At 63.5% G+C, this 110,964-nt stretch carries 118 protein-coding genes (2 of these 118 running past the window's edge); 55 read left to right on the forward strand and 63 right to left on the reverse strand.

Annotated elements, in window-relative coordinates:
• A protein-coding gene (gene bla, locus HYH07_RS16040; RefSeq protein WP_220003377.1) for a class A beta-lactamase crosses the window boundary here: on the forward strand, positions 1-33 show its end. It extends 852 nt beyond the left edge of the window; 33 of the gene's 885 nt are visible here — the last part of the coding sequence; its start codon lies beyond the left edge, outside the window; its stop codon occupies positions 31-33.
• 72 nt (positions 34-105) lie between these two features.
• Here the strand turns inward: bla and HYH07_RS16045 are convergent, their stop codons facing one another.
• Positions 106-1,665, reverse strand: coding sequence for a winged helix-turn-helix domain-containing protein (locus tag HYH07_RS16045; RefSeq protein ID WP_220003378.1), 1,560 nt, complete (start codon positions 1,663-1,665; stop codon positions 106-108).
• A 159-nt stretch (positions 1,666-1,824) separates the two neighbouring features.
• Between HYH07_RS16045 and HYH07_RS16050 the strand changes: the two genes are divergently transcribed.
• Positions 1,825-2,079 (forward strand): DUF1127 domain-containing protein, encoded by a 255-nt coding sequence (locus tag HYH07_RS16050; RefSeq protein WP_220003379.1) that lies wholly within the window; start codon positions 1,825-1,827, stop codon positions 2,077-2,079.
• Between the two features lie 25 nt (positions 2,080-2,104).
• On the opposite strand, the gene HYH07_RS16055 is transcribed toward HYH07_RS16050, so the two are convergent.
• Positions 2,105-3,043, reverse strand: coding sequence for a GlxA family transcriptional regulator (locus HYH07_RS16055; protein ID WP_220003380.1), 939 nt, complete (start codon positions 3,041-3,043; stop codon positions 2,105-2,107).
• 91 nt (positions 3,044-3,134) lie between these two features.
• On the opposite strand from HYH07_RS16055, the gene HYH07_RS16060 reads away from it, so the two are divergent.
• Positions 3,135-3,821, forward strand: a complete 687-nt coding sequence (locus HYH07_RS16060) for a DJ-1/PfpI family protein (RefSeq protein WP_220003381.1) — start codon at positions 3,135-3,137, stop codon at positions 3,819-3,821.
• A gap of 505 nt (positions 3,822-4,326) precedes the next feature.
• On the opposite strand, the gene HYH07_RS16065 is transcribed toward HYH07_RS16060, so the two are convergent.
• Entirely contained in the window at positions 4,327-4,734 is a 408-nt protein-coding gene (locus HYH07_RS16065) for an NADH:ubiquinone oxidoreductase subunit NDUFA12 (RefSeq protein ID WP_220003382.1), read from the reverse strand.
• Positions 4,735-4,995: 261 nt separating this feature from the next.
• Here HYH07_RS16065 and HYH07_RS16070 point away from each other — a divergent pair, with 261 nt between their 5' ends.
• The 3 genes from HYH07_RS16070 (at position 4,996) to HYH07_RS16080 (ending at position 8,514) form a co-directional block, all read left to right on the forward strand.
• A complete protein-coding gene (locus tag HYH07_RS16070; RefSeq protein ID WP_220003383.1) occupies positions 4,996-5,595 on the forward strand; it encodes a BA14K family protein in 600 nt (199 codons plus the stop codon).
• Positions 5,596-5,860: 265 nt separating this feature from the next.
• Positions 5,861-6,274 carry a response regulator gene (locus HYH07_RS16075; RefSeq protein ID WP_220003384.1) on the forward strand — a complete coding sequence of 138 codons (414 nt, stop codon included), beginning with the start codon at positions 5,861-5,863 and terminating at the stop codon, positions 6,272-6,274.
• Positions 6,271-8,514 (forward strand): CHASE3 domain-containing protein, encoded by a 2,244-nt coding sequence (locus HYH07_RS16080; protein ID WP_220003385.1) that lies wholly within the window; start codon positions 6,271-6,273, stop codon positions 8,512-8,514. Before HYH07_RS16075 ends, HYH07_RS16080 begins: the two co-directional genes overlap by 4 nt.
• Here the strand turns inward: HYH07_RS16080 and HYH07_RS16085 are convergent.
• Positions 8,511-9,407 carry a DMT family transporter gene (locus tag HYH07_RS16085; protein WP_220003386.1) on the reverse strand — a complete coding sequence of 299 codons (897 nt, stop codon included), beginning with the start codon at positions 9,405-9,407 and terminating at the stop codon, positions 8,511-8,513. The two genes, HYH07_RS16080 and HYH07_RS16085, sit on opposite strands and share 4 nt — an antisense overlap.
• A gap of 801 nt (positions 9,408-10,208) precedes the next feature.
• Between HYH07_RS16085 and HYH07_RS16090 the strand changes: the two genes are divergently transcribed.
• The 3 genes from HYH07_RS16090 to HYH07_RS16100 all read left to right on the forward strand — a co-directional run bounded on the left by HYH07_RS16090 (position 10,209) and on the right by HYH07_RS16100 (position 17,165).
• Entirely contained in the window at positions 10,209-13,973 is a 3,765-nt protein-coding gene (locus tag HYH07_RS16090) for a vitamin B12-dependent ribonucleotide reductase (protein WP_220003387.1), read from the forward strand.
• Between the two features lie 608 nt (positions 13,974-14,581).
• Positions 14,582-15,655 carry a DUF2971 domain-containing protein gene (locus HYH07_RS16095; protein WP_220003388.1) on the forward strand — a complete coding sequence of 358 codons (1,074 nt, stop codon included), beginning with the start codon at positions 14,582-14,584 and terminating at the stop codon, positions 15,653-15,655.
• A gap of 487 nt (positions 15,656-16,142) precedes the next feature.
• The gene (locus tag HYH07_RS16100) at positions 16,143-17,165 is read left to right on the forward strand and encodes a hypothetical protein (protein ID WP_312016675.1); all 1,023 of its coding nucleotides are present in this window, start codon (positions 16,143-16,145) and stop codon (positions 17,163-17,165) included.
• 686 nt (positions 17,166-17,851) lie between these two features.
• On the opposite strand, the gene HYH07_RS16105 is transcribed toward HYH07_RS16100, so the two are convergent.
• A complete protein-coding gene (locus tag HYH07_RS16105; RefSeq protein WP_220003390.1) occupies positions 17,852-18,145 on the reverse strand; it encodes an HdeA/HdeB family chaperone in 294 nt (97 codons plus the stop codon).
• A 374-nt stretch (positions 18,146-18,519) separates the two neighbouring features.
• On the opposite strand from HYH07_RS16105, the gene HYH07_RS16110 reads away from it, so the two are divergent.
• Positions 18,520-19,020, forward strand: coding sequence for a ParB N-terminal domain-containing protein (locus HYH07_RS16110; protein WP_220003391.1), 501 nt, complete (start codon positions 18,520-18,522; stop codon positions 19,018-19,020).
• Positions 19,021-19,199: 179 nt separating this feature from the next.
• Here the strand turns inward: HYH07_RS16110 and HYH07_RS16115 are convergent, their stop codons facing one another.
• Both HYH07_RS16115 and HYH07_RS16120 read right to left on the reverse strand, forming a co-directional pair.
• A complete protein-coding gene (locus HYH07_RS16115) occupies positions 19,200-19,469 on the reverse strand; it encodes a hypothetical protein (protein WP_220003392.1) in 270 nt (89 codons plus the stop codon).
• 220 nt (positions 19,470-19,689) lie between these two features.
• Positions 19,690-20,502: an FkbM family methyltransferase gene (locus tag HYH07_RS16120; protein WP_220003393.1), complete on the reverse strand. Its 813-nt coding sequence runs from the start codon at positions 20,500-20,502 to the stop codon at positions 19,690-19,692.
• 202 nt (positions 20,503-20,704) lie between these two features.
• Here HYH07_RS16120 and HYH07_RS16125 point away from each other — a divergent pair, with 202 nt between their 5' ends.
• Positions 20,705-21,538: a PhzF family phenazine biosynthesis protein gene (locus HYH07_RS16125; RefSeq protein ID WP_220003394.1), complete on the forward strand. Its 834-nt coding sequence runs from the start codon at positions 20,705-20,707 to the stop codon at positions 21,536-21,538.
• Between the two features lie 27 nt (positions 21,539-21,565).
• Here the strand turns inward: HYH07_RS16125 and HYH07_RS16130 are convergent, their stop codons facing one another.
• Positions 21,566-21,925, reverse strand: coding sequence for a cytochrome c (locus HYH07_RS16130; RefSeq protein ID WP_220003395.1), 360 nt, complete (start codon positions 21,923-21,925; stop codon positions 21,566-21,568).
• Between the two features lie 333 nt (positions 21,926-22,258).
• Between HYH07_RS16130 and HYH07_RS16135 the strand changes: the two genes are divergently transcribed.
• Both HYH07_RS16135 and HYH07_RS16140 read left to right on the forward strand, forming a co-directional pair.
• Positions 22,259-22,609, forward strand: coding sequence for a zinc ribbon domain-containing protein YjdM (locus HYH07_RS16135; protein ID WP_220003396.1), 351 nt, complete (start codon positions 22,259-22,261; stop codon positions 22,607-22,609).
• A gap of 82 nt (positions 22,610-22,691) precedes the next feature.
• A complete protein-coding gene (locus tag HYH07_RS16140) occupies positions 22,692-22,961 on the forward strand; it encodes a hypothetical protein (protein WP_220003397.1) in 270 nt (89 codons plus the stop codon).
• A 22-nt stretch (positions 22,962-22,983) separates the two neighbouring features.
• Here HYH07_RS16140 and HYH07_RS16145 read toward each other — a convergent pair whose 3' ends face one another.
• Positions 22,984-23,130 carry a hypothetical protein gene (locus HYH07_RS16145; protein WP_220003398.1) on the reverse strand — a complete coding sequence of 49 codons (147 nt, stop codon included), beginning with the start codon at positions 23,128-23,130 and terminating at the stop codon, positions 22,984-22,986.
• 428 nt (positions 23,131-23,558) lie between these two features.
• On the opposite strand from HYH07_RS16145, the gene HYH07_RS16150 reads away from it, so the two are divergent.
• A complete protein-coding gene (locus HYH07_RS16150; RefSeq protein ID WP_220003399.1) occupies positions 23,559-24,914 on the forward strand; it encodes a hypothetical protein in 1,356 nt (451 codons plus the stop codon).
• A gap of 8 nt (positions 24,915-24,922) precedes the next feature.
• On the opposite strand, the gene pdxY is transcribed toward HYH07_RS16150, so the two are convergent.
• Together pdxY and HYH07_RS16160 are read right to left on the reverse strand one after the other, a co-directional pair.
• Positions 24,923-25,735: a pyridoxal kinase gene (pdxY, locus tag HYH07_RS16155; protein ID WP_220003400.1), complete on the reverse strand. Its 813-nt coding sequence runs from the start codon at positions 25,733-25,735 to the stop codon at positions 24,923-24,925.
• 52 nt (positions 25,736-25,787) lie between these two features.
• Positions 25,788-26,432: a TetR family transcriptional regulator gene (locus tag HYH07_RS16160; protein WP_220003401.1), complete on the reverse strand. Its 645-nt coding sequence runs from the start codon at positions 26,430-26,432 to the stop codon at positions 25,788-25,790.
• A 97-nt stretch (positions 26,433-26,529) separates the two neighbouring features.
• On the opposite strand from HYH07_RS16160, the gene HYH07_RS16165 reads away from it, so the two are divergent.
• Together HYH07_RS16165 and HYH07_RS16170 are read left to right on the forward strand one after the other, a co-directional pair.
• A complete protein-coding gene (locus HYH07_RS16165; protein ID WP_220003402.1) occupies positions 26,530-27,195 on the forward strand; it encodes an O-methyltransferase in 666 nt (221 codons plus the stop codon).
• A 206-nt stretch (positions 27,196-27,401) separates the two neighbouring features.
• Entirely contained in the window at positions 27,402-27,746 is a 345-nt protein-coding gene (locus tag HYH07_RS16170; protein WP_220003403.1) for a multidrug efflux SMR transporter, read from the forward strand.
• 134 nt (positions 27,747-27,880) lie between these two features.
• On the opposite strand, the gene HYH07_RS16175 is transcribed toward HYH07_RS16170, so the two are convergent.
• The 5 genes from HYH07_RS16175 to HYH07_RS16195 form a co-directional block, all read right to left on the reverse strand.
• Positions 27,881-28,216, reverse strand: coding sequence for a hypothetical protein (locus HYH07_RS16175; RefSeq protein WP_220003404.1), 336 nt, complete (start codon positions 28,214-28,216; stop codon positions 27,881-27,883).
• A 69-nt stretch (positions 28,217-28,285) separates the two neighbouring features.
• A complete protein-coding gene (locus HYH07_RS16180) occupies positions 28,286-28,567 on the reverse strand; it encodes a hypothetical protein (RefSeq protein WP_228749583.1) in 282 nt (93 codons plus the stop codon).
• Positions 28,568-28,746: 179 nt separating this feature from the next.
• Positions 28,747-29,025 carry a hypothetical protein gene (locus HYH07_RS16185; RefSeq protein ID WP_220003405.1) on the reverse strand — a complete coding sequence of 93 codons (279 nt, stop codon included), beginning with the start codon at positions 29,023-29,025 and terminating at the stop codon, positions 28,747-28,749.
• A gap of 175 nt (positions 29,026-29,200) precedes the next feature.
• The gene (locus HYH07_RS16190) at positions 29,201-30,211 is read right to left on the reverse strand and encodes an SH3 domain-containing protein (protein WP_220003406.1); all 1,011 of its coding nucleotides are present in this window, start codon (positions 30,209-30,211) and stop codon (positions 29,201-29,203) included.
• 139 nt (positions 30,212-30,350) lie between these two features.
• The gene (locus HYH07_RS16195; RefSeq protein WP_220003407.1) at positions 30,351-32,273 is read right to left on the reverse strand and encodes an FAD-binding monooxygenase; all 1,923 of its coding nucleotides are present in this window, start codon (positions 32,271-32,273) and stop codon (positions 30,351-30,353) included.
• Positions 32,274-32,376: 103 nt separating this feature from the next.
• Between HYH07_RS16195 and HYH07_RS16200 the strand changes: the two genes are divergently transcribed.
• Positions 32,377-32,847: a MarR family winged helix-turn-helix transcriptional regulator gene (locus HYH07_RS16200; RefSeq protein WP_220003408.1), complete on the forward strand. Its 471-nt coding sequence runs from the start codon at positions 32,377-32,379 to the stop codon at positions 32,845-32,847.
• A 120-nt stretch (positions 32,848-32,967) separates the two neighbouring features.
• Positions 32,968-33,402, forward strand: coding sequence for a hypothetical protein (locus HYH07_RS16205; RefSeq protein WP_220003409.1), 435 nt, complete (start codon positions 32,968-32,970; stop codon positions 33,400-33,402).
• On the opposite strand, the gene HYH07_RS16210 is transcribed toward HYH07_RS16205, so the two are convergent.
• Entirely contained in the window at positions 33,399-33,620 is a 222-nt protein-coding gene (locus HYH07_RS16210; RefSeq protein ID WP_220003410.1) for a hypothetical protein, read from the reverse strand. The two genes, HYH07_RS16205 and HYH07_RS16210, sit on opposite strands and share 4 nt — an antisense overlap.
• A gap of 146 nt (positions 33,621-33,766) precedes the next feature.
• Positions 33,767-34,363, reverse strand: a complete 597-nt coding sequence (locus tag HYH07_RS16215; RefSeq protein ID WP_220003544.1) for a L,D-transpeptidase — start codon at positions 34,361-34,363, stop codon at positions 33,767-33,769.
• Between the two features lie 329 nt (positions 34,364-34,692).
• Here HYH07_RS16215 and HYH07_RS16220 point away from each other — a divergent pair, with 329 nt between their 5' ends.
• From HYH07_RS16220 to HYH07_RS16235, 4 genes are all read left to right on the forward strand, one after another.
• Positions 34,693-35,739 carry a hypothetical protein gene (locus tag HYH07_RS16220; RefSeq protein WP_220003412.1) on the forward strand — a complete coding sequence of 349 codons (1,047 nt, stop codon included), beginning with the start codon at positions 34,693-34,695 and terminating at the stop codon, positions 35,737-35,739.
• Positions 35,740-36,258: 519 nt separating this feature from the next.
• On the forward strand, positions 36,259-36,489 hold the full coding sequence (locus HYH07_RS16225; protein ID WP_057757659.1) for a DUF6894 family protein: 231 nt from the start codon (positions 36,259-36,261) through the stop codon (positions 36,487-36,489).
• 99 nt (positions 36,490-36,588) lie between these two features.
• Positions 36,589-36,981: a hypothetical protein gene (locus HYH07_RS16230; protein ID WP_220003413.1), complete on the forward strand. Its 393-nt coding sequence runs from the start codon at positions 36,589-36,591 to the stop codon at positions 36,979-36,981.
• Positions 36,982-37,082: 101 nt separating this feature from the next.
• Positions 37,083-37,328 carry a hypothetical protein gene (locus tag HYH07_RS16235; protein ID WP_220003414.1) on the forward strand — a complete coding sequence of 82 codons (246 nt, stop codon included), beginning with the start codon at positions 37,083-37,085 and terminating at the stop codon, positions 37,326-37,328.
• A 61-nt stretch (positions 37,329-37,389) separates the two neighbouring features.
• Here the strand turns inward: HYH07_RS16235 and HYH07_RS16240 are convergent, their stop codons facing one another.
• The 6 genes from HYH07_RS16240 to HYH07_RS16265 all read right to left on the reverse strand — a co-directional run bounded on the left by HYH07_RS16240 (position 37,390) and on the right by HYH07_RS16265 (position 41,138).
• Positions 37,390-37,575 carry a hypothetical protein gene (locus tag HYH07_RS16240; RefSeq protein WP_057757671.1) on the reverse strand — a complete coding sequence of 62 codons (186 nt, stop codon included), beginning with the start codon at positions 37,573-37,575 and terminating at the stop codon, positions 37,390-37,392.
• Between the two features lie 177 nt (positions 37,576-37,752).
• Positions 37,753-38,034, reverse strand: a complete 282-nt coding sequence (gene minE / locus HYH07_RS16245) for a cell division topological specificity factor MinE (protein ID WP_220003415.1) — start codon at positions 38,032-38,034, stop codon at positions 37,753-37,755.
• Positions 38,031-38,846, reverse strand: coding sequence for a septum site-determining protein MinD (gene minD, locus HYH07_RS16250; RefSeq protein WP_220003416.1), 816 nt, complete (start codon positions 38,844-38,846; stop codon positions 38,031-38,033). The genes minE and minD overlap by 4 nt, the downstream gene beginning before the upstream one ends.
• A gap of 19 nt (positions 38,847-38,865) precedes the next feature.
• A complete protein-coding gene (minC, locus tag HYH07_RS16255; protein ID WP_220003417.1) occupies positions 38,866-39,564 on the reverse strand; it encodes a septum site-determining protein MinC in 699 nt (232 codons plus the stop codon).
• A gap of 278 nt (positions 39,565-39,842) precedes the next feature.
• Complete coding sequence (locus tag HYH07_RS16260; protein ID WP_057757683.1) at positions 39,843-40,100, reverse strand: hypothetical protein; 258 nt, start codon at positions 40,098-40,100, stop codon at positions 39,843-39,845.
• Positions 40,101-40,166: 66 nt separating this feature from the next.
• On the reverse strand, positions 40,167-41,138 hold the full coding sequence (locus HYH07_RS16265; protein ID WP_228749592.1) for a DUF2778 domain-containing protein: 972 nt from the start codon (positions 41,136-41,138) through the stop codon (positions 40,167-40,169).
• A 193-nt stretch (positions 41,139-41,331) separates the two neighbouring features.
• Between HYH07_RS16265 and HYH07_RS16270 the strand changes: the two genes are divergently transcribed.
• Together HYH07_RS16270 and HYH07_RS16275 are read left to right on the forward strand one after the other, a co-directional pair.
• The gene (locus tag HYH07_RS16270; RefSeq protein ID WP_220003420.1) at positions 41,332-41,769 is read left to right on the forward strand and encodes a DUF1810 domain-containing protein; all 438 of its coding nucleotides are present in this window, start codon (positions 41,332-41,334) and stop codon (positions 41,767-41,769) included.
• Positions 41,770-41,877: 108 nt separating this feature from the next.
• Positions 41,878-43,959, forward strand: a complete 2,082-nt coding sequence (locus HYH07_RS16275; protein WP_220003421.1) for a methyl-accepting chemotaxis protein — start codon at positions 41,878-41,880, stop codon at positions 43,957-43,959.
• Here the strand turns inward: HYH07_RS16275 and HYH07_RS16280 are convergent.
• The 3 genes from HYH07_RS16280 to HYH07_RS16290 all read right to left on the reverse strand — a co-directional run bounded on the left by HYH07_RS16280 (position 43,920) and on the right by HYH07_RS16290 (position 46,645).
• On the reverse strand, positions 43,920-44,984 hold the full coding sequence (locus tag HYH07_RS16280) for an acyltransferase (protein WP_228749584.1): 1,065 nt from the start codon (positions 44,982-44,984) through the stop codon (positions 43,920-43,922). The genes HYH07_RS16275 and HYH07_RS16280 overlap by 40 nt on opposite strands.
• 72 nt (positions 44,985-45,056) lie before the next feature.
• Positions 45,057-45,647 (reverse strand): NADPH-dependent FMN reductase, encoded by a 591-nt coding sequence (locus tag HYH07_RS16285; protein ID WP_220003423.1) that lies wholly within the window; start codon positions 45,645-45,647, stop codon positions 45,057-45,059.
• A gap of 50 nt (positions 45,648-45,697) precedes the next feature.
• The gene (locus HYH07_RS16290; protein ID WP_220003424.1) at positions 45,698-46,645 is read right to left on the reverse strand and encodes a helix-turn-helix domain-containing protein; all 948 of its coding nucleotides are present in this window, start codon (positions 46,643-46,645) and stop codon (positions 45,698-45,700) included.
• A 280-nt stretch (positions 46,646-46,925) separates the two neighbouring features.
• Here HYH07_RS16290 and HYH07_RS16295 point away from each other — a divergent pair, with 280 nt between their 5' ends.
• Genes HYH07_RS16295 through HYH07_RS16305 form a run of 3 tightly spaced genes read left to right on the forward strand, consistent with a single transcriptional unit; the run spans position 46,926 to position 49,531 of the window.
• Positions 46,926-48,029, forward strand: a complete 1,104-nt coding sequence (locus HYH07_RS16295; protein WP_220003425.1) for a DUF2336 domain-containing protein — start codon at positions 46,926-46,928, stop codon at positions 48,027-48,029.
• A gap of 3 nt (positions 48,030-48,032) precedes the next feature.
• Positions 48,033-48,353: a PilZ domain-containing protein gene (locus HYH07_RS16300; protein WP_220003426.1), complete on the forward strand. Its 321-nt coding sequence runs from the start codon at positions 48,033-48,035 to the stop codon at positions 48,351-48,353.
• A 59-nt stretch (positions 48,354-48,412) separates the two neighbouring features.
• A complete protein-coding gene (locus tag HYH07_RS16305) occupies positions 48,413-49,531 on the forward strand; it encodes an HD-GYP domain-containing protein (RefSeq protein WP_220003427.1) in 1,119 nt (372 codons plus the stop codon).
• A 47-nt stretch (positions 49,532-49,578) separates the two neighbouring features.
• Here HYH07_RS16305 and HYH07_RS16310 read toward each other — a convergent pair whose 3' ends face one another.
• Both HYH07_RS16310 and HYH07_RS16315 read right to left on the reverse strand, forming a co-directional pair.
• Positions 49,579-49,782, reverse strand: a complete 204-nt coding sequence (locus tag HYH07_RS16310; RefSeq protein ID WP_220003428.1) for a hypothetical protein — start codon at positions 49,780-49,782, stop codon at positions 49,579-49,581.
• Positions 49,783-49,917: 135 nt separating this feature from the next.
• Complete coding sequence (locus HYH07_RS16315) at positions 49,918-50,082, reverse strand: hypothetical protein (RefSeq protein WP_228749585.1); 165 nt, start codon at positions 50,080-50,082, stop codon at positions 49,918-49,920.
• 101 nt (positions 50,083-50,183) lie between these two features.
• Here HYH07_RS16315 and HYH07_RS16320 point away from each other — a divergent pair, with 101 nt between their 5' ends.
• The 4 genes from HYH07_RS16320 to HYH07_RS16335 all read left to right on the forward strand — a co-directional run bounded on the left by HYH07_RS16320 (position 50,184) and on the right by HYH07_RS16335 (position 53,763).
• On the forward strand, positions 50,184-51,146 hold the full coding sequence (locus HYH07_RS16320; protein WP_220003429.1) for an alpha/beta hydrolase: 963 nt from the start codon (positions 50,184-50,186) through the stop codon (positions 51,144-51,146).
• A 26-nt stretch (positions 51,147-51,172) separates the two neighbouring features.
• Complete coding sequence (locus HYH07_RS16325; protein WP_312016676.1) at positions 51,173-52,069, forward strand: dienelactone hydrolase family protein; 897 nt, start codon at positions 51,173-51,175, stop codon at positions 52,067-52,069.
• A 94-nt stretch (positions 52,070-52,163) separates the two neighbouring features.
• Positions 52,164-52,412 (forward strand): hypothetical protein, encoded by a 249-nt coding sequence (locus tag HYH07_RS16330; protein ID WP_220003430.1) that lies wholly within the window; start codon positions 52,164-52,166, stop codon positions 52,410-52,412.
• A 259-nt stretch (positions 52,413-52,671) separates the two neighbouring features.
• A complete protein-coding gene (locus HYH07_RS16335; RefSeq protein ID WP_220003431.1) occupies positions 52,672-53,763 on the forward strand; it encodes a type II asparaginase in 1,092 nt (363 codons plus the stop codon).
• Positions 53,764-54,016: 253 nt separating this feature from the next.
• On the opposite strand, the gene HYH07_RS16340 is transcribed toward HYH07_RS16335, so the two are convergent.
• A complete protein-coding gene (locus tag HYH07_RS16340) occupies positions 54,017-55,639 on the reverse strand; it encodes an ABC-F family ATP-binding cassette domain-containing protein (protein ID WP_220003546.1) in 1,623 nt (540 codons plus the stop codon).
• 441 nt (positions 55,640-56,080) lie between these two features.
• Between HYH07_RS16340 and HYH07_RS16345 the strand changes: the two genes are divergently transcribed.
• Entirely contained in the window at positions 56,081-56,332 is a 252-nt protein-coding gene (locus tag HYH07_RS16345; RefSeq protein WP_220003432.1) for a histidine kinase, read from the forward strand.
• A 70-nt stretch (positions 56,333-56,402) separates the two neighbouring features.
• Here the strand turns inward: HYH07_RS16345 and HYH07_RS16350 are convergent, their stop codons facing one another.
• The 7 genes from HYH07_RS16350 to HYH07_RS16380 all read right to left on the reverse strand — a co-directional run bounded on the left by HYH07_RS16350 (position 56,403) and on the right by HYH07_RS16380 (position 63,619).
• Entirely contained in the window at positions 56,403-56,558 is a 156-nt protein-coding gene (locus HYH07_RS16350; protein WP_220003433.1) for a hypothetical protein, read from the reverse strand.
• 26 nt (positions 56,559-56,584) lie between these two features.
• The gene (locus tag HYH07_RS16355) at positions 56,585-57,883 is read right to left on the reverse strand and encodes an MFS transporter (RefSeq protein ID WP_220003434.1); all 1,299 of its coding nucleotides are present in this window, start codon (positions 57,881-57,883) and stop codon (positions 56,585-56,587) included.
• Positions 57,884-58,078: 195 nt separating this feature from the next.
• Positions 58,079-58,846: an SDR family NAD(P)-dependent oxidoreductase gene (locus tag HYH07_RS16360; RefSeq protein WP_220003435.1), complete on the reverse strand. Its 768-nt coding sequence runs from the start codon at positions 58,844-58,846 to the stop codon at positions 58,079-58,081.
• Positions 58,847-58,874: 28 nt separating this feature from the next.
• On the reverse strand, positions 58,875-60,050 hold the full coding sequence (locus HYH07_RS16365; RefSeq protein ID WP_220003436.1) for a LeuA family protein: 1,176 nt from the start codon (positions 60,048-60,050) through the stop codon (positions 58,875-58,877).
• A gap of 10 nt (positions 60,051-60,060) precedes the next feature.
• Positions 60,061-60,957 carry a fumarylacetoacetate hydrolase family protein gene (locus HYH07_RS16370; protein WP_220003437.1) on the reverse strand — a complete coding sequence of 299 codons (897 nt, stop codon included), beginning with the start codon at positions 60,955-60,957 and terminating at the stop codon, positions 60,061-60,063.
• 166 nt (positions 60,958-61,123) lie between these two features.
• Positions 61,124-62,095: a LysR family transcriptional regulator gene (locus tag HYH07_RS16375; RefSeq protein ID WP_220003438.1), complete on the reverse strand. Its 972-nt coding sequence runs from the start codon at positions 62,093-62,095 to the stop codon at positions 61,124-61,126.
• A gap of 183 nt (positions 62,096-62,278) precedes the next feature.
• Entirely contained in the window at positions 62,279-63,619 is a 1,341-nt protein-coding gene (locus HYH07_RS16380) for an FAD-dependent monooxygenase (RefSeq protein WP_220003439.1), read from the reverse strand.
• Positions 63,620-63,898: 279 nt separating this feature from the next.
• On the opposite strand from HYH07_RS16380, the gene HYH07_RS16385 reads away from it, so the two are divergent.
• Positions 63,899-64,645: an alpha/beta fold hydrolase gene (locus HYH07_RS16385; protein ID WP_220003440.1), complete on the forward strand. Its 747-nt coding sequence runs from the start codon at positions 63,899-63,901 to the stop codon at positions 64,643-64,645.
• A 119-nt stretch (positions 64,646-64,764) separates the two neighbouring features.
• Here HYH07_RS16385 and HYH07_RS16390 read toward each other — a convergent pair whose 3' ends face one another.
• The 7 genes from HYH07_RS16390 to HYH07_RS16420 form a co-directional block, all read right to left on the reverse strand.
• Entirely contained in the window at positions 64,765-65,469 is a 705-nt protein-coding gene (locus HYH07_RS16390; RefSeq protein ID WP_220003441.1) for a hypothetical protein, read from the reverse strand.
• A 273-nt stretch (positions 65,470-65,742) separates the two neighbouring features.
• Positions 65,743-65,892 (reverse strand): hypothetical protein, encoded by a 150-nt coding sequence (locus HYH07_RS16395; RefSeq protein WP_007609497.1) that lies wholly within the window; start codon positions 65,890-65,892, stop codon positions 65,743-65,745.
• Positions 65,893-65,950: 58 nt separating this feature from the next.
• Complete coding sequence (locus tag HYH07_RS16400) at positions 65,951-66,418, reverse strand: hypothetical protein (protein WP_220003442.1); 468 nt, start codon at positions 66,416-66,418, stop codon at positions 65,951-65,953.
• A gap of 86 nt (positions 66,419-66,504) precedes the next feature.
• On the reverse strand, positions 66,505-67,326 hold the full coding sequence (locus HYH07_RS16405; protein WP_220003443.1) for a tetratricopeptide repeat protein: 822 nt from the start codon (positions 67,324-67,326) through the stop codon (positions 66,505-66,507).
• Positions 67,327-67,358: 32 nt separating this feature from the next.
• Positions 67,359-68,042 (reverse strand): substrate-binding domain-containing protein, encoded by a 684-nt coding sequence (locus HYH07_RS16410; protein ID WP_220003444.1) that lies wholly within the window; start codon positions 68,040-68,042, stop codon positions 67,359-67,361.
• A 21-nt stretch (positions 68,043-68,063) separates the two neighbouring features.
• Positions 68,064-68,765 (reverse strand): GrlR family regulatory protein, encoded by a 702-nt coding sequence (locus HYH07_RS16415; protein WP_220003445.1) that lies wholly within the window; start codon positions 68,763-68,765, stop codon positions 68,064-68,066.
• A 202-nt stretch (positions 68,766-68,967) separates the two neighbouring features.
• Positions 68,968-70,002: a glutamine synthetase beta-grasp domain-containing protein gene (locus tag HYH07_RS16420; protein WP_057757742.1), complete on the reverse strand. Its 1,035-nt coding sequence runs from the start codon at positions 70,000-70,002 to the stop codon at positions 68,968-68,970.
• 534 nt (positions 70,003-70,536) lie between these two features.
• Here HYH07_RS16420 and HYH07_RS16425 point away from each other — a divergent pair.
• The gene (locus HYH07_RS16425) at positions 70,537-70,740 is read left to right on the forward strand and encodes a DUF2735 domain-containing protein (RefSeq protein ID WP_220003446.1); all 204 of its coding nucleotides are present in this window, start codon (positions 70,537-70,539) and stop codon (positions 70,738-70,740) included.
• Positions 70,741-70,851: 111 nt separating this feature from the next.
• On the opposite strand, the gene HYH07_RS16430 is transcribed toward HYH07_RS16425, so the two are convergent.
• Positions 70,852-71,178 carry an MliC family protein gene (locus HYH07_RS16430; protein WP_220003447.1) on the reverse strand — a complete coding sequence of 109 codons (327 nt, stop codon included), beginning with the start codon at positions 71,176-71,178 and terminating at the stop codon, positions 70,852-70,854.
• Positions 71,179-71,226: 48 nt separating this feature from the next.
• Here HYH07_RS16430 and HYH07_RS16435 point away from each other — a divergent pair, with 48 nt between their 5' ends.
• Entirely contained in the window at positions 71,227-71,970 is a 744-nt protein-coding gene (locus HYH07_RS16435) for a tyrosine-protein phosphatase (protein ID WP_220003448.1), read from the forward strand.
• Between the two features lie 16 nt (positions 71,971-71,986).
• Here HYH07_RS16435 and HYH07_RS16440 read toward each other — a convergent pair whose 3' ends face one another.
• Positions 71,987-72,706 (reverse strand): SGNH/GDSL hydrolase family protein, encoded by a 720-nt coding sequence (locus HYH07_RS16440; protein ID WP_220003449.1) that lies wholly within the window; start codon positions 72,704-72,706, stop codon positions 71,987-71,989.
• Between the two features lie 119 nt (positions 72,707-72,825).
• On the opposite strand from HYH07_RS16440, the gene HYH07_RS16445 reads away from it, so the two are divergent.
• Positions 72,826-73,506, forward strand: coding sequence for an SDR family oxidoreductase (locus HYH07_RS16445; RefSeq protein WP_220003450.1), 681 nt, complete (start codon positions 72,826-72,828; stop codon positions 73,504-73,506).
• Here the strand turns inward: HYH07_RS16445 and HYH07_RS16450 are convergent, their stop codons facing one another.
• The gene (locus HYH07_RS16450) at positions 73,507-73,854 is read right to left on the reverse strand and encodes a GrlR family regulatory protein (RefSeq protein WP_057757757.1); all 348 of its coding nucleotides are present in this window, start codon (positions 73,852-73,854) and stop codon (positions 73,507-73,509) included.
• A 127-nt stretch (positions 73,855-73,981) separates the two neighbouring features.
• Between HYH07_RS16450 and HYH07_RS16455 the strand changes: the two genes are divergently transcribed.
• Both HYH07_RS16455 and HYH07_RS16460 read left to right on the forward strand, forming a co-directional pair.
• Positions 73,982-74,662, forward strand: coding sequence for a DUF2161 domain-containing phosphodiesterase (locus HYH07_RS16455; RefSeq protein ID WP_220003451.1), 681 nt, complete (start codon positions 73,982-73,984; stop codon positions 74,660-74,662).
• 94 nt (positions 74,663-74,756) lie between these two features.
• Positions 74,757-75,062, forward strand: coding sequence for a hypothetical protein (locus HYH07_RS16460; RefSeq protein ID WP_220003452.1), 306 nt, complete (start codon positions 74,757-74,759; stop codon positions 75,060-75,062).
• A gap of 73 nt (positions 75,063-75,135) precedes the next feature.
• Here the strand turns inward: HYH07_RS16460 and HYH07_RS16465 are convergent, their stop codons facing one another.
• The 7 genes from HYH07_RS16465 to HYH07_RS16495 all read right to left on the reverse strand — a co-directional run bounded on the left by HYH07_RS16465 (position 75,136) and on the right by HYH07_RS16495 (position 81,827).
• Entirely contained in the window at positions 75,136-75,747 is a 612-nt protein-coding gene (locus HYH07_RS16465) for a GNAT family N-acetyltransferase (RefSeq protein WP_057757766.1), read from the reverse strand.
• Between the two features lie 152 nt (positions 75,748-75,899).
• A complete protein-coding gene (locus tag HYH07_RS16470) occupies positions 75,900-76,298 on the reverse strand; it encodes a PaaI family thioesterase (protein WP_220003454.1) in 399 nt (132 codons plus the stop codon).
• Positions 76,299-76,612: 314 nt separating this feature from the next.
• Positions 76,613-77,815, reverse strand: a complete 1,203-nt coding sequence (kynU, locus tag HYH07_RS16475) for a kynureninase (protein ID WP_220003455.1) — start codon at positions 77,813-77,815, stop codon at positions 76,613-76,615.
• Positions 77,816-77,823: 8 nt separating this feature from the next.
• Complete coding sequence (gene kynA, locus HYH07_RS16480; RefSeq protein WP_220003456.1) at positions 77,824-78,663, reverse strand: tryptophan 2,3-dioxygenase; 840 nt, start codon at positions 78,661-78,663, stop codon at positions 77,824-77,826.
• Positions 78,664-78,696: 33 nt separating this feature from the next.
• Entirely contained in the window at positions 78,697-79,506 is an 810-nt protein-coding gene (locus HYH07_RS16485) for an alpha/beta hydrolase (RefSeq protein ID WP_220003457.1), read from the reverse strand.
• A 265-nt stretch (positions 79,507-79,771) separates the two neighbouring features.
• Positions 79,772-81,049 carry an ArgE/DapE family deacylase gene (locus tag HYH07_RS16490; RefSeq protein ID WP_220003459.1) on the reverse strand — a complete coding sequence of 426 codons (1,278 nt, stop codon included), beginning with the start codon at positions 81,047-81,049 and terminating at the stop codon, positions 79,772-79,774.
• A 52-nt stretch (positions 81,050-81,101) separates the two neighbouring features.
• Complete coding sequence (locus tag HYH07_RS16495; protein WP_220003461.1) at positions 81,102-81,827, reverse strand: pyridoxamine 5'-phosphate oxidase family protein; 726 nt, start codon at positions 81,825-81,827, stop codon at positions 81,102-81,104.
• Between the two features lie 74 nt (positions 81,828-81,901).
• On the opposite strand from HYH07_RS16495, the gene HYH07_RS16500 reads away from it, so the two are divergent.
• Both HYH07_RS16500 and HYH07_RS16505 read left to right on the forward strand, forming a co-directional pair.
• The gene (locus HYH07_RS16500; RefSeq protein ID WP_220003462.1) at positions 81,902-83,365 is read left to right on the forward strand and encodes a PLP-dependent aminotransferase family protein; all 1,464 of its coding nucleotides are present in this window, start codon (positions 81,902-81,904) and stop codon (positions 83,363-83,365) included.
• Positions 83,366-83,433: 68 nt separating this feature from the next.
• Positions 83,434-83,691 (forward strand): DUF6719 family protein, encoded by a 258-nt coding sequence (locus tag HYH07_RS16505; protein ID WP_220003463.1) that lies wholly within the window; start codon positions 83,434-83,436, stop codon positions 83,689-83,691.
• Positions 83,692-83,695: 4 nt separating this feature from the next.
• Here HYH07_RS16505 and HYH07_RS16510 read toward each other — a convergent pair whose 3' ends face one another.
• Together HYH07_RS16510 and HYH07_RS16515 are read right to left on the reverse strand one after the other, a co-directional pair.
• Positions 83,696-84,061: a hypothetical protein gene (locus HYH07_RS16510; RefSeq protein WP_220003464.1), complete on the reverse strand. Its 366-nt coding sequence runs from the start codon at positions 84,059-84,061 to the stop codon at positions 83,696-83,698.
• A 37-nt stretch (positions 84,062-84,098) separates the two neighbouring features.
• Positions 84,099-84,506, reverse strand: coding sequence for a hypothetical protein (locus HYH07_RS16515; protein ID WP_220003551.1), 408 nt, complete (start codon positions 84,504-84,506; stop codon positions 84,099-84,101).
• A gap of 161 nt (positions 84,507-84,667) precedes the next feature.
• Here HYH07_RS16515 and HYH07_RS16520 point away from each other — a divergent pair, with 161 nt between their 5' ends.
• A complete protein-coding gene (locus HYH07_RS16520) occupies positions 84,668-84,874 on the forward strand; it encodes a hypothetical protein (RefSeq protein WP_220003465.1) in 207 nt (68 codons plus the stop codon).
• Here the strand turns inward: HYH07_RS16520 and HYH07_RS16525 are convergent.
• Complete coding sequence (locus HYH07_RS16525) at positions 84,864-85,412, reverse strand: CreA family protein (RefSeq protein WP_057757796.1); 549 nt, start codon at positions 85,410-85,412, stop codon at positions 84,864-84,866. The genes HYH07_RS16520 and HYH07_RS16525 overlap by 11 nt on opposite strands.
• Before the next feature lie 209 nt (positions 85,413-85,621).
• Here HYH07_RS16525 and HYH07_RS16530 point away from each other — a divergent pair, with 209 nt between their 5' ends.
• The 4 genes from HYH07_RS16530 (at position 85,622) to HYH07_RS16545 (ending at position 89,652) form a co-directional block, all read left to right on the forward strand.
• Complete coding sequence (locus tag HYH07_RS16530; protein WP_220003466.1) at positions 85,622-87,208, forward strand: L,D-transpeptidase; 1,587 nt, start codon at positions 85,622-85,624, stop codon at positions 87,206-87,208.
• Between the two features lie 92 nt (positions 87,209-87,300).
• Positions 87,301-87,870: a glutathione peroxidase gene (locus HYH07_RS16535; RefSeq protein WP_220003467.1), complete on the forward strand. Its 570-nt coding sequence runs from the start codon at positions 87,301-87,303 to the stop codon at positions 87,868-87,870.
• Between the two features lie 163 nt (positions 87,871-88,033).
• The gene (locus HYH07_RS16540) at positions 88,034-89,089 is read left to right on the forward strand and encodes a polysaccharide deacetylase family protein (RefSeq protein WP_220003468.1); all 1,056 of its coding nucleotides are present in this window, start codon (positions 88,034-88,036) and stop codon (positions 89,087-89,089) included.
• An 8-nt stretch (positions 89,090-89,097) separates the two neighbouring features.
• The gene (locus tag HYH07_RS16545) at positions 89,098-89,652 is read left to right on the forward strand and encodes a dihydrofolate reductase (RefSeq protein WP_220003469.1); all 555 of its coding nucleotides are present in this window, start codon (positions 89,098-89,100) and stop codon (positions 89,650-89,652) included.
• A gap of 180 nt (positions 89,653-89,832) precedes the next feature.
• On the opposite strand, the gene HYH07_RS16550 is transcribed toward HYH07_RS16545, so the two are convergent.
• Complete coding sequence (locus tag HYH07_RS16550; RefSeq protein ID WP_220003471.1) at positions 89,833-90,285, reverse strand: DoxX family protein; 453 nt, start codon at positions 90,283-90,285, stop codon at positions 89,833-89,835.
• Between HYH07_RS16550 and HYH07_RS16555 the strand changes: the two genes are divergently transcribed.
• Entirely contained in the window at positions 90,284-90,499 is a 216-nt protein-coding gene (locus HYH07_RS16555) for a hypothetical protein (protein ID WP_220003472.1), read from the forward strand. The two genes, HYH07_RS16550 and HYH07_RS16555, sit on opposite strands and share 2 nt — an antisense overlap.
• Before the next feature lie 111 nt (positions 90,500-90,610).
• On the opposite strand, the gene HYH07_RS16560 is transcribed toward HYH07_RS16555, so the two are convergent.
• Positions 90,611-92,923 (reverse strand): NADP-dependent malic enzyme, encoded by a 2,313-nt coding sequence (locus HYH07_RS16560; RefSeq protein ID WP_220003474.1) that lies wholly within the window; start codon positions 92,921-92,923, stop codon positions 90,611-90,613.
• A gap of 247 nt (positions 92,924-93,170) precedes the next feature.
• Between HYH07_RS16560 and HYH07_RS16565 the strand changes: the two genes are divergently transcribed.
• The gene (locus HYH07_RS16565) at positions 93,171-95,141 is read left to right on the forward strand and encodes a hypothetical protein (RefSeq protein WP_220003475.1); all 1,971 of its coding nucleotides are present in this window, start codon (positions 93,171-93,173) and stop codon (positions 95,139-95,141) included.
• A gap of 151 nt (positions 95,142-95,292) precedes the next feature.
• On the opposite strand, the gene aspS is transcribed toward HYH07_RS16565, so the two are convergent.
• A complete protein-coding gene (gene aspS, locus HYH07_RS16570; protein WP_220003476.1) occupies positions 95,293-97,065 on the reverse strand; it encodes an aspartate--tRNA ligase in 1,773 nt (590 codons plus the stop codon).
• Positions 97,066-97,261: 196 nt separating this feature from the next.
• On the opposite strand from aspS, the gene HYH07_RS16575 reads away from it, so the two are divergent.
• A complete protein-coding gene (locus HYH07_RS16575) occupies positions 97,262-98,734 on the forward strand; it encodes a YdiU family protein (protein WP_220003478.1) in 1,473 nt (490 codons plus the stop codon).
• A gap of 241 nt (positions 98,735-98,975) precedes the next feature.
• Here HYH07_RS16575 and HYH07_RS16580 read toward each other — a convergent pair whose 3' ends face one another.
• Complete coding sequence (locus HYH07_RS16580) at positions 98,976-99,509, reverse strand: REP-associated tyrosine transposase (RefSeq protein WP_220003479.1); 534 nt, start codon at positions 99,507-99,509, stop codon at positions 98,976-98,978.
• Positions 99,510-99,772: 263 nt separating this feature from the next.
• On the opposite strand from HYH07_RS16580, the gene HYH07_RS16585 reads away from it, so the two are divergent.
• The 5 genes from HYH07_RS16585 (at position 99,773) to rnd (ending at position 105,329) form a co-directional block, all read left to right on the forward strand.
• A complete protein-coding gene (locus HYH07_RS16585) occupies positions 99,773-100,624 on the forward strand; it encodes a phosphodiesterase (protein WP_220003480.1) in 852 nt (283 codons plus the stop codon).
• A 1-nt stretch (position 100,625) separates the two neighbouring features.
• On the forward strand, positions 100,626-101,576 hold the full coding sequence (locus HYH07_RS16590) for a carbohydrate ABC transporter permease (RefSeq protein ID WP_220003482.1): 951 nt from the start codon (positions 100,626-100,628) through the stop codon (positions 101,574-101,576).
• Positions 101,573-102,442, forward strand: a complete 870-nt coding sequence (locus HYH07_RS16595; protein ID WP_220003484.1) for a carbohydrate ABC transporter permease — start codon at positions 101,573-101,575, stop codon at positions 102,440-102,442. Before HYH07_RS16590 ends, HYH07_RS16595 begins: the two co-directional genes overlap by 4 nt.
• A gap of 11 nt (positions 102,443-102,453) precedes the next feature.
• A complete protein-coding gene (locus tag HYH07_RS16600) occupies positions 102,454-103,788 on the forward strand; it encodes an ABC transporter substrate-binding protein (protein WP_220003485.1) in 1,335 nt (444 codons plus the stop codon).
• Between the two features lie 392 nt (positions 103,789-104,180).
• Positions 104,181-105,329 (forward strand): ribonuclease D, encoded by a 1,149-nt coding sequence (rnd, locus tag HYH07_RS16605; RefSeq protein WP_220003487.1) that lies wholly within the window; start codon positions 104,181-104,183, stop codon positions 105,327-105,329.
• 129 nt (positions 105,330-105,458) lie between these two features.
• On the opposite strand, the gene HYH07_RS16610 is transcribed toward rnd, so the two are convergent.
• Both HYH07_RS16610 and HYH07_RS16615 read right to left on the reverse strand, forming a co-directional pair.
• Positions 105,459-106,841 carry an aspartate aminotransferase family protein gene (locus tag HYH07_RS16610; protein WP_220003488.1) on the reverse strand — a complete coding sequence of 461 codons (1,383 nt, stop codon included), beginning with the start codon at positions 106,839-106,841 and terminating at the stop codon, positions 105,459-105,461.
• A gap of 201 nt (positions 106,842-107,042) precedes the next feature.
• Positions 107,043-108,374 (reverse strand): MFS transporter, encoded by a 1,332-nt coding sequence (locus tag HYH07_RS16615; protein ID WP_228749588.1) that lies wholly within the window; start codon positions 108,372-108,374, stop codon positions 107,043-107,045.
• Between the two features lie 155 nt (positions 108,375-108,529).
• Here HYH07_RS16615 and HYH07_RS16620 point away from each other — a divergent pair, with 155 nt between their 5' ends.
• Together HYH07_RS16620 and HYH07_RS16625 are read left to right on the forward strand one after the other, a co-directional pair.
• Complete coding sequence (locus HYH07_RS16620) at positions 108,530-109,285, forward strand: IclR family transcriptional regulator (protein ID WP_220003490.1); 756 nt, start codon at positions 108,530-108,532, stop codon at positions 109,283-109,285.
• Between the two features lie 96 nt (positions 109,286-109,381).
• Positions 109,382-110,964, forward strand: the 5' portion of a protein-coding gene (locus tag HYH07_RS16625) for an FAD-dependent monooxygenase (RefSeq protein ID WP_312016678.1). Its footprint extends 13 nt past the window's final position; the window shows 1,583 of its 1,596 coding nt (coding positions 1-1,583); the start codon lies at positions 109,382-109,384; the stop codon falls past the right edge of the window.

Below are 110,964 nucleotides of genomic sequence, written 5' to 3' on the forward strand. Positions count from 1 at the left end.
GTTGGTCGGGAGGTCGGCAAGGCCTTTGGGTGACGATCGTGTGCCCGCCCTACCCCGCCCGTGCCGCTGTCGATCCCGGCCCCTACGGCGCGGAGATGTGCGGGGCTACTCCGGCAAGCCAGCGGCTCGCAAGGCCGATGCGATCTGCTTGCGCACGTCGTTTGAACGGAAAGGAACAGCCTGTCGGCCACGCGAAGCGTGGTAGTCCGGCTGAAGCTTCAACAATTGCGCCGCCGCTTCGCGGGCTTCGACAGCATGTCCAGCTCGGACCGAGTTCGCAATATAGGCTTCGAGCATATTTGTGTCGGCGGTGAACTGGAATGCCTTCACCGCCAAGGCGCATCCTTCCTCGAATCGTCCCTGACAAAAGTGTGCAAACGAGATTCCCAACCAAGCAGTTGCTCGTAATGGATCAAAAGGACTTAACCTGATCATTCGGTCGAAACTCTCAATGGCGAGTTCTGGTTCACCACACATCAGCGCCACCCATCCCCGGGAGTACCAAGCGATGGCGAGATTTGGGTTGAGAGCGACCGCCTGCTCGACCATCAACAATCCACGATCATATTCCTGCCCAAAGTACGTCAGCACATGGCCGCACCTGGCCAATGTGAAAGCGTCGAAATTTGCCGCTCTTGCACCCAAGCGAGCAAACTGAACCGCATCCGCTCGCATTTCCTCTGTCAGAGGCAAGCCGCTGGTCACTTGCTGCACGAGAAATGTCCACGCAGCCATGGCAAATGCTGCGGCGTATTCTTCGTCTCGTTCAAACGCTTCCTTAAAGAAGGCCCGCGCAAGAGGTTGCGCCCTCCGACTTGTCCCCAGCGCCATACCCCGCAAGAAGAAATCGTAGCTGTCCAGCTTTTCGGTAGGTTTCCGTCTCGATCGTTCGATTTCCGCCTGCTCGAGTTTCGGAGCAATCAGCCCAACGACCTTTGCTGTGATTTGGTCTTGCAGACCAAAAACGTCCTCGAGCGCACCATCAAAATGGTCAGCCCACAAATGTCGATCCGTCACAGCCTCTAGAAGCTGCCCGGTAATGCGAACCCTGCTTCCGGCTTTTCTAACGCTTCCCTCTAATACGTAGCGGACGCCGAGTTCTCTACCGACCTGCTTTACGCTGACAACGCGCCCCTTGTAGGTGAAGCTCGTGTTGCGACCAATGACGAACAGCGATTTGAACCGGGACAGTGCAGTCGTGATCTCTTCAGTCATGCCATCGGCAAAATATTGCTGCTCGGGATCACCGCTCATATTCTCGAACGGCAGCACCGCGATGGACGGTCTATCGGGAAGCGCGAGAGTGGGTGCTTCCGGTCCTGGCCTGCCCCCAGGGCCCATCGGCTCTCTGGTCTCACTCTCCGCCACGGTTCCGATGAACCGGACGCCCTTGCGCGGCAGGGTCTTGATGAGGCGTTGCTCTTCACCGGAATCGCCGATCGCAATTCGGGCGGCATTCAGGCGGGTCGTCAGCGCAGCGTCGGACACGATGCGGCCCTTCCAAACGGCGTTCACCAGGTCATCCTTGCTGACGACCCGATCCCTGTTTCTGATCAGGTAGTCGAGCAGGTCAAATACCTGGGGTGCGATCGCGATGAGGCTATCCCCGCGATGCAGCTCGCGCCGGTCGGTGTCGAATGCGTACTCTTCGAACAGATAGCGCAAATTCTGATCCGTTGAGTGAGCCGGCCGACCGGAGGTTGGTCCTGGCGAAAACCGCAAGAATAAGCTGCTGAAAAGGAAAATGTAAGCTGCCGGTCAAGCGTGGCTGGATCTCCCCTGGCAATCTCGTGCGGGTGCAGATCTTCCAGAGGAGACAGGGCAATGAGCACGATCTACAGCACCAGCTGGCTCGAAAGAACCTCCGCATCAACGCGGTCTGTCTGCAGCCTTTTCTGGGGGTGCTGGGATGCCTTCCAAGAATGGAGTGATAGGCAGAAATTACACGCTATGTTGTCTAACTTGAGTGATAGGGAGTTGATGGACATCGGCGCTTCGCGCGGCGAGATCGACTACGTCGTCTCAAACAGCGACATCGGCCCGCGAGGCATCCGGAGCCGCGTCCACCCTCTCGCCTGAGGCCCACCGGCCTCCATTGGACCGCCTACCCCGCCCGTGCCGCGCGCCGCAACGCCTGCGGCGGCTGGCCGAAGGCGCGGATGAAGGCGCGGCGCATGCGCTCGGGGTCGCCGAAGCCGGTTGTTTCGGCGACGCGCTCGATCGCCTCGCGCGAGGACTGCACGCGCTCGCGGGCGACCTCTATCCTTAAGCGCTCGATCGCTTTCGATGGTGTCGTGCCGGTCTCGGCGGCAAAGGCGCGGGCGAAATGTCGCGCGCTCATGCCGGCGCGATCGGCGAGGTCTTCCACGGTCAACCTCGCGTCGAGATTTTCCCGCGCCCACGACAACAGCCCACCGAAGCGGCCGTTCGGCGTCTTCAACTCGAGCAGCGACGAGAACTGCGACTGGCCGCCGCTGCGGCGATGGTAGAGCACGAGCTGGCGTGCGGTCGCTTGCGCGATCTCCTCCCCGTGGTCCTCGGTGACCATCGCCAGCGCAAGATCGATGCCGGCGCTGATGCCCGCCGACGTCCAGACGTTGCCGTCGCGGGTGAAAATCTGGTCCGGCTCGAACTTCACCTTGGGATAGCGCGCGACGAATTCGCGCGTGCGGCCCCAATGCGTGGTGGCGCGGCGGCCGTCGAGCAGGCCGGCCTCCGCAAGCACATAGGCGCCGGAGCAGACACTGGCGATGCGCACGCCGCGCCTGGCCAGCCGCTGCACGAAGGCGAGCGTCGCAGGACAGCCCGCCGGAGCCGACACGCCCGCGCCGCCGGCCACGACCAGCGTCGTGATCGCGTTCGCCGCTTTGAAATCGCGCGCCATCATCTCGACGCCGGAGGACGAGCGCACGGCGCCCGCATTCAGCGCCAGCACCCGCAGCGCCAGAGGCTTGCCGCTGGCGCGTGCCGCGATCTCGAACACCGAGATGGGACCGGCCGCATCGAGCAACTGGAAGTCCCGGAAGATCAGGATGCCGATCATGGTTTTGTCCGAAAGTGAGGGAAATACGCCATTTTGGACAGGATGGCATCATGCCATTTTGCGCCCGTCAAGTTCTTTTTCGGAGGCTCTCATGTCGGCACCGCTCCAGATCGGACTTCTGGTGTTCCCGCGCGTCACCCAGCTCGACTTCACCGGCCCGCTGCAGGTGTTCTCATCCCTCCCCGGCGCGACCGTGCACCTGATCTGGAAGACGCTTGATCCGGTGCCGAGCGATTCCGTGCTGATGCTGACGCCATCAGTGACATTCGCCGACTGCCCGCAACTGGACGTGATCTGCATTCCGGGCGGGTTCGGCACCGATGCGCTCCTGAATGATGAGGAGACGCTCGACTTCGTGCGCAAGCAGGCTGCGAACGCCAAATTCGTCACCTCGGTCTGCACGGGATCGCTGGTGCTGGGCGCGGCCGGGCTTCTGAAGGGCTACAATGCCGCGACCCATTGGAGCGCAATGGAGATGCTGAATTTGTTCGGTGCGACACCGACGAAGACACGCGTCTGCGTCGATCGCAACCGCGTCACCGGCGGCGGCGTGACCGCGGGGATCGATTTCGCTTTGACGCTGGTCTCGCTGCTGGTCGACCGCACCACTGCCGAGGCCATCCAGCTCCGCCTCGAATACAATCCCGCGCCGCCCTTCAATTCCGGCTCGCCCGATACGGCTCCGGCCGAGGTGCTCGCGCTCATGAAGGAGCGGATCGCGCCATTCCAGGCGCGGCGCTTGGATGCGGCCAAGCGGGCGGCTGAGCGGCTGATGTAGTGTGTCCCAACGCTGCGCTGCGCCGGGGCATGAGACCGGAGTTTTGACGCACAGCTGCATCAATGTCGTCATTGCGAGCGCAGCGAAGCAATCCAGACTGCCTCTGCGGAAAGAGGCTGGATTGCTTCGCTGCGCTCGCAATGACAGAGCCCGCGGCCCCGCTCTTCTCCCCCCAACCCAACAGAAAAAGGCCGCTCGGTTTCCCAAGCGGCCTTTCCTGTCTCACGGCGGCGCACATTCTCATCGGGCGATGTCGGAGCTTCCAGACCGGGGGCCTATCTCCCGATCGAGTCCTTCCTCGGCAGCCGCTGCATTTCGGGACAGTCGCGAACTGTTGCCCGCACCGAACGCGATGGTCTCCCATCTCCGTAAGATGGGCTCATTGAGCCGCATTGCTCGTGCGGGCGCAACGGCCCGGCAGCCGGCATCCCCGCTGATCCCATTGTCCACAGCGACGTCGCCAGGATGCGTATGCATCCAATCCGGAAGATGAAGAAGGCTGGAGCTAACCAGGCGTCCAGGGCTGGTAGTCGCCGGTCGCCTTCGGCCGCCTGCCGCTGGCCAGCGTCGAGCCCGCGGGCCGGTACGCGTTAGGTGTGCCCGTCAGGTTCGGCTGGTGCGGCTTTTCCCACTCGCGCGGCTGGTAATTGATCTCCGTCGGCGGGGTGTCGACGACGTGATGAATCCAGCCGTGCCATTCCGGCGGAATGCGGCTGGCCTCTGCATAGCCGTTATAGATCACCCAGCGCCGCTCGAAGCCGAGCGTTGGATCGATCTTGCCGCCGGCGGTGCGGTAGTAACGGTTGCCCTGCTCGTCCTGGCCAACCAGCTCCCCGAACCTGGAGGTCCAGAGTTGGGTGCCAAAGGTCTGGCCGTTCCACCAGGTGAAGAGCTTCAGGAAGAATTGTTTCATGCGGCAAGGGCCCTGCTTCGTGGGGTCCTGATGCCATCCGGACGGCCAAATGTCCAGTTCGGCGGCTGTGGCCATGCCCTGCCCAAATGCAGTGACGGGGCCGCCAGAACGACCACAAAGAGAACGCCGCGCCTCGGACGCCATCCGTTCACGCTGGGTACAGCAGCCCGGTGGGAATCTGCGGTCCATGCGCAAACCGGCGTGATCCCAGGAACTGGTGCCCTCTCAAGGGATTTGCTTTTCGGGAAAAGGAGTTTGAACATGAACAGTCTGAGAGTTTTGGGTGCGGCCGCAACGCTGGCACTCGTACTGCCGATGGCGACGCCGAGCTTCGCCCAGGGCCACGGCGGCCATTTCGGCGGCGGTGGCGGTGCTCACTTCAGCGGAGGTGGTGCTCACTTCAGTGGTGGCGGTGCTCACTTCGGCGGCGGCAGCTTTGGCGCCGCCCGCCCCGCCGGTGGCAATTTCGCTGCCAGCGCAGCCGTACGTCCGTCCGGAGGAGCGACCGGCTTTGCGGGCCGCAACTTCGCAGCAACCGGGGGCCAATGGAATGGCGGCGGCGGCCACTGGAACGGCGGTAATTGGCACGGCGGCTGGCATCACCATCATGGTGGCGGCTTCTGGCCTGGTTTCGCGGCGGGCGCAGCGATCGGCGGACTCGGCTCATACGCCTATTATGGCGGCCCGTATTACGGCGATGGCTACTACGACGACGGCTATTATGACGACAGCGCGACCGTCGCCGTGGTGCCCGACACAGGTGGCGATTCGTCGGCCTATTGCGCCCAGCGCTACCGGTCCTACGACCCGGCCTCGGGCACCTATCTCGGCTATGACGGCTTGCGTCATCCCTGTCCGTAGGACGGCCTGACGATCATCATTCGAGGGCGGCGCCGATGACAGGCGCCGCTCTTTGCCTGACCGAGCCTTCGCCAATCGGCCCATTTGCCTCGACCTGTCGTTGTAATCAGATGAAATTCACCTGCGGCACCGTCCGGCATCGGGAACTCGCAGGGGCCTATGCATTGCTCCGTGCATATCTTTCGGTCCAATCCAAAATTGACCCGGCGTACGATTCGCCTATATCACCAGTCGCTGTGGGGACTTCGATCTACTGGAAAAGGTCATGCCGCGTATTCTCGTGGTCGATGACGATCCGATGGTCGGCGCGACCATCGAGGTCCTCCTCCTGCGCCAGGGCTTCGACGTCACGTTGACCGACGGCGGCGAAACGGGCCTTGCTGCGCTGGAAGCGCAGACGTTTGACGTGATGCTGGTTGATATCTTCATGCCGCATATGCGCGGATTTGAATCGATCCGCATCTTCCACGAACGCGCGCCGGCGATTCCGTTGATCGCCATGTCGGGCTACGCCTTCGCCTCATCCGCCTCGCCCTCCCCGGACTTCCTGCGTATGGCGCTGGAGCTCGGGGCGACGCGCTGCCTGCGCAAGCCCTTCACGCCCGAAGCGCTGCTGGCCACGATCCGGGAATGCCTCGGCGAGAGCGCGCCGCCAAAGGACCAGAAAGAGGTCCCTTGATCCCCTCGCAGCGCGTCATTCTCGGTGCTGGACTTGCCGTTCTCCTGCTCATCACCGCCGCCTCGATCGGTCTCGATGTCAAGTCGCGGTCGGACGCCGCCCAGGTCAACCGCACCGTCGAGGTGCTGAAGAAGGTCTCGGATCTGCGTATCCTGCTCCGCCGTGCCGAAAGCGCCGCGCGCGGCTACGAGATCTACCGGAGTTCAAGCTTCAACGACGAATTCCAGACGGCGCGTGCCCGGATCGCGCCCGCCCTTGCCGGCCTCAAGCGCAACATGCGCGACAATCCGGATCAGCTCGCGCTGCTCGAGAGCACCGAGCCGCTAGCGCTGCGCCGACTCGACATCGCCGCGGAGGCCATGCGCCTGCGCACCGCTAATGACAGCGACGGCATCGCCGCGCTCCAGAGCAAGGGCGAAGGCCGCAGCCTGATGGACGCGGTGATGGGCAATCTCGACCGCCTGAGTTCCGGGGAAGAACGGTCGCTCAACGAGCGATCGCAGGATTCTCGCCGCACCGGCATCGTGCTGCTCGGCATCGACGTCGCCGGCGCCCTGGTGATCCTGTTGCTGGTCGTGATGGTGATGCGCGAAAGCCGGCGTGCCACCGTACAACTTCAAAGCTCGCTCGATCAGACGCAAGCGGCCAAGGAGGCGCTCGAGGTCGCCGTTGCCGAACGCACCGAGCACCTCGTCACCGCTCACGACGAATTGCGTCTGTCGGTCAACGTGCTGCAGAGCACCTTCCGCAGCATGGCGGAGGCGGTGCTGGTGATCGACACGGAAGGCACCGTGCTGCTGTCCAATCCGGCGGCCGAGCGCATGCTGCTGCATCGGGCCGGCATGAACCTCAGGAATCTGAGCGCGCTGTCCGACGTGTTCCACGGCGACGGTGTCACGCCGCTCAAGTCCGACGAGCTGCCCTCGGTGCGCGTGCTGCGTGGCGACGAGTTCGAAGATCTCGAGATGATCGTCCGCCCGCACAGCGGCAACGGCACGCGCCACCTGATGATCAGCGGCCGGCCGATGCGCGACGGCCAAGGCAACATCTCCGGCGCGGTGCTGGTCTATCACGATGCGACCGCCTCGCGTGAAACCGAGCGGCAGCTGTATCAGTCGCAGAAGCTCGATTCGATCGGCAAGCTGACCGGCGGCGTCGCGCACGACTTCAACAACATGCTGACCGTGATCTCGGGCAATACCGAGACGCTGGTGACAGGGCTGAAGGATCAGCCCGAGCTGCAGCGCACCGCGCGCCTGATCGACGATGCCGCCGCGCGCTGCGCCGACCTGATCCAGCATCTGCTGGCCTTCGCGCGCAAGCAGCCGCTGCAGCCGCGCGATGTCGAGATCAACGCCGCCATCACCGACATCGCAAAATTGCTGCGCCCGACCCTCGGCGAGCAGATCCAGATCGAGACCGTGCTCGAAAAGGGACCGATGACCTCGCACATCGATCCGTCCCGCCTCACCAATGCCGTGCTCAACATGGCGATCAACGCCCGTGACGCCATGCCGAACGGCGGCAAGCTGCTGCTCGAGACCCATCACGTCGTGCTGGACGAGGCCTATGCGCAGGCCAATGCGGACGTCACGCCCGGCCCCTACGTCATGCTCGCCGTCAGCGACACCGGCACCGGCATGCCGCAGAGCGTGCAGGACAACGCGTTCGAGCCATTCTTCACCACCAAGGAGGTCGGCAAGGGCTCTGGCCTCGGCCTCTCCATGGTCTACGGTTTCGTCAAGCAGTCCGGCGGCCACATCAAGATCTACAGCGAGGAAGGCCACGGCACCACGATCAAGCTCTATCTGCCGCCTGGCCAGGGCATCGCAGAAGCGGCCGGCGCGAGCGTGCCGCAGGCTGAAGGCGGCGCCGAGACCATCTTTGTCGTCGAGGACGACAATCTGGTGCGCACCTTCGTCACCGCCCAGCTCCAGAGCCTCGGCTACAAGACCGTCGCCGCCGCCGACGGCAAGGCGGCGCTGGAGCTGATCGACGCCGGCCAGGCCTTCGACCTGCTCTTTACCGACGTCGTCATTCCCGGCGGCATGAGCGGCCGCGAACTTGCCGACGAAGTGGCCAGACGTCGGCCTGGTGTGAAGGTGCTCTACACCTCCGGCTACACCGACAACGCCATCGTCCATCACGGCAAGTTGGATGACGGCGTGATGCTGCTGACCAAGCCCTATCGGCGCAACCAGCTCGCGGAGATGATCCGGAAGGCTCTGGGTGGCGCCTAGCGCGTCGCCAGCAGCACCGCGGCGAGCGTGAAGATCAGCCCGGCGATCTGCCCTGACCCGAGCGGCTCGTGCAGCGCGATCGCGGAGGCAACGACGCCGATCACAGGCACCGCCATCGTCCCGATCGCCGCCACCGAGGCCGGCAGGCGCGCCAGAGCTGCAAACCAGCTGACATAGGCGATGCAGAACTGCACCACGGTCGAATAGACCAGCAGCCACCAGCCAACCGGCGTCACCCTGTCCAGATGCGAGGTCTCGACGAGCAGGCCGATGATCGAGATCGGCAGGCAGCCGATGCCGATCTGCCAGGCCGCTGCCGTGATCGGCGGCAGGTGGATCGGGTATTTCTTCGAGAACACCGTGCCGATTGCAAAGCCGAGCGCGCCTGACAGCGCCATGATGATGCCGGGCAGCTTCTCGGCGCTGGCGGCAATGCCGTTGCCGCCCATGATCGAGGCAAGGCCGGCAAAGGCCATCACCAGCCCCAGCGTGCGCAGCAATGTCGGCTGCTCGCCGAGCACGGGCCAGGCGATCAGCGAGGCCCAGACCGGCATGGTGTAGGCGATCAGCGCCGCCTCACTGGCCGGCAGCCAGAGCAGCGCCAGCCCCATCAGCACCATCCAGCCGGTGACGTTGAGGACCGCGGCCGTCAGCAGCCGCGGCCAGATCGCGGGGGCAACCTTCAGGCTGTCGCCGCGCACCAGCGCCAGCAGCGCCAGCAGCGCGGCGCCGAGCACGCCGGTGACGCCGCGTAACGTCAGCGGCGGCAGCTCGCCGATCAGGAATTTGGTAACAGGCCAATTGAATCCCCAGCCGATCGAGGTGATGGCGAGGAACATCAGGCCGGCCGGGGCGATGCGCGGTCGCGCATCCCGGCGAGTCGAATCAAGCATGTGGGCAGTCCGGCAAATCAGCGCTCAGCTTGGCGCGGATTCGCGGCCGCGACCACCACCGCGGCGGGCATGCCTGCCCTCAGCTTCCGTACCACTACGTGAGTCCCGCTGACGCAATCCCGGTCCCGAAAAATATACCTGCCCTGTGAACAGCGGGATGAAGGGTCCGGATCATCGCGGGATGCAAATTTTTTCGGTTGGGAATCCCTGAGGACTCACTGATACTTGCCTCCACAACAGGCGCGGGCTTGCCCCTGTTATCCCCCGCAATCCACCATATTTAGTATTTGATTCAGGAACTCGCACTAGTTCTTGACGGGCGCTTTGGAGAGTCCTAGCTTTCGGACCGTTCGGCGCGAGTGAGTTTGCGTCCCGCCGGCACTCCCCCAAAGGGTCCGCACAACTGCACTCCGCCAAGCCAGACGAAGGCAGCGGGATGAGGGCTTGTCTGCCCTCGGAAGGCGGATTTTTCGGGCGCCAGAACGGGCCGGCAACAGGCTCGGATGGCAGATTTCACGCTCGGGCCAGGTGGCACATGTGTGAAGTGAGACGAAGTGAAGTTGTGGGGCGTTTGAACGCATGTCGGGCTCATCCCTTTGGGGCGGATGGGCCTGGGCATGCCGGCGGATGATCGGTGCGCGCATCGAGGAGTCACGTCGGGAGAAACTGGGCCGGATCCACCGGCTGAACTGCGGTGCCCAAGGGCCGATGAGGCCCTGAAGGAAACGCGAAATGAAATGTCGAGCCGGACGCCTTCAACGAGAGGCGGATCCGGCTCAAGATTAAGGACGGGGCAAGACCATGCGGATTGAGCGGCGCCACACCATCTCGGGACAATCACCTTATGCGGGAATCGAATTCCGCCTCACCACCTCGGAGATCAGGAATCCCGACGGCTCGGTCGTGTTCAAAATGGACGGCGTTGAGGTCCCGGCCGCATGGTCGCAGGTCGCCTCCGACGTGCTCGCCCAGAAATATTTCCGCAAAGCCGGCGTTGCCGCGCGCCTGAAGAAGGTCGAGGAGGAATCCGTCCCCTCCTTCCTGTGGCGCTCCGTGCCCGACACCGAGGCGCTGGCGGCTCTCCCCGAGAAGGAGCGCTATGTCAGCGAGCTCTCGTCAAAGCAGGTGTTCGACCGCCTCGCCGGCTGCTGGACCTATTGGGGCTGGAAGGGCGGCTATTTCTCCTCCGACGAGGACGCCCAGGCCTTCTACGACGAGCTCCGCTACATGCTCGCCATGCAGATGGTCGCGCCGAACTCGCCGCAATGGTTCAACACCGGTCTGCACTGGGCCTATGGCATCGACGGCCCCGGCCAGGGCCATTACTACGTCGACCCCTTCACGGCTAAGCTGACCAAGTCCAAGTCGGCCTATGAGCATCCGCAGCCGCACGCCTGCTTCATCCAGGGCGTCGGTGACGACCTCGTCAACGAAGGCGGCATCATGGACCTCTGGGTCCGCGAAGCCCGCCTGTTCAAATACGGCTCCGGCACCGGCTCCAACTTCTCCCGCCTGCGCGGCGAAGGCGAGAAGCTGTCCGGTGGCGGCCGCTCGTCCGGCCTGATGAGCTTCCTCAAGATCGGTGACCGCGCCGCCGGCGCCATCAAGAGCGGCGGCACGACGCGCAGAGCCGCCAAGATGGTCGTCGTCGACGTCGATCACCCCGATATCGAGACCTATATCGACTGGAAGGTGAAGGAGGAGCAGAAGGTTGCTGCGCTGGTCACCGGCTCCAAGATCAACCAGAAGCACCTCAAGGCGGTGCTGAAGGCCTGCGTCAACTGCGAAGGCTCGGGCGACGATTGCTTCGACCCCGAGAAGAACCCGGCGCTCCGCCGCGAGATCAAATTGGCTCGCCGCAGCCTCGTGCCTGACAATTACATCAAGCGCGTCATCCAGTTCGCCAAGCAAGGCTACAAGGACATCCAGTTCGACACCTACGACACCGACTGGGATAGCGAAGCCTACCTCACGGTGTCAGGCCAGAACTCCAACAACTCGGTCTCGCTGAAGGACGATTTCCTGCGCGCGGTGGAAACCGACGGCGACTGGAATCTGAATGCTCGCACCTCCAGGAAGGTGACGAAGACGCTGAAGGCGCGCGACCTCTGGGAAAAGATCGGCTACGCCGCCTGGGCGTCGGCCGACCCGGGCCTGCACTTCAACACCACCATGAACGACTGGCACACCTGCAAGGCGTCAGGCGACATCCGCGCCTCCAATCCGTGCTCGGAATACATGTTCCTGGACGACACGGCGTGCAACCTGGCCTCCGCCAACCTGCTGACGTTCTACAACACCGAGACCAAGCAGTTCGACGTGAAGGGCTACGAGCATCTCTGCCAGCTCTGGACCATCGTGCTCGAAATCTCCGTGATGATGGCGCAGTTCCCGTCGAAGGCGATCGCCGAGCTCTCCTACGAGTTCCGCACGCTCGGCCTCGGCTACGCCAATATCGGCGGCCTGCTGATGACCATGGGCCTGTCCTATGACAGCAAGGAAGGCCGTGCGCTCTGCGGCGCGCTGACCGCTGTCATGACCGGTATCACCTACAAGACCTCCGCGGAGATGGCGGCCGAGCTCGGCACCTTCCCCGGCTACAAGAAGAACGCCCAGCACATGCTGCGCGTCATCCGCAACCACCGCCGCGCCGCGCATGGCGAGGCCAGCGGCTATGAGGCGCTCAGCGTCAACCCGGTGCCGCTCGACCACGCCTCCTGCCCGCAACAAGACATCGTCGCCCATGCCAAGGCGGCCTGGGATGCGGCGCTCGAGCTCGGCGAAATCAACGGCTATCGCAACGCCCAGACCACTGTGATCGCGCCCACCGGCACGATCGGCCTGGTCATGGATTGCGACACCACAGGGATCGAACCCGACTTCGCGCTGGTGAAGTTCAAGAAGCTCGCCGGCGGCGGCTACTTCAAGATCATCAACCGAGCGGTGCCCGCGGCGCTGCGCGCGCTCGGCTATCGCGAGAGCGAGATCGCGGAGATCGAAGCCTACGCCGTCGGCCATGGCTCGCTGTCGAATTCGCCCGGCATCAACGCCTCGACGCTGAAGGCTAAGGGCTTCACCGATGAAGCCATCGCCAAGGTCGAAAAGGCGCTGCCGACCGCCTTCGACATCAAGTTCGCCTTCAACAAGTGGACCTTTGGCGAGGACTTCATCCGCGACCAGCTCGGCATCGGCGCCGAGGCGATCGCAGCCCCCGGCTTCGACCTGCTCCAGGCCGTCGGCTTCACCAAGCGCGAGATCGAGGCGGCCAACGTCCACATCTGCGGCGCGATGACGGTGGAAGGTGCCCCGCACCTCAAGGCCGAGCACTATCCGGTGTTCGACTGCGCCAATCCCTGCGGCAAGATCGGCAAGCGCTATCTGTCGGTCGAGAGCCACATCCGCATGATGGCGGCGGCCCAGCCCTTCATCTCGGGTGCGATCTCCAAGACCATCAACATGCCGAACGACGCCACGGTGGAGGACTGCAAGTCCGCCTACATGCTGTCGTGGAAGCTCGCATTGAAAGCCAACGCGCTCTATCGCGACGGCTCCAAGCTCTCCCAGCCGCTCAACTCGCAGCTCATCAGCGATGACGAGGACGAGGACGATGCGGTCGACCATCTCTACGAGAAGCCGATGGCGGCGCGCGCCGCCCAGGTCTCGGAGAAGATCGTCGAGAAGCTGGTCGAGCGCATCATCGTGATGCGCGAGCGCGAGAAGATGCCTGATCGCCGCAAGGGCTACACCCAGAAGGCGGTTGTCGGCGGCCACAAGGTGTACTTGCGCACCGGCGAATATGACGACGGCCGCCTCGGCGAGATCTTCATCGACATGCACAAGGAAGGCGCCGCGCTCCGCTCCTTCATCAACAATTTTGCGATCGCGGTCTCCCTCGGTCTGCAATACGGCGTGCCGCTCGATGAATATGTCGACGCCTTCACCTTCACCCGCTTCGAGCCGGCGGGCCCCGTGCAGGGCAACGACAGCATCAAATACGCGACTTCGATCCTCGACTACGTCTTCCGCGAGCTCGCGGTGAGCTATCTCAGCCGCTTCGACCTCGCCCATGTCGATCCCAACGAGACCGGCTTTGACGCGCTCGGCAAGGGCGTCGAGGAAGGCAAGGAGCCGGACGAGGACGGCGGTCACCACGCCACCAAGCTGGTCTCGCGCGGCCTCACCCGCTCGCGGACCGACAACTTGGTCGTGATGCGCGGCGGCAGCGCCGCGATCGCCCAAGGCAACGACAGCGCTCCGTCAGGCGGCAGCAAGATCACGGCGCTGGCCCACGGCGCCTCCCGCGTCGGCGACGCCATCGAAGGCGCCGTCGCCCTGAAGCAGGAAGCCAGCCACGACCTCTCGCCCACCGAGAAGCTCGAGGCCCTGCAATGGAGCAAGGCCGGCAGCGCCGCGACCGCCGCCCCGACGAAGGCCGAGCGCCGAGCAGAAGCCAAGGCGAAGGGCTATGAGGGCGAGATGTGCTCAGAGTGCGGCAACTTCACGCTGGTGCGGAATGGGACCTGCATGAAGTGCGATACTTGCGGAAGCACGACGGGGTGTTCGTGAGCTTTCGATACGACGACGTAAGGAGATAGGACCACAGAACTGCGACCCCAAACGAAACTGCCTTCGCAAAGCAGCCATTCGAATGGATACGTCGCATCCCGAGACCCGACCCGCCGCCAAAGTCTGGTAGATCTGAGCTTCCAGAGATATAGCGGCGCCCCTCGGGGCGGCTCGGGGCTACCGACGACGGTTCTAGAACGTCAGAGGTGGGCCGATGCACCCGTGAACGACGGCTTATTCGTTCGATGGGACGTGAGACGCAACCCTAACGGATTGCGCCGGCGTGATCCGAGGGCTTTCCAATGCGAAAACCTCAGATCATCATCGAAGTCAGGGTGAATGTTGCGCTGTGCCTCTTCGGAGTCGCAGCGATCATCAAAGCCCTGACGTAAAGATAGGGCAGAAGTCCATTCGTGGACTTCTGCTTCTTTATTTTGACTTCTCTTTGAGTTCTGACACGCGAAGCAACACTTGCGCTACCGCAGTGAAATCGATCGGCTTCGCAGGGACCAATCTGACCTACCTGCTGCGGGCGCCTTCATTCGAATTGACGCCAAGGTTGCACCATCCTCTTATCGACTCACTGATTGTGTCAACTCCGGGGAAGAATGAGTAAGAATAGAAAAAAGCGACCACGCTTAAGTCGCGCGGTTCATCAGGCCCCTCCTAACAGAGCCTTTGAGCAGCCGCCGCAGCGAACGCGAGACGACAATTTCTCGCTTTTTCACTACACTACTGCTTCAGGCCTGATTGGCATCATTGAGACAAAATCTCTTTGGGCCACACACGCAAGTTTTCTGAACGATACGACGGAATGCCAACTGCTCAGTCGCCTTTTGACACCGCAAATTGAGGCCGACTTCAGAGAGCTCATTCCCAGGTTGATGGAATGCGGTGCCTTTCAGCCAGAAATTCAATACGCCTTGCGAGGCGACGCATTGACAACCGAGGCGGAGAAGGCGACGTCAGCTATCCTAAGGGCTGTTGATCGTAGCTCACCGATTCACATTACGTCGTTCTGCCGACACGCCGTGGGTGCACCGGAGTGTGATCATGGGCTGCTAAGTCAGTGGCGCGGCTACGCCAAAGGGGGCTTTGCAATCGAATTTGATGAAAGCCAACTGGACGACTTAATTCTGGAGGAGACAAACGCCCACTCGTATCAGGGCCTCATAACCAGGCAAGTCGAGTACCACGATCATCCGAAAGCCGCCAAGATCGATCGGTTTGCAGGCTTGGCTGCGGCCGCATTAAGAGTTGCCTTTCGGGAGAGCGCTCCGAATCTAGCTGCGCGGCCGGAAGTCAGCCAGCTTCTTGGGGACCGTGATCTCGAATCGTATATCGAGGCTTTTGTCCAAGCGGTACCGTTTTTGAAGAGCCCCCGCTTCGCCGAAGAGAATGAATACCGCATCGTTGCGCTCCCAACGCGATCGGCGAAACTTGTCGCCAGCACCAACGACAAGCGACCTTGGAAGGAAATCTCCTTCCGCGAGGGATGGGCAGGCAGCATGGTCCCGTTCATACGACTATTCAAGGATCTCAAAAATCCTCTTCCCATCAAGAAGATCATTGTGGGTCCACATCGCGATCAAGAAAATCAGATGCTCGCGGCCGAGATATTGTTGGAGAAACACGGGTTTGATGTTCAGGTCGTTAAATCTGATACGGCTCTTAGATTCTAGCGGGTCACTACGGCGACAGCGCGTAGGGTGGGTTAGCCCGTAGGGCGGGTTAGCACAGCGTAACCCACCTCTTACTTTCCGAGCGGGTCAAAGTTGTGGTGGGTTACGCCTTCGCTAACCCACCCTACGCGCTAAACTCCCGACACCACCTGCGTGAATTCGGACGGGCCCGGTAGAACGGAGTCGAGTGATGCCCAAACCGGAAAGCTTCTCGATCGAGAAGATCTTCGTTCCCACGAAGCAGCCTGTAGGGAGGGTTAGCGCAGCGTAACCCACCTCTTTGCTTTCCGAGCGGATCAAAGCTGGTGGGTAACGCCTTCGGCTGACCCACCCTACGCGCTACAGTTCGCCGTTGGGCCCCGACCCACCTCCGCCCCGCCATAATTTCTCCTTTGCCCGCGCGTTGTGTTGGACGACGGCGAGGCCTATCCTTGCAGCGATCGGACTGCCGCACTCCCATTGACCCGACTGGATGGAGCGCGCATCGGTGCCTGAAGCTGACGACCCCAAGCCTGACAGCGAAAAGCCTGACAGCGAAAAAACTGAGACCCAAAAGCCTGACGCCCCCAAGCCGAACGAGGCGCGTGCCGATGGGCTGGCGCGGGCCTTTGATCAGATCAAGAGCGCGGGGGAAGATCTTGCGCGGCTGGACCGGCTGGTTTCGGGAATGGAACACGACGATCCGCGAGCCTCGCCGGTAAGTGCCGGTGCGAAAGCGGCCGAGACTTCCCAGTACGTGGCTCCCAAGTACGGGGCGACCGACAGCAACGTTCGCGCGCGCGGCCTGAAGGGAGATCGGCCGATGCTGCGTGCTTTGGTTGGCCTCGTGCTCGCGATCGGCATCCTCGGTGCCGCCTTCGCTTCGCAGTATCGCGATGAGGCCAAATCGATCAGCAAGTCGATCGTGGCGCGGTGGGTTCCGCCAGCCACAAGCCAGCCCCAGCAGGCAGCCGCGGTTGAAAGTCCGGCGCAGCCGCCGGCCGTGCTACTGGCTGCTGCGGATCATCCGACTTCGATCCCCGCGCCGCCGGTCGGCAAGGAAACGGAAAGCGCTTCAAGACCTGAAGCTCAAAGTCCTGACGCTTCAAAAACCGGCACCACAGCGCCTGACCAGTCGTCGTCCGATCTCGCGCAATCGCTCAAGACCATCACAGGCGAGCTTGCGAGCATCAATGGAAAGCTCGAGCAACTGAGGAGCCGCAACGAGCAGGCGCTGCGCGAGCAGGCCGACACCATTCAGCAGCTCAAGGCGGCGCAGGAGAAGGACGCGGCTGAAAATGCGCGCCTCGCTGCGCAGGTCCAGGCGCTACAAACGCAGCTGCAAACGCAAGTGACGTCTTCATCCGCATCTGCACCCACGAAACCCGCCATGCGGAGCGTGATGAACAACGAGGCGGCTGCACCTGCACGTCCGCACGTGCAAGCTGCGCCACCCCGGCGGCCGAGGCCTCCGCCGCGAGGACCCTGGATGCCCCCGCCCTATATGGACTACGGCGATCCGTATTGGTGAGCCCGCAGGGCGCGTGATTGCGCACGGCGGCGAGAACGCCGTACAGCCCGGATGTCGCTCACGCTCCACCCGGGCTTTCTGCTCCTCACCCCTCATCATTCGCCACCACATCTCGACGCGCCTGTCGTGCAGCCCGCCTCGCCGCCCTTCTCGTAACCCAGCGCGCGCGAAACTGCTTGGCGGCACGAAAGGTCCGCGGGGCCACGACCTGAAAGGCTATTGAGGCCATCCCGGCGACCACCCCTTTGACGACGTCGAAAGCGAAATCGGGTCCAAAATACTCCCACATGACCCTGCCTCCTTCTCGCGAAGGCTCCGCCGGGCGGACGTGGGCAAATTGCAAATATGAAAAAGCCCCGTCCGTCACCGGCGGGGCCCTCGGGAAAATCTCTGTGCGCTTTGTTCAGCGCACGCGAAATCTCTCGGTACACCCGCTCATGGTGGACTCGATGAACCAGCTGCAAAGCATGGCCGTGCGATAAAAAACGCCCATAGCGATCACCCCAAAATTTCGAAATGCGATGGCGTCAGGTGCGCAATGCCAAATGCGCGCATGAGAGGCCTGTTGGCGGCAGATAAACAGACTGGACGGCCGCCGTCTGTGGCGTAATTCACATCTGCGGTGCGACTTTTTTGCGGCGCGGTTGAACGAAGCGGCTCCCGTCGGCGCGATGCGACACTCTCTCCTATTTCGCAGCCCCAACCGCGTCCATCAGCGGCATATCGCGATGAGATTCGCAGAACCGCGCGAGCTTGTTGCCGTTTCGCTCCACGGCCTGCACGTCGACGACCGGGTTGTTCTGGCGACCCGCGTCGAAGCCGGCCAGCCAGACGTTCACGGTCCGCGTATGGGTGATGCGCTGGGTGAGATATTGATCGCAGCTGATCTTGGAAACATCGATCGTCACCTGGGCATCGGCCTGCGCGACCATCAGGACCACGGTTGGAATTGCGGCGAAGGTCGCTTTTGACAAAAACATGATCTCTCCTCTCGACTGATGCCGCGAGGTTCACGTCCTGTCCCGCCATCGTCTTGATTCAGATCAACGAGCCATCCTTCAGCGAAGCGCGTAGGGTGGGTTAGCCCTGCAGATGCGCGCAGCGCTTCTGCTCGGCGTAACCCACCTCTTTATTCCCCGCAGAGACAGGATTGGTGGGTTACGCCGCGCGATCTGCGCTTCGCGCAATCGCGGGGCTAACCCCACCCTACACGCCGTCACCGCGCACGAAGTTCGCGCGTGCTATTCCTGCAGCCCCGCCTGTCGAAAAGCCTTTGCGACCGCACGTTTCACCTCTACAACTCCCATCCCACCGGACTTGCAACGGAACCGGTCAGACGCGCGGAGGAGAAGCTATGTCCAAGCCGGAAAGCTTCCCGATCGAGAAAATCTTCGTTCCGACGAAACGGAAGAAAGAGATCAAGCCCGAGGTCGTCGCAGAGATCGCGGAAAGCATGTTGGATATCGGGCAGCAGGCCCCGATCTCGGTCCGGAGCGAGGGAGACCGCCTCGTCCTGGTCGAGGGATTGCATCGGCTGGAGGCCTGCAAGGCGCTCGGCGAGACCACCATCCTCGGTGTCGTGGTTCCCCCCGAGCTGGCGCAACACAGAAAGCTGTTGTCCGAACGACCCGAAGTCGAGGCAGAACGCCTCAAGATGGCGCGATTGAAGCAGCTGCGCCTCGAGCGGGAGGCTGCGGAAGCGTCGAAGCGCGTCCATGAAACGGAAGCGCCGCGCGCCCGTCCGACCAACGGCGTCCGGGATACTGCGAAAGCACCCAGCCGGACTGCGAAATCACCACCGAAAACATTGTCGGACTGGATCACGCAGCAAAAGAGCAGCGGCGGCCGCTATTGATGGCCGGCCGCTCTTGTCAGCCAATCCATCCGGTGCCGTAGGGTGGGCAAAGGCGCAAAGCGCCGTGCCCACGGTCTCTCGGTTACAAGCAGTTCGTGGGCACGCGGAGCCTGTCATCGGGCGCGCATTCGCGCGACCCGGTTGCTTTGCCCACCCTACGAGACTGTTCGCGCGGCGGCCTACCACCAATATGGCCAGCGCCACCCCTCGTAGCGAACATAGGACGGCACAAACGGCGGGCCGTAAGGATCGACCTTGTCGTCTTCGGGCCGGTAGCGATAGCGTGGCACGACATTGTAATCCCACGGCGTCGGCCGTAGCACAGGCGCCGTGACAACGAGCCGCTCCTGCGGAACGACGACGACCTTCCGCGTGCGGGCTTCAGCAGCAGGCGACCCGAGCAGCACCAGGGACGTTCCGAGTGCACAGGCGACAGTCTTGATTTTCATGCGTTGGCCTCCGTTGCGGCAAGAGTGCGCAAGGACGCCAGCCAAGGCAAGTCAATTCATCGCGGCTGAACGAAGTGCCGTAGGGTTGGAAGGCGCCCTTGCGCCGTACCCACGATCTCTCTCCGTCACATCAAGTGCGTGGGCACGCGTCCGCCTACGCTCTGCGAGCTCAGGCGGACGCTTTGCCCACCCTACGACAGCTCGACTAGCTCCTTTTCCCCTAAGCCGCGCGCGTTTGCGGGCTGGCATTGATCTCCTTCAGGCACGGATCGCTCTCATGGATCGCGAGAATGTTGATGCCGAGCGTCATCAGCTGGTAGCCGACGTCCACGAGCCATTGCTCGAGCTGCCTCAGATCCGTCTTGATCTTCTCGATCAGCAGAATCGGGCGATAGGCCCTGATGGTCTCGCGCGCCCCGGCGAGCGCCTCCATCTCCATGCCCTCGATGTCGATCTTGATGAAATCGACCCGCGGCAAATTGAGCTCGTCCAGCGTCATCTTGCGCACGAGGACCGTGTTATCGGTGTAGTCGATCTGCTGACCGATGAATTCATTGCTGGGGCGCGGGCGCAGCTCCAGGCTGCCGAAGCTCGACGGCGTGAAATAGTTCGGGTTCGGCACCTGCATCGTGCCTGCCTCCGACGACACGGCCGCATGCACCGCCAGCGCATTGAAGCAGTTGTTGATGGCGATGTTGCCGGCCAGCGCGTAGTAGATCCGCTCCTGCGCCTCGATCGCGATCACCGAGCCCCAGCCGGTCATCGCTGATGCCCATTCGATCGTGTGCACGCCGATATTGGCGCCGCAGTCGATGGCGATGAGGCCGTCGCCATGGTGCTTGCGCCGTAAGGCCAGAAGCTCCAGCGCGATCTTGACCTCGCCGGGATCGAACGCCGCCGCTTCCAGGATCTGATAGCCGACGCCGTAACCGCGGTCAGGCCCGACCATGCGGTAGTCGAACCGGTTGACGATCATGGTGCCGTGGTTGGACGAGGCCATGACAAAGGCCAGCTTTTGCCCCGCGATCGGCATTGCAGAATCTCCTCAAGATGAGTGCGGATGCCGTTATCGCAAGGCCGGCTTATGCGAGGCTTGCCCCGATAGCAGTTGCGGGCGTAGTGCCGTAGGGTGGGCAAAGGCGCAACGCGCCGTGCCCACCATCTCTCTCGGTCACATCAGATGCGTGGGCACGCTTCCGCTTTGCCCACCCTACGAAACCGCCAGGAATCGCCTCATGACAGTCCTTCGCATCTCCGCCTTCTCCGACGGTATCAAGGGCGGCAATCCCGCCGGCGTCTGGATCGGCGATGCCCTGCCCGATGCGGCTGACATGCAGGCGATCGCGGCCGAAATCGGCTTCTCCGAGACGGCCTTTGCCGCGCCGGAAGGCGAAGCCTGGCGCGTCCGCTATTTCTCGCCTGACATGGAGGTGCCGTTCTGCGGCCACGCCACCATCGCGCTCGGCGCCGCGCTTGCCCATCGCTTCGGTGACCGGACGTTCGAATTGCATCTGAATGCTTCAGTCATCTCCGTGTCGGGCCGGCGCGACGGCAACACCATCGCGGCCGCGCTGCAATCGCCGCCGACGCGCAGCGCGCCGCTCGATCCCGGCTTGCGCGATGAACTGCTCGACCTGTTCGGCTACGCAAGTTCCGATCTCGACCCAAAGCTTCCGCCGGCAAAAATCCACGGCGGCGCCGATCATGCCCTGCTGGCGTTGCGATCGCGCCAAGCGCTGGCGCGCATGGCCTATGATTTCGAGCGCGGCCGCGCGCTGATGGCGCGGGAAGGCCTCATCACCATCGCGCTGGTGACCGTGGAGACGCCGCGCCTGTTCCACGTGCGCAATGCCTTTGCCGTCGGCGGCGTGGTCGAAGATCCCGCCACGGGCGCGGCCGCCGCCGCGTTCGCCGGCTATCTGCGCGACATCGGCTGGCCGCATGGCGGCGCCATCGACATCATCCAGGGCGAAGACATGGGCGCGCGCTCGCGGATCCGCGCCGAGATCGGCCCGTCCAAAGGCAGCTCGATCCGGGTGTCCGGCACGGCGCGGTTCATGGAGGGCTGATAGAAAAGTTCTCCGCGACCCGGCGCGTCAATTGCGTTTCAGGCTCAAGATATACTCGGAGAGCACGTCGGCCTGATCGGGCGCGATCACCAGGTTCGGCATGTCGTGATGGCTGGTGCGCCAGAACACCTTGAGCGAAAGCGCGGTGGTGCCGTGACGGTCGGCGACGGCCTGGAAGCTCGGCGCCAGGTCGAAGAACCCGGACATGTCAGGCTCGATGGCGTGGCACGTCTGGCACCAGGCCTGCGCCAGGCGATGTCCTTCGGCAACTTTGCGCGGGGAAAGGGCGGATGCGCCAGCCGCGGTGTGGACGACGCCAAGGAGAAACAGCACCGACAAAGCGATCAGGACGGCAAGACCAACGTAAATTCGAACGCTGCGCGACATCGCTCCGGCCTCGCCTTCGCTGCGGTGATTTCATCAGCGTAAGGCGGCCCGCGCGCAGGACATTTGATCTGCCTCAACTGGTGATCTGCCTCAGCTGGCCGGGGCCATGCCCGCAGGAAGAGATGGGCTGCGCGCAATCCGGGCTACCGGGCGCCGCGCCGTCGCACCTGCCCATTCTGCCATCCTACGCCTGTTTTGCCCGACGGATCAACAAATATTCTGCATTACCGAAATCGGAAAAGTCGCAGTCGTTTCTACTGTGCATGGGGTTGTTTTCGCGAAAATTGACCTGCATCAAGACATCAGACCCGATTCCCCGCCAAGAGCCTGCCCATGACCTCCTCGACACACTGCCCCGCCTGCCGCTCCGAACACGCCTATCAGGATCGCGATCTCTGGATCTGCCCGGAGTGCGGCCATGAATGGAGCGCGCTTCCCGGCGCCACCGCGGATGCGCCTGTCGAGGCCGGCGTGCGCGACGCCCATGGCAATGTTCTGGCCGATGGCGACAGCGTCATCGTGATGAAGGACCTCAAGGTCAAGGGCTCGTCCTCGGTCGTCAAGGGCGGCACCAAGGTCCGCAACATCCGTCTGCAGGACGCCACCGACGGCCACAACATCGCCTGCAAGATCGACGGCATCGGCGCCATGAACCTGAAGTCGGAGTTCGTGAAGAAGGCCTGAGGCGGAGCCCGCCCCGCCCCGCTGCCGTTCTCGGCCGGCGGATTTGATGCTAAGCTCCGCCCGCCTGGCGGAGGAGCGCATCATGACAATCTTTCGACGAATCCTGCTGACATCTGCGGCACAAGTGCTGCTGCTTGGCGCGGTCACCGCAGCCAACGCCGATGGCCTCTGCGGTCCCGGCTGCCACACCAGCATGTTCGGCGCCTGCGTCGTCGATGGCTGGGAGACCGGCGCGCGGGTCCGGAATGAATGTCCTGTCACGACGCGCCCACGCCCGCCCTGCGGCGGACCGGACTATGTCTGGAGCCCGCGCAAGCAGGCCTGCTTTCCCCGGGTGAAAGACTGGCTCTGACGCGCCTGTCGTCGACTTGCGCTCAGAAGAAGCCGGGGCTGAGATCGAGCCCGTAGCTCAGGCTGAGCACGAACACGAACAGCGCGGCGGCTGCGAACATCGCGAGATGCCGGACAATGAACTCACGCGGCGAGGTGGCGGCAACAACGACTTTCTGCGCAACGGGCATGACGGCTCCATTATGAAAAAAGATTCTTGGCCGCCAATATGCGGCGCGCGCATCAAGCGCCGCGATCAGCAAAACAACTATTAAGCAGATCACACTCGTTTTGAACCGCGGTACACAAGTCGCGCGCGACCAGACATTTTTGCGCGGAGGAATTCTCAGTCAGCGCATCGAGACGCAACGTCAGGCGAAACGGACATGCGATACTGCCGAGGCGGTAACGCCTGCTTCAACGTCGCCCTCCCCGGTTTTCCCGCCCCCGGCGCCACGGGAACCTCGGGGAACCCGAGTTGCATTTGCGCAACACCGGCTTGAAAAGCCTGATTTGGGAGATTTGGGCCATTGCGCTGCCACATCATCTCTCAAACAATTGACCGCCGCCTACTTGGCTATGCAATCTGGTTCGTTCGCGAACCTCGGAGGCAGGGATCATGAATGATCGGCAGTCTCTTCTCGTGGCTGTTGCGTGCCCCTCGGCCGTGATGGTTGGCTGGCTGGCGCTCTCCCTTTCTGCTTATGCGCCCGCCTTGATCGAGAACAGTGGCGCCAATGCAGCCGCCGTTGTTCACGCGAAAGATCTCACCCGCCTCGAGCTTGCTGACATCCCGCGTGCCGCAACGATCGACGATGGTATCGCGCTGACCGCCGACATCGCCGCGGCTGCCACACCGCGCCTGGCGATCGTCGAACCGCCACCGCCCGAAGCACCCGCCCCCGCCGTCCAACTCGCCTCGGCCGATCCGACCGAGGTCTTGCCTGCAGCCTCGCCCGCGCCGCAGATCGCGCCCGAACCAGCCCCCCTCGCGAACGAAGCTGCGGCCGTCATCAACGAAACTGCGGCCGTCACCAACGATGCCGCGTCCGCCGCGAATGAGGTTGCACCCGCGGCCGAGCCCGCAATCAAGGTCGCCTCCGCCGATCCCGGCGACGTCGTGCCGCAAGAGACGCTGTCGCCCGCCGCGATCGCGAGCGGGCCCGTGGCCGAGAGCAAGGCCTCGCCGTCTGCCGACACGGTGGCCGTGCTCGACGAATGCTTCTCGATGGACGCCTGCATCGACCGCTATCTCTGGGCGCTTTACCAGCGCACGCCGAAGGAAGACTCGATCAAGGTCGAGGACCGCCGTGCCGTCACCATCAAGCGCAGGGGCAAGATGGTCACCGTGATGCGCAGCTTCACGAAGCTCGTCGACGAGGATTTTACCTGGAAGGATCCGAAGGCGGCCGAGCACGCCAAGATGCCGCTGATGGATTACGTCATCGGCGGCATGGACAAGAGCTTCAAGCAGAAGCTGTTCCGCATGCTACTTGCTGCGGAAGCTGCCGGTCTGTCGCCCGGGATCACCAGCGCGTTCCGTGACGATTACCGCCAGGAGATTGCGAGCGGCCTGAAGGCGGCGTCCAATCGCTCCTATCATGGCGGCAGCCTTCGCGGTGGCTACGGCCACGGCCTCGCAGCAGACATCGTCAGCACCAAGGGCAACAACCGCGCCCAGCGTTGGGCCTCGACGGAAGTGCTGTGGAAATGGGTCGACGCCAACGGCAAGGCGCTCGGCATCGGTCGGCCCTATCTCGACCACGATCCGCCGCATGTCGGCCCGATCGATGGCCCGGAATATATCTCCAAGCGCGGCATCGCCACCGACCGCAAGGAAGCCGCCAACACCAAATCGAAAAAGGCGCGCGTTGTGGCGAGCGCCAAGCGCTCCAAGGCGCAGGCTGCACGCGAGCAGAGGGCTGCTGCAAAACCGCAAAAATCGGCGCAGTCGGCCGGGAAGCGGACGACTTGATCCGGATCTTAAGTGCCTGATGCGGGCAGCGGCACGAGACGCATCTCCGCCGATCCTGCCGCTTGCGTACGAACGAGCACGGCAAAAATAGTTTCGACCGCAAGCCGCACCGCCGCCTCGATCGCCCTGCCCTTGGCAAGATGCGCCGCGATCAGGCCGGTCAGGAGATCGCCGGTGCCATAGGGACGGATCGGCAGGCGCGGCGTCGCAAAGCGCGACAATTGCCCGTCGGCACACAGGATCGTCTCCACCTGCCCCGCTTGCGTGTCCGCCAGCGTGCAGCCGGTGACGACGACGTCGATCCGGCGTTGCCCCGCAAGCGCCGCCGCTGCGGCGCGCAGGCCCTCGGTATCAGCAATCTTGACGCCGGAGAGCAGCTCAAGCTCGAACTGGTTTGGCGTGATCAGGTGCGCCGCCGGCACCAGGCGGTGCTGTACCACATCCAGGATTCCGTCGGCCACATAAACGCGATCGTCGTCGCCGATCACGGGATCGCAGAGATAGACCAGCCTGGAATTGCGCGCCAGCGCCCGCTCGACGAAATCGGCGACGACGACGGCATTGTCGGGTGAGCCGAGATAGCCGGTGACGAGCACGGCGGGCTCATCGACCAGGCCTCGTTCCTCGACGCCCCTCAGCAGATCGGCGACCAGCTCTGCGTCGAGTACCCGTCCGCGCAAGGTCGGGTAACGCGGATGGTTCGAGAGCAGCGTCGTTGGCACCGCGGCGACGTTCACGCCCTCGGCCTGCATGGCGTGAACCGCCGCGCTGTTGCCGACATGGCCGTGGACGACCTGGCTTTGAATCGAAATGACGAGCATGCAAGAGCTCCGTAAGATCAAAAGCCTGAGGTGGCAAGTGCACCCACGGATGTCAGGAATGACCTCCGCGGTGCGCCAGCTCGTTGAGGTAGGCGCAGAACATGTCGGCCAGCCCGTCGGCGTGACGGATGATCTCCGCCTCACTGCGCGATGTCTCCGAGAAGCGTTTGCCAACCTCAGCCAGCGTCGTCTTGATCAGCTCCCCGGCGAGCTCGCGCGTTGCCTCCGGCGCGTTTGGCAGCGCGTCGCGCATGAAGGCCGCGACGATGCCCTTGCCCGCCGCGCGCGCTTCCTGCGCCTCGGGCGCATCGCGATAGAGTGGCGCGGCATCGCTGAGCGCGCCGCGGATCGCGGCCTCCTCGCATTCCGAGCGAATGAAGGCATGCACCAGCGCGCGCAGCCGCGCCGGTGGCGGCCTCGTCCCATCAGCCAAAATGCCGCGCAGAAGCTCGCTCGTGCTGCGCCATTCGTCGCTCTGCAGGCGGAACAGGATCGCCGCCTTGTTGGGAAAATATTGATAGAGCGAGCCAACGCTCACCCCGGCCCTGTCAGCCACCCGCGCGGTGGTGAAGCGCTGTGCGCCCTCCTTCGCCAGAACCTGAACCGCGGCATCGAGAATCGCCGCAACGAGCTCGTTGGAGCGCGCCTGTTGCGGCTGTTTTCGTGAGGAAACTGAATGGCTTCGACGATCGGCCATAACGCTCCCAGGGGAATGCGAATAGGAAATGCGATGCATTAGTCGTATTTCAGTTCGCACGCAAGCACGCGCTCTGCCCTGAACCTGGAGATACCAAATGACCACCCCGACAATCATATCGCTGGCACCGCTGCTGGATCGTCTGTTCGACCAGGACGAAGCAGCGCGCGGCGACCTGCGAACCGCCTTCGCCGATGTGACTGACGCCGAACGCGTCAAGATGATGCGAAGCAAGACGGGTTACCGCGACCTCTACGCCCGCCTGAAGGACGCACCACTCGCCGTCTCGCGCGAGACGGGCAGCCTGCTGTACATGCTGGCGCGCAGCGCGCGCGCCAGGACGATCGTCGAATTCGGCACCTCGTTCGGCATCTCGGCCCTGCATTTGGCCGCAGCCTTGCGCGACAATGGTGGCGGACGCCTCATCACCAGCGAATTCGAACCATCCAAGGCCACGCGGGCTCGCGACAATCTCAGCGACGGCGGGCTGATTGATCTGGTCGAAATCCGCGAAGGCGATGCGCTGAAGACGCTGAGCGTCGATCTACCCGATCAGATCGATCTCGTGCTGCTCGACGGCGCCAAGGCGCTCTATCCAGAAATCCTCGATCTGGTCGAGAATCGCTTGAGGCCGGGCGCGATCATCGTGGCCGACAATGCCGACGACAGCCCCGACTACTTGGCGCGCGTGCGCGCGCCCGGCAGCGGCTACATGTCCACGCCCTTCGCAGCGGATGTCGAGCTCTCCGTCCGGATCATTTAGAACCGCATCGAACATATCGCGCATCCCGGCGCCGCCGTACGATTCGTCGCGCGGCGGCTTGGTGTTGTCAGCCGCGGCCCTTCAGATTTCGCTTTGTCGCAGGCTCGTCATTCACACGTGATAGCTGCTCTCGACACAAAAGCCATGTTGCGCGTGCTGAACATACCTATCGCGCGGTATCTTTCCCGCGCACGCTCGAGATCGCAATGACGTCCGCTTTCACCTCCTATGCCGCGCTTGCCCTCGCCATCGTGTTCGAAGTGACGGCATCGGCCTTTTTGCAGCAGTCCGCGCAGTTCACGCGGTCGTGGCCGACACTGGCAATGGTGCTGTTCTACGTCGCCTCGTTCTACGCGCTGTCGGTCGCGATCCGAGTGATCCCCCTGAGCGTCGCCTATGCGATCTGGGGTGGGGTCGGCATCATCCTGACCGCCACCGTCTCGTTCGTGCTGTTCCGCCAGATGCTGGACGCTGCAGCCTTCGTCGGCATCGCCCTGATCGTCTCAGGCGTCGTCGTCATCAACCTGTTCTCCCAGACCACGGCGCATTGATGCCGGCGAATCTAAATGGTGAAACAACCCGCCCTTGGTGACGCCGGCGGCGGACAGACCCGCATCAACGCCGATCTGCGCGCCGTGTACGACCGCCTGATCGCACAGACCTATCGGCGCCGGTAGTCAGGCGGCTATTGGCCCTGCACAGCAGGCTTGGGCGGACGCGGTTTGGATTTTGCTGACTTGGATCCGGGCTTCGCCGCAGGGCCCGGAGGCGGCGTGTCGACTGATACCAGATAGGCCGCGAGCGCCTTCGCCGTATCCGGGCCGGCCGAATAATGATCTTGAAGGAACCAGGACAGCGTCAGGGTGTAGCGCCCCTTGGCAAGCCCGCGGGGGCTGCGATGGCAGTTCGCGCAGCCGTCGGCGAAGAGCTTCTCGGGCGATTTGCCAGCGTCGAGATTTTGCGCGGAGACAAACGGCGTCATCAGCACCGCGGCAGCCACGGCAAAGATTCCAAGAATCATCAGAGGCGCGATGACCTCGCGCCCCGGTCGAAATAGCAATCTCAATGTCGTCCCCAGCCCGTGCTGTGGTCAAGCCGCCAGCAATCGATCGAACTCCGGCGGAGCGTAGGCCTTGCCGTCCTGATCGGTGATGACGACGCGCCACCCTTCGCTTGCCCAAACCTTCGCCTTCGCCACAATGAGCAATCGGCTCTCGCGGGCAAAACTGTACTTCTCATTCTCGCGTTCTGCGATCATTTTATAGGCCAATGTGCATCCCCTAGCGTTGCCCGCACCCGATCTCGTCGTGGCAGCCGCCTTTGGCGGCATTTCGCCGGGAGCGTGGCAATTTGGTGCCATCCGCGGCAGCATTGTGAGCCGCCCTGCTCGAGCCGAGCGGAGGCGCCTCGTAATGTGCTGCATCGTGAATGTGATTCTGCCTGCCAGAAGCTGGTTCGAAGGCTCACCTGCGGACGTGCAGGTGCCAAGCCGCCAGCCGGGCTCCGGCCCATCGCCGCCAGGACAGAACCGATAGCAACCCGGGCTCCGCCTTAGTGGATGCGGATCACATGTGGCCGGCCAAGATCAATCAGACCCTGCACAGCCGATAGACGGTCGTCCAGGGCCGCAATGGTGAGCAGCAAATTGTTGCGACGCTCGTCGAGCATACCCATCTGGGCACTGGAGAGTTTTGCGCTCGCCCGTTCCTTGTGGATGCCCTCGAGGGATTCGCGCAAGCCGGCAATCAAGCCGGCCAGTTGCTTGGCCTCTCTCGTCATCGACCGCTTCGCGACACTTTGGCGGCGCGACTCCGCCTGGTTCTGTCTCATCGTCATCATCCTCCCGTAGCCCCGCTGCCCCGAGTGGACGCTTACAGCTTTGAATAGAGATATTACGATCAATGAAATCTGTGGGCGAAGAACTTTCTTAAATTGTACGCGGCCGGAACCCGAGCCCCGCCAAAAAGAAAGCCCGGCACGAAGGCCGGGCTCTCGCTAGCGGATCCTAGTGTTTCTCGTGGCCGCCCGGCGCGCCGCCACCGTGCGGAGCGGGAGCGGCATTGACGTGCGGAGCAGCGCCACCACCGCCGCCGGGATGCGCCATCGCAGGCGCAGGTGCGGCCGCTCGCGGCGCCGGCATCTGCGCGTGCGCATTCATCGGCGCGCCATGGCTGACATTCGGCTGAGCGACGTGCGGCATCGTGGGCCGCGCCGCCGGCGCAGCTCCCACGCGCGGCGCTTCATGTGCAGGAGCCATTTCGTGTGGACGCGACATTTCATGTGGACGCGACATGGGCTGCGCGCGCACTGCGGCACGACTCGCCGCCTGTTCGTGCATCATGCGTGCCTGCGCCTCGTGGCGATTGCGCGCCTGCACGGCGGTGCGCTCATTGACGATACGCTGGCTTCGTTCGGCACGATTCCGGTCGATCCCAACCGCAGCTTCGCGCTTGGCGAGGGTCGCATCATGCCGCGCCGTCACGGCGTCGCGTCCGGAAACCGCGACATTGCCCTTGGCTTGCGCATCGCGGCCGAGCGCGATCGCAGCATCGCGCGTCGCCGCACGGCCGATACGGGCGGCGCGCGGATCGATCGTCATCCGTGTCGCGAAGCGCTCATGCGACGTCCAGTAGCTATCCCAGTAAGCATGGCGGCGATACCAGGGACGTCCCTCGTAGTAGCTCGACCAGTACGAGCTCAGCACGAAGGGAACGACCGGCACGTCGACCTCGTCGGCATAATCAGGAAGATAGACGTAGTGATTGCGATAGAGATATTCGAGATATTGCGACGACACCCAGCCGCGGTCGTCGGAGAAGCTCACGTCACACCAGGCATGGCCGCGCAGGCAACCATGGATGTTGACACGGGCGCCCTCGGGGATGCGATCGACCAGCGGAAAGCCCGCACCCGGACCGGCGCGCAAGCCCGTCGAGACGGTGACGATCCCGGGCGCGGCCAATACGGCGGTCGGGGCAAGCAGCAATGCGGCAACTAAAGCGGTTTTCAGTCTCATGGCGAAGTCCTCCTCTGGGAGGCGGAACGCGCAAGCGGAAGAAAGCGTTCCGCTCCCGGGCGTCGCATCCGCCAAAAGATTGAGATCCGCGCTGGGCGTGGTTCAATATTCATCCGCCATTCATCAGCGGAGCAAAACCTCAGTTCACTTGCAGCATGAAGCCGTCGAAATACGCGGCGAGCCCGGCAAAATCATTGAGCGGCAGCACCTGCGCGACGTACTGGTCCGGCCGCACCACGATCATGCAGCCGGCCTTTCGGTCGATGCCACGCATGGCGAAAATGTCGTGGCCACTCTTGAGGTCAGGACAGAACATCTTTTCGTAATCGAGCAGACCGTAGCGTCCTTTGCGCGGGAGGAGCAGCGCGGGCATTGCCTCGATCGCAAGCTCGCGATGACCTTGCTGAAACACTGCGCGCAGATCGATGACACTGTCGATGTCGGAGCCCACGGGCGTGTATCTCCGGATCGGAGATTCCCGGGACCCCGCGAGAAAATTACACAGGGTATGAATCGCCGACCCCGTCATTGCAGGGTTCTCAGCCGGAGAAAATGCATAGAGGCGGAAGCGGCCATCGGCCTGCGCCGCGTGGCCGAGATGAACGGGCTTGGCGTCCCCGAGCCGAATCACTGGAGCCGAGTGGAAGCGCTTGCCGATGACGAAGCCTTTCGCGAGATGCTGATGCGCGGCCGCGCCGGTGAGGATCGACGGCGCGTAGTGTGTCGCCGTGCCAGCCGTGTAGCGGCCATGCCTGACAAAATAATCCTGCGTCTTCGCCGCATCGCCCCCGCCGGCCTTCGCCGCCGAGGCCAAAATCCCGGCCCATTCACGATCGAAATCAATTAGCTCCTTTGCCACCGCTTGCCGCTCGGCCGAATAGGAATGCAGCAGGCTTGGTGCGCTCTGCTTCCGCAGCACCGCAGCAAGCTTCCAGCCGAGATTGAAGGCGTCCTGCATCGAGACGTTCATGCCTTGCCCTGCCTTCGGACTATGGGTGTGGCAGGCATCGCCGGCAATGAATATGCGCGGCAGCCGCGTCGCGGTCTCGGCGTCCGGTACGTCATCGAACTTGTCGGTCAGGCGCTGGCCGATCTCGTAGACCGACCACCAGGCGATCTCCTTCACGTCGAGCATGTGCGGCTTCAATATCCGCTGCGCCTTCGCAATGACGTCGTCAGCCGTGATGTTGCGGCTTGCGACGCGCTCGCCGACATCGAGTTTTGCCAGCTCGACATAGATGCGAACCATATAACCGCCCTCGCGCGGAATGATGAGAAGGCTGCCGTCCTTCGCCGACTGGATCAGGGTCTTGAAGCGGATATCGGGGAAGTCGGTGACCGCCAGCACATCCATCACGCCCCAGGCGTGGTTGGCGGAATCGCCATGCAGCTCGCGGCCAATCGATCTGCGCACCGTGCTGCGCGCGCCGTCGCAGCCGACGACGTAGCGTGCCTTGATGGTCTCGACCTTGCCTTCGTTCGCCGCATCGCCACGTTCAAGGCGCACGGTCACCGCAGGATCGGCGGGACCTGCGGCCGTATCGACCTGGAGATCGAGCAGGCGCCTGCTGTAATAGGGTTCGAGCTTGGCCCGGGATTTGCGCATGACGTCGAGAAAGCCGTCATGAACGCGCGCCTGGTTGAGGATGACGTGCGGGAATTCCGACAGCCCGTCCTCGACGTCCTGCACACGGCCGCTGCGGACGATCTTCTCGGGGCTGTGCTCGTCCGGCTTCCAGAACGTCGTCTCGTTGACCCAATAGGCTTCCTTGAGCACGCGCTCGCTGAAGCCAAAGGCGTGGAACATCTCCATGGTGCGGCAGGCGATGCCGTCGGCCTGGCCGACGGTGAGCCGGCCCGGCTTCTGCTCGACGATGCAGGTCTTGATATCGGCGAATTGAGCGAGCTGCGCCGCAAGCGTCAGGCCGGCAGGGCCAGAGCCGACGATGAGGACATCGACCTCGCCCGGCACGGCGCCCTCGGCACCTGCAGCCTGCACGCGCTCGGCGGGATCGGCGATTTCGGGGTCGCCCGGCTGGAATCCATTGAGATGGAATTGCATGCACACCTCTCCCGTCGACGACTTGTTCAATATTGATCAGTATACTGACTATCAGTATACTCGTCAATCATCCCCGACCGTCCCTGCCCTCACGGAGAATTCGGTGAAAGACAACAACGACATGCCCGGCCATTTGGCGCGGCGATTTCAGCAGATCGCTGTGGCGGTATTTTTGGCCGAGGTCGGCGAGGCCGGGTTCGACCTCACGCCGGTGCAGTACGCGGCGCTTGCGACTATCAAGGCCAATCCGGGACTCGACCAGGTCACGCTCGCCGGCCTGATTGCCTACGACCGCACCACCATCACCGGCGTCGTCGATCGACTGGTGCAGAAGGGCCTTGTCGAGCGCCGCGCCAGTCCCCGCGACCGCCGCGCCCGCGCGCTGGAGATCACCGACGAGGGCCGGCGCACGCTGCGCAAGATCACGCCGGCGGTTGAATCCGCCCAAGCAATCATGGTGCGCGGCCTCAGCGCCAGGGAAGGACAGGAGCTGATGCGGCTGCTGCGCAAGGCTATCGCCGCCGGCAATGAGCTTAGCCGCGCCCCGTTGCGTGAGATCGATCTCAAGGCGTGACCAGTTCCCAGAATACGTAGATGCCGCAGAGCGGCGAAACCTGGAACTAACTTTCAGCTGCTACCGTCGCTGCCAATTCGGCGCTTAACGCGCGATTAACATTGCCGTTTGGAGTTTCGGATGTCCAGGTTCGTCATTGCGACCGCAATCATCGTGCTGTCCGCCGGCCATGCGCTCGCGAACGGGCACGGCGGCGGCGAAGCCCCTCCTCCGCCGAAGCCCGAGGCGACGACGGCGCCCGCGAGGGTGGTCCTGACCAAGCAGGGCCCCAAGCTCGTCGATCTCAAGGGGATGACGCTCTACACTTACGAGCGCGACACCAACGGCAAGACGTCGAACTGCAACGGCAAGTGCACCGAAAACTGGGTGCCGCTCGCTGCCACCGCCGAAGCCAAGCCCATCGGCGATTTCACCGTGATCGATCGTGCAGACGGCAGCAAGATGTGGGCGTACCGCTATCGCCCGCTCTACACGTCACCGGCCGACAAGGCGCCGGGCGATGCCAACGGCAACGCCACGACGCTGCAATGGCGCGTCGCGCGGCCTGACAATTAAGGCGCGAACGGCGCGCGCTCGCCAGCGTTCGGCGCGCCCGCAAGCTTGGCGTGAGCCGTGGCATCGACCGCGGCGTAATTCACCTCGGGCGTCCAGTTCAACGCCGCGTAAAGCACCAGGCCGGCCAGGATCGATCCGTAGAAACCGAGCGTGGCCCAACGCCACTTGCGCACGATACGGCGATCGTTCTCGTCAAATTGCTCAATGAAATTTTGCATGATGCCTCCAATGGCAACGAGCCAAGGAGGCATAGCGCAACTGCAGCAAAACGCCTGTGAAGCAATTCACCTTTGCGGCAGTCACGTCTCTGGCGGCCATCAAGCTTCGGTGATGCCGAGCGACGTGACAGGTCAGATGGGTTGCCTCATCCGCGCCAGCTCGGCCCCGACTGGATCTGCGCGCTCTGGCCTGGCGGCAGTACCACGACGGTCGCGTTGAGCTTCACCCGGTCGAACAGATCGATCACGTCCTCGTTGCGCATCCGGATACAGCCCGACGAGATCGCCTGCCCGATATATTCCGGCTGGTTCGTGCCGTGGATGCGATAGAGCGTGTCCTTGTTGCCGACATAGAGATAGATGCCACGCGCACCCAGCGGATTGGCGGGACCGCCAGGCACGCGGGCCGGATAGGGCCCTAATCGCGCCTGGATCTCGGGGGTCGGCACCCAGTCCGGCCATTCCGCCAGCCGGCCGACGCGCGCCACGCCCGAGAAGGCCATCGCCTCCTCGCCGACCGCGACGCCATAGCGGATCGCCTTGCCGTCAGGCAGCACGTAGTAGAGGTAGCGCGCATCGGTATCGACCAGGATGGTGCCCGGCTGCTCCTTGCGCGGATAATCGACGATGTGACGGAGATACTGCTCGGGCACGTTTGCCTGGGCGTAAGGCGTGTGCGCGAGCAACTGACGGTCGCGCGCGGTCATGCTCGCATCCGTCGATGGCGAGAGAGTCGTCTGCATGCAGCCGCCAAGCGGCAGCAGCGCAATGGCGAACAAAACGAGGAGAGATCTTGGCACCGCCGGCCCCCAATTAGCGGATAGCAGCACCCCCAGCATGCTCAGATGCTGCCCAAATCGTGCTGAAAACAAGGCAACGCGGAACAATTAGCCGTGTTCCGCATATCAAGGTTCCATCCCCACATCTGGCAGCGGACGGTCGCGATGTCTCCATCGCCTCGCCTTGCTTTGGTCAAACCCGGCTGGACTCGTGGGGCCCGGGAGCTTGGATGGGCTCATGCAACAGATCGGCTCGCGCCAATGCGGACGACCAAGGGGTCAAAGGAGCTGCGATGCTCGCGACGTTAAACAGCCGCCAGATCGTCGAAGAGATCGTGAAGGACACGGTCAAGGACAACGATCCGCATGATGCGGTACAGATTTCGCCCGATGTGATCAGGGCCTCGCGCGTGAACAGCGAGGCGCCCACGCTGGCACCGGAGTTCACGGCTCGCCCTGAGCCGAAATTCGCGCTGGAGCGGAAATTGACGATCGAGCCGAAGTTCAGCCCCGTTTCGGAGCCGCCCGCAGTGGCGCCCCAAGCAGCTGCACCTTCGGTCGATACCGCAGTCCGCGTCACCGCATCAGATGATCACATCAGGCCGAAGCGATCGGCGGCAGGCAAATGGCTGCGCGGCGCGTTCGTGACGTTTTTGTTTGCGGGCGGCAGCGCCGCCGCGACCATCGCCTGGGAGAAGCACGGCGACACTGCGACGCAGATGCTCGCCGAATGGACACCGGCCCTGAGGTCGCTGCTCCCTTCGACCTCGCAGACCGCACCGGTCGCAGCCGCGCAGACAGCACCGGTCGCAGCCGCGCAGGCGGCGCCATCCGGCGCGCAGGATCAGGCTGCCGATCAAGCCGCTGCACCGCCAGTCGCGACGGCCGCTGCCGCACCGGCGGCAAGTGCCGCACCCGCAGCAACACCAACCGATGCCGCGTCTTCGGTGGAATCGATGACGCGCGACATCGCCGCGATGGCGCAGCAGATCGAGCAGCTCAAGGCCAACATCGCCGAGTTGAAAGCAGGTCAGGAGCAGATGGTGCGCGAGATGGCGAAGCCGCCTGCGCCCAAGCCGATCGCTGAGGCGAAACCACCGGTCACCTCGCCCGCGCGCGTGTCGGCGCTGCCGCCGCGCGCTCCGGCGCCGATGCCGCCTGTTCGCAAACCGAGGCCCGTGGTAGCGCACACCTACGCGCCGGCTTATGCACCCGCGCCATCAGCACCTCCGCCGCCGCCTTCACAGGCTGCCGCGGTGCCGCCGCCGCCGGTCGCGACGACGCAAGCTGTCGCCGATGACGACGGACCCGTCGTACGTCCGCCGATGCCGCTGCGCTAAAGCATGATCCGGACCCGAAGGGCCGCGCTAGCGCAAAGTGCGAAGCGGTTTTCCCTCGCGACATCAGCGGAACGCGTTTGCGCGGAGATCATGCTCAAACAACAACCTCAAGCGCGATGACGATTCATCCCGATCTCATCGCGCTTGAGAGCCTCAACCAATCGAACGGCGCAAGCCGTCTTGTTCGATGTGATGATGTGAGTCCGTGCAACTACGGGGGCGCGCGACTCACCCCAAAGAGAAAAGGCCGTCGGGATTTATGCCGCCGGCCTTCTCTTGCAGCTGCCGGTTCCCGGAGCCCGGTTCTGCTGCAATTCCATGCCTTATGATCAGGTGGACATATTTAATAAAATCTTAAAGCGCTCGAAGATTGCACATCATTTCTGCGCCATACGCACAGAGATTGCGCGCTCTGTTCTCGGTTAGAGATCGACTCAGTGCTATGATCCAGCTTGTGTCGAAGACTTCCATTGAAGCCTTCTTGGTGAAGATTTGGGTTCGTCACACCGGGGAATTCGGATGCCGTATTACTCCTTCGATCTCGTTGACGGTGAAGAGTTCAAGAACCAGGGCGGAATCATCCTCGAGGATATCGAGGTCGCCTCCGATCGCGCCGTTCAACTCGCAAGCGAGCTGTCGCAGGTGAAGCCTGAGCTGCAGCGGAAAGGTTGCTCGGTGCGCGTCACCGATCGCGATCACAAAGAGGTCTATCGCACCCCGCTCGATCCCGTGCCGGCCTGGCGGCGCTAAGCGCCTGCACCGCACGCGCACGCGACAATCGCGCCCCGCCACCATTGCGGAGCGGCCCGCAGAACGATAGCCTCCCCGGAAAACGAGGAGGACCCAGGGATGCGCGCCCCTTTGCTGTTGGCAGGCCTGTTGCTCATCGCAGCTCCAGCCCGGGCAGCTGATGATCACACCCGCTCGAACTATGTGACGATGGTCTTGCAGGCCTTCGCCGCCAAGGTCGAGTGCCCTGGTACTGATGTCGTCTATCAGGATCTGGTGCAAAAGGCCCAGCAGATGCAGCTGCCCGACGGCACCACCGAGCAGGTGCGCAAGGCGATTGCCTGGATGCACACCGGCGGCAAGATGGGCGAGAAGCAGGCCGACGACATCATGGCGGAGGTCGCGGTCGCAACCCAGATGACCGACCTCGACCAGCGCCGGCTCGGCATGAGCAATTGGTGCGAAAAGCAGAAGACCAACCTCGCCGGTCTGATCCGCAGCAAGGGCGGCTAGGCCCTATTTCGCCGTTAACGACACTGGGACCGAACTTCCGGCGCGGCAAATAATCGTCACATTCCTCGGCAGCATGCGGCGCCTTCGAGCAGGAGATCCCCATGCGAATTGCCCATGTTGTTTTCGCAAGTGCTCTCGCGATCAGCGCCGTGCTGACCACCCCAGCGGTTGCAAAAAATGCCGACGCCCAGAAGGGCGAGGACAAACCGACTTCTTCGTCCTGCAGCGCCTATCAGCAGGCAGCGGACGGATCCTGGGAGCAGCTTCCCTGCAAGGAGACCGGCGAGCGGGCGCAGCCGCAGACCCAGCACAAGGTGCAGCGAGGCGCTGAGCAAGGCGAGCGCTGAGCCGCGGATCGTGCGAGCCGCGTCCTCGCATACGGATGGAACCGGAAGGAGCTGACGCTGCTCAGCTGTGCGCCGGGCCGCGCATGATCTTCATGGCATCGGCGATGTGACGCCATTCCCTGGCCTCGTCGGCCTCCCCGCGCCCCTCGCAGGCTTGCGCCTGTTCGGCAGCCTTGGCGATCGCCGAGAAACCATGCTGCTCCAGCATTTGCCGGGCGATGGTGTGGACCTGGACCTCGGACATCATGGGCGCTCTCCCGTCATGAGGACACCGCGGCGCGCGGCTCGGCGCTCCGCGGGCTTGCTGACAACGATCGAATAGCGCGTCTCGTTCCGCTCATGCGAACGACAAAGGCGGCCCGCTGTGCCCAGCGGACCGCCTTTGCACCCACCCCAAATTGGCAGCGGCGTCGGCCGGGCACCCCTACCCGACCGCCACTTTCTTGCGCTCGAAATCGTTGGGCACCTCGATATCGACCTCCAACGTCGAGACCTCGTCGCCGCGTTCGAGCCGTACGATCACCTTGGTCGGATCCAGCATCACATGCCTGGAGACGACAGCCAGAATTTCCTCACGCAGCACGCCGAGCAGATCAGGCTGGCCGCGTAGTCCGCGTTCATGGGCCAGCAGAATCTGCAACCGTTCGCGCGCGACGGGTGCGGATGCCTTGTTGCCGCGGAGAAGCCGGAGCAGACCCATGCTCATGCAGCCCTCCGTCGCAGCAGTCGATCCATGAAACCCTTGCGCTCGGTCGGCACCTGCATGGCGATCGTTTCGCCGCACAGCCGCCTCGCCGCATCGATATAGGCCCGCGCGGGTGCGCCTTCCGCGTTCGACAGCGTCACCGGCGTGCCGACGTTGGAGGCCTTCAGCACGTCCTGGCTCTCGGGGATGATGCCGAGCAAGGGCGTTGCGAGGATTTCCAGGATGTCGTCGATGGTCAGCATCTCGCCGCGCGCGGCGCGCGAGGGATCGTAGCGCGTGATGAGAATGTGCTTCTCGACGCGCTCGCCCTTCTCGGCCCGCACCGTCTTGGAATCGAGCATGCCGATGATGCGATCGGAATCGCGCACCGAGGAGACTTCCGGATTGGTGACGATGACGGCCTCATCGGCAAAGCGCATCGCCATGGAGGCGCCGCGCTCGATGCCGGCGGGGCTGTCGCAGATCACCCAATCGAACCGGCTGCGCAAATCGGCGATGACCTTGCCGACGCCCTCTTCCGTCAGCGCGTCCTTGTCGCGGGTTTGCGAGGCGGGCAGCAGCCAGAGATTCTCCAGCCGCTTGTCCTTGATCAGCGCCTGCGGGAGCTTTGCCACCCCCTGCACCACGTTAATGAGGTCGAACACCACGCGGCGTTCGGCGCCCATCACGAGGTCGAGGTTGCGCAAGCCCACGTCGAAATCGACGACGACGACCTTGTCGCCGCGTTGCGCCAGCGCCGCCCCCAATGCGGCGGTCGTGGTCGTCTTGCCGACGCCGCCCTTGCCTGATGTCACGACCAGTACTTTGGCCATTTCAAATCTCTCCTTCTGGTCAATTCAGCGCAGTAATTCGCATGGTGTTGCCTTGCAGCCAGGCCTGGGCCGGCTTGCCGCGCAAGGCGCTGTCGATGTCGTCCGCAGTCTGATAAAATCCATCGATCGCAAGCAGTTCGGCCTCGATCTTCTGGCAATAGATGCGCGCGCTCGTGTGTCCGTTCACGCCCGCCATGGCGCGGCCGCGCAGCGCGCCGTAGACGTGGATGGAGCCGCCGGCAACGACCTCGGCGCCGGAGCCGACCGAGCCCAGAATGGTGACGTCGCCTTCGGGGAAGATCACGGTTTGGCCGGAGCGCACGGGGCTCTCGAGCAGCAGCGAGGTCGGCTTGGTCTCGACCTTGGCTTCCGGCTTTTTCGGCGCGGTCGGCTCGATCACGCAGCTCCGCCCGCCCGACAGCAACGGCGGCATCGACGGGGTCAACCGGCTCTCCTCCACGCCCTCGATGCCGAGCACGCGGATGTTGCGGTCCTGAAGGCTGGTGAGCAGATGACCGATGCCGGACTGGCTGAGATCGACCGAGGACAGATCGACGACGACGGGCCGGCCGGCGAAGAACCCCGGCGATCGCGCGATGGTGGTGTCGATTTCCTGGAGCCAGTCCTGAATCGGAACCGTCGGCACGAAGACGAAGGCCACATAGGAGCGCCCGCGCAGGCGCACCATTTGGCGTTGGACTTTTGCTGCAGCCTCCATGGCGGCCGACTCGTTCCCGTTATTGAATGGTTAACGATGCCGCCGATATGGTTAATGTCCGGTTAATTTCTCCGTGGCGTTACGTGGATGAGGGGTGAAGAAGCGCCGGGGCCAGGCACTCCGAACCCGTAGGGTGGGCAAAGCGAAGCGTGCCCACCTTCCGGGTGCGGTCGGAGAGAGATCGTGGGCACGGCGCTTTGCGCCTTTGCCCCCCTACGAGAGCGAGGGCGGAGGCCCCATTGGCTCCATCCGGGCTACGAAGACCGCGAAGGCAACGCTCAGAGCAGCTTCGCGCTCACGAACAAGGCGCGCACGGCATTGGTCGCCTGGACCGCGAGCATGGCGTTGCCGGCAGCGCCCTCCAGCGCCGCGATGGCCTCTTCATGCAGCGAGCGGAATTCCATCCACTCGACCGATTTGAAGTTGGTGAGGAATTGATAGGCCTGGCCGACGGTCGCGATCGCCAGCGTGTCACCGTTCAGCTTGATCTTGAACGTCGTGCGCAGCGGGGTCTCGGAGCTCTGTGGATCACTCATGGGCTGCTTCTGAACGACAACGGCTTAACGAAGGGAAAACGGCAGCGCGGCCGCACCTGACAAATGTCAGGAGTCGGTACTGGCGCGCTGCGAGGCGGTGGTCGCACCGCTCAGGCTCGGCACCACGACCAGGCGGTTGAACTCGCCATTGTCGTAGGCCTTGAGGAAGCGATCATAGTCCTTGATCGAGACGCAGCCATTGGAATCGCCGCGCGGGCCGAGCATGTAGGTATGGGTGAGCAGGCCGACGCGGCCGAGCGCGCTGGTGCCGTCAGTCGGCGTCATGCGCAGCGCCCGCACGCCGTGGAACAGTTTTTCGCGCGGCTTGAGGTCGTAAGTCGCAGGCGGGGTTGCACCGACCATGCGCTGGTCGACATGGTCAGGATCGTCCATCAGCGCGCCCATGCCCGAATGGGCCTCGATCGCGACGCCGCTCGGCAAATAGAGCGCCTTGGCCTTGATGTCGTAGACCGCCGTCTTCGAATCGTAACCGAGCGCGGCGAGATCCGGCGCCCTGCCCAACAGGCCGTCGCCGGGGTTCAGCGAGGCCAGCCTGATCTTGTCGGTGAACTTCTCGAAGAAGTTGCGGTTATCGACCCGGGGTTTGGCCTCGGCATAGGCCTGACTCGAGGCGATCTGCGCGCTGAAGTCTGCCTGGACCGGCCGCGAGCGCGGCATCGGCACGGCATCGGCGCGCTGCGGGGGCTTTGCGGTCTCTTCGGTTGCGGGCTGCTCGTTATCGATCAAGGTCGAACGCCAGTCGTCGCCCTGGAGCTTCTGGGCCAGCATCGCCTTGGCATCGCGCAGCTTGAGCTGGACCGCATTCAGGGCGGAGCGCTGCATGGTCTGCAGGCCAAGTTCGCGCGTCGGCGGATTGTTGCCGGACAGCGAGGCGAAACGATCATTGAACGAAGGAGAATTGGCCGGCGGCAGTGCGGCGGTCACCAGCGCGCTGGAGTTGGCCGAATCCGAAATGCCGATATCCGCGACCCACGCGGCGGCACCCAGTGCCAGCGCGATCGCAGCCACGGACAGCAGTACCGTCTCGGCTCGCCCAATACGGCGGCGCGACAACGGCCTGTCGGCGCGTACGCGGTCGGAAACCATCAGATCCCCAAATCGACACCCCCGGGGGACCCAACCCCCACCCGGAGACTCTCTATACCAGCTACCACATTGGGAGCCAAAAGTTAGGCATAATCGCGGCCGGCAAGCCCTCCGGAGGTATCTTATGACCGATCCTGTCGATCTAGAGCGCTTCCTGAAGGCCCAAGAGCCGGTTTTTCGCGCCGTTTTGGCGGAGCTGGGCCAGGGCCGGAAGCAAAGCCACTGGATGTGGTTCGTTTTTCCGCAAATCGCCGGCCTCGGCTTCAGCGCCATGTCGCAGCGTTACGCGATCGGGTCGCGGGCGGAGGCCCAGGCCTATCTCGCCCACCCTGTCCTCGGTCCACGCCTGATCGAATGCACCCGCCTCGTCCTCGCCGTGCAGGGACGAACCATCAACGCCATTCTCGGCGCGCCTGACGATGCCAAATTCCGCTCGTCGATGACGTTGTTCGGCGCGGTATCCGACGAGCCCGTCTTCGACGAAGCGCTCGCCAGATATTTCGCGGGCAAGCGCGATGATGCGACGCTGGCGATCCTGGCAGCTGTCGATCGAAACGCCTAACCGGCGCACCTGCGGGCGCGAGTGGCAACGTAAACCCACGGTTAACAGGCTCCCCCTATTTTGCGCGGAGAAAATCATTCTCTCCCCGCGCCCATTGCCGGACCAATCATGAAAATCGGTACGCTGCTGACCACCGCCATTGTCTCGCTCTCGACCGTCGGCGGCGGCCTTGCCGTCTATGTCGCCGTGACGAAATACCAGACGATGGAGCGGATCACCGAGGCTCAGGGCCGGCTCGCGATCGTCCGCGCCGTCAGCGACATCCCGCGTTATCTCAATCCCGAGCGCGGCTTTTCCACCAACATCCTCTACGGGCCCGCGACCATCGATCGCGCGCTGCTCGCCGAGCAGGACAAGCTGCGCAAGCAGACCGACGGCGCCCGCGACAGGATGAATGCGCTGCGCAGGGAGCTGCCTGCGTCCTTCGACGACGGCACCACCATCGGCAGCAACATCGACGGCATCAATGCGAAGTTCATGTCGCTGCGCGAGGCCATCGACGAGGCGCTGGCAGGTCCCGCCGATGCGCGCAAGGACGCGGCCAAGCAGATCGTCGCCGACAATGCCGTGCTCAACTCTGGCGTCACCGCGCTGCTCAACGAGCAGGTCCGCCGCATGGCGATCCTCAACGGCGACGCCTACCGGCAGGCCAGCTACGCCAACATCGCCATGACATTGCGCGACGTCGGCGGCTTCAACTCCAGCCTGCACAAGAACCTCGTCGGCGGCAAGAAGCCGGCGACCGACGCCGAGAAGGCCGACATCGCCCGCTCGCAGGGCCGCAACGACCAGATCGTGATGTCGCTGCAGGAACTGCGCGGCAACCCGGCCACCCCGGCGAACGTCGCCGCTGCGCTGGAGAAGTTCAATGCGGTCTATGTCGAGGAGTTCGGCCGCGAGCTCAAGCTCGTGAAGGACGGTGCAGTCACCGGCAAGTACGAACACGACATGGAGACCTACTTCGCCTCGACGCAGCGCGGTCTCGCCACCATCATCGAGGTTCGCGACGCCTTCTATGACAACGCCGAGCAGGTTCTGGCCGGCGCATCTACCGCCGCGCGCACCAGCTTCACCATCGCCCTCGTCGGCCTGCTCGCCGTGCTGATCGCCAGCGCAGGTCTCATCGTGACTGTCCGCCGCCGCGTCTGCGCCCCGATTGTCAGCCTGACGAGCCGGATGTCACGACTTGCAGACGGCGGGGTTGCCGAAGGCATTCCCGGCGCCGAACGCTCCGACGAGATCGGCGCGATGGCCGCCGCCGTCCAGGTCTTCAAGGACAACATGATCCGCGCCGACCGGCTCGCCGCCGAGAAGCAGGCCGAGAACGACGGCAAGATGCGCCGTGCCCAGGCGCTCGACGAATTGACCCGCGCCTTCGAGGCCAAGGTCAGCGAACTGGTCGGCGGTCTATCGCAGGCCTCCGCCATCATGGAGAGCACCGCACAGTCGATGACCTCGACGGCGGCCCAGACCAACAGCCAGGCCGCGGTCGTCGCCGCCGCCTCCGAGCAGACCTCGACCAACGTGCAGACGGTCGCCAGCGCGACCGAGGAGCTCACCTCCTCGATCGCCGAGATCGGCCGCCAGGTCGCGCAATCGACCGAGATTGCAGCCCGCGCCGTCGACAACGCCCGCCGCACCGGCGACACCGCACGTGCGCTTGCCGAGGGCGCGCAGAAGATCGGCGACGTCGTCACCCTGATCCAGAGCATCGCCGAGCAGACCAATCTGCTGGCGCTCAACGCCACTATCGAGGCCGCGCGCGCCGGCGATGCCGGCCGCGGCTTTGCGGTGGTCGCATCCGAAGTGAAATCGCTGGCCGGCCAGACCGCCAAGGCCACCACCGAGATCTCCGAGCAGATCACAGCGATCCAGACCGCCAGCGACGAGACCGTGGCCGCGATCCGCAACGTCGCCGACGTCATCGCCGAGATCGACCAGATCGGCACCGCGATTGCTGCCGCGATCGAGGAACAGGGCTCGGCGACCAAGGAGATCGCCCGCAGTGTCCAGGAGGCGGCGCGCGGCACCCAGGAGGTCAACGCCAACATATCGGGCGTGCAGCGCGCCGCCGGTGATACAGGTAGCGCTGCGAGGGACGTTCTCGGCGCCGCCGAGCAGCTCTCGACGCAGTCGCGCGACCTCGCCGGTCAGTTCGACCGCTTCCTCGGTGAAGTCAGGGCTGCCTGAAGCAGCCCGTCCGTCAGGCGCCCTTTTGCCACCATCCGTCGCCGTCCCAACTCGATGAAGGGCACCTCGACAAAGCGCCACATCAGCCATGCCGCCGGCGTTGTGATCAATAGGGCGACCACGGCCAGGGCCGCCGCGCGGATGGTAGGCGGCAGGCCGAACGGCAATAGGCGAACAGCGATCGCAAGTCCGATCGCGTGAAGAAGATAGAAGCTGTACGATATTCGCCCGTACAACCGGACGACATCGAAGTCGAACGGCCGCAGCGTTGCGAGCTTGTCGGGGCCGAAGGCGGCCAGGCAGACGAGCGCAGACGCGCAGAGCGTCTCGACCGCGATCGTTACGGCGGTCTGCTTCCGGACCGCGACAACAAGCATCACGACAAAAGCGGTGGCGACGACGACATTTGCCCGAGACGGTTGCACTCCTCCGACAAGCAAGTTCCCGCCCGATCGCGTGAGCAAGCCGACGACGAAGGCATAGAGTGGCGCAAGATTGGTGAAGCCGCCCAATAAGTGAACATAAGGTCCCCAAAACGAGATCGCGACGAGAAAGCCGACCACCATCCAAACCGGCGTCGCGCCATGACGCCTCAGCAGCGCATGCGAGATCAGGATCACGGGAATTGCGACGCATTCCACGGTCAGGGACCACATCACCCCGTTGATGTCGCTCCTGACGAGAAGCGCATTAAGGACAATGTTGAGCGGGTCGAACGAGGGCAGGAAGCCCACGTAGAAGCCGCTGCTTCGATACGCCAGCGTCAGCAGCAGCACGATCACAATTGCCGCCGGCAGCAGCCTGAACAGCCGGTGACGGAGGAATGTGAGGGGATCAGGATCGCGGTCCAGAGATCGCGAGAGCAGGAACCCACTGAGCACGAAGAAGACAACGACCGGCGCCATTCCGGTTGCAATCGTCTCCCAGGACTGCATGCAGGCGTGGAACGCGAGCACTGATAGGGCCGCAAACCCGCGCATAGCTTCAAGTCGCGGCAGAAATGCCGTATCCCGATACGCGGCCATCGTGCCGAACGATTAGCCCAGCGGATCGCCGAGGGCAACCGCGGGAGCAACCGCGCCCGGCGCCGGGACGTCCTAATACGGCGGCGCCTTGCGCGCGCGCTGCGCCTTGGCCGCCTCGATCCACCACAGCAAATCGTCGGCAAAGCGCGGGAAGGAGCGTTCCAGCGCCTTGCCGCCCTCACCGATCGGCTGGCTTTCGGCAGACAGCGTCTGCGCGATCGGGCCGACGCCGATGGTGCTCGAGATCACCACCATGCCCATCTCCGACAGCGTGCCGTGCCATGCGGTCGAGGCGCGCGCGCCCGACAGGCGCCCGGCGGAGTAGCTCACGATCGCGGCCGGTCGCCAGAACCACTCCTCCAGGAAATGATCGGTGAGGTTCTTTAGGCCGGGCTGGATGCCCCAATTATATTCGCCGGTCACAAAGACAAAGCCGTCCGCACCGCGGATCTGGCCGGCGAGCTTCTCCAGCGCCTCCGGGGCCGTGCCTTTGGGGTACTCCTTGTACATGCGATCGAGCATCGGCAGGCCGATGGACTTGGCGTCGATGAACTCGACGTCCTCGCCGCGACCGCGCAGGCGATCGATGACGAAATTCGCCAGGCGGATGCCCATGCGATCGGACCGGTAGGAGCCGTAGAGGACGAGGATGCGGTTGCTCATCGCGGCATGCTAGCACGAATCCGGCGGCCATCCCCAGCCGCTTTATCGTGCTATCGCCCGCGTCCGCGCTCCAGCGTTTCCGACGGCGTCTCGCCGAACTGGTCGCGATAGCTGCGGGAGAAATCGGACAGATGCCAGAAGCCGAAGGCCAGCGCGACGGCCTTCACGCTCTCGGCGCCGGCGAGGAGCTGCCGGCGGACCAGCCACAGGCGGTGGACCCGCAAGTAGCGATGCAGGCTCATGCCGCGATAGCGGCGGACGACGTCATGCATCGTGCGGACGGAGAAACCGAGCTTGCGTGCGATCTCCTCGCTATAGATCGGCTGCGACAGATCATCGGACAGAAGCGCGCGGATGTCCTGGAAGATCTTGAAGTTGCGCTCATCGTTCGGACGCAGGATCCATCGTGCCGGGACCAGGTTTTCGAACACCTGGTCGACGGCGCCGAGCAGAGATTCCTTCATCGCCGCCGCCTGCAACGGCATCGCCGCGGCTTCAACCGGCTCCGTCGCAACAGCCAGGACCTCCCGGACCACATCACGCAGCCGGTTCAAGCTGGCTGCGGTCGTCTCGTAGATCCTGAAGGTCGATGTCGTGCCCGGCCACCCGCGGCCCGTCACCTGCGGCCTGAACATCACCGAAGCAATCTGCCGCTGCACTTCCTCGATCGTGGTGTAGGCAGCGCCGTTGCTGCCAATGACGATGGCCGGACGGACGCGGTGCGAACCGTTGAAGCGAATGGGCACGTCGAGGTCGTCCATCGTGAAGCCGACCGCCGTGCAATCTTCGACCAGTTGTGCGTCGACAACGCGCGGGAACGCGCGCGTCACGTTCACGTCGCAGCCCGGCAATGACAGGATCGTCTGCTCGGACGAAATGTGCCTGACGAAAGGCGTAAACTCGAAATTCAGGCCCCGTATGGCGCTTCGAAATTCATCGACGTCAGAGAAGCGAAATGTCTTGAGAGCCAACGCAGGCGCACCATCAACACTGTTCATGGTAATTTGAAACGTCGCATCTAAACCGACGCCCGTCCGGCGGCGGTGCCGGCTCGATCCTCCCCTTTGAGGTATCGGGTTAGCCCGAAAGACTCATTCTGACCTATTCCGCCAGTTGGCGAGCGTCACAAGCCGGCCCGTCAAAGCTCGCCAAATTTCGATATCGTTTCCTAGTGCAGGAATACCCGCACAACCGAAGCATAAATCTAAATTAACATCTTTGGATTGCAATGGACCCTGTTTGATATTTTTAAGCCTTTTTTGAGTTCAGGCTCCTGCCATGACGGCAAATTCGCCTGCCGATATTCTGGTTGAGTTGGAAGAAGCGGTCGCGGCCTGCCCGCAGGAGCGCTGCGCCCGTATCCTTGCAGGGATTGTTCGTCTGCTCGCGTCCGGTCGCGACAGGCCTCAGGAATTGCTGGTCAACGTGGTCGACGGCGTCTTGCTCCGGCTGACCGGGCGCGTCGCGCCTGCCGCGCTGATGGAGCTGGGCGAGGCCCTTGCGAGGCTGCAAGTTGCACCGCAAGAAACGCTGCGACATCTGGCATCGCATGATGATCCAGCCATCGCATGCCCGCTCCTGCGAAACTCGCGGGCCCTCTCGACCGCCGACCTCGCGGCGATCGCGACATCATGCAGCGAAGCTCATCAACTCGCGATCTCGACCCGTGATGGGATCGAAGAGGCCGTGGCCGAAGCGCTGGTCGCGCACGGCACGCGCGCAGTTCGCCTTGTCTTGATCAAGAATCCTGGAGCCAGATTTTCCGAAGCGGTCTACGCCCTGCTCGTCGAGACCAGTGCAGCGGACGACGAAATCACGAAGCTTCTGGCGCTCCGACCAGGCACGCCTGACCACGTCCTGCGCAAGCTGCTCTCGGCTTCGCCCGGGCCGAAAGCTGCGGCCAGGCCTAACGCCTCCGCCAAGCCACCGGCGCAGATCCCCGCGCCTGTTGCGCTGAAGCTACCCACGGCAGACGACTATGCGAAAGCAAGACCCGAAATCGTCGCCCTCAACCGCGTCGGAAGGCTCAACGATTCTACGGTGAACCGTTTTGCGATCCGCGGCGAGACCGCCAATCTGCTCATGGCCCTATCAGTTCTGTCAGGCGCCCCCATCGAGATCGTCGAGCATGTCATGAGAGACGAGGATTGCGAGGGCCTCGTAATGGCTTGTCGGGCCTCGCGCCTGAACTGGGCGACCACGCTGGCAATCCTGAGTAACCGCGGCGGCACGCGACTCTCATTCGCCCAGCGGGAGCGCGCGCAACATATATTCGAGACACTTCTTCTGTCGACCAGCCAATGGACGGTGCGCTGGGGCGAAATCGCAGCGAGCGCAAACACACGCGATCCAGGACATTGCGGCGCCGGAATGGGGAAATAGCCGATGAGATTAAATGGACGCAAGAACGCTCGCGTGAAGATGGACCACCGACAACCCGTCAACTTGATGGGCTCGGACGGTACCTGGCGGCGCAGTTGCGTGCTGCTCGACGTGTCGCAAACAGGCGCCAAGCTCGAGGTCGAGGGCACGCTCGACGTATTGCAAGCCAAGGAATTCTTCCTGGTGCTGTCGTCCACGGGGCTGGCCTATCGGCGCTGCGAGCTGGTGTGGATCGACGGCACCACCGCCGGCGTTCACTTCGTCACTGCGGGCGCCAAGAGAAAAGCGGCGAACGCGACGGCCGCCATAGCGCAAAGCAAGTAGGCAGCAAAGGCTCGATACATCATCAGGCTCGTTCAACCCCAATATAGTCCAGGCCTTCCGTGCAGAACGCGCGAACCATAACCGGCTACGTCAAAGGCGACCGCCATCGAGCAGCACCATCGGCACGTCCTTTCGTGCATGTGCTGGCCGATTGCTCCGACAAACTGTCCCGCATCTGCGCGGTGCTCGAACAGCGGTTCGCCGTTGCTGGCGAGCGGCTCGACGCGGAAGCCAAGCTGTCGCAGATGCCTTACGCCATCGTGATCCGCGCGGAGCTGCGTGACGTCGACAACATCGCGGCGATCAAGAAGCGAAGCGCCAGACTTGCAAAGGCTACCAAGCGCATCTTCCTCGTCGAGCAACCCTCGCACGTCTGCGTTTCGCAGGCCTACGCGCTCGGCGCGACCCTCGTCCTTCCCGGCCCGCTGAACAAGATCAGGCTGCTGGCCGCGCTGGCTGAGCCAGCCGAGCCGGCAGCGGATTCAGCTAGCTGCTCGACGCAGCCGGACAACGCGGTCGAGACCGCGGCGACCGCTATCGCGTCGATGTTCACGGCCGTCACCATGGGCGAGCCGCTCGACGTCGACGGCACCAAGGACGCCGGGCGCAGGATTGCCGATCGTATCACCGAGCATGGCCTGTCCGAATGGCTCACGACCGTGCGGCGCCACCATGAGGGAACCTACCAGCATTGCCTGCTGGTCACGGGCGTGGCCATCGACTTCGGGCTGAGCCTCGGCGTCGGACGAGCCGACCTGGAGCGGCTGTATTCGGCCGCCATGTTCCATGACATCGGCAAGGCCCGGATCCCGCTCGCCATTTTGGACAAGCCAGGCCGGCTCGACGACGCCGAGCGCGCCATGATCGAGACGCATCCGGTAGCCGGCTACGACTTTCTCAAGGACCATGAGAAAATATCGCCGGAGATTCTCGACGCGGTCCGCCACCATCACGAATATCTCGACGGCAGCGGCTATCCCGACGCACTGGCGGGGCACAGCATCAACGATATCGTGCGCATTCTCACCATCTCGGACATCTTCGCCGCATTGATCGAGCACCGGCATTACAAGCCGACGATGCCGCGCACCGAAGCCTACAACATTGTCTGCGCAATGACGGGAAAGCTGGAGAAGGCGCTGGTGGCCTCCTTCAAGGAGGTCGCTCTCACGAGATAACCCGCGCGCGATCGTCGACCCGGAATGACGTCGTGGGTTATCGCGTCCTAGTGTGTCGCCCGGAATTTGATGCGGCGCGGGATCGAGCGACAGGCCAGTCCCTCGGCGAGCAGCTTCATATCCTCGCGTTTGCCGCTGCGGATCAGCCTGCTGAACTCTTCAGGAGTAAAAGGAAGACTGGGATCATCATCGATCGGGCGCCGCATCCGCGGACCGAAGAACCATCGAACCAGGCTAGCCAGCCGCCGCATGTCAATTCCCTCGCGCCAGCAACAAACCCTTGAGTCCGCATATTGTTCCTCCTGCACGATGCAGATTGCAAGAGGTCGCGATGACTCCACACGAAAAAAAATCGCGAGGGGAATAATCTCCTCCGGCCTCTGCTTTCAGTCGGCGAAACCGACATAACGCACGAACTCGTGGTTACCCTCGCGATCCGAACGAACGGCGTTCGCGGCAAAGTTGTCGTCGGGATAACCCATCGCAACGCAGGTCATGATGACCTCGTCTTCAGGAATCGCAGCGACCTCGCGCACGATGTCGGAATGCATGATGTCCTCCGCAACAGCACCGGTTGCCGATGCGGCGCGCGAAACCTATGGTAAGGCGCAAGCAAGACCAAGAACCCTGCAAGAACCCTGGAGGAGCTGTGATGGCCGCGCCGCTCGACCCCGTCATCGCCCAGATCATTCCGCTCATGCCGATGCGCGATCCCGCGATCATGACGCCACAGACCGCCCGTGATTCCTTGCGCGCACTGGCTGCCGCGCGCGCCGCCGTGCCGCCACCGCCCGTCGCTGAAGTCCAGGACATCAAGGTGAAAGGCGGCGCAGGTCCGCTCGATGCACGTGTTTACCGGGTCGGCACCAAGCCTGCGCCGACCGTGGTGTACTTCCATGGCGGTGGCTGGGTCGCGGGCGACCTGGAGACTCACGACCGCCAGGCGCGCAATCTCGCCATCGAGACCGGTTCGGACGTCGTTTCCGTCGACTATCGGCGTCCGCCGGAGACCCGATTTCCGGGCGCGTTCGAAGACGCCTTCAGCGCCGTGAGCGATGTCTTCAACCGCGTCGCGGAATTTGGTGGCGATGCCAGGCGGCTCGGCGTTGCCGGTGACAGTGCCGGCGGCAATCTCGCCGCCACCACCGCGATCGCCTGCCGCGATGCCGGCATCAAGCTCGCCGCGCAATTGCTGGTCTATCCCGTGGTTGACGCCGTGGGCAGCTACGCGGACGCGGGCGAGAACGCGCGCTTTCCGTCACGTGCTGAGAATGCCGACGGCTACTTCCTCACGCGCGCCACGATGGAATGGTTTTGCGGCCACTATCTCGCTGATCCCGCTGACGCCGCGGACTGGCGGGTTTCGCCGCTGCGCGCCGCATCGCTTGCCGGACTCGCGCCGGCCGTCGTGACCACCGCCTGGTTCGATCCGCTGCGCGATGAAGGCGCGGCCTATGCGCGGGCACTGGAAGCCGCCGGCGTGCGCGTCAAGCACCACGAGGGCCCGGGCTTGATCCACGGCTATTTCGGCATGGGCGATGCCTCGGAGGCAGCGCGTGCCGAAGCAAAGCGCGCGCGCGCGGACTTCGGCGCGTTGCTGGCGCGCGGCGCCTGATCGCGTGGCGACCGGACCGGATCAAAGTGTCGCGTCATGTCATCGGTATTCTTGTCGGCCTGGCGACCAATTTGCTGTCGGTCGCAACCGCTTCCGCGGCGCCAAAGACCGTCTACTTCAACAGCGCCGATGGCCGGACCGCGCTCACGGGCTATGTGTTCGAGCCGAGCACATCGGGCCCCTGGCCTGCCATCGTCATGCTGCACGGGCGCGGCGGACCTTATTCCAGCAACGTCAATGCCGATTGCACCTTCGTCGGCGCCGGCACCAGTTCGCCTTGCAACGCGAACACCTTGTCGAAGCGCCACGTCATGTGGGGCGAATACTGGGCGGCGCGTGGCTATCTCGCGCTGCTGCCGGACAGCTTTGGCCCGCGCGGCAAGGCCCATGGCTTTGGCCGCTTCACGCATGGCGATCCTGACCGCGCCGACGTCAACGAGACCAATGTTCGCCCGCTCGACGCCGAAGGTGCACTCGCTTACTTGCATAGCCGCAACGACGTCGTCGCCGGTCAGATCTATCTGCAAGGCTGGTCCAATGGCGGCAGCACCGCACTCAACGTGATGATCCGGCAAGACAACCAGCAAGGAAATCAACGAGGCAACCAAGCGGGCTATCGCGGCGCCATCGCATTCTATCCGGGCTGCGGGCCGTCCGCGCTGCTGGCATCAAAAATCTCGAACACGGCGCCGATTGCGATGTTCCTCGGCGCCGACGACGAGGAGGTCTCGCCGGTGCGCTGCCTGCGTTTCGCCGACCGCTCACGGCAGGCGGGCAGTCCCATCGACGTCACCGTTTACGCCGGCGCCACCCATGGTTTCGACGAGCCATCCTCGCGGCGGCAGTCCACTCCCGGGAATCAGGCAGCGTTGGACGACGCTCTCGTCAAGGCGATTGCCACCGTCAACGGCTGGAAAAAATGAAGCGATGACCAATGCCGGGCCGCGATCCAGCTTGATTGCGCCATGATTCCGGGCTCCAATCCGAGGCGCCATTTTTGGTTTAGGGAGACGCCCAATGATGAAACGGATTTTCCTGGCTGCGCTCGTTGCCACCTTTGCGGCGGGCTCGGCCCTTGCGGACGACACCTGCGAAAGCAAGGCGGTCGGCAAGGACGGCAAGGCGCTCGCCGGTGCGGCCAAGACCTCGTTCATGAAGAAGTGCAAGGCAGATGCTTGCGCGCCCAAGGCCGTCGGCTCCGATGGCAAGCCGCTCGCCGGCGCGGCCAAGAACAGCTTTATGAAGAAGTGCGAGATGGGCGCGTAAGGCGCTGTTGTGCGTTGGCGGCTTTCAGCCAGCCATCAACAAGCCAACTCCGCCATGGCCGGGCAGTAGCGCGTCTTCGCGCCAGATGTCCCGGCCATTGGCGTTTCAAGGCCCTCGCCTCGCCGAGCGCCGTCCTGCGCGCGCCGAGCGCGTAAGGCCAGATCATCGCCACCCTAGACAGAACGCCTCCACTGGCGGATCATGCGGCGCTGAGCGAACTGGGGCGCATCAACGAAGATTCTAGCCAAGGGTGGTCGAGATGTTGCGGTTTCGAGTGCGTGATTACATGATGGCGACGATGGGCACGCTGTTTGCGCTGCTCATCAGTCTCGACGTTGCGAACGCGAGAGGTCCCGGTCTGCCCAACGTCATGGTTCTGGCGACCGGCGGCACGATTGCCGGCACCGGAGCCAGCAGCACCACGGTGGTCGGTTACACCGCGGCTACGGTCGGCATCGACACCCTCCTCAACGCCGTTCCCGAGCTGAAGACGGTGGCCAACGTCAAGGGCGAGCAGGTTTTCCAGATCGCCAGCGAGAACATGAACAACGACTACTGGCTCAAGCTTGCCAAGCGCGTCAACGCGCTGCTCGCGCAGGACGACGTCGACGGCATCGTCATCACGCACGGCACCGATACGATCGAGGAGACCAGCTATTTCCTCGACCTCGTGGTCAAGAGCAAGAAGCCCGTCGTGATCGTCGGCGCGATGCGGCCGTCGACGGCGATCAGCGCGGACGGGCCGATCAACCTCTTCAATGCCGTGATCCTGGCGGGCAGTGAAGAGGCCGTCGGCAAGGGCGTGCTCGTCGCTCTCAACGACCAGATCAACGCGGCGCGCGAGGTCACCAAGAACAACACCTCGACCGCGGACACCTTCCGCACGCCCGAGCTCGGTTTTCTCGGCTACATGCAGGGCAACAAGCCGTATTTCTATCGTCAGTCGACCCGCCGGCACACCGCAGACTCCGAGTTCGACGTCTCCAACCTCGATACGCTGCCGCAGGTCGATATCGTCTACGGCTATGCCAACATGAACCGGGTCGCGGTTGACGCCTTTGTCGCCGCCGGCGCCAAGGGCATCGTGCATGCCGGCGTCGGCGACGGCAGCCTGGCCCGTCCCGCGGTCGAGCCGGCGCTCGACGAGGCGCGCAAGAAGGGTGTCGTGATCGTCCGCAGCAGCCGCGTCGGCAACGGCATCGTCGCGCGCAACGGCGAAGCCAAGGACGACGAGCACGATTTCGTCGTCTCCGATACGCTCAATCCGCAGAAGGCGCGCATCCTGCTGATGCTGGCACTGACCAAGACATCAGACACCAAGGAAATCCAGCGGATGTTCTACACTTACTAGAGCGTCGGCTGGTCCCGCTTGAAGCGGTCATCAAAGGCCGCATGGCCTCCGATCGCAAGATGCTGCGCGAGATCTTGCGGTAAGCGAGCGCGCGATATCCTGCGCGATCGAATTTCGTAGGGTGGGCAAAGGCGCACTTGCGCCGTGCCCACCACCTCTCCATGAGCCCGACAGAACGTGGGCACGTCGCGCGAAGACGCGCGCCTTTGCCCACTCTACGAGAGTTGCGTCATTGCAGGATCCGCAAACAGCCCTAGCTCCGCAATCCCGGCGCCTCCTGGCCGGTGCGCGCCACGTATTCCGTGTAACCGCCGCCATATTGGTGGATGCCATCAGGCGTCAGCTCGAGCACACGGTTCGACAAGGTCGCGAGGAAATGCCGGTCATGCGAGACGAACAGCATGGTGCCTTCGAAATCCGACAGGGCATTGATCAGCATCTCCTTGGTGGCGAGGTCGAGATGGTTGGTCGGCTCGTCCAGCACCAGGAAGTTCGGCGGATCGAACAGCATTTTCGCCATCACCAGGCGCGCCTTCTCGCCGCCTGAGAGCACGCGGCAGCGCTTCTCGACGTCGTCGCCGGAGAAGCCGAAGCAGCCGGCGAGCGCGCGCAAGCTCCCCTGCCCCGCGGTCGGAAACTGGTCCTCCAGCGACTGGAACACGGTGCGCTCGCCGTCGAGCAGGTCCATCGCGTGCTGGGCGAAATAGCCCATCTTGACGCTGCCCCCGAGCGCCACGGTGCCCTCGTCCGGCTCGCTCGCGCCCGCGACCAGCTTGAGCAGCGTCGACTTGCCGGCGCCGTTGACGCCCATCACGCACCAGCGCTCCCTGCGCCGGATCATGAAATCGAGGCCATCATAGATGCGCTTGCTGCCGTAGCCCTTGTGCACGCCCTTGAGCGCCACGACGTCCTCGCCCGAGCGCGGCGCCGGCGGGAAGTCGAAGGCGATGCTCTGACGACGGCGCGGCGGTTCGACCCGCTCGATCTTGTCGAGCTTCTTCACCCGGCTCTGCACCTGGGCTGCGTGCGAGGCGCGCGCCTTGAAACGCTCGATGAACTTGATCTCTTTCGCAAGCATCGCCTGCTGGCGCTCGAACTGCGCCTGCTGCTGCTTCTCGTTCAGCGCGCGCTGCTGCTCGTAGAATTCGTAGTTGCCGGTGTAGGTCGTCAGCGAGCCGGAATCGATCTCGACCACCTTGGAGATCACGCGATTGATGAACTCGCGGTCATGCGAGGTCATCAGCAGCGTGCCTTCGTAATCGTGCAGGAACTTTTCCAGCCAGATCAGGCTTTCGAGATCAAGATGGTTGCTCGGCTCGTCGAGCAGCATCACGTCGGGCCGCATCAAGAGAATGCGCGCCAGCGCCACGCGCATCTTCCAGCCGCCGGAGAGCTTTCCCACATCGCCGTCCATCATCTCCTGGCTGAAGCCGAGACCGGACAGCGCCTCGCGCGCACGGCCGTCCAGCGCATAGCCATCGAGCTCCTCGAAGGCATGCTGCACCTCGCCATATCGAGCGATGATCTCGTCCATCTGGTCGGCCTTATCAGGGTCGGCCATATCAGCCTCGAGCTGGCGCAGCTCGGCCGCAACCTCGCTGACGGGACCGGCGCCATTCATCACCTCGGCGACGGCGCTGCGGCCACTCATCTCGCCGACGTCCTGGTTGAAATAGCCGATGGTGATGCCGCGATCGGTCGAGACCTGCCCTTCGTCCGGCAGCTCCTCGCCGGCGATCATCCGGAACAGCGTGGTCTTGCCGGCGCCGTTCGGGCCGACGAGGCCGATCTTCTCGCCCTTGTTGAGGGCCGCGGAGGCTTCGATGAACAGGATCTGGTGGCCGGCTTGCTTGCTGACGTTGTCGAGGCGGATCATGAGGTCTTTTCGGGGGAATTTTTGCGTTGCAGCGTAATAGGCCATGCCCCTGCCCAAGGGAAGTCCGGCGGGGTACGGATTTCGCCCTTGAAGGACGCCAAAACGCGCCGACAGGCCGCCCCCTGCTTGATTCCGCCAGCGATCGGGGGAAGCCGGTTGGGGTCAGGAACATCTCCGCTATTGCCGAGTTTTCCCGATGCCCTTCCCCAAGGGCGACCCCGAATGGCCCCAGCTCAATGCCCCCCGATACCACGCGAGCTGGGGCCTATTTTTTCGTCCCTCGAGCTTGGCTGCATCCTGCGATGGATGCGGCAGCTTGCCGTTTGCCGTGGAGGAGGCACAGGGCCAGACAGGACAGAGCTCGGTAAGGATCGTAGCCTGACGGGCCGACATTTTCGAGCTTGGCCCGCCGAACAAGCAAAAGGCAATGGAGGAGAAGATATGCTGCGTTCAGTCTTGTTGGTCGCACTGGCAGCCGTGATGATAACCCCGACCGCGGTCCTGGCGGACAGCAAATCCGATTGTCAGAAGGGTCTTGAGATGATCAAGGCAGAGCTCAGGAAAAAACATCCGGCTCCTGTGATGGCAACCTTGCGCAAGGCACTTAGCGGTGCCGAGAACGAGGTGAGAGAGGAAGATTGGCCCGAATGCATGGACTACATCAAGACCGCGCGTGCTGCGCTAAAACAATGAGCGCTACCGCAAACCAGTAGTGGTCTTTTTACTGTCGTCCCAAACGAGAGACCCTCGCGGGCTCTCCAACCTACGGACTTTCGAAACGCGCGACGATCCCTGCGGCACCCTTCGCATGCTCTTTTAGCTCGCGGAGGAGCTCTTCCCGCGTCAGACCTTCCGCGAAACCGGTCAACGAGAGCTCGATGCCGTCCACGACCAGGTGCGACAGGCCGAGACCGTTCATCGGGACACTTGCTCCGAGAAACCGGCTCACTCCAACGCTTTTCGCGAATTTTCGGGTGCGAGGAACACGCCGAGCAGGGCGAGACAGGCGATCACCTCGAAGTACAGGATCACCGGCGTGAAGCTCGTGCTTGAACCCATCAGAGCGGTCCCGATCAGCGGCGCCAGTCCACCTCCGAGCACAATCCCGAGCTGCTTTCCGAGCGAACTGCCGCTGACCCGAACCCTGGTCGGGAACAGCTCTGCCGTGAACGCCGCCTCTGGCGCGAAAATCAACGCATGGACCAGGCCGAGCGACACGACGAAGCCCGCCACGATCCCCAGCAGTTCTTTGGTCAGCAATATCTGGAAGAAGATCGGATACCACACGGCGGCGACCACGATGCCGAGAATAATAAATGGTCGGCGGCCGAGCTTGTCGCTGAATCCGGCGATCAACGGAACGGCGCACATCTCCACGATATTGGCGACCGTCACGCCCGATGTGATCGACGATTGGGGCATGCCGAGGGTCTTGACGGCATAGCCGAGCACGAAAACCGTGCTCATATAGTTGAACGAGCTGTGCACCATATTGACGAGGCATGCCAGAACGACCGGCTTCTTCCAGGATTTGAGAATCGTCAGCAGAGGAGTCCGGTCGTCTTCCGCTTTGGCCCGGGTCGCGAGAAACAGCGCGGATTCATCCACCTGAGCGCGCACATAGGTGCCGATCAGGACCAGAGCCAGGCTCAGGGCGAACGGCACCCGCCAGACCCAGTTCGCAAAATCCTCCCGCGAATAAATGAACCCGAGAAGAGCGATGAGGCCGGAAGCCGCAACGACGCCGACGGGACCCGAGGCATTGATCCAGGATGCGAAGAAGCCGCGCCGCGCCGACGGTGCGTTCTCGAGCGTCAGAGACACCGCATTCATGTATTCGCCACCGAACGCGAAACCCTGGATGAAGCGAAGAACCACGAGCCCGATGGGCGCCAGGAGCCCGATTGAATCGTAGCTCGGCAGGCAACCGATGAGAAAGCTGGCGATGCCCATCAGCAGGAAGGTCATCATCAGCATCGCCTTGCGGCCGACGCGATCTCCATAATGGCCGAAGACAATTCCTCCAAGCGGACGCGCAACAAAGCCGACGGCAAAGGTGGCATAGACCGCCATCGTGCTCGCGACGGAGTCCATTTTGGGGAAAAAGAAACGGTCGAAGACGATGGGAGCCGTGAACGCGTATACGAAGAAGTCATAATGCTCGATAGCCGAACCGAGCGACGAGGCGATCGCCAGTCGCCTGAAAGCCGGCGACGATTTGGTTGGCACCGACGTCTCGATCACGCGTCCCTGGTCTACCGCCGTCATGTTTTCCTCCGTTTGTCGCTTCCCCACGGCGTCGATTTCTGCTGTTCGACTGCCGCCCAGTATCGTCCTGCCAGAGCATGATCCGGAAAAGTGTGAAGTGGTTTTCCGAAAAGATCATGCTCAAACCAACAGCTAAAGCGCGATGACGATTCAACCCGATCTCATCGCGCTCTAGGCACCCACCATCGCAAGCCCGCCATTGCAGAGCAGGAATTGTCCGGTCATGTGACGGGAATCGTCCCCTGCCAGGAATAGCGTCGGGCCGACCATGTCTTCCGGCGTCGCGATCCGGCCAAGCGGCGTCTGCTTCAGGATCTCGTCACGGCGGCCGTTCTTCCAGTCGTGCCGGTTCTTCAGCGCCTCGGTCTCCATGAAGGCCGCGCCCAGCGTGTTCACCCGCACCTTCGGTGCCAGCGCCCGCGCATATGATTTGGTCAGGCCGATCACGCCGTACTTGGCCGCGGCGTATTGCGGCGCGCGCGGGCTTCCTGCGATTACCACTTGAGACCCGATATTGACGATCACCCCGCCCCTCCCGTCGAGCATTCGCGAACCGACCTCATGGATCATGAACATCGTGCCCTTGATGTCGACGGCGAGCGTGTGATCGATCACCTTCTCGTCGAACTGGCGCCAGGACACCTGGTCGAGCGCCATGTCCCCGACATTGTTGACGAGAATATCGAGGCCGTCCAAAGCCTCGAAGGAGGTTTTCGTGATGTGCAGCACGTCCGCGTGGCTGGAGATGTCGCCCCTGACGATCGCGGCCTTTTGTCCCAAAGCGCGAACTTCGCCGGCAACCTCCTCCGCACCCGCGGCCGAGCTGTTGTAGTGCACGACAACGTCAGCACCTTCCCGAGCGAAGGCCAGCGCCAGGGCGCGGCCGAACCCCCGACCCGCGCCGGTCACCAGCACTTTCCTGTCAGCGAATTTCTTCATCGGCGTTTCCAATCAAGATTGAGCGCGGTCAGGAGACCTGCCGGGCGAGCTCCAGGAATTCCGCATCGCTGACCAGCCGACGCTTCGCCATGGCGAGTTTCTTCACGTCAACAAGAAGCCTGGCGTGCGCTCCCGGGGAAGCTTCGATGCCAAGCTCCCTGCACTTGATGGCGATCGAGGCGGCGCCGCTCTTCTTCCCGAGCACGATGCCTCGCGACGTGTTCAAGAGCTCGGACGAATAGGGCTCGATCGCCTGCGGAATGTGAAACTGCGCCGCGACCGCACCGGTTTCGCGGATGAACAGGTTGCGGCCGACGGCCGCCTTCCACGGCTCGAGCTCATAAGAAGCGATTTGGCGCAGGCGTTTTGATGCATCGCGCACGCGCGCGAGATCAATGCCCGTCTGGATACCGTAGAGCAGCTCGAGCGTCAGCGCGATCTCGGGCAGATTGGCGTTGCCCGCTCTCTCGCCGATGCCGTCGATGGTGCCGTGGATCCAGGATGCGCCCGCGTTGATCGCAGCGACCGCGCAGGCAGTGGCGAGTCCGAAATCGTTGTGGCCATGAAAATGCACCGGAACGGTCCCGACCCACGACTTCACACGGCGGACCAGGAAGTCCACGGCTTCCGGACAGGCGATGCCGAGCGTATCGACGATCGCCAGCTCTCTCGCACCGGCCTCGATCGCTGTCTTGTAGGCGGTCTCGAAGAAGTCCAGATCCGCGCGCGTCGAGTCGACACCGAAAAACGCAACATTGAGGCCGTTCTTTGCGCCGAAGGCGACCGCATCCCTGATCCGCTTCAGCACGGTCTCGCGCGCAACTTCGAGAGCGCCGAGCTTCGCGTTGGAAATCGGAGCCTCGATCACCAGATGCTTCAAGCCGAGATCAGCGACAGCGGCGACATCCTCGATGATCGCGCGCGCAAAGCCCCAGAGCTCCGCTTTCAGCCCGGCGGCGGAAATTGCCTTGATGGCCTCCTTGTCCTCGTCGGACACGCGAGGGAAACCGGCCTCTATCCGTCCGACCCCGAGCCCGTCGATCAGCTTTGCGATCTCCAGCTTCTGCTCGACGCCGAACACCACGCCGACCGCCTGCTCCCCGTCGCGCAGTGTCGTGTCATAGAAGCCCGCGGATGGCTTGGGCCTGCCGGCAAGAGCCGTTTCGTTGAGAGAACCGGTCCAGATCCTCGATCGATCAATCATGACCCGCACCTCAGAACTTTTGGAATGCCGGAGCGGGCGCGCCATGCCCCTCCTCCCAGGAAATCACCCGGTTACGGAGCATGCCGATCTTCTCGATCTCGGCTTCGATGACGTCGCCGGGCTTTAGATACCAGGCCTTGGGGTTGGCACTGAACGCGGCAACGCCGGAGACTGTGCCGGTGGTGAGGATATCGCCCGCGGAAAAACCTGCCGGCGAAAATTTGGACAGCAGTTGGGGCAGGGTCACCGACATGTGGCTGGTGTTCGACACCTGCCGCTTCTCGCCATTGACGCGCAGTTCGATGTTCAAATTGTATGGGTCAGCTATCTCGTCGGCGGTGACGATCCAGGGCCCAAACGGGCAGAACGTATCGATCGACTTGGAGAAGCTGAAATTCGCCGATTCCATTTCGCGCCGCTGGATGTCACGGGCGGTGATATCGTTGAAGATCACGTAGCCGCCGATATAGTCCTTGGCCTCGGCTTCGCTGAAATGTTTGCCCGACTTTCCGAGCACGACACAGAGCTCGATCTCGTAGTCGAGTTCCTTGGTCAGATGCTCGGGGTGGATGATCGGATCGTCGGGTCCGATGATCGCATCGACGTTCTGGAAGAATACAATCCAGGGCTTGATCGCCGCCACCCAGTTCGACCGATCGCCTTCCTGCGCGTGCTCGGCGTAATTGCCTGCGGTATGGAAGATCTTCTTTGGGATGATCGGTGCCTGGAGCTTCACGTCTTTCAAGGCGAACCGGCGCGTCGTCTTGGCGCGCGCGGCAAACTCCTGAACCGGCGCTCCCATCTCGAACAACGCTCGCATGTTGGGCACATCGAGGACGACCAGCTCCTCCCCTTCCAAGGCGCCAACGAGCTGCTCCTGCCCCACTTTGAATGTAGCAAGCTTCATAAGAACGATCTCCGCACGACCAAAACCGGCGGGGCAGATGTTCAAGATCGGGTGCGGCAATTGGTATCCGCGTGATCGCGATCTTGTTCTCCTCCCTTGGGAGAGACCGTAGCCAGCGGCTATCTATGCGTCCAATACGATCTTTTTCGAAAACCATGCATTTTTGTTATACAACTGAGCGACCGCCCTTCTTGGGCAACTCCACACGCTTTCGGACGGCGAGCTCGTCCTTCGAGATCCTGCGCAGGATTTCGAGAACGCGCGCAGCTACCGGGGACAAGGTTTCGTTGCGTCTCCACATCACGCCGACCGGCCGCTGGTTCTCGACGCCCTTCAGCGAGACGATGCACAAGCGACGAGCCGCCACTTCGACCCCGACGAGTTCTCGCGCCATGAGCGATACGCAATCCGTGCTCATGACGATGGCTTTGATGGCGAGGATCGAGTTCGTGTTGATACTCTGCGTCGGCCAGCCGAGATTTGAGCTGGCAAACACGCGCTCCATTTGCTGCCTGAATGCACTGCCGCCGGCGGGCAGCACCCAACGCACGTCTCTGAGATCCGAGAGCCGGACGCTCGCACGCCGCGCGATGGGATGATCCGGGCGGGTGATAAGCCCCCAGTCGGATCGAAAGAGCTCTTCTTCTGCCAGTTCCTGATAGCCCGATCCGCCCCCGATCCTGCTCACGACAAGATCGACATGGCCACGCCGCAGCATATCGGCGATTTCGCTGTCGAGGCCTTCGGTGACGGAAACGTGAATCTTTGGTGCGGCCTTGACCAGGATTTCGAGCGCGCGCGGGACAATTCCGGCGGCAGTGATGGGTGTCACGCCGAGCTTGACTGCCCCTTCAAGGCCCAGGCTTCTCAGACGCGTATCTTCCCGAGCGCGTTCCAGAAGCGCTTCCAACGCTTCGGCGTGAAAGATGAGCGCCGTCCCCATCGCGTTCAGCTGCGCGCCCTGTCGGCCACGTTCGAGCACCTTCGCTCCAACTTCCCGTTCGAGCAGAGCGATGCTGCGCGACAGCCCGGGTTGCGAGACATTCAACGCCGCCGCGGCAGCGCTGAACGAGCCGTGTCTTGCGACAGCAAGGAGATCAAGAAGACGGCGAGGATCGATCCTGACGTGAGGTCCCATTCAACGGCTCGCTAGCTGGAGCTGACCTCATCACTATGGCATGATTCCGCCGCTACACTTCGCGCCTTGAAAATGGCAAGTCACGCCTGCGAGCGCTGGGATTCGCCCAGCCTCTGCGGCAGACGGCGCGCCTGGATACCGCGGCGCGGGCCGGAGCTTGCCAACGCGTCGTCGTTCGAGCGTTCAGGTGGAAGCGGCCATCCGCGCGCTCACCTTGTTGACGATCTGCGGGTCGCGCAGCACGGTGGGAGGTACCAGCAGATGATTGACGTCGATCAACAGGCGATGCACGTCTGCATCCTCGGCGGCAACACGTTGCAGCGCGCCGCTGAATTTCATGCGTTGGACAAAATCTGCTGGCCGGGCACCGCGCGTCTTCTCGTAGATGAAGTCACTCTCCGCCACCGACCATGGGGCCGCCAGAACGTTCTGAATGCCGGCAAAAAATGCGGGCGCCAGGCCATCGAGCGCGGACGGAGTGCCGACCCGCTGGTCGAGCAATTGCCGGAGAACGCCCACCTCCTGGGCGGCAACGGTCATACCCTGCCCGAATGCCGGATTGAATCGGCAAATCACGTCGCCGATCGGCAGAAGGCCATTTGGAAAAGCAGTCAACGCCTCGAAGCGTCGCCGGCGGCTGTTCGGGAAAACGAACCGGTGAATGCTCCCGAGCAGGGGCGCATCCTTGACGGCGTCGTAGATGGTCGAGGTGCGGAATGTCTTGGCGAAAGCCACGAACCCGGGCAGGTCGTCAGGTGGACCGTCGCCATGCATTCCGTTCAAGGTGACCTGCCAGCTCTCATCTTCGCACGGGAAAACGAAACCACCGCGGCCACTTACGGCGGCAGGCCGATGGATCACGCCCATCCAGCCGCGCGACTCGTCCCGCGGAATTCGGAAGCGGCCCGTGCCATAGACGATGTCGACGCCGATTTCCGTTTCTTCGGGGCGAGGCATCCCGCAGGCGTCCAGCGTCTCCAATGTCATGTTGCCTAGCGAGGACGCGTCAACGACCAGATCGGCGCTCATCCGCCGGGTGGCGCCGGAGTGCTCGTAGATCAGCCCAGTCACGCGTCGGTCGGCGGCCAGTTGCAGGCTCTTGACCCGGCACTGCGACTGCAGTGCGATGTTGGCTTGTTTCCTGGTCAAGGACCTCACGACGAATTCCAGGAGAGGCCTTGTCATGCACAGCGTGTCGAAACCGAAATCCCGTTGGGGCCAGGGATCGATGCCCGGCGTCTCAATCAGAACATCGACTGCTACTCTCGTGCGAACGGCGCCTGCGCGCTCCAGCTCATTTTCCAAGTCGGGAAAGGAAGCGAGCAATTCCTGAAGGCCGGCTCTGAGTAGAACATGGGCTTGCCGGCAATGCGGCGTGCCCACTCGCGGTTCGGCACGCTCCGGAAACGCATCGCGTTCCAGCACCGTCACCGACTCGAAGTAGGACGAGAGGGTCTTTGCGGCCGCGAGGCCGGCGATCCCGGCTCCAATGACAATGGCGTGAGTCCCCAACAGATTGGTCATTGAAATCTCCTGAAAAAATAGAGTATTTCGCTCATCCGTTTCGGTGCGGAGCCACGGACGAGCCGAAGTCAATATGCCGCAAGTCTGATGCGCTTCCGGATTGGTGTCAATTCGAAGCACGTCGCCGCAAGGCGACAGCTGAGGTCGAGGGGCCATCCGGCCGCATCCGCTCCAAAAAGCCTCGACCGGCTTTCGGCACCGAGGTCGAAGCGCTAGCATGGCGTCGTCCTGAAATCCGCCCGTCCTCCTGACCACAACTGCAAAGAAGGGACGCGTTCGATGACGATTGTTCTGGTTCACGGAAATCCTGAAACCCCGGCAATATGGGACGATCTCGTGCCATATCTTCGCGGCGGCGAAGTCGTTCGCCTGTCTCCTCCTGGCTTCGGCTCGGCGATTCCCGCTGGCTTCGCCTGCACCACGGATGCCTATCGCGACTGGCTGGCGGACGAACTGACCAGATTGCCCCAACCGGTCGATCTCATCGGCCACGATTGGGGCGGTGGGCACGTCCTGCGAGTTGCGATGGAGCGTCCGGAACTGATCCGGTCCTGGGCCAGCGACATCCTGGGATGTTTCGACCCCGATTACGTCTGGCATGATCTCGCGCGGGTCTGGCAGACGGAAAAGGTCGGAGAGCAGGCGCTTGCGGAGATGGCGAAGCTGCCCGCAGAGGCGCGCGTCGAGCGCTTCGCGAGCCTCGGGATGACACCGTCGATCGCGCGGCAGGTGGTCGCGGGTGCAGATGAGGGATTGGGCCGCGCCATTCTGACCCTGTACCGATCGGCGGCACAGCCGGTGATGCGCGATCTGGGACTCGCATTGCCCAACGCAAAGACGAAGCCGGGACTGGCCGTCATTGCGACGGAGGATGGATATTGCGGCGGGGAGACGCTGGCGCGCCGTTCCGCCGAACGCGCCGGGGCCAAGGTAGCCGTCTTGAAGGGCGCGGGTCACTGGTGGATGTGTCAGCAACCCAAACAGGCGGCGGATGCGATCAACGCGTTTGTAGGGACCTTGAATTGAGGGCCTGTTCTCGCCACCCTCATCTCGTTCGGCCCCTTCAAGATGTGTCGTGAGACTGCATTCGTTGTCGAGCAAGCATCCGATTGTGACCCGCGGCCGCCTGCCTTTGATTGGGCTCCCTACACCCGTCGCATCAGTCTGAGCGAGGCCGCCAACCGCAGGCTGCGCTTGCCCGCAAGCGCGATGCCTTCGAGTTCACCGCTGTCTTCGGTGCATGAGCCGGAAAAACCGATCCCGACCTCATAGCCGCCGAAGACGGGGTTCTCGCCCTTCGCCGGCGTGTGCTCCTGGTTGAGCATCTCGCCCTTCCAGCGGCCGTCTGCTGAGGAATAAGAGCCGAGATAGTAGAAGAACGCATCGCCGCCGAGGATACGTCCGTCGAGCAGCAGCATGACGCCGGAGAGACTGGCATCAACACCATCGAGCGCGCGCAGCTGCATCGCATAGAGCCCGTTGGCGATGCTGCCCGGCCCGATCGTGCCGCGCGGCGGCAGCGCGGCGTCGTCGAGCAGGGCGAGGTTGGCCCAGAACACGCCGTCGGGCATCGCATCCGCCCTGCCCTCCAGCAGGATGGTCGATCCCTCGGTGCGACCGCGCACCCTGATCGTGGTGACGTCGGCGCCCATCAACGGCTTGAAATTGGGATCGTCATTATAACGCTCGGTGATGACCTCGGCTTCGATCACACCGTCCCTGACCACGTAGCTTCCGAGATGCGCAAAGGCGGAATTGCCGCCCAGCATCTTGCCGTCGTGCAGACACATGATGCTGCGGCCGAAGGCGCCGTTGATGCCGTATTCAACCTTGTAGAGCCCGTTGAGCAAAATCGTGAACCCGCAAAATCAAAAGGAATCGCCGGGTCCCTAGCATCGTCGCGGCATCGATGCCACCAGGCTTTTCCGCGCAGGGCTCGCGGAACCGATCCTGCCATGGTGCCATCATGCACCTGTTTTGCCCGACGGGTCAAGCTAATTTCGTAAAATCCGCAATAGCCATTTCGAAGGCCCGCCAGCTCGGCCTTTCAATCACTTGCCTACTGTGCATGGGGTTGTTTCCAACTTTTACGGTGGGCCCGCCTGGTGGGCATTCGGCAACCGTCAATGACGCTTGAAATACTGCACCTCGCGCTCGTGCTTCTCGGCCGCGGCGCGGCTCTTGAAGGTGCCGAGATTGCGCCGCTTGCCGGTCTTGGGATTCACCTTGCGCGAATAGAGCCGGTATTCGCCGGATGCGAGCTTGCGGATCATGGTGGCGCCTCCTGTCGTGGACTTGCCAGTCAAACCGTGTTGCACGCGGTCCGTTCCGTCATGGCCTCGCCGGTGGCGCAAACAGTTGATTGGCGAACGGCTGTGGGTCTGCGGGAACCTTGATGACGACGAAGCTGCGTCCCATCGAGCGGTGGCAGGCGTTGCAGCCCTCGGTGAGATCACCCAGGGCCTTTGCGAATTTGCGGCCGTCCTTGGCCGCAATCGCGTCGGACGTCGCCTGCAGCGACGGCTCCAGTGTCGTGACATTGCTGACGGGGATGCCGGAATAGAGCAAGGCGGCCTCGACCAGGCTCGCCTTGAGCTGGCGCAGCTCGTAAGCCGAAAGCTCCCAGTTCTGCGCTTTGCCGGCCAGCCAGAGCTTCTGGTGGCGCGTCTGTGCGGCACTCATGATGTCGCCGAGCCGCGGCACGTACTGGTCCGCCGACGGCGATTTGAGATCCTGCGCCGTCACGGCCGTGGCCGCTCCCATCAAGGCCAACACGACTATCCAACGACACAGTTCCATCGCACGTCTCCATTCCAATGGAGACGCAATCTAGGCCCGCCGCGCCGTGCCACCTTGCGCTCGATCAAGAGCGGCCTCGTCGTCCGCTAGAAGCAAAGCGTGGTGACGAGCCTGCCCTGCTTGTCCTTGATCGCATAGGGGCAGCGCAGCCGCTCCAGCGCCTTCTTGGCGTCCTCGTCGCCGAGCGCAGCCGCGCGCTCGTAATAGGCCTTGGCGGCGTCCTTATCCTTGGGACCGCCGCGGCCCTCTTGCGCGAACGCGCCCATCCGCTCCAGCGCGCCGGGATGGTTTTGCGCGGCCGCCTTCTCGAACAGCGCGCGCGCCCCGACATCATCCTTCTCGCCGCCATCGCCATTGGAGAGCATCAGGCCGAGCTGGTACTGCGCCTCCGCATTGGTCTCGGCGGCCTTGCTCAGAAGGGTGCGCGCCTGCGCCGGATCGGCCGGCGTTCCGCCACCGGCCCTGCCGAGCGCGGCGAGGTTGGAGACGCCGCGGGGATTGCCTGATTGCGCCGCCTTCTCAAACAGCTTTCGCGCCTGCGCCTCGTCCTTGGCAACACCGGAGCCGGTGCCATAGGCGACACCGAGCTCCACCATCGCCGCGCTGGAGCCCTTGTCGGCGGCCTTGCGCCAGGCAGCGAGCGCTTCCGCCGTCTGCCGGTTCGCGGCATAGGCACGCCCAAGCGCAAACATTGCGCGGCGCGACGATGCGGACGCCTGCTTGCAGAATTTGATGGCGGTCGTGATGTCGGCGGCCGCGATCTCAGGCACGCCCTTCACGTCGGCCGGCTTGTCCGGATCGCTGGGATCGGCGGCAACACGGTCGCACAGCACAAGATCGGCCGATTGCGCGTGCGCGACGACCGGCGCGGCAAGAGCGAAGAGGATGGCAAAGAGACAGGTTCGCATGGCCGTCACGTTGCGTCGGCGTCCCGGCGAATTCAAGGCTCGAGTCCAGACCGGCGCAGCACGGGCATGACCTCCGGGGATGCGAGATAGCGCAGCAGGCGATCGGCCGCCTCGGCCTGCTTCGCATCCGTCATGCGGCCGGCGGAGAACACGGCAGGCGTCTGCAATTCGTGCGGGACCGGGCCGATCACCTCGATGCCGCCGACCTGCTTCAGCTCGCTGATCTGCTGCACGGCGAGATCAGCCTCGCCGCTGACCAGCCGCTCTGCCGTAAAGCCCTGTTCGACGATGGTGGCCTTGGCATTGATCTCGGTGGCGATGCCCATCCGCACGATCAGCTGGGCGAAGTACACGCCGCTCGCACCCAGCCGTGAATAGGCGACGGACCGCGCCGCGAGCAGCGCCTTGCGCAGCGCCGCTTCGCTGGAAATATCGGGATGCGGCTGCCCGGCCCGCACGGCGAGGCCGACATAGGAGCGCGCGAGGTCGGCTGCGCTGTCCGCGATCACGCGCCCCTCGCCTATCACCTCGTCGAGCCCTTCGCGTGTGAGAATGACGAGATCGGCCGCCTCGCCGGCGCGCAGGCGCCTGAGCAACGCCAGGGTCGGCGCGAAGTCGGCATCGACGTGAATGCCCGTTGCGGCCCCGAACGCGGATGACAGGCTGCGCATCGCCCCCATCAGGCCGAGCGTCGAGAGCATGCGGATTTTTTCCATCAGCGATTTTCCCTGATACGATCAGGCGCGATGCATCAGCTCGAGCGTGGCGGACAGGCGCAGGCTGCGCTTGCCGGCCAGTGCAGTCGCTTCCAGCATCGCCTGATCGCCATCATAGGTGCCGGCAAATCCGATGCCGACCTCGTGGCCGCCAAAGATCGGATCGTCCTTGGCCGGGGTGTGCTCCTGGTTGAGGATCTGCCCCTTCCAGCGGCCGTTCGTGGCGATGTAGCTGCCGAGGTAGTAGAACGAAGCATCGCCGCCGAGGATGCGGCCGCGGTTGAGCAGCATCACGCCGGTGAGCCCGCCGTCGACACCGTCGAGCATGCGCAGGTGGATCGAATAGAGACCATCGGTGATGCCGGGCTCGCCGACCCCGCCGGCGATCGGCACCTCCTCCTCCGTGATCGGTGTCATCACCGACTGGAACGGCACGCCGGGCAGCTCTTTCAGCTCGCCCTTGAAGCGGTAGAGATCGCCGTCCGGAAAACCTTTCGCGATCAGCGTCGCATCGTCGGTGCCGGCCATGGCGCGGTAATTCGGATCGGCGTTGTGGCGGACGGTCTTGATGATGATGTCGACGCCGCCTTCGGTCTTCTCGTAGGTGCCGATATGCGCGAACGCCGAATTGCCGCCGAGCATCTTGCCATTGCCGGCATACATCACGCTCCGGCCGACGGCGTCGCCGAGCTGAAACCGCACCTTGTAGAAGCCTTCAAACACCAGCCGTGTCCCCGGCTCCGCGCGCATCCTGACGACTACTCTATCCCGGTTTCGGCCGACATGGACAGGCTTCACTCCGGCATAGAAGTCAGACCCACAACAAGCGTTGTCATCAGAACGCAAAAATCCGCCGGAGCTTCGCAGCTCCGGCGGATTGAAAGCCAACCCGGACCAAGCCCCCAAGGTCCGGGCCGGGAGGATCTTAGGCGACGGCCTTCTTGTCGACAGGCACGGACGAGATCGTCTTCAGGATCTGCGAAGCGATCTGGTATGGGTCGCCCTGCGAGTTCGGACGACGGTCTTCCAGATAGCCCTTGTAGCCGTTGTTGATGAAGGAGTGGGGAACGCGGATCGAGGCGCCACGATCAGCCACACCGTAGCTGAACTTGTTCCACGGCGCGGTCTCGTGCTTGCCGGTCAGACGCTTGTCATTGTCCGGGCCGTAGACGGCGATGTGGTCCATCAGGTTCTTGTCGAAGGCGGCCATCAGCGCCTCGAAGTACTCCTTGCCGCCGACCGTACGCATGTACTCGGTGGAGAAGTTGGCATGCATGCCGGAGCCGTTCCAATCGGTATCGCCGAGCGGCTTGCAGTGGAATTCGATGTCGATGCCGTATTTCTCGGTCAGACGCAGCATCAGGTAGCGGGCCATCCACATCTGGTCGGCAGCGGTCTTGGAACCCTTGCCGAAGATCTGGAATTCCCACTGGCCCTTCGCGACTTCCGCGTTGATGCCTTCGTGGTTGATGCCGGCAGCGAGGCAGAGGTCGAGATGCTCTTCGACGATCTTGCGGGCGACGTCGCCGACGTTCGAATAACCGACGCCGGTGTAGTACGGGCCCTGCGGCGCCGGATAGCCGGACTCGGGGAAGCCGAGCGGACGGCCGTTCTTGTAGAAGAAGTATTCCTGCTCGAAGCCGAACCAGGCGCCGGCGTCGTCGAGGATGGTGGCGCGCTTGTTGGACGGATGCGGGGTCTTGCCATCGGGCATCATGACTTCGCACATCACCAGCACGCCATTGGTGCGGGCACCGTCCGGGAACACGGCGACCGGCTTCAGCACACAATCGGAGCTGTGGCCTTCGGCCTGCTGGGTCGACGAGCCGTCGAAGCCCCACAGCGGAAGCTGCTCGAGCGTCGGAAACGACGAAAATTCCTTGATCTGGGTTTTGCCGCGCAAGTTCGGAGTCGGCGTATATCCGTCGAGCCAAATGTACTCGAGCTTATACTTGGTCATTGAGCCTCTCTGTAGATGATGCGAAAGGTGGGGTTGAGAGCCCCGCACGTTTGTACCCGGCCATCATCGGCCGGCCCTCTACAAGCATGTTGCGTGCCAAAAAGCCGCAGCGCGGGAGCTTTTCCACCGCGCCGGACTCGGTCCAGCCGACGGAAAACCGTCGCAGCCGCATGCGTCATAGAAGCGCACCTTCTCGTGAAGCTGCACTGCAAAAATCCCGCGGAAAACGCCCGATTCTGAAGCAGGCAGGCCCCTGCCTGAAGTTGCCGATCAAACGCGCATCAACGTCCAGCAACTTTCGAAAAGCCGCCCCCTCCTGCCTAGCAACCTTTGGAACGGCCCAGACGTTAGTCATCGACCCGGTGCCTTAGGGGGTGCAGATACCCACCTGCCCAAGAATTGGGCGGAAACTGATCTCCTTTTCAGCACTTTGCTTTTGGGAGTGCGAGGCCGATATGGGGATTCCAGTAACCACATCAGAACGAGTCGGGCGCACCATGGAGGCCAAGTCGCTTCGACCCAGGAGCAATCGCAATGATGAATAATGGTCTAAGTTACGGATCTGCGAAGATCTACCAATTCCCTGCCGGGGGCCGCGCGGCTCTCGCGGGGCGCCGCTATGGCGAGCCACGCCTTCCTGCCGATCACGCCTCGCTTCCCGCGAACGCCTCGATCTGCAGCGATAGCTGGTACCACCAGGACGCGGTCGACGAAGCAAAGCCCAAATGGGAACGCTGATGTCAGTGTCCGGTTTGAGACCGCCGCGCTCTTTCGAGTGCCCGACGGAAGTTTGAAAAAGGGTCGAAACAACGAGGTTTCGACCCTTTTTGATTCTGTCTGGTCGTCCCTTCAAAGGGCCGGCTTTTCAATCACCGCGCAGGCCGTGACCGGCCGCTTCAAATGCTTGACCGTGGTGGCTCCGCTCTTGTCGATCCTCAGCGTGATGCCCGCCCCCGAATAGCGCATGCCCGAAACCGTCAGGCGCTTGGCAAGCGTCACCGGCACGCCGTCGATCTGAAGGAAGGCGCGGGTGTCATAATCATAAAACCCCACGATGAACTGCGTGCCATCGACGCAGCGATAGGTCCGGAATGTCTGTGCGTCGGCGTGCCGCGTGCCTGATGTTCCCGTCGCCAACATGATGATCCCCAAAAGAATAGCCTTGTCCCGGCCCATGATCGCCCTCTGTAATGATGCGTCGGCAACATAACAAAAACGGCTTCGATGTCAGACTCCCCTGCCCGTCACCTCGCCTTGCAAGGCGCCGGCAATTTTCGCGACCTGGGCGGCTACGCCACACGTGACGGCCGCATCACGCGCTGGCGCCATATCTTCCGCTCCAACCATCTCGGCCAGCTCACCGCCGCCGATATCGAGATCGTTCGCGCACTCGGCGTCAAAAGCGCGTTCGACTTTCGCGGCGTCGAGGAGCGGACCGCTGGCATGTGCGTCGTCAAAGAGATCACCGTACATTCGCTGCCGATCGAGCCGACGGTGGTGGCATCGCTGCGCGCCGAGCTCGCCAGGGACGCGCTCACTCGGCGGGTCGCGCTCGAGATCATGCGGGAGTCCTATCGCAACTATGTCCGCCACAACACGCATCGCTTCCGCATGCTGTTTGGCCATCTGCTGGAGGACCGCGCTCCGCTCGTGATCCACTGCACCGCCGGCAAGGACCGTACCGGCTTCGCCAGCGCCCTGATCCTGCATGCGCTCGGCGTCCCCGACGACGTCATTGCCGAGGATTATCTGCTCACCAATCGCCACTACAAGCGCGACACCTCGAGCGTCTCCGACCTGCCCGCCGACGTCCTCGACGCGATCGGCTCGGTCAACGCCTCCTATCTCGCGGCAGCTTTCGATGCCGTCAGGGACGACTATGGCGATGTCGAGGCCTATTTGCGCGACGGCCTCGAGCTCGGCGCGGCCGAGCGGATCGCGCTGAAGGAGCGTTATCTGCAAACGTGATCTGGCGGCGGCCGCCTCACACCGTCACCCCCGCAGCCTTGATGATGACATCCTTGAGAGCGAGTGAGACCTGCATGGTGCTCCAGTCGCTCTGATGGAGCTGGTCGGGATCGGTCACATCGACCAATTGCTCGAATGACACGTTGTTCTGCACGTGCCAATGCCGCATCAGGGCCCAGCGCTGAAACAGATTGACCCCGGCGTCATTGGCCGCATCGCGGATCAGCCGGACCATTCGGTCCGACAGCTCGGCGCGATCATCCCACAGCATCTTCGTCGTATATTGCGGGTCCATCACCACGACCTCGAAGCCGCGGGCACGCAATTGCGCCAGCCCCTTCCTGATGTTCCCGGCAACGACGTCAACGTCGTATTGGTCGTTGTGAAAAACCGCATTCGTTCCCACCTGCCAGATCACCAGCGCGGGGTCATCGGGAAAAATATCGGCCTCGAACCGCCCAAGCTCCTCGGTCGCCTCTTGTCCGCCAATCCCCCGGTTGAGCACGTCAATCCGGATATCCGTCCGATGCAGGACGTCCTTGAAATACTGCCGCAGATACATCTCGAGCCGATAGGGATAAGGCACGACATTGGCTCGTCCGGCCGTCGACGACGACCCCATGGCTACGATCCGCACCACGCCCTTTCCATCGAAGGCTTGCCGCAGCCGCATCAATGGATATTTCAGGTCGACGATCGCAGAGGGAAATTCGATGGACGGAAAAGGTTCGGGCATGAAACAGTCTCCTCAAACCATCTAAAGTTGCACTATAGCCCAGCCTTGATGCGGGCGCCATTGCAACTGCAACTGGCCTGGCGCAATAGTCGGCGCGAATAGAGGCGAGGGAGAGAACCGTGCAGGGAAAAGTCATCGTCGTGACCGGCGCCCTCGGCGCGCTTGGCAGGGTGGTCGCCGACGTCGCACTGTCGCGCGGTGCACTGGTGGCCGGCATCGATTATGCGCCCTCACAACTGCCGGCCACGACTGAGCGCATCGAGATCGGCGGCGTCGACCTTTCCGACGCCGCGCAGGCGAAGACAGCGGTCGAGGCTGCCGCGAAGCATTTCGGCAGACTGGACGCGCTGATCAACATTGCCGGCGGCTTCGCCTTCGAGACCGTCGGCGACGGCGACATCAGGACATGGCACCGCATGCATGCGCTGAATCTGCTGACGGCCCTCAATACCTCGCATGCAGCGCTGCCGCACCTTGCCGCCTCAGAGGCCGGCCGCATCGTCAATATCGGCGCCATGGGCGCGGTTCAGGCGGGCTCCGGCATGGGTCCTTACGCGGCATCGAAGGCGGGCGTGCACCGCCTCACCGAGGCGCTGGCCAGCGAATGGAAGGGCAAGGTCACGGTAAATGCCGTGCTGCCGTCGATCATCGACACCAAGGCCAACCGCGCCGACATGCCGGGCGCTGACTTCGCCAAATGGGTGACGCCGCAGGAGCTTGCCGAGGTGATCCTGTTCCTCGTCAGCGACGCCGCGAGCGGCGTCACCGGGGCGCTGATTCCGGTGAGCGGTCGGGTGTGATCAATCCGGCACCAGCAGCCGCAGATTGCCCTTGAAGCGGATGCTCTGTTTGCCCGCGAGCGCAATGCCCTCGCCATAGGCGGTCTCGTCGGTATAGGTACCACTGAAGCCGATGGTCACGACCTTGCGGCCCCACACCGGGCGCTCGTCGAACGAGGGCGAATGCTCCTCGTTGGTCAGCTCGCCCTTCCATTTGCCGTCGGCGGAGGTGTAGCTGCCATAAGCGAAGAAAAACGAGTCGCCGCCGCGCATGGTGCCGTCGCGCAGCACCATGACACCCTGATTGCCGCCCTGGACGCTATCCAGGAACTCGATCCGGATGTGATAAAGCCCGTTCCTGATCGTCATTTCGCAAGGGCCCTGTTCCCCGCGTGAGGATATAGCTGGCTTGACCGCGTTCGGGCAAATGCTCGCCGGCCTCAACCCCGATCCGGGCTAGACTAAGGGGAATTGATTCTCCGACTGGAAACTCACCTTGGAAACCGCGCTCTACCTCCCCGTCAAACGATTCCTCGAAAGCCTCGGCTTCGACGTGAAGGGCGAGATCCGCGGCTGCGATCTCGTCGGCCTGAGCGCCGGCGATCCGCCTGTCGTGGTGATCGGCGAGCTCAAGCTCGCCTTCAATCTCGAGCTGATCCTGCAAGCAGTCGATCGTGCGCCGGCAGGCGACGAGATCTGGATCGCCGCAAAAATATCCGCACGCGGCAAGGGCCGCGAGAGCGATGCGCGCTATCGCAATCTGTGTCGCCGCCTCGGCTTCGGTATGCTCGGGGTAACCGATAAGGGCGAGGTCGAGGTGCTGGTGAAGCCGCCGACGGCGGCCCCGCGCCGCGAGCCGAAGACGCGCTCGCGGTTGGTCGCCGAGCATCAGCGCCGCCAGGGTGATCCCGCGCTCGGCGGCAGCACCCGCGCGCCGATCATGACGGCCTATCGGCAGCAGGCACTGGCCTGCGCATCAGAGCTTGCCGCTGGCCCGCGGCGGGTGCGCGATTTGCGCGAACGCTGTCCCGATGCCGGCAAGATCTTGCTTAACAATGTGTATGGCTGGTTCGAGCGCGCCGACCGGGGAATTTACGGGCTTACGCAGGCGGGACATGCGGCGCTGAAACGCTGGCCGCAGCAACGCCCTGAGATCGGTGCCCGGTCACCGCTGTGACGCCCAAGCGGTGCATAGCTGAGCTGCCACACCAATTTCATATTGCAATGCAACATGTAGGGCACTAGGTATCCGGCATCAAAACGAGGCCGTTATGAGCGCAGATTGGAATACCAAATATGGCACGCGGCGCGTGCGCCACGATCCGCCCACGCTGGATGAGGCGATCTTCGCTGCCGTCGGCATCACCGACGACCAGGATCAGCAGGCCGAGATCGCTGCCGCGCTGATGGGGATGCCACTCGAAATCGTTCAGGCCGAGGTCAAGAAGCAGGCCCGCACCAACAGCCGCATCACCGCGACGCGCGTGATCGCCGGCGAACAGGGCGCGCAGCGCTCTGTCGTGGTCGAGCGCCGCGTCGTCCGCCGCTTCGGCAACGACAAGCGCACCGGCACCTAAGGCCTCACATTCTTGCTTCAATAAAACAGCGGACCGGCCTCGCCGGTCCGCTTTTTGTTTCAGGCGTTTGCTGTCAGGCCGCACGATTGCCGTACATGCTGGAGATCAGCTTCCAGCAGGTCGAGTTGAAGCTGAGCAGCGCGCGGCCGGCCTTGAACGGCGCCGAGGCGAGATCCGCAAGCTCGTCCTCGGGCGTCTTGGTCAGGTCGATCGTGCCGGTCGACTCGCCATGGCGAAATTGCAGGTTCGCACCGAACTTCCTGGCGAGCGCGCGCATGGCGTGATTCTCCGCGCCCGTGGTGATGCGCAGGCTCTTGTAGCCCTTCCAGCGCGCTTCCGCGATCAGGCGGCTGAACAGCACGGTGCCGACGTTCTGGCGGCGGGCTGAGGCCTCCACGCTGAAAGCGACTTCTGGCAGCGAATCACCCTCCGGCGGATGCAGCTCAGCCGCACCACGCACCACGCCGTCGACGATGTAGGCAACGATCACGGTGCCATCATCCGCGCAGCGGGCCGCGTAGCGCTCGATAAAGCTGTCGTCGAGAAAACCGTTGAAGCGGTCGTGCCGGCTTCCGGCATCGAGCCTGAGCAGATGATCGCGCAACAGCGGCAACTCTTCCTGCTGGCTCAGGGTCCGCACATAGCCCGGAACGGACGTCGCGCGAACGGTCTCATCAAGTGTCACGTCAAAACTCCTCTTGGTGTCCCTCGAGGAGGCGTTCGAATCCCTAGGGCCCCAATATTGTGCGTCGCAACAAAATTATCAAGACGGGAACCTGCTCAAGTTTCCGGCATCGGGAACGACTAATTCGTTAACAAAATCAAGGCCCCGTAGTCTTACAGGACCAGCTGCGTCTGGGTCACCACGGCCACCAGCTTGCCGTCCTCGGTCTCCAGCCGGGTGGTCCAGACCTGGGTCCGGCGCCCCCGATGAACCGGGGTCGCGATCGCGATGATAGTGGTTCCCTCCTTGGCGCCACCGATGAAGTTGGTCTTGCTCTCCAGCGTGGTCGTGCCCTTGGCGTCATCAGGCAGATTAATCACGGTCGCAGCTGCGCCAACGGAATCGGCGAGCGCCATCACCGCGCCGCCGTGGATGGTGTGATGCAAGGTGCAGAGATCGGGCCTCACCGTCATCCGGGCGACCACGCGATCCGTCCCGGCCTCGACGAATTCGACGCCCTTGAGCTCGGCGAACGGCATCTTCATCGCTTTGAGTTTTTCGAGCGGCGTCATCGGATCTCCTCCCAATTCGCGGAAGTCTCAGCGTGAATGGCTTCGGACGGCAAAGCAATGACGTCTGAGGTAATGGTTGCCGTGATGCCGCGTCTGCATCTGCGCGTATGATCTCTCATGCGCCACTTCCCGCCGCGATCTCTAGCCCCGTCATCCTGAGGTGCTCTCCGTGGGACGCAACGCGTCCCACGGAGAGCCTCGAAGGATGCACGGCCCCGATACAGCCGGGCCGTCGCCCTTCGAGGGCCGCTGAAGAAGCGGCCGCCTCCAGCGACAACGGCTTCGCCGTTGCGCGGGGGTGACGGTGATGGATTTCACGTCACTGCATTCACGACCTGGTACTCCGGCCGACGCCACAGCTCGCCTGCGATCACCTCCTCGATGATCTCGGCCGCACGGACGATCTCGCTCTCGCCGATATAGAGGGGCGTGATCCCGAACCTCATGATATCAGGCGCTCGGAAATCGCCGATGAGGCCGCGAGCAATCGAGGCCTGCATCGCGGCGTAACCACCCGCGAAGGCGAACGAGACTTGCGAACCACGACGCTCGTGCGCGCGCGGGGTCACGAGCTTCAGGGACGGGCAACGACGCTCGACCTCCGCGATCAGGAGATCACCGAGTGCCAACGAGCGGACGCGGACCTCCTTGATGTCGACCCGATCCCAGATATCCAGCGAAGCCTCCAGCGCCGCCATCGCCAGTACCGGGGGTGTGCCGACGCGCATACGCTCAACACCCCCGGCGGCGGCGTAGCCAAGCTCAAACGCAAACGGCTTTGCGTGGCCCATCCATCCGGAGAGCGCCGCACGCGCATCGTCGGCATGACGCGGCGCGACGTAGAGAAATGCCGGCGCGCCGGGGCCGGCATTGATGTATTTGTAAGTGCACCCCGCAGCGAAATCGACACCGCAGCCGGCGAGATCGACCGGCAGCGCACCGGCCGAATGCGCGAGGTCCCAAACCGTGACGATATCAAGCGCCTGCGCCTGCGCGGTCAGCTTCGCCATGTCGTGACGGCGGCCGGTGCGGTAGTCGACCTCGGTGATGTAGAGGACGGCGACCTCTTCCGACAGCGAAGCCTCGATTTCCTCCGGAGCCACCAGGCGCAGCTGATGGCCGCGCCCGAGCGTCGCGATCAGGCCTTCCGCCATGTAGAGGTCGGTCGGGAAATTGCCGGTGTCCGACAGGACGACCTTGCGCGAGACGTTCATGTCGAGCGCAGCGGCGAGTGCCTGGTAGACCTTGAGCGATAGCGTGTCGCCGACCATCACCGAGCCGGCCTCCGCGCCGATCAGCCGGGCGATGCGATCGCCGACATGGCGCGGCTGGGCATACCAGCCTGCGCTGTTCCAGGCGCGGATCAGCTCATCGCCCCACTCCGTCGTGATGACGCGGTTGACGCGCTCGGCGACGCCAAGCGGCAATGCACCGAGCGAATTGCCGTCGAGATAGATCACCCCCTCGGGCAGATGAAACAGCGCCTTGGTGTCGTCGTAGACGCGAAGCCTGGACATGGTCATCTCTACAGAATCGTGCGCACGCGCCAGAGCTCGGGAAACAGCTCGACCTCGAGCATGCGCTTCAGATAACTCACGCCGCCGGTGCCGCCGGTGCCGCGCTTGAAGCCGATGACGCGCTCGACCGTGGTGACATGGTTGAAGCGCCAGCGCCGGAAATAATCCTCGAAATCGACCAGCTTCTCGGCAAGCTCGTACAGCATCCAGTGCGTCTCCGGCGCCTGGTAGACCTCGCGCCAGGCGTCAAGCACGCCCTCGCTGAAGCTGTGGGTCTCGCGGACGTCGCGCGCCAGCACGGCGGCCGGCATCTTGAGCCCGTGACGATCGGCAAGCCGCAGCACCTCGTCATAGAGGCTGGGCGTCGCAAGCTCAGCCTCGAGCAGTTTTGTCGTTTCCACATCGTGCGCGTGCGGCTTCAGCATGGCGTGATTGCGGTTGCCGAGCAGATATTCGATCAGCCGATATTGCCGCGACTGGAAGCCCGAGGACTGGCCGAGCTGGGAGCGAAAGCGGGTATATTCACTGGGCGTCATCGTACGCAGCACGTCCCAGGCGTTGTTGAGCTGCTCGAAGATGCGCGACATTCGCGCCAGCATCTTCATGGCGGGAGCCACCTCGTCCTTGGCGATGGCGCGGCGCGCGGCGCTGAGCTCATGGATCGCGAGACGCATCCACAGCTCCGTGGTTTGATGCTGAATGATGAACAGCATCTCGTCGTGCGCTTCGGAGAGCGGATGCTGCGCGCCGAGAATGGCATCCAGCGACAGATAATCGCCATAGGACATGCGCCGGGCGAAGTCGGTCTCGGCACCTTCACTGGAGGGATCGTAATCGCTGGACGTCATGACAGGCCCTTTCGATCGATCATCCCCTGCCCGCTAGTCGAGCCCGATCAGGCGCGCGGTGATCTGCGAGGACGGATCCTTCAGCGCGTCGATCACGGTGAAATGGTTGAGCCCGGGATCGACGACGAGCCGCGTCGGCACGTCAAAGCCGGTCCAGACATTGGCCAGCAGGTCGGACTGGCGGATGAATTCAGGCCGCTCGCTGCCGCCGACCCAGGCGGTGACAGGCGAATGCCCGCGCGGCAGATGCAGCGCTGCGCTCTCGAGCGTCGCCTCCTCCATGGTCATGCGCAGTGTCTCGTTCATCTTCGTTTTCAGCAGCGGGCGCAGATCGTGCAGCCCGCTGATCGAAAGCGTACCGGCGATGCGGTTGAAGACTGGAGGCTCCAGCCGGCTGTCGTCGCACAGCATGCGCGTGACGAGATGGCCGCCCGCCGAATGGCCGGCGAGCCGGATCGGCCCCGTGACGAGCGAGGCGGCTTTCGCGATCGCGGCGGCGATTTCTGCCGTCATGTCGGAGATGCGCGCCGCCGGCGCCAACGTGTAGCTCGGCAGGCACACGGTCCAGCCGTGTTGCCGCGCGCCTTCGGCAAGATCCGTCCAGGCCGATTTGTCGAAGCGCATCCAATAGCCGCCGTGCACAAACACGACGAGGCCCTTGCTGTCGCCATCGGGCAGGATCAGGTCGAAACTCTGACGCTCGGCGGAGCCATAGCCGATGTCAGGGCGAAACTCCTTCAGCCCGGCCCGGTAGGCCGCCGCCCGCTCCGCCCATTGCGCCGGCATCTTGTCCGAACCCGGGATATGGGCCGAATTGGCGTAAGCATCATCCCAATCGCGCATCGTGACTCCCCGGGGACTCGTTCAGCGAACCAAACGCCAGTCTGCCACCGGGAGGAGCCGCATCCTAGTCTTTATTTTAAGCTTAAACTATCTGGACAGGCCCGTGTTCGGGCAGCCGACCGGCAGGATAAGTCCTGTCAAGCCGGGGGCCGGCGGCACACTCCGTCATTGCGAGCGCAGCGAAGCAATCCAGTCTGTCTCTGCGGAAAGACTCCTGGATTGCTTCGCTTCGCTCGCAATGACGATGGAGAGAGCAAGGCTCCCGCTACGCCCTTTCCACCCCGCACCATTCGGAGATGAACAGCGCCATCGCCTTGGTCGTCTTCTTCAGCGAGTCCAGATCGACAAATTCGTTGAAGCCGTGCATCTCGCCGCCGCTGGCGCCGAAGCACAGGCTCGGGATGCCGTGGTTGAGGCCGTAAAAGCGGGTGTCGGTGAGCGCGGTGAAGACGAGGTCCTCGACCGCTCCGCCATAAACCTTATTGAAGGCCTTGCCGAAGGCCGCTTCCGAGGCCGCCGAATTTGTCAGCTCATAGCCTTCCGACAGGAAGCCGGACCATTCGACCTCCGGCGGATTGTTCGCGAGGAAGCGGTGGTTACGCGAGGCCGCCGCGATGCACGCCAGAATCTCCTTCTGGTGGTCGGCGATCGACCAGCCCGGCAACACGGCGATGCGGCAATCGACGTCGCACCAGGCCGGTACGCTGGAAGCCCAGTCGCCGCCCTTGATGATGCCGGGGTTGAAATTGATGGGGTGATTGAGCGTCTTGAAGTGACGGTCGGCCTTGGCACGCTCATTCCATTCGATCTCGAGCTTCTGCACCGCCTGGATCAGGTGATACGCCGCCATGATCGCGTTGGCACCCGAGCCGGCATGCGCGACGTGGACGGGATGGCCCTTCACGCGAAGGCGAAACCAGATCACGCCGACCTGCGCGCGCACCATCTTGCCGCCAGTCGGCTCGGGGATGAAGCAGGCATCGGCCCGGTAGCCGCGCTGCAGCGTCGAGAGCGCGCCGACGCCGGTGCTCTCCTCCTCGATGACAGACTGGAAGTGGATCCGAGCCGTCGGTTTCAGGCCGGCCGCCTTGATCGCATCCAGCGCATAGAGTGCGCCGATGGTGCCCGACTTCATGTCGCAGGCGCCGCGGCCGAACATCTTGCCGTCCTTGATGACGGGTGAGAACGGTGGCGAATCCCACAGTTCCAGCGGTCCCGCGGGCACCACGTCGCAGTGGCCCTGCAGGATCAGCGATTTGCCCGTCTCGGTGGACGGACGATACGTACCGACCACCGTGCGCGCTCTGGAGAAATCATGCTCGATCGGCCCGAAGCCGCGCAGATCCTTGAGGTCGTCGACATTGATGTGCCAATCGTCGACCTCGTGGCCGCGTGCGCGCAGGAGGTCGCCGATCATGTCCTGGCACGGCCCCTCCGCCCCGCGGGTCGAAGGGATCGCGACGAAATCGCGCGTGGTCGCAAGCTGGGCTTCGAAGCCGGCGTCGACGGCGTCAAGAATCCTCTGCTGCGTTTCGGCATCCATCAGGCAACTCCCGGCATCCGATTGGTCTAAGGAGCGCGCAAGCTAGCCGATTTCAGCCGTTGGGGTACTCTACAAAATAAGCATCCCGCAATGCATCTTCGAGCAGGCGGCCCTCGGAATAGCCATTCAGCGTCGCAGGACGCGTGACGCCATCGAGCAGCCGCGGGCACGGCTCGGGCGCGCCGAGAACGGTGCGAACCGGAATGCGCTCGGCATAAATAGGCAGTTCGTAATCCTCTTCGTCGTCGGCGACACCCTTGGCGCGGATCTTGGCCGAGGCCTCCTCGATCTCCATCGCGATAAAGGAGGTCGCCTTGATCTCCTGGACACTGCTGGCTCGCAGGCCCGCGGTGCGATCCGGGAAGAAGCGGTCGACCATCGCGACCACCGCGCGCTTCTTCTCGACGGGATCGGTGACGAGATAGGCGGTGCCGAACGCCATCACCGCGCGATAGTCGGCGGAATGATTGAAGCCGCAGCGCGCCAGCACGAGGCTGTCGAGATGGGCCACCGTCAGGCACACGCGCTCGCCTTTGGTTTGGCTGCGCAGCATGCGGCTGGCGCTCGAGCCGTGCCAGTAGAGCTTGGTCCCCTCGCGCCAGAAGAAGGTCGGCGTGCAATAGGGCTGGCCGTCGATCACATAGGAGACGTGGCACAACATCGAGGAATCCAGGATGTGGTGAACGGTGGCGTGATCGTAGAAGCCGCGGTCGTGCCGGCGCTTCACCTGGTTGCGCGCCGACGTCGGATAGGAATTTGGGCTCTCGGTCTGGCTCACGGCCGCTCCTGTCGGGTCTGGAACAGTTCAGGCCAGTTGTAGCGGCGCATTTGGTCTGCGATAGTGCCAATTCCATGCAAAAAATTCCGACCAATTCTCCCGGTAGGGCCGAGCTGCCGCTCGATCTCACCGGCCCGCACATCACGGCCGGCGCGTCCTCGGCGCACCGGCTGTACCAGGCGCTGTGCGAGATGATAGTCGGCGGCCTCGTCAAGTCGGGCGAGCCGCTGCCGCCCTCGCGCACGCTGGCGAAGCAGACCGGCTTTCGGCGCAATGCGGTGGTCACGGCTTACGAGCGCCTGATCGCCGACGGGTTTGCGCAAGCAACCGTTGGCTCCGGCACCTTTGTCGCGGCGCACATCCCGGCCCGCGCCGCCGCATCGAAGCAGCCGAAGGTGATCGTCGAGGCGCCGAAACAAGGCGCCCTCTCGCTCGGCTGTACCCATATTGACGAGCGCGCGGTGCAACGTTTTCGCGCCTTTGTCGGCCGACGGATGCGCGCCTTTGGCAGCGAGCATCTGCATTACGGCGACCCGCGCGGCAGCAATGAGCTGCGCGTTGCGATCGCCGATCATCTGCTCTCGGCGCGGGGCCTGCGCTGCGACCCCGACCAGATCATGCTGACGTCGGGCACGTTGCATACGCTGCGGATCGTGCTGGGCGCTCTCTTGAAACCGAACGATCAGGTCTGGTGCGAGGATCCAGGCTATCCGACGGCGCGCAAGACCATCGCGCAATGCGGTTACCGCACCGTCGCCGTTCCCGTTGACGCACACGGTCTGCAGGTCGCGAGGGGCCGCTCCGCCGCGCCAACCGCGCGGGCAGCCTATGTCACGCCGTCGCACCAGTTTCCGCTGGGCGTGCAGATGTCGATGCCGCGGCGACTCGAGCTGCTGGACTGGGCGAAGCACGCTGGCGCCTTTGTGTTCGAGGACGATTACGACAGCGAGTTTCGCTACGACGGCGCGCCGCTGATGTCGCTTGCCGGCATCGATCACCTCCAGCGCGTGATCTACATGGGCACCTTCGCCAAGACGCTGTTTCCGGGCCTGCGCATCGGCTATTGCGCCCTGCCCGAGCGCCTGATCGGCGACGTCACGGCCGCCCGCGCTGCGCTCGACCGCTTCCCTGCCACGCTGATGGAAGGCGCGGTCGCCGACATGCTTAACTCAGGCGCATTCGCCGCAAATCTGAAGCGGGTACGCAAGCTCTACCGTGAAGCGCGCGATGCGCTGGCCGAAACGCTCGAGGCCGCGTCAGGTGGTGCGCTGTCGGTCCCGGTGCCCTCGCAGGGCCTGCACCTCGTGGCCCGGTTCGATCCGTCGGTTGCCCCAGTGGTAGCCGCTGAAGCAAAGCGGGCGGCAGGTGCGGAAGGCTGGCTGCTCGCCGACACCTATGCGCGGATGCGGCCCCTGCCGGGTTTCGTGCTGGGATTTTCAGGGCATGCGGTTCCAGAGCTCGTCACTGCCGCCGAACGACTTGCAAAGGAATCGCGCGCCAGATTGCGCACCAAGGGCCATCAGGCCCGGCAGGCCTGACAAAGGTTCAGTATCAGAATCGGTGGCTGCTGCTTAACATTGCAGAATCGATTCCGGGATCCCTCGTCATGTCACCCGTCGCCTCACTCGGCCGTGCAACCTGCCTCGCGCTCCTGATCTCCTCCGCGCTCGCCTCGGCGGGCTACGCGACCACGGTCGGGCGTGAGCAGGATATCGTCGACCTCAAGCTCGGCCAGCGCGTGCAGGTGGATGACGGAACCTGCCCGGCCGGACAGGTCAAGGAAGTACGCGGCTCGAAGATGACGGACAAGGGCGTCGCGCGAACGGCATCCTGCGTGCCGCGGTTCGGTCCGACGTCGAGGTGAGGTCTTAAGACTTCGCAGGGTCGAACATGCACTGCAGGGTCGGCTTGGCGATCTTGGTGAAGGTCGCCCCGATCTGGCCTTGCTTGGCGGCCGGCACCCAATCGGTTTCGATCGTGGGAACGCCGGTCTCGCTGATGCCGCGCAGCAGCGCCTCGCGCAGGTCGCGATCCTCGACGACGGCAGCCGCGTGATCATGCAGGCAGCCGCAGACCTCTTCCGGGTGCTCCCAGCGCCCGAGCATGCGCGGCGCGCATTGCCTCACGAACTCGGTGCGCGGATCCGGCAACCGGCTCGGTGAGCGCACCTGAGCCTGAACGGAGCTGATGGTCAGAAGGGACAGGAACGCCGCGGCGCAGAAACGAAGATACATGATGGCGCCTTTGCAGGCTGGTTTTCTTGTTGGGGGATCAGAAGCGCGCCGCCACAATGATCGGCTGCGGTGCCGTGGTTGAGATCGGCGAGCCGCTGTACTGGAAGGTCCCGATGCCGGGCAGATTGCCGTCCGGTGCTCCGGCGAACGAGGAACCGGCGAGCACGAAACCGAAAGCAAGGATGAAGCTGAGCGCGCGCATGGGATGTCTCCGAATTGCGTGGCCGGCGGTTCCGCCGTCGTCGTTGTCACCCTGATAACCATCAGCGGTTTCTTCCGTGATGCGCCCAAAGCCCAGAATGGTTTCGTTCCCGGTGAGAATTGTTTCGTCGCTCACGGCGTGACGAAACAATCTGCCGAAAACATCAATCATTTCAGATAGGGCGTTGATGGTTTCAACCGGCATAAGAACGACCGTCTGCGTCACTGGAGGCGAATCGGTCATATCGGCGACGTCAGCGCTTCACATGCATTTTACGGTTTTCTGCTGAAGAGGTCGGCGAACGAGGGCCGGCCCGTCGATGAACCCAGAATCGATCGGACACGACGAAGCCCTCGAAACCGAACGGCCCGTCATTACCGGGCACATAACCAGGGATGGCCATCATGATGGCGCAAGATCGCGCAACGGTGCGCGAGGAGGCGCAGCCTACGGACCGCGCCGATCGGCAGATCGGCGACCGTACCGGTTCGCCCGGCGCGATGGCTCTGCAATCAGGACGCGGCTACGAGGCCGCGCCGCAGGCGTTCGTGCGGCTGAGCGGCTCGCACCTGATGAAACCGGGCAGGAAGCGCGATTCCACTACTGAGTAAAGAAGTCGCCGCACTTCTGGACGTTCGCGTCAGCCGGTCCCCACGGCATGATCGGAACGGTCGAGGTCGAATTCTTCGGCGATCCCTCGATCAGCTTGTCCGAATAGACCATGTAGACCAGCACATTGCGCTTGGCGTCGCAGCCGCGCACGATCTGCATCTTCTTGAAGAACAGCGACCGGCGCCTGCGGAACATGTCGTCGCCCTGTTCCATCTTCTCCTTGAACTTAATCGGGCCGACCTGGCGGCAGGCAAGTGAGATGTCCGACACCTCCTCAGCAAGTCCCAGCCAGCCCTTGAAGCCACCCTTCTCCGGCACCGTGAAATGACAGGCCACGCCCTCGACCTCGGGGTCGTCGAGACCATAGGTCGCGAGCTTGTCATTCGGGCTCATCCATTTGAACACCGTGGAGCGGCGGAAGATCAGATCAGGCTCGTCGGCGGCCGATGCGCAAGCCAGAGGAACGGCCAGAGCCAGGAGCACTAAAGCAAGGCCTTTCAAGCGGATGCCGGAAAGACCGGGGAAACGGGATGACATGAAGTTCTCCGATAACAAGTCCTGGCAATGTAGGCATGGGAGGTCCCGACAGGAAGGTAACAGCAGGCCGGGCGCGGCCGCCATTTACCGCTCCGTGAGGCTTTTTTGTTACGGCTTGAACAAATGTAGCGGACCGCAGAACCACCGTGCTGGTGAACGCGTATCCCCTCTGCGACACTAACGTCTGATTTGGATTGTGGATTCGAGGAATGAATAGCGTGAACGGGTCCCCCTTCTCCGCCGCGCCGGCACGGCTGTGGCATGCCGCGATTTTGGCGGCGGCGGGTGCGATCGGAACGACCAGCCAGGCGGAAGCAGCATTCTATTATTATCCGGACTATTCGGGCGCATACTACGCCCCGCAACAGCGGTATCCTGCGGAGCCGCGACTGAAGCCGCAGAAGCGCGGCTCGGCAGCCGCAAAGACCAAGAAAGAGACCGTCGGCGAGAAAGAGACCGGAGCGAAGCCGCAAGGCCCGCTCGTCATCGTCGTCTCGATCGAGCGGCAGAAGGTGACGATCTACGACTCCAACGGCGTCTTCGCGGAATCGCCGGTGTCGACAGGCATGAAGGGCCATTCGACGCCGATGGGTGTGTTCAGCGTCATCCAGAAGCACAAATTCCACCACTCCAACATCTATAGCGGCGCGCCGATGCCGTACATGCAGCGGATCACCTGGTCCGGCGTCGCCATGCATGCCGGCGTATTGCCGGGCTATCCGGCCTCCCACGGCTGCATCCGCATGCCGATGGCGTTCGCGGTCAAGATGTGGAACTGGACGAAGATGGGCGCGCGCGTGATCGTCACGCCGGGCCAGATGACGCCGCAAAGCTTCTCGCATCCGATGCTCGCGTCCCTGCGCGTCCCGCCGCAGCCCGCAGCAAGCCTCGAGCCGCCGACGAGCGTCGGCGACAAGGCGGACAAGGGCGCGCTTGACACCAAGGTCACGGACGCGCCCGTCGAGATCAAATCTTTGGAGACGAAGACAGCCAGCGCAGAAGGCGTGCTCGAGCTGCGCTCCACGGTGGGCCATACCGTGATGTCGGATGTGACCACGGGAAACGCGCCGGTTCGCGACGAAGCGGCGAAGACGGACGACGCTGCCAAGCCCGCTGACGCGGCGAGCACCGAAGCAAAGCCGACTGACGCTGCGGACGCAGCCAAGACGACGTCAGATGAGAAGCCGGCAGACAAGGTCGACCCCACCACGTCCGGGCCGGCCAAGGCTGACACGGCGGCGACCGAGAACAAGCCCGACGCGACCGCGACAACGGTTGCGCCCGCGCAAGCTGCTTCGCCGGATGCGAAGAAGGATCAGACCCACATCGCCGATCCCGCGCCGTCCGTGAAGCCGGACCTGCCCAAGCGGACCGGTCAGATTGCGGTATTCATCAGCCGCAAGGATTCCAAGCTCTACGTGCGGCAGAACTTCGCGCCGATGTTCGATGTACCCGTCACGATCGCGGCCAGCGACCGGCCGCTCGGCACGCACGTCTTCACGGCCGAGGTCGACAAGACCGATTCGAATGCGCTGCATTGGTCGGTGGTATCGCTGCCTGTCACTGTCCGCGCCGCCGCGCGCGAGGACGACGGTCATTTGTCGCGCCGGCAGCGTGGCGCTGCCGTGACGCCCGACAGCCCGGCCGAGGCCCTGGATCGCATCACGATCCCTGCCGAGGCCATGGCGAAGATCAACGAGATGCTCACCACCGGCGCCTCGGTCATCGTGTCCGACCAGGGCATCAACCAGGGCGAAACCGGCGAAGGCACCGACTTCATCGTCCGCCTGTACTAACGGCGTCGCCGCGTCAGATAACGCGGTGTTGAGCGGGCCCGTCGCATCTGCGGGGTAAGCTCCGCCCCGTATCACATCCGGGGGACGCCGCCATGTTGAGCCGCAGGACCATGCTCACCACTGCGCTGCTCGCTGCAGCCGCATCGGCAACGCGCGCGCGGGCCGACGGCGGCATGAGCCGGATTTCCGCTTACGCTTTTTCGTTTCCCGCTTTGTCCGGCGACGACATCCGCCTCGCCGCCTTCACCGGTAAACCGCTGCTGGTCGTCAACACGGCCTCGCTGTGCGGTTACACGCCGCAATATGCCGGGCTGCAGGAGATCTGGAGCGAGTTTCGCGAGCGCGGCCTCACCGTGATCGGCGTGCCCTCCAATGATTTCGGCGGCCAGGAGCCCGGAGGCATCAGCGAGATCTCGGAGACCGCGCACCACCAATACGGCGTTACCTTCCCGATTGCGGCCAAGGCGGTCGTGTCAGGAACGAAGGCCCATCCCTTCTACAAATGGGCGGCCGAAGCGCGGCCAAGGCAGGTTCCGAAGTGGAACTTCCACAAATACCTGATCGGCCGCGACGGCTATATCGCCGAGGTGTTTCCTTCAGCCGTGGAGCCTGCCGACACGCGCGTCAAAACCGCGATAGCCCGGGCATTGGCCGACAGTTGACGGGCCGGTCGCAACGCGGCTGGGCACAATTGCGGCGGAGGGCCAAACAGCCGTTGCAATGGCGATGGAGCACCATCTAGGCTAAGGTGGTAAGGGGCAGGAAGGTTCTGCCGGAGGCGAAAAGCCGCGGCGGAACAACGGGATCAATCTCGAGGACAACACCATGCGTGTGGCGGCAAAACTGATTTTGGCAAGCGCGATATCTGTTGCGCTGACAGGCGCGGCATGGTCGCAGACCCCGGCTGCAAAACCGGCAGCTGCCACGCAGGCCGCCCCCGCGGCAGCACCGGCTGCAAAACCCGCAGCCGCGCCCGCGGCAACACCGGCTGCGGCCGCAGCTCCAGCAGCCGCGGCCCCGGCAGCCGCTGCTGCGCAACCGAGCGCAGCCTTCCCGCCGCCGCCGCAACAGGCGCCCCAGCCGGCGCGCGCCGCCTGTAACAATCCGAACGCGCTGGGCGTCGCCCGCACTGTGGAAATCGACACGACGGGTGGCCCCGGCTTCGGCTTCGAGCATTTCAAGGAGCTCGACTTCCTGCGCGACAAGGAGGTCGTCCTGACCTTCGACGACGGTCCCTGGCCACGCAACACGCCTGCCGTGCTGAAGGCGCTCGCCGACCAGTGCACCACCGGCATCTTCTTCTCGATCGGCAAGCATGCCACTTACGAGCCGGAGATCCTGAAGCAGGTCTACGCCGCCGGCCACACCATCGGCACCCACACCTGGTCCCACGCCAACCTCAACGACAAGAAGCTGACCGAAGCGCAGCGCAAGGAAGAGATCGAGAAGGGCATCAGCGCCGTGAAATGGGCGCTCGGCGGCATCTCGCCCGCCGCGTTCTTCCGCTTCCCGGCGCTGCAGCATCCGCCGGAGATGGTCACCTATCTCGGCAACCGCAACGTCGCGATCTTCTCCTGCGACATCGACTCCTTCGACTTCAAGGCCTCGAAGCCCGAGAAGGTGATCGAGACCGTGATGAAGAGGCTCGAGACCAAGGGCAAGGGCATCATCCTGATGCACGACTTCCAGAAGCACACGGCGGAAGCGCTGCCCGAGCTGCTGAACCGCCTCAAGGCCGGCGGCTACAAGGTGGTGGCGATGCGCGCCAAGGCCCCGGTCGCCTCGCTGCCGGAATACGACCAGCAGCTGATGAAGGACGTCAAGCTGCCGACGGTCAGCACGCGCCCGGTCAATTCCGTGGTGACGACCGTTTCCGAATAGTCGTCACTTTGTCGTTCCATTTCGAAGGCTACGTCATCGTCTCGGCGGACGGCATGCTGGCCGACGCCAGCCATGTCATGCCCAAAAGCCTGAAGTTCGAAGGCGACAAGCTGTTCTTCGAGCAGGCGCTCGATGGTGCTGCGCTGATCGTGCACGGCCGCAACTCGCACGAGGGGCAGCCGAACTCGCCCAAGCGCAAGCGGCTGATCCTGACCCGCAAGATCAAGGCCCTCACCGTCGATCCCGAGATGCCGAACGCGACGCTGTGGAATCCGGAGCATGCGAGCTTCGCGGAGGCCTGCGCATTTGCCGATGTTACCTCAGGGCGGGTCGCGATCATTGGCGGCCCGGTGGTGTTCGAGATGTTCATGGACCGTTACGACACCTTCTGGCTGTCGGAAGCCCCGCATGTGCGGCTACCCGGCGGCGAAGGCTGCTTCGTCGACGTGCCCCGGCGAACGCCGCACGACGTGCTGACGTCACACGGAATGAAGCCGGGCACGCCCTACATGCTCGACGCGGCGCACGACGTCACGGTTACGCCGTGGCGTAGGGTGGGTTAGCTCGGCGGCTGCGTGAAGCGCGGTCCGCTGACGTAACCCACCTCTTCTCCTTCCTAATGACCAGCAAAGTGGTGGGTTACGCCGAGCGGTTTGCGCTTCGCGCAATCCGCTGACGCTAACCCACCTTACGGGACCCGACACCGTGGCTCACGGCGTCGGCGGGCGGATGCCTGTCGGCGGCTAGACGTCGCCGTAGGCGGTCTCGACCGAGCGCGTGGCGCGGCCGTAGCCCATGATCATGAACAGCGCGCCCATGATCGAAAGATTCTTCAGCGCGTCGATCACCACCGCGGCGTTCTCAGGCGCGCTCTGATTCCAGAAATCGGAGAACAGGACGGTCGACACACCGATGTAGATCACCATCAGCATCGCGAAGAAGCGCGCGCCGAAATTCAGCGCGATCATCAGTCCCGCCAGAATCTGGAGCCCTCCGAGCGCGATCGCGAGCAGCTGCGGCGTGGTCATCGCCGTCGCGGTCTCCACCTGCTTGGCATAAGGCGCGATCACATCGGGCACCACGAACTTGCCACCGATGAAGTCGGCCGTCGCCTGGAGGGGAAAGAACTTGGTGGCGCCCGTGTAGATGAACAGCACGGCGAACAGGATTCGCCCGAAAGTCACGAACGCTGGCATGGTCGGCCTCTTGGCAAAACGCAAAGCACGGGACGCGCTTGCGGATTATGATGAGTCGTGCGCCGGTTTACAAACGGGGAAATGGAAAACGGGAAGTTATTCGGAAGTGGTGGGGCGCGTTGGCGCTCCCTGGCGGAATCGAACCGACCGGGACGAATTCGGCCACCACTCTCTCGGCGTCATGGCCGGGCTTGACCCGGCCATCCACGACTGACGTCCCCGCAAAAGAACGTGGATGCCCGGGCCATCTAGCGCGAAGACGCGCTTCGCGCTTTTGCCCGGGCATGACGAACTCGCGGAGCGAGCGGCCCCTTAAAACGGAGAGCTACGTAAACAGCGTCGGCTGCTGCCGCGCCGCACGCTCCTGCGCTTCCACCACGGCAACTGCCGTCATGTTGAGGATGCCGCGCGCGGTGACCGAGGGCGTGAGGATGTGGGCTGTCCGCGCCGGGCCGATCAGGATCGGGCCGACGGGCAGCGCGTCCGCCAGTGACTTGATCATCTGGTAGGCGACGTTGGCGGTGTCGAGGCTCGGCATGATCATGATGTTGGCCTCGCCCTCCAGCTTGGAGTGCGGCAGCACCATGCGGCGCGCCGCGGCGGACAACGCCGTGTCGCCCTGCATTTCGCCATCGGCCTCGATCTCCGGGTGCTTCTCCTTCAAGAGCTGGGTCGCCCGGCGCATCTTGCGCGAGGAGTCGGTGTCGTAGCTGCCGAAATCGGAGTGCGAGACGAAGGCGATCTTCGGCTTGATGTTGAAGCGCTGGACGTGGACCGCGGCAAGCGAGGCGATCTCGGCAAGCTCTTCCGCACCCGGATTGGGCCGCACTTGCGTGTCGGCGATGAAGAACGCGCCCTTGCTGGTGATCAGCAACGCCAATGCCGCGTAGTCGCTGACGCCGGGCGAGAAGCCGACGATCTCGCGGACATGGCGCAGATGGCTCATGTAGCGGCCCTCGACGCCGCAAAGCATCGCATCGGCCTCCCCGCGCGTCACCGCGAGCGCGGCGATCACGGTGTTGTTGGTACGCACCACCGTGCGCGCAGCATCCGGCGTCACGCCGCGACGGCCGGCGAGTTCGACATAGGACTGCACGTAAGAGCGATAGCGCGGATCGTCCTCAGGGTTGACGAGATCGAAATCCTTGCCCGCCTTGATCGACAGGCCGAAGCGCTTGATGCGCGCCTCCACCACGGAGGGGCGGCCGACCAGGATCGGCGTCGCCAGCTTCTCCTCCAGCACCACTTGCGTGGCGCGCAGCACGCGCTCGTCCTCGCCTTCGGCGTAGATCACCCGCACCGGCTGGGTCTTGGCCTTGGCGAACATCGGCTTCATGACGAGGCCGGAGCGGAAGGCGAAGCGCTCGAGCAGCGCGCGATATTCGTCGAAATTGGTGATGGGGCGCGTCGCGACACCTGATTCCATCGCCGCCTTCGCCACCGCCGGTGCGATACGCAGGATCAGCCGTGGGTCGAAGGGGCTGGGGATCAGCGAGCCCGGACCGAAGCCGCCCGCCTCGCCGGTATCGAGGCTGCCCTGGGAGACGGCATCCGAGGGCGCCTCGCGGGCGAGCTGCGCGATGGCCTCGACGGCGGCGTGTTTCATCTCTTCGTTGATCGCGCTGGCGCCGACATCGAGCGCGCCGCGGAAGATGAAGGGGAAGCAGAGGACGTTGTTGACCTGGTTCGGATAGTCGGAGCGACCGGTGCAGATCATGGCGTCGGGACGCACTTTTCGCGCTTCTTCCGGCATGATCTCGGGCGTCGGATTGGCCAGCGCCATGATCAGGGGCTTCTCGCCCATGGCCTTGGCCATCTCGGGCTTGAGCACACCCGGTGCCGACAGGCCGATGAAGATGTCGGCGCCGCCGATGACGTCGCCCAGCGTGCGCTTGTCGGTCTTCTGCGCGTAGACCGCCTTCCAGCGGTCCATCGAGGTATTGCGGCCCTCATGGACGAGGCCGTCGATGTCGCAGACCCAGATGTTCTTGCGCTGCGCGCCCATCGACACCAGAAGGTTGAGCGTCGCGATCGCCGCGGCCCCTGCCCCCGACGCGACGATCTTGACCTCCGACAGCTTCTTGCCGTTCAGGCGGAGACCGTTGGTGATGGCGGCGGCAACGATGATCGCGGTGCCGTGCTGGTCGTCATGGAAGACCGGGATCTTCATGCGCTCCTTCAGCCGCGCCTCGATCTCGAAGCATTCCGGACCACGGATGTCTTCCAGATTGATGCCGCCGAAGGTCGGCTCGAGCGCGGCCACCGTCTCGACCACGCGGTCGATGGTGTCGGCGGCGATCTCGATGTCGAACACGTCGATTCCGGCGAATTTCTTGAACAGGACCGCCTTGCCCTCCATGACCGGCTTGGAGGCCAGCGGGCCGATATTGCCGAGGCCGAGCACGGCCGTGCCGTTCGAGACCACCGCGACCAGATTGGCGCGGGTGGTCAGGGTCGCGGCTTCCGCCGGGTTCTTGGCGATCTCGGTACAGGCGGCGGCAACGCCCGGAGAATAGGCAAGCGCGAGGTCACGCTGGTTGGCGAGCGGCTTGCTCGCCTGGATCTCGAGCTTTCCGGGACGCGGCAGTCGGTGATAGGCCAGCGCCGCCTGGTGGAGATCATCGGAATAGGACGACATGCGGTCTCTTGCCTCGCGTTACCGGCCTCAAAATGCATCATCCGGAGCGATCGTCCAAGCGGACGCTATTTCCGGGTCGTGGAAACCCGGATGAAGCACGGCCGAAGGCCCGGTGGCAACATCCGATTGCCCTCCCATCAACAGGGCCATCAGTCAAATATCTGACAGCGCTAGCTTTCCCTGGACCTTGCGACATTTCCCGAATATGGCAAGTTGCGCAGCGCACCATGAACAACCGGAGCTAGGAATGAAGCGGATCCTGATCGGCCTGATCGTCGCAGCCGTGCTCGTCGCGGGCGGATTGTTCGGCTTCAACGTCTACGTCCAGCACCGCGTCACCGCCGAGATCGAGGCCACGTTCGAGCAGATGCGCTCAGGGGGCGGCAAGGCGAGCCATGGCAAGATCGGCTTCGACCTGCCGACGCGGACCGTCACGATCGAGGACATCATTATCGATCCCGGCAAGGAGCCGCAAGCGCAGGTCAAGATCGGGGGCATCAAGGGCACCGGCGTTCGCCAGGTCGACGATCTCAGGTTTTCAGCCGACAGCATCGACATCACCGGCCTCGGCGTCGCGCTTGATGAGGACGGTCCGGCCAAGCTGAAGGTGTCCTACAAGATCCCGCAACTGACGCTGCGGGACTATGCCGGCCCGCTCCACACCATGGCGGCGCCGGCGAGCGGCTCCCTGATCGACATCTACCGCTACGTACTCGGTCGATACGCCAGCGTCACGGCAACCTCGCTCACGGTGCCGACGCTGACGATGAGCTTCGATTCCGCCAGCGGTCCCGGAGGCAGCGGCGAGGTTACCTATTCCGGATTGACGATCCAGAACCTGAAGCACGGCAAGATCGATGCGATGAAGGCGGACCGCGCCACCATCTCGGTCGACGTGAAGCAGCCAGGCAAGGCGGACAAGCTCACCGGCGAGCTGTCGAACTTCATCGTCAACGATTTCGATGCGACCGCGATCATCGCTGCGCTCGATCCGCAGATCAGCAATGACGAGAGCTATCACCGCGTCTACCGGCAGGTCTCGGTCGGCCCCTACGCGCTCAAATCGGCTCAAGGAATGCGTATCGATATCGACGGGTTCGTGATGCAGGACATCGACGTGCAGCCGTCGAAATTCCGGCTAGCCGACCTCTTGGCCGCGCTGCCGCAGGATCAATCCACCGTTCCGACGCCGGCACAGTCGCGCGAGATGCTGGAGAAGATCGCCGGGGTCTATGAGGGTCTTCGCATCGGCAAGGCCGAGATCAGCAAGATTGCGATCGGCACACCGCAGGGGACCGGCAAAGTCAACGCGATCAGATACCACGAGGGCGAGTTCGCAATTGAGGGCGTCGATACGCCGGCCCCGCAGGGGCAGTTCAAGATGGAGCGCTTCGCGCTGAAGTCCTTCAACCTGCCGAATCTGATGCGCTGGGCTGCTAGCCTCGCGACTCCCGGGCGGCCCCCCTCGCCGGATCAGATGTTCGGGCTGTTCGGCGTGCTCGCAGGCGCGGAGCTGAAGGGCGTCGTTGCGCCCTTCAAGAACACCAAGAAGCTGGTCACGGTCGACACCGTGAGCCTGGACTGGGGGCAGCTGATCGGCTCGATTCCGAGCAAAGCGCACGTGGTTGCGAAATTCGTCACGCCAACCGATCCATCCGATCCGAAGCAGCTTCCGTTGCTCGCCGCCGGCATCGACAAGCTCGCGATCGACCTCGATCTAGGCGCCGCCTGGACCCAGCAATCCAACAGCCTCGTGCTCGCGCCGGCGACCCTCGACATTGGAGGCATCGCCAGAGCGCAGGTGCGTCTTGCACTCGCCGACGTGTCCCGCGACATGTTCTCGCTCGATCCGTCACAGGTGACGGGACAGGCAAAGCAGATCGAGACCGGCACGACCGAGCTCTCCCTCCATGACAGCGGCCTCGTGGATCTGGTGGTGGCGCAATTCGCCCGGATGCAGAACGTCAGTCGCGACGCCGCGCGTAGCGCCATCGTTGAAATGATCCGGGCGCAGGGCGAGAAAGTCGCGGCCTCCAATATCGATGCCAAGCCCGTGGTTGATGCGATCGCGAGCTTCGTCGAGACTTCGGGACAAACGCTCACAATCAAGCTGACACCGCTTGGCAAGGTGCCGGTGCTTCAGCTCATGGACGCCCTGAACAACGAGCCGATCGTCGCGCTGGCGCAATTCAGGATCGAGGCGTTGACCGGGCTGTAGAAAAGAAGGGTAGCCCTCTCCCCGTCATTGCGAGCGCAGCGAAGCAATCCAGAATCTTTCCGCGGAGTGACTCCGGATTGCTTCGCTGCGCTCGCAATGACGATGTGGAGAGAGCGTGGCCTCTCCCTGCAAGCAGGGAGAGGTAAGAGCCTCACTTCTGCGGCAGGTTCACCCGGATGTGCAGCTCGCGCAGCTGTTTTGTCGTCGCTTCCGAAGGCGCGCCCATCAGCAGGTCCATCGCCTGCTGGTTCATCGGGAACAGCGAGATCTCGCGCAGGTTGGTGGTGCCACAGAGCAGCATCACGATGCGGTCGACGCCCGCGGCCATGCCGCCATGCGGCGGGGCGCCGTACTGGAAGGCGCGGTACATGCCGCCGAAACGCTCGACCACTTCCTGCTCGCCGTAGCCTGCGATCTCGAACGCCTTCACCATCGCTTCCGGCACGTGGTTGCGGATGCCGCCCGAGGCGATCTCGTAGCCGTTGCAGGTGATGTCGTACTGGAACGCCTTGATGGTCAGCGGATCCTGGCTCTTCAGCGCCTCGAGGCCGCCCTGCGGCATCGAGAACGGGTTGTGCGAGAAGTCGACCTTCTTGTCGTCCTCGTTGTACTCGTACATCGGGAAGTCGACGATCCAGGCGAGTTCGAACCGCTCCTTGTCGGTGAGGTTCAATTCCTCGCCGACCTTGTTGCGGGCGAGCCCAGAGAACTTCCAGAACTTGTCAGGATCGCCGGCAACGAAGAAGGCGGCATCGCCTTCCTTGGTGCCGAGCTGCGTGCGGATCGCGGCGGTGCGCTCTGGCCCGATGTTGTTGGCAAGCGGACCCGCGCCCTCGCCGCCCTCGCGCCACATGATGTAGCCGAGGCCGGGCTGGCCTTCGCCCTGCGCCCACGAGTTCATGCGGTCGCAGAAGGCGCGGCTGCCGCCGCCGGTCGCAGGAATCGCCCAGACCTGGTTCTTGGGCTCTTCGAGCATGCGCGCGAACACCTTGAAGCCTGATCCTCGGAAATGCTCGGAGACGTCCTGCATCTCGATCGGGTTGCGCAGATCAGGCTTGTCGCTGCCGTATTTGCGCAGCGCCTCGGCGAACGGAATCCGGCGCCAGTTCTTGCTCACCGGCTTGCCCTTGGCAAACTCCTCGAACACGCCCGTGATGACGGGCTCCATCGCCGCGAACACGTCTTCCTGCGTGACAAAGCTCATCTCGACGTCGAGCTGGTAGAACTCGCCCGGCAGACGATCTGCGCGCGGGTCCTCGTCGCGGAAGCAGGGCGCGATCTGGAAATAGCGGTCGAAGCCGCTCATCATCAGCAGCTGCTTGTACTGCTGCGGCGCCTGCGGCAGCGCGTAGAATTTTCCAGGATGGATGCGCGAGGGCACCAGGAAGTCGCGCGCGCCTTCCGGCGAGGACGCGGTCAGGATCGGGGTGTTGAACTCGAAGAAGCCCTGCCCCTCCATGCGCCGGCGCATCGACTTGATGATCTCGACGCGCGTCATGATGTTCTGATGCAGCTTCTCGCGGCGCAGATCGAGGAAGCGGTACTTCAGGCGGATATCCTCAGGATATTCCTGGTCGCCGAACACCGGCAGCGGCAAATCGCCGGCAGGTCCCAGCACCTCGATCTCGCTGACATAAACCTCGACCTTGCCGGTCGGCAAATCGTCATTGTCGGTGCCTTCGGGGCGGCGGCGGACCTTGCCGTCCATCTTGACCACGAATTCGGAGCGCAGCTTTTCGGCCAGCGAGAACGCCGGCGAGTCCGGATCGACCACGCACTGGGTCAGGCCGTAATGGTCGCGGAGGTCGATGAACAGCACGCCGCCATGGTCGCGAACGCGGTGGACCCAGCCCGAGAGGCGGATGGTCTCGCCGATGTTGCTCTCGCGGAGCGCGCCGCATGTATGTGACCGGTAGCGATGCATGGTCGTCCCAAAATCAATGTCGGAGGAAGCGAATCGGACGGCCTGAAACGACCGATCCGAGGTTGCGGCAGGGTTTACCCGACGAGGCCCAAAGCAGCAACCAAAGGAACGGACTGTTTTGGGTCCCAAAGGACCCTTTTTGGGCCATTTGGGCCCAAGCCTTTGCCATCAGGCGTTCCAGCCCTATCTTGAGGCCATGACGGTCCATTTCCCCTTCCAGAACTCCTATTCGGCCCTGCCAGACAGCTTCTTTGCCCGCGTCGCGCCGACCCCGGTATCCGCGCCCCGGCTGATCAAGCTGAACCGGCCGCTGGCGGTCCAGCTCGGGCTCGATCCTGATGTGCTGGAGACCCCTGAGGGTGCCGAAATCCTGGCCGGAAAGACGGTTCCCGCCGGAGCTGATCCCATCGCCATGGCCTATGCCGGCCACCAGTTCGGGCATTTCGTGCCGCAGCTCGGCGACGGCCGTGCCATCCTGCTCGGCGAGGTCATCGACCGGGACGGCGTCCGCCGCGACATCCAGCTCAAGGGCTCGGGTCCAACCCCGTTCTCCCGCCGCGGCGATGGCCGCGCCGCGCTCGGGCCGGTGCTGCGCGAATACATCGTCAGCGAAGCCATGTACGCGCTGGGCATCCCGACTACGCGCTCGCTCGCCGCCGTCGTCACTGGCGAGCACGTCATCCGCGAGACCGCGCTGCCCGGCGCGGTGCTGACCCGCGTCGCCTCCAGCCACATCCGCGTCGGCACTTTCCAGTTCTTCGCCGTCCGCCGCGACACCGATGCGATCCGTCGGCTCGCCGATCACGCCATTGCCAGGCACTACCCCGACCTGCTCCAGGCCGAGCGGCCCTATCACGCGCTGCTCGCGAGCGTCGTCGCGCGCCAGGCTGAGCTGATCGCGCGCTGGCTCTTGGTCGGCTTCATCCACGGCGTGATGAACACCGACAACTCTTCCATCTCCGGGGAAACCATCGATTACGGCCCCTGCGCCTTCATGGATGCCTACAACCCGGCGCAAGTATTCTCGTCGATCGACGAGATGGGCCGCTACGCCTACGCCAATCAGCCGCGCATTGGCCTGTGGAATCTGACGCGCCTCGCCGAATGCTTGCTGCCGCTGTTCTCCGATGATCAGGAGAAGGCGGTCGCGGAAGCGCAGGATATTCTCGGCGCGTTCTCCGATCAGTTCAGCGCCGCCTATCAGGCCGGGCTGCGCCGGAAGGTCGGCCTGTTCACGGAGCGCGACGGTGACGATGCGCTGATCCAGGACCTGCTCGACGCCATGGCCAAGAACCAGGCCGACTTCACCCTCACCTTCCGCAAGCTCGGTGATGCCGCAGGCGACGACGGCACCGACGTGCGCGCGCAGTTCATGGAGCCCGCAGCCTTCGACGAATGGGCCGGCCGCTGGCGCGCGCGCATCGCGCTGGAGCCGCAGGCCCCGGCCGAACGGCGATCCGCGATGCACGCCGTCAATCCTGTCTTCATCCCGCGCAACCACCGCGTCGAGGCCGTGATCCAGGCCGCGGTCAACGACGATAACTACGCGCCGTTCGAGGAATTGGTGAAAGTGCTGGCGAAACCATACGAGGACCAGCCGGAGTACGCCGCCTACGCCGATCCGCCGCTACCGGACCAGCGGGTGTTGCAGACGTTCTGCGGGACGTAGCTTCGTAGGGTGGATTAGCCGAAGGCGTAATCCACCTCTTCTCTCACCAAACGGAAAGCAAAGTGGTGGATTACGCTTCGCTAATCCACCCTACGTGCCGCAGACGTTCTGCGGGACGTAGCCACAAACGCGGTGCGTAGGGTGGATTAGCCGAAGGCGTAATCCACCTCTTCTCTCACCAAACGGAAGGCAAAGAGGTGGATTACGCTTCGCTAATCCACCCTACAGGTCAACGCGGCTATCATGCCCGTTCTCCGAACTCGCCTGCGACCTTGGCGTCCCCGCCCCAATCTTCGGGAAACAATCCCGCTCGCACGTCGCGATGAAACGACGAGTACGGCCAGTCACTCACTTTCGAAACGTGCCCATGCTTGACTGGATTGAAATAGCAATACTCCACGTGCCGCGCGTAATCGGCCTCGTCACGAATGAGATGCTCCCAGAACCGGCGTTGCCAGATACCGCGTTCGTTCCGTGCGGCGCGGACTGCGCTCAGGCGTTCATTCGCCGGGAGGGCTTTCGCGAAACGTGTCTTGATCAATCGCCAACGGACCGAAAAATCCGCGTCGCCGGGCGGTAACTTCCAGATGGCATGCAGGTGATCCGGGAGAACCACGAAAGCATCTATGTCGAAGGGATGGGTCTGGCGCGTTGCGGCGACCGCGCCCCGCAAAGCTTCAATCTGATCGGTCAAAAGAGCTTGCCGTCGATCGAGCAGGTTCACGGTGAAGAACCAACATCCTCCGGAGACAAATGCGCGGCGGTAGCAGGACACTCGCCATGGATAGCACAACTTGATGTTGCATCAAAGTTCACCTAGCGAGCGACAAACCCTTCTTCGTAGGGTGGATTAGCGAGGTGTAATCCACCACTTCTCTCGCCGAGGTGGATTACGCCTTCGGCTAATCCACCCTACGACTGTGGAATTCGAAGCCTCGGGAACCATTGTCATCAAACTGAAACACACGCGCACTAACGCCCTGCCAGGGCCGTCCTGCCGGAGGCGCCCATCCTCGAGACAGCCCCGACAGAGCGCGCATGCCCTTCAAATTCATCCACATCACCGACACCCATCTCGCAAACCCCGGGCTGAAGCTCTACGGCCTCGACCCGCGCACCCGGCTCGATGCGGCGATCGCCGACATCAACAAGCACCAGTCCGATGCCGCCTTTGCGGTCGTGACCGGCGACCTCACCCATTGGGGCGAGCCTGAATCCTACGCCAATTTCGCCGAGGCGATGGCGGCGCTGAAGATTCCGTACATTGCCATGGTCGGCAATCACGACAAGCGCGTCGCCTGCCTCGATGGGCTGAAGGCCGCGCCGCGCGATCCCAACGGTTTTGTGCAGGGCACCCGCACCACCGAGCATGGCCTGTTCGTCTTCCTCGACACGCTGGACGAGACCAGCCACGCCGGCGAGATGTGCGCGAAGCGCTTCGGGTGGCTGGCGAAGACGCTTTCCGCCGCACCCGCCGACCAACAGTTCGTCGTGTTCATGCATCACCCGCCCTTCCCGGTCGGCGTCCACGCGATGGACGAGATCGCGCTGAAGCAGAGCGCCGACTTTGCCGAGGTGATCGCGCCCTATCGCGCGCGTATCCGCCATCTCTTCTTCGGCCATGTGCACCGGCCGATCTTCGGCAGCTATGGCAAGATCCCGTTCTCGACGCTGCGCGGCACCAACCACCAGGTCTGGTTCGAGCTTGATGCCAACGCCGCCGACCATCTCGCCAGCCACGAGCCGCCAGCCTATGGCGTGGTGCTGATCGACGCCGACAATCTCGTCGTGCACAGTCACGATTTCCTCGACACCAGTCTGCGCTTCCCCTTCGACCCACCTGCGGGCGTGGACGGCCGCGACTATGCGCTCAATTTCCCGGCGCGATGACATGAGCCTCGCAGAACCCGCGGCTCTCCCGGTCGCGGCATCCGTGCCGACGCGGCTGAACATCCTGATGCGGTTCACGGCCCGCTTCAGAGCCTCGCTGCCGGCCTATCTGCTGCTGCTGCCCTCGCTGATCTTCCTAGCGCTGTTCACTTACGGGGCGATGGGACGCGTGGTCATCGACGCGCTGTATCAACGCGCGACGCCAAAGGCGCCGCTTCGGTTTGTCGGGCTCGACAACATCGCTGCTGTGCTGGCGGATCCCGCCTTCACCGGTGCTGTCACCAACAATGCGATCTACGCCGTCGGCACAGCGACCCCGAGCATCGGCCTCGCGCTGCTGTTCGCCCTGGCGCTGGCGCGGACCAATGTGGTGACCAGCGCGCTGCGCGCCGCGCTGTTCCTGCCGGTGCTGATCCCCATGGTCGCGGCATCCGCGCTGTTCCTGTTCATCTTCCTGCCCAATGTCGGCCTGCTCGACTATTACATCGGCCGCCTGCTGCCGGTGCTGCCAAACTGGCTCGGCGACCCCGACATCGCGCTCTACGCGATCATGATCATCACGATCTGGAAGAACGCCGGCTATTACATGCTGTTCTTCCTGGCCGGCCTCCAGGCCGTGCCCGAGGACGTGATGGAAGCGGCGCATCTCGATGGTGCTGGCCCGCTCATGCGGCTGCGCTACATCATCCTGCCGGAGCTCAAGCCCACCTTCCTGTTCGTCACCGTCATCGCCACGCTCAATGCGGTGACCCAGGTCGACCATGTCTTTGTCATGACCAAGGGCGGCCCGTCGAACGCGACCAATCTCGTACTGTTCTACATCTACCAACAAGCCGTCGAGCACTACGACATCGGCATGGCGTCGGCGGCAACGCTGCTGACCCTCGCCGCCCTGATGGCGCTCACGGCGCTGTCGTTCCGCACCATGGCAACCCGCGAGGGCGGGCCATGAAGCTGATCGATCGTCTCTACAAGGACGCCCCGCTCGCCACCCGCAACGAGATCACGCCCAAACTCGGCTTCCTGCTGACCGTCCTGCTCGCGCTCGCCTGGCTGATCCCGTTCCTGTGGATGGGAGTTGCGACGCTACGTCCGTCCTCCGACGGCATCAATCTGATGGCCGAGCTGATCCCGAGCCTGAAGCCGACGCTCGACAATATCAAGGAGGCCTGGGAGATCGGCGACTTCCCGCGCTACTTCCTCAACACCACCATCATCTGCACCGGCATCCTGCTGGTGCAGTTCGTCACGATCACACTGGCGGGGTTTGCGTTCGCGCGGCTCGACTTCGCCGGCAAGACGCTGATCTTCTATCTGTTCCTGATGCAGCTGATGCTGGTGCCGGTGCTGCTGATCGTGCCGAACCTGCGCATCATCGCGCAGTTCGGCCTCTACGACACGCTCGCCGGCGTGATGATGCCGTTCTTCGCCTCTGCCTTCGGCACCTTCCTGATGCGGCAGGCGTTCGAAGCGATCCCGACCGAGCTGGAAGACGCCGCGCTGATCGACGGCGCCAGCCTATTCCAGCGCATCCGCCATATCTATGTGCCGCTGTCGATCCCGAGCTTTTCGGCCTTTGCCATCATCTCGGTGACCAGCCACTGGAACGACTTCCTGTGGCCGCTGATGGTGATCAACTCGCCCGACAAACGGCCGCTCACGGTTGGCCTCTCGGTCTTCACCGCAACCGCGGAAGGCACGCAGGCCTGGGGCACCATCGCCGCCGGCACGCTGATGGTGATCGCACCGCTGCTCATCACCTTCCTGATCTTCCAGAAGCGCTTCATCAGCTCTTTCGTCACCTCAGGCATCAAATAGGAGATTTTCCGATGCTGCTTTCCCGCCGGCTCATGCTCGGCCTCGCAATGGCAGGCACTTTGGCAAGCGCCCTCGCCTTCCCGGCTCTCGCCGGCGAAGGTCCGACCGAGATCGACCTGTTCTTCCCCGTGCCCGTCGACGGCAAGCTCGCCCGCGACATGGGCACGCTGATCAAGGAGTTCAACGAGACCCATCCCGACATCAAGGCAACCGCCGTCTACACCGGCTCCTATGACGACACGCTGATCAAGACGCGCGCCTCGATGAAGGCCGGCAAGCCGCCGGCCGCCGTGATCATGTCGGCGAACTTCCTGCTCGACATGCAGATCGAGAACGAGCTCACCAATCTCGATTCCTTGATCGCCGCAGACGGCACCACCAAGGAAAAATTCCTCGGCCAGTTCTTCCCGGCGCTCCAGGGCAATGCCGTGATCAACCGCTCGGTCTATGGCGTGCCCTTCCACAATTCGACGCCGCTGCTCTACATCAACGCCGACAAGGCCAAGGAAGCAGGCCTCGATCCCAACAAGCCGCCGCAGACCTGGGCCGAGCTGACCGACTGGGCCAAGAAGCTCACCAGGCGCGAGGGCGACAAGGTCACGCAATGGGGCATCACGATCCCCTGCGCCTACGATTATTGCGGCTGGATGATGGAAACGCTCACCATGAGCAATGGCGGGCGCTACTACAACGAGGAGTTCGGCGGCGAAGTCTATTACGATACGCCCTCGATGCTGGGCGCACTGACCTGGTGGAATGATCTCGTGAGCAAGCACCGGGTTCACCCGCCCGGCGCCACGCCCGGTCCGGCCGTCAGCACCTCCTTCATTTCAGGCAACGCCGCGATGATGATGCTGTCGACCGGCTCGCTGACCTACGTGCGCGAGAACGCCAAGTTCAACTACAAGGTCGCCTTCATTCCGCGCAACGTCCGCAACGCCGTGCCGATCGGCGGCGCCTCGCTGATCATTCCGGCGGGCGTCGAAGCCGACAAGCAGAAGGCCGCCTGGACGCTGATCAAGTGGATGACCTCGCCCGAGAAGAGCGCCTGGTGGAGCCGCGCCACCGGCTATTTCGCGCCCAACATGGCCGCCTACAAGACGCCTGACATGGTCGACTTCCTGGGCAAGAACCCGGACGCCAAGACCGCGGTCGAGCAGCTCGACGTCGCCAAGCCCTGGTTCGCGACCTACAAGACCGTGCCGGTCCGCAAGAATCTCGAGGACGAGGTCATGCTGGTCCTCAACGGCAAGAAGCAGCCGAAGGAAGCCCTGGTCGCCGCGCAGAAGGCCGCGGACGAGACGCTGAAGCCGTACAATGCGGAAACGTCGCTGAAGCTGCCCTGAGGCGGTCTGGACCGGCGAACAAACATCGGCGCTCCGTCCCTCGGGGCGCCCCCCGTTAACCCCCCGTCCACCATCCGGCCCAGCCCGCCGCCGGTAACCATTGCAATTAACAGACCCTCAACGCACCCCCGACAAATCTACTGATGTTTCTGGAGATTTCCGCCGTGGATTTGTTGGTTTTCGAGTTCCTGGGACTGGCGATGGTCGCCATGTGCGTGCTGGTCGTGGCATTGCCCTGTGCCCGCAAATCCTCGCAGCGGGTCCGCTACGAATAGGAATTTCGTCGGAAAGGAGCGATTCTGGCCCCAATGCAAGACTCGAATTCGCTTAGAGCCCCTTGACATCACAGCGCTTTCGGCAGAACGGCTGATACCAAGTGTCATGGGCCGTTCATGGATTTGATTACCACCACTGCTGACCTTGCGGCTGCCTGCAGCCGGCTGGCCAAGCACCCCGTCATTACTGTCGATACCGAGTTCCTGCGCGAGACCACCTATTACCCGCTCTTGTGCGTGGTGCAGATGGCCAGCCCCGAGGAAGCTGTTGTCATCGACACCCTGGCCGAGGGCCTCGACCTCAAGCCGTTCTTCGAGCTGATGGGCAACGAGGCTGTGCTCAAGGTGTTTCACGCCGCGCGCCAGGACATCGAGATCATCTGGCACCAGGCCAATATCATCCCGCACCCGGTATTCGACACCCAGGTGGCCGCCATGGTGCTCGGCTATGGCGACAGCATCGCCTATGACGCCCTGGTCGAGAAGGTCACCGGCCACCGCCCGGACAAGACCCACCGCTTCACCGACTGGTCGCGCCGGCCGCTGACCAAGGAGCAGATGCATTACGCGGTCTCCGACGTCACGCATTTGCGAGACGTGTTCGCCGCGCTCGACGCCGATCTGAAGAGGCGCCGCCGCAGCGAATGGGTCTCCATCGAGATGGAGATCCTGACCTCGCCCAAGACCTACGACTTCCACCCCGAGCGCGCCTGGGAACGGCTGAAGACGCGGGTGCGCAAGCCGAAGGATCTTGCCGTGCTGATGGAAGTCGCCGCCTGGCGCGAGCAGGAGGCGCAGAGCCGGGACGTGCCGCGCGGCCGCGTGCTGCGCGACGAGGCCGTCACCGACATCGCCACCCATGCGCCGAACACGCTGGAGAAGCTCGCGCATCTCCGCTCGGTGCCGAAGGGATTTGAGAAATCCAAATGGGGCGCTGACATCGTCGCAGCCGTCGAGCGCGGGCTGGCGCGGGATTTCTCGACGCTGCCGAAGCTGGAGAAGCCGCGCAACAATTCCAATGGCGCGGCCACCGTCGAGCTGTTGAAGGTGCTGCTGCGCATGACCGCCGAGCGCCATGCGGTGGCGAGCAAGGTGATCGCCACCGTCGACGATCTTGAGGAGATCGCGGCCGATGACGACGCCGACGTGCCGGCCCTGCGCGGCTGGCGCCGCGAGCTGTTCGGCGAGGCTGCGCTGAAGCTCAAGCGCGGCGAGCTCGCGCTCGCGATCGAAAAGGGCCGCGTGATCGGGGTTCAGCGGGCGTAGGCCGAAACTGCCTCCGCGCTCTCCATCGTCATTGCGAGCGTAGCGAAGCAATCCAGTCTGCTGCCGCGGAAAGACTCTGGATTGCTTCGCTACCCTCGCAATGACGGAATGTGACGCAGCAGCGTGCCCCTACGCCGGCGTCAGCTTCGCCACTTCGCCCTTCATGTCATCAAGCACACCAGTAATCGCCGCCACGAGCTCGTCGATCTGGGCCTTGGTGGTGATCAGCGGCGGGCAGATGGCGATGGCGTCGAGCATGTTGCGCGCGATCACGCCGCGTTCCTGCAGCATGCGGCTCGCGATGCCGCCGACGGCCCCCGGCGTCGCCGCTGCCGTCTTGCGGCCCTTGTCGAGCACGAGCTCGAGCGCCGCGATCATGCCGACGCCGCGGACCTCGCCAACCAGCGGATGGCTGGTGAGTTCGCGAAGCCTGCCCTGCATGTAACCGCCAAGCTCGGCGGCATGTGCGACCAGACCACGCTCCTCGATGATCTTGAGATTTTCGAGCGCAACCGCCGAGCCGACCGGATGGCCGCCAGCGGTGAAGCCGTGGCCGAGCACGCCGATCTTGTTGCTCTCGTCGGCGATCGGCTCGAACATGCGGTCGTTCATGATGATCGCCGACAGCGGGAAATAACTGGAGGTGATCTGCTTGGAGACCACCATCGCGTCGGGCTTGATGCCATAAGTTTCGCAGCCGAACATCTTGCCGGTGCGGCCGAAGCCGCAGATCACCTCGTCGGCGATCAGCAGGATGTCGTACTTCTTCAGGACAGCTTGGATCTTGTCCCAATAGGTCGCCGGCGGCACGATAACGCCGCCTGCGCCCATCACCGGCTCGCCGAAGAAGGCGGCGATCGTGTCGGGGCCTTCCTTCTGGATCAGCGCATCGAGCTCCTCGGCCCGGCGCGTCGCGAACGCCTCCTCGCTCTCGCCGGGCGCGCCGTCCTTGTAGAAATGCGGCGAGCCCGTGTGCAGGATATTTGGCAGCGGCAGGTCGAACGAGCGGTGGTTGTTGGGCAGGCCGGTGAGGCTCGCCGACGCGATGGTGACGCCGTGATAGGCGCGCATCCGGCTGATGATCTTCTTTTTCTGCGGCTGGCCGAGAGAGTTCGAGCGATAGGCGATCAGCTTGAGGACAGTGTCGTTTGCCTCCGAGCCTGAATTGGTGAAGAACACCTTGCTCATCGGCACAGGCGCGAGCGCGACCAGCTTCTCGGCGAGGTCGATCGAGGGCCCGTGCGATTTGGCCGAGAAGGTGTGATAAAATGGCAGCGCCTGCATCTGCTTGTGCGCGGCTTCCACCAGCCGCTTCTCGTTGAAGCCGAGCCCGACGCTCCACAGGCCTGCCATCGCCTCGAAATAGCGCTTGCCCGACGCGTCGAACACGTAGGGCCCCTCGCCGCGCTCGATCACCAGCGGACCCGCCTGCTGATGGGCGCGCGCGTTGGTATACGCGTGGAGCTGGTAGGCCACATCGCGGGCTTCTTGCGAATTGGGCAGCATCGTCATCGCGGGGATTCCCTAACTGGTGCGTCATCGGACGTCATGACGCAGCCTCCATCCGAGGACGAGGCTTGTCCAAACAAAACGTCGATACCTTGGCTATTGCGCCGCGCCGCAACTTGCAACGCCATTTCGTTGACAGCAGGCGCACATGAGCGTTGCAGGAAAGCAGCGCTGGCGTTACCGCATATGGCCGGGCCGCCGCGGCTAAATCCGCCGGGCCAGCATGAAGGCCGCCACCGCGGCCACCAGCGCCGGGACCGCCGCCGCGGCGAACAGCGGCTGCGCCCCCATTTCGCGGGCCAGCATTGCCCCACCGACCAGCGGTCCCACGATCGAGCCGATGCGGCCGATGCCGAGCGCCCATCCGACGCCTGTCGATCTGATCGCCGTCGGATAGAAGGTCGCCGTCAAGGCGTTCGAGGCGATCTGCCCTCCGACGATGCAGAATCCGGATGCAAAGATCGCAATCGTGACCAGGACGATCGAATGGCTGACCAGGCCGATCGCTGTGACCGCACCTGCGGCGACGAAATAGGTCAACGACAGCGCGCGGAACGAGAAGCGGTCGATGAAATGGCCGAGCGTGAAGGTGCCGACGACGCCACCGACCTGCAACATGGCGCCGATCGCGGCGGCGGCCGACACCGAAACGCCGAGATCGTTCAACACGGTGGGAAGCCAGTTCGACAGCAGATAGAGGTCGAGCAGGCTCATGAAGAACACGATCCAGAGCAGCAGAGTTACCCGGCCGCGCCCCTCCGCAAACAGATGTGCGACAGGCAGGCCCGCCAGTTTCGGCTCCTGCACCACGAATTTCACCTCGCCGGCGAAGGACGTATTTGGGGCGATCCTTTTCAGGAGATTGCCTACCTCGTGGTCGCGGGCGCCGACCATCGCCAGGAACCGGATCGATTCCGGCAGCGCCTTGAAGAGGAACGGCAGCAGCATCAGCGGCACGAGACCGCCGACCAGAAACACCGAGCGCCAGCCAAAGGCGGGAATCAGCGCGGCGGCAAGCAGCCCGCCCAGGGCCGCACCGATCGAAAAGCCCGCAAACATGATCATCACAAGGGTGGCGCGACGGCGATGGGGGCTGAATTCGGAGGTGAGCGCGACGGCGTTCGGCATCGCACCGCCCAGCCCGAGCCCGGTCAGCAGACGTAGAGCGATCAGCCAATTTGCATCCGGCGCGAACACGGTGAGAAAGGTGCCGACGCCGAACACCAACGTGCTCGCGAGAATGATGCGGCGACGGCCGATCCTGTCGGCCATCGGACCGAAGATCAGCGCGCCGATCATGAGACCGAGAAGCCCGGCGCTGAACACCGGCCCGAGGCTGGCGCGCGCAAGCTTCCATTCCTGCGCCACCGCAGGGGCGACATAGCCGATCGCCTGGGTGTCAAAGCCGTCGATGAACAGCACCGCGGCACACACCAGCAGCACCCGCAGCTGAAAGGCACCGACCGGCTGCCGGTCGATAAAGGCGGGAACGTCGACCGCATCGGATACGACCTCGCCCATTGCTGTGACGGCCATGTGGGCGCTCTCCCCGGTCATCCCTGCACTATTTTTCTTTCATTAATCTCTTATAGTGAGATTATTGTTAGTGCAAGCGGCGATGATTTCGGCTGTTTTGCGGCCTCCCCAAACGCCGATAAGACGGTCAAACGCGAAGCTGGATCGCACCGAAATTGGTCAAGGCAAACAGTCAGGATCGGGTCCTTGCCCTGCTCGATCTCTTCACCGAGACACGTCCGCAATGGTCGCCCGAGGAACTCATGACGGAGCTCGGCTACACCAGGCCGACGCTGTATCGCTACCTGAAGAGCCTGAAAGACAGCGGCTTCGTGATGCCGACGCGCAACGGGCGGTTCGCGCTTGGCCCGCGCGTGGTCGAGATGGATTATCTCAGCCGCCGCTCCGATCCGCTGATAGCAACCGCCACGCCACACCTGGAGCGCCTTTCGGCAACGTATCCCGGCACAGCGCTCATCGTGCGCTGGTATGGCGACAAAATACTGTGTGTAGCCTCGATCGCATCCGCCGCTGCGCCGGCGAGCAGCTATCCGCGCGGCAGACCGATGGCGATGGGACGTGGCGCGATCGCGCGCTCGATCATGGCCTTCCTGCCCAAGCAACGCCTCATGCCGCTGGTCACGCGCTACGCCGATGATCTGCGCAGCGTCGGCTTCGGCGACACGCCCGACGACATCCTGGCTGCGCTGAAGCGCGTGCGTCGCGCGGGCGTTGCGGTTGCCTTCGGCGAAGTGACGGCCGGCGCTGTCGGGATAGCCGCGCCGATTCTCGATGCAAGCTACCCGATCGCGAGTCTCTGCATCACGATCGGCGGACAGCATGCCAATGGCGAATTGATCGACCGCATCAGTTCGGAGGTCCGTGAAGCCGCCCGGCAGATCTCAGCCGCGACTGAAGATGATGCTAAGTAATCTCATTATTTGAGATTTAACTTGACGAAATGTCGTTCACGCCGCATCTGAACATACAAGTCGCGCCGGGCGCGACGACAGGTACGGGAAAGCGACGTGACACAGGCTCAGGTGAACAACGAGGCGCCCGTCGTGATCGTCGGCGGCGGACCGGTCGGGATGGGCTTGGCGATAGGACTTGGCCAGCGCGGCATCGAGACCATCGTGGTCGAGCGCTATGAGCAGCCGCAGCCGATCCCGAAGGGGCAGAACCTCACGCAGCGGACGATGGAGCATTTCCATTTCTGGGGCGCGGAGGCGGCGCTGCGGACCGCTCGCACCATTCCACCCGATTATGGCATCGGCGGAATGACCAGCCACGGCACGCTGCTCAGCGGATACAACTACAACTGGCTCCAGCGCGAACTGGTTCGGCCATTTTACTTCACCGACAATGAGCGCCTGCCGCAATACGCAACCGAAACCGTGCTGCGGCAAAGGGCAGCACAGCTTCCCGCCATCGACCTGCGCTATGGATGGACCTGTCAGGAGGTGCGGTCTGAAGCCGATGGCGTCGTCATCGAAATCGTCAACCGCGAGGGGACGAAGCAGAGCTTGCGTGCCGATTACGTCGTCGGCTGCGACGGCAGCCGGTCAATCGTGCGCGAGCAGGCGGGTATCACCCAGACCCGCGCCGACCACGATCGCCTGATGGTCCTCCTGGTGTTTCGTTCCACCGAATTGCACCGCTTGCTCGGCAGATATCCGGGCAAGTCATTCTACAACGTGCTGCATCCGGACCTCGAAGGTTACTGGAAATTCTTCGGCAGGGTCGATCTTGGCACCACCTGGTTCTTCCACGCCCCCGTCCCCACTGGGACCACCCGCGACAATTTCGATTTCCGGCGCCTACTTCACGAGGCGGCAGGCGCGGAATTCGACGTCGAATTCGAGCACATCGGATTCTGGGATCTGCGTTTCACGCTCGCCGACAGCTACCGCGCAGGCCGAATCTTCGTCGCCGGAGACGCCGCGCACAGCCATCCGCCCTATGGCGGCTATGGCATCAACAGCGGCTTCGAGGACGCGGTCAATCTGGCGTGGAAGTTCGCTGCAACCGTGCAAGGCTGGGCCCCTGCCGGTCTGCTCGACAGCTACGACGCCGAGCGCCGCCCGGTCTTCGCGTCCACCGCGCGCGACTTCATCGAGGCATCGATCTTCCGCGACCGGGATTTTTTGCGGCAGCATGATCCGGCGCGGGATCGGGCGGATTTCGAGGTTGCCTGGCGCGCACGACATTCCGGCGCGCGCGCGGAGGTCAACGCCTTCGAGCCGAATTACGAGGGATCGCCGATCGTATTCGGCCCACCCGGCGGCGTCAGCAGCGCGATCGGCTCGCACACCTATGCCGCTCGCGCCGGCCATCATCTGGCGCCGCAATCTCTGTCGTCGGGCAAGAACGTCTTCGAGGAACTCGGCGGCGGCTTCACATTGATCGATCTGACTGAAAGCACCACCGGAGCCGCATTCGAGCGAGCCGCCGCGGGCCTTGGCATCCCGCTGAAGGTGATCAGGGATACCGCCGCAGACGGCCGCGAGACATATGAGGCGCAGCTGATCCTGGTGCGGCCTGATCAGTTTGTTGCTTACGCGGGCAATAACGACGGCGCCGAGGCATCAGGGATCCTGATGCGCGCTGT

This window comes from Bradyrhizobium sp. BR 10261 (genome assembly GCF_019455395.1).
In the GTDB taxonomy this organism is placed as follows: domain Bacteria; phylum Pseudomonadota; class Alphaproteobacteria; order Rhizobiales; family Xanthobacteraceae; genus Bradyrhizobium; species Bradyrhizobium manausense.

Bases quoted from the DNA above. Each gene is read 5' to 3' on its own strand.
- HYH07_RS16050 (WP_220003379.1), top strand. From the start codon at position 1,825: ATGAGCACGATCTACAGCACCAGCTGGCTCGAAAGAACCTCCGCATCA.
- HYH07_RS16055 (WP_220003380.1), bottom strand. From the start codon at position 3,043: ATGATCGGCATCCTGATCTTCCGGGACTTCCAGTTGCTCGATGCGGCC.
- HYH07_RS16060 (WP_220003381.1), top strand. From the start codon at position 3,135: ATGTCGGCACCGCTCCAGATCGGACTTCTGGTGTTCCCGCGCGTCACC.
- HYH07_RS16065 (WP_220003382.1), bottom strand. From the start codon at position 4,734: ATGAAACAATTCTTCCTGAAGCTCTTCACCTGGTGGAACGGCCAGACC.
- HYH07_RS16070 (WP_220003383.1), top strand. From the start codon at position 4,996: ATGAACAGTCTGAGAGTTTTGGGTGCGGCCGCAACGCTGGCACTCGTA.
- HYH07_RS16075 (WP_220003384.1), top strand. From the start codon at position 5,861: ATGCCGCGTATTCTCGTGGTCGATGACGATCCGATGGTCGGCGCGACC.
- HYH07_RS16085 (WP_220003386.1), bottom strand. From the start codon at position 9,407: ATGCTTGATTCGACTCGCCGGGATGCGCGACCGCGCATCGCCCCGGCC.
- HYH07_RS16090 (WP_220003387.1), top strand. From the start codon at position 10,209: ATGCGGATTGAGCGGCGCCACACCATCTCGGGACAATCACCTTATGCG.
- HYH07_RS16095 (WP_220003388.1), top strand. From the start codon at position 14,582: ATGAGTAAGAATAGAAAAAAGCGACCACGCTTAAGTCGCGCGGTTCAT.
- HYH07_RS16105 (WP_220003390.1), bottom strand. From the start codon at position 18,145: ATGTTTTTGTCAAAAGCGACCTTCGCCGCAATTCCAACCGTGGTCCTG.
- HYH07_RS16110 (WP_220003391.1), top strand. From the start codon at position 18,520: ATGTCCAAGCCGGAAAGCTTCCCGATCGAGAAAATCTTCGTTCCGACG.
- HYH07_RS16115 (WP_220003392.1), bottom strand. From the start codon at position 19,469: ATGAAAATCAAGACTGTCGCCTGTGCACTCGGAACGTCCCTGGTGCTG.
- HYH07_RS16120 (WP_220003393.1), bottom strand. From the start codon at position 20,502: ATGCCGATCGCGGGGCAAAAGCTGGCCTTTGTCATGGCCTCGTCCAAC.
- HYH07_RS16125 (WP_220003394.1), top strand. From the start codon at position 20,705: ATGACAGTCCTTCGCATCTCCGCCTTCTCCGACGGTATCAAGGGCGGC.
- HYH07_RS16130 (WP_220003395.1), bottom strand. From the start codon at position 21,925: ATGTCGCGCAGCGTTCGAATTTACGTTGGTCTTGCCGTCCTGATCGCT.
- HYH07_RS16135 (WP_220003396.1), top strand. From the start codon at position 22,259: ATGACCTCCTCGACACACTGCCCCGCCTGCCGCTCCGAACACGCCTAT.
- HYH07_RS16140 (WP_220003397.1), top strand. From the start codon at position 22,692: ATGACAATCTTTCGACGAATCCTGCTGACATCTGCGGCACAAGTGCTG.
- HYH07_RS16145 (WP_220003398.1), bottom strand. From the start codon at position 23,130: ATGCCCGTTGCGCAGAAAGTCGTTGTTGCCGCCACCTCGCCGCGTGAG.
- HYH07_RS16150 (WP_220003399.1), top strand. From the start codon at position 23,559: ATGAATGATCGGCAGTCTCTTCTCGTGGCTGTTGCGTGCCCCTCGGCC.
- pdxY (WP_220003400.1), bottom strand. From the start codon at position 25,735: ATGCTCGTCATTTCGATTCAAAGCCAGGTCGTCCACGGCCATGTCGGC.
- HYH07_RS16160 (WP_220003401.1), bottom strand. From the start codon at position 26,432: ATGGCCGATCGTCGAAGCCATTCAGTTTCCTCACGAAAACAGCCGCAA.
- HYH07_RS16165 (WP_220003402.1), top strand. From the start codon at position 26,530: ATGACCACCCCGACAATCATATCGCTGGCACCGCTGCTGGATCGTCTG.
- HYH07_RS16170 (WP_220003403.1), top strand. From the start codon at position 27,402: ATGACGTCCGCTTTCACCTCCTATGCCGCGCTTGCCCTCGCCATCGTG.
- HYH07_RS16175 (WP_220003404.1), bottom strand. From the start codon at position 28,216: ATGATTCTTGGAATCTTTGCCGTGGCTGCCGCGGTGCTGATGACGCCG.
- HYH07_RS16180 (WP_228749583.1), bottom strand. From the start codon at position 28,567: ATGCTGCCGCGGATGGCACCAAATTGCCACGCTCCCGGCGAAATGCCG.
- HYH07_RS16185 (WP_220003405.1), bottom strand. From the start codon at position 29,025: ATGAGACAGAACCAGGCGGAGTCGCGCCGCCAAAGTGTCGCGAAGCGG.
- HYH07_RS16190 (WP_220003406.1), bottom strand. From the start codon at position 30,211: ATGAGACTGAAAACCGCTTTAGTTGCCGCATTGCTGCTTGCCCCGACC.
- HYH07_RS16195 (WP_220003407.1), bottom strand. From the start codon at position 32,273: ATGCAATTCCATCTCAATGGATTCCAGCCGGGCGACCCCGAAATCGCC.
- HYH07_RS16205 (WP_220003409.1), top strand. From the start codon at position 32,968: ATGTCCAGGTTCGTCATTGCGACCGCAATCATCGTGCTGTCCGCCGGC.
- HYH07_RS16210 (WP_220003410.1), bottom strand. From the start codon at position 33,620: ATGCAAAATTTCATTGAGCAATTTGACGAGAACGATCGCCGTATCGTG.
- HYH07_RS16215 (WP_220003544.1), bottom strand. From the start codon at position 34,363: ATGCAGACGACTCTCTCGCCATCGACGGATGCGAGCATGACCGCGCGC.
- HYH07_RS16220 (WP_220003412.1), top strand. From the start codon at position 34,693: ATGCTCGCGACGTTAAACAGCCGCCAGATCGTCGAAGAGATCGTGAAG.
- HYH07_RS16225 (WP_057757659.1), top strand. From the start codon at position 36,259: ATGCCGTATTACTCCTTCGATCTCGTTGACGGTGAAGAGTTCAAGAAC.
- HYH07_RS16230 (WP_220003413.1), top strand. From the start codon at position 36,589: ATGCGCGCCCCTTTGCTGTTGGCAGGCCTGTTGCTCATCGCAGCTCCA.
- HYH07_RS16235 (WP_220003414.1), top strand. From the start codon at position 37,083: ATGCGAATTGCCCATGTTGTTTTCGCAAGTGCTCTCGCGATCAGCGCC.
- HYH07_RS16240 (WP_057757671.1), bottom strand. From the start codon at position 37,575: ATGATGTCCGAGGTCCAGGTCCACACCATCGCCCGGCAAATGCTGGAG.
- minE (WP_220003415.1), bottom strand. From the start codon at position 38,034: ATGAGCATGGGTCTGCTCCGGCTTCTCCGCGGCAACAAGGCATCCGCA.
- minD (WP_220003416.1), bottom strand. From the start codon at position 38,846: ATGGCCAAAGTACTGGTCGTGACATCAGGCAAGGGCGGCGTCGGCAAG.
- minC (WP_220003417.1), bottom strand. From the start codon at position 39,564: ATGGAGGCTGCAGCAAAAGTCCAACGCCAAATGGTGCGCCTGCGCGGG.
- HYH07_RS16260 (WP_057757683.1), bottom strand. From the start codon at position 40,100: ATGAGTGATCCACAGAGCTCCGAGACCCCGCTGCGCACGACGTTCAAG.
- HYH07_RS16270 (WP_220003420.1), top strand. From the start codon at position 41,332: ATGACCGATCCTGTCGATCTAGAGCGCTTCCTGAAGGCCCAAGAGCCG.
- HYH07_RS16275 (WP_220003421.1), top strand. From the start codon at position 41,878: ATGAAAATCGGTACGCTGCTGACCACCGCCATTGTCTCGCTCTCGACC.
- HYH07_RS16280 (WP_228749584.1), bottom strand. From the start codon at position 44,984: ATGGCCGCGTATCGGGATACGGCATTTCTGCCGCGACTTGAAGCTATG.
- HYH07_RS16285 (WP_220003423.1), bottom strand. From the start codon at position 45,647: ATGAGCAACCGCATCCTCGTCCTCTACGGCTCCTACCGGTCCGATCGC.
- HYH07_RS16290 (WP_220003424.1), bottom strand. From the start codon at position 46,645: ATGAACAGTGTTGATGGTGCGCCTGCGTTGGCTCTCAAGACATTTCGC.
- HYH07_RS16295 (WP_220003425.1), top strand. From the start codon at position 46,926: ATGACGGCAAATTCGCCTGCCGATATTCTGGTTGAGTTGGAAGAAGCG.
- HYH07_RS16300 (WP_220003426.1), top strand. From the start codon at position 48,033: ATGAGATTAAATGGACGCAAGAACGCTCGCGTGAAGATGGACCACCGA.
- HYH07_RS16310 (WP_220003428.1), bottom strand. From the start codon at position 49,782: ATGCGGCGGCTGGCTAGCCTGGTTCGATGGTTCTTCGGTCCGCGGATG.
- HYH07_RS16315 (WP_228749585.1), bottom strand. From the start codon at position 50,082: ATGCATTCCGACATCGTGCGCGAGGTCGCTGCGATTCCTGAAGACGAG.
- HYH07_RS16320 (WP_220003429.1), top strand. From the start codon at position 50,184: ATGGCCGCGCCGCTCGACCCCGTCATCGCCCAGATCATTCCGCTCATG.
- HYH07_RS16330 (WP_220003430.1), top strand. From the start codon at position 52,164: ATGATGAAACGGATTTTCCTGGCTGCGCTCGTTGCCACCTTTGCGGCG.
- HYH07_RS16335 (WP_220003431.1), top strand. From the start codon at position 52,672: ATGTTGCGGTTTCGAGTGCGTGATTACATGATGGCGACGATGGGCACG.
- HYH07_RS16340 (WP_220003546.1), bottom strand. From the start codon at position 55,639: ATGATCCGCCTCGACAACGTCAGCAAGCAAGCCGGCCACCAGATCCTG.
- HYH07_RS16345 (WP_220003432.1), top strand. From the start codon at position 56,081: ATGCTGCGTTCAGTCTTGTTGGTCGCACTGGCAGCCGTGATGATAACC.
- HYH07_RS16350 (WP_220003433.1), bottom strand. From the start codon at position 56,558: ATGAACGGTCTCGGCCTGTCGCACCTGGTCGTGGACGGCATCGAGCTC.
- HYH07_RS16360 (WP_220003435.1), bottom strand. From the start codon at position 58,846: ATGAAGAAATTCGCTGACAGGAAAGTGCTGGTGACCGGCGCGGGTCGG.
- HYH07_RS16365 (WP_220003436.1), bottom strand. From the start codon at position 60,050: ATGATTGATCGATCGAGGATCTGGACCGGTTCTCTCAACGAAACGGCT.
- HYH07_RS16370 (WP_220003437.1), bottom strand. From the start codon at position 60,957: ATGAAGCTTGCTACATTCAAAGTGGGGCAGGAGCAGCTCGTTGGCGCC.
- HYH07_RS16375 (WP_220003438.1), bottom strand. From the start codon at position 62,095: ATGGGACCTCACGTCAGGATCGATCCTCGCCGTCTTCTTGATCTCCTT.
- HYH07_RS16380 (WP_220003439.1), bottom strand. From the start codon at position 63,619: ATGACCAATCTGTTGGGGACTCACGCCATTGTCATTGGAGCCGGGATC.
- HYH07_RS16385 (WP_220003440.1), top strand. From the start codon at position 63,899: ATGACGATTGTTCTGGTTCACGGAAATCCTGAAACCCCGGCAATATGG.
- HYH07_RS16395 (WP_007609497.1), bottom strand. From the start codon at position 65,892: ATGATCCGCAAGCTCGCATCCGGCGAATACCGGCTCTATTCGCGCAAG.
- HYH07_RS16400 (WP_220003442.1), bottom strand. From the start codon at position 66,418: ATGGAACTGTGTCGTTGGATAGTCGTGTTGGCCTTGATGGGAGCGGCC.
- HYH07_RS16405 (WP_220003443.1), bottom strand. From the start codon at position 67,326: ATGCGAACCTGTCTCTTTGCCATCCTCTTCGCTCTTGCCGCGCCGGTC.
- HYH07_RS16410 (WP_220003444.1), bottom strand. From the start codon at position 68,042: ATGGAAAAAATCCGCATGCTCTCGACGCTCGGCCTGATGGGGGCGATG.
- HYH07_RS16420 (WP_057757742.1), bottom strand. From the start codon at position 70,002: ATGACCAAGTATAAGCTCGAGTACATTTGGCTCGACGGATATACGCCG.
- HYH07_RS16425 (WP_220003446.1), top strand. From the start codon at position 70,537: ATGATGAATAATGGTCTAAGTTACGGATCTGCGAAGATCTACCAATTC.
- HYH07_RS16430 (WP_220003447.1), bottom strand. From the start codon at position 71,178: ATGGGCCGGGACAAGGCTATTCTTTTGGGGATCATCATGTTGGCGACG.
- HYH07_RS16435 (WP_220003448.1), top strand. From the start codon at position 71,227: ATGTCAGACTCCCCTGCCCGTCACCTCGCCTTGCAAGGCGCCGGCAAT.
- HYH07_RS16440 (WP_220003449.1), bottom strand. From the start codon at position 72,706: ATGCCCGAACCTTTTCCGTCCATCGAATTTCCCTCTGCGATCGTCGAC.
- HYH07_RS16450 (WP_057757757.1), bottom strand. From the start codon at position 73,854: ATGACGATCAGGAACGGGCTTTATCACATCCGGATCGAGTTCCTGGAT.
- HYH07_RS16460 (WP_220003452.1), top strand. From the start codon at position 74,757: ATGAGCGCAGATTGGAATACCAAATATGGCACGCGGCGCGTGCGCCAC.
- HYH07_RS16470 (WP_220003454.1), bottom strand. From the start codon at position 76,298: ATGACGCCGCTCGAAAAACTCAAAGCGATGAAGATGCCGTTCGCCGAG.
- kynU (WP_220003455.1), bottom strand. From the start codon at position 77,815: ATGTCCAGGCTTCGCGTCTACGACGACACCAAGGCGCTGTTTCATCTG.
- kynA (WP_220003456.1), bottom strand. From the start codon at position 78,663: ATGACGTCCAGCGATTACGATCCCTCCAGTGAAGGTGCCGAGACCGAC.
- HYH07_RS16485 (WP_220003457.1), bottom strand. From the start codon at position 79,506: ATGCGCGATTGGGATGATGCTTACGCCAATTCGGCCCATATCCCGGGT.
- HYH07_RS16490 (WP_220003459.1), bottom strand. From the start codon at position 81,049: ATGGATGCCGAAACGCAGCAGAGGATTCTTGACGCCGTCGACGCCGGC.
- HYH07_RS16500 (WP_220003462.1), top strand. From the start codon at position 81,902: ATGCAAAAAATTCCGACCAATTCTCCCGGTAGGGCCGAGCTGCCGCTC.
- HYH07_RS16505 (WP_220003463.1), top strand. From the start codon at position 83,434: ATGTCACCCGTCGCCTCACTCGGCCGTGCAACCTGCCTCGCGCTCCTG.
- HYH07_RS16510 (WP_220003464.1), bottom strand. From the start codon at position 84,061: ATGTATCTTCGTTTCTGCGCCGCGGCGTTCCTGTCCCTTCTGACCATC.
- HYH07_RS16515 (WP_220003551.1), bottom strand. From the start codon at position 84,506: ATGACCGATTCGCCTCCAGTGACGCAGACGGTCGTTCTTATGCCGGTT.
- HYH07_RS16520 (WP_220003465.1), top strand. From the start codon at position 84,668: ATGATGGCGCAAGATCGCGCAACGGTGCGCGAGGAGGCGCAGCCTACG.
- HYH07_RS16525 (WP_057757796.1), bottom strand. From the start codon at position 85,412: ATGTCATCCCGTTTCCCCGGTCTTTCCGGCATCCGCTTGAAAGGCCTT.
- HYH07_RS16530 (WP_220003466.1), top strand. From the start codon at position 85,622: ATGAATAGCGTGAACGGGTCCCCCTTCTCCGCCGCGCCGGCACGGCTG.
- HYH07_RS16535 (WP_220003467.1), top strand. From the start codon at position 87,301: ATGTTGAGCCGCAGGACCATGCTCACCACTGCGCTGCTCGCTGCAGCC.
- HYH07_RS16540 (WP_220003468.1), top strand. From the start codon at position 88,034: ATGCGTGTGGCGGCAAAACTGATTTTGGCAAGCGCGATATCTGTTGCG.
- HYH07_RS16555 (WP_220003472.1), top strand. From the start codon at position 90,284: ATGGTCGGCCTCTTGGCAAAACGCAAAGCACGGGACGCGCTTGCGGAT.
- HYH07_RS16550 (WP_220003471.1), bottom strand. From the start codon at position 90,285: ATGCCAGCGTTCGTGACTTTCGGGCGAATCCTGTTCGCCGTGCTGTTC.
- HYH07_RS16560 (WP_220003474.1), bottom strand. From the start codon at position 92,923: ATGTCGTCCTATTCCGATGATCTCCACCAGGCGGCGCTGGCCTATCAC.
- HYH07_RS16565 (WP_220003475.1), top strand. From the start codon at position 93,171: ATGAAGCGGATCCTGATCGGCCTGATCGTCGCAGCCGTGCTCGTCGCG.
- aspS (WP_220003476.1), bottom strand. From the start codon at position 97,065: ATGCATCGCTACCGGTCACATACATGCGGCGCGCTCCGCGAGAGCAAC.
- HYH07_RS16575 (WP_220003478.1), top strand. From the start codon at position 97,262: ATGACGGTCCATTTCCCCTTCCAGAACTCCTATTCGGCCCTGCCAGAC.
- HYH07_RS16585 (WP_220003480.1), top strand. From the start codon at position 99,773: ATGCCCTTCAAATTCATCCACATCACCGACACCCATCTCGCAAACCCC.
- HYH07_RS16590 (WP_220003482.1), top strand. From the start codon at position 100,626: ATGAGCCTCGCAGAACCCGCGGCTCTCCCGGTCGCGGCATCCGTGCCG.
- HYH07_RS16595 (WP_220003484.1), top strand. From the start codon at position 101,573: ATGAAGCTGATCGATCGTCTCTACAAGGACGCCCCGCTCGCCACCCGC.
- HYH07_RS16600 (WP_220003485.1), top strand. From the start codon at position 102,454: ATGCTGCTTTCCCGCCGGCTCATGCTCGGCCTCGCAATGGCAGGCACT.
- rnd (WP_220003487.1), top strand. From the start codon at position 104,181: ATGGATTTGATTACCACCACTGCTGACCTTGCGGCTGCCTGCAGCCGG.
- HYH07_RS16610 (WP_220003488.1), bottom strand. From the start codon at position 106,841: ATGACGATGCTGCCCAATTCGCAAGAAGCCCGCGATGTGGCCTACCAG.
- HYH07_RS16615 (WP_228749588.1), bottom strand. From the start codon at position 108,374: ATGGCCGTCACAGCAATGGGCGAGGTCGTATCCGATGCGGTCGACGTT.